111 protein-coding genes, 1 tRNA gene, 1 pseudogene and 2 riboswitches (1 of these 115 only partly in view) are annotated in these 112,659 nt (G+C 55.6%); of the genes and pseudogenes, 75 read left to right on the top strand and 38 right to left on the bottom strand.

What is annotated here, in order from left to right; translation table 11 throughout:
* The coding region (locus ACLPGZ_RS12430) for an AraC family transcriptional regulator (RefSeq protein WP_429641425.1) at positions 1-641 on the bottom strand (641 nt) is incomplete at its 3' end.
* Positions 642-816: 175 nt separating this feature from the next.
* On the opposite strand from ACLPGZ_RS12430, the gene ACLPGZ_RS12435 reads away from it, so the two are divergent.
* The 11 genes from ACLPGZ_RS12435 (at position 817) to ACLPGZ_RS12485 (ending at position 12,799) form a co-directional block, all read left to right on the top strand.
* Positions 817-1,851 (top strand): class I SAM-dependent methyltransferase, encoded by a 1,035-nt coding sequence (locus ACLPGZ_RS12435; protein WP_060185902.1) that lies wholly within the window; start codon positions 817-819, stop codon positions 1,849-1,851.
* A gap of 5 nt (positions 1,852-1,856) precedes the next feature.
* On the top strand, positions 1,857-3,092 hold the full coding sequence (locus ACLPGZ_RS12440; RefSeq protein WP_009454604.1) for an MFS transporter: 1,236 nt from the start codon (positions 1,857-1,859) through the stop codon (positions 3,090-3,092).
* A 160-nt stretch (positions 3,093-3,252) separates the two neighbouring features.
* Complete coding sequence (gene moeB / locus ACLPGZ_RS12445) at positions 3,253-4,425, top strand: molybdopterin-synthase adenylyltransferase MoeB (protein ID WP_060185900.1); 1,173 nt, start codon at positions 3,253-3,255, stop codon at positions 4,423-4,425.
* A 19-nt stretch (positions 4,426-4,444) separates the two neighbouring features.
* Positions 4,445-4,852 (top strand): M67 family metallopeptidase, encoded by a 408-nt coding sequence (locus ACLPGZ_RS12450; protein WP_003801262.1) that lies wholly within the window; start codon positions 4,445-4,447, stop codon positions 4,850-4,852.
* 73 nt (positions 4,853-4,925) lie between these two features.
* Positions 4,926-5,198, top strand: a complete 273-nt coding sequence (locus ACLPGZ_RS12455; protein WP_003801260.1) for a MoaD/ThiS family protein — start codon at positions 4,926-4,928, stop codon at positions 5,196-5,198.
* An 83-nt stretch (positions 5,199-5,281) separates the two neighbouring features.
* Positions 5,282-7,099 (top strand): CoA transferase, encoded by a 1,818-nt coding sequence (locus ACLPGZ_RS12460; protein WP_239055528.1) that lies wholly within the window; start codon positions 5,282-5,284, stop codon positions 7,097-7,099.
* Positions 7,096-8,757, top strand: coding sequence for an AMP-binding protein (locus ACLPGZ_RS12465; protein ID WP_239055529.1), 1,662 nt, complete (start codon positions 7,096-7,098; stop codon positions 8,755-8,757). Before ACLPGZ_RS12460 ends, ACLPGZ_RS12465 begins: the two co-directional genes overlap by 4 nt.
* Positions 8,754-9,947 (top strand): acyl-CoA dehydrogenase family protein, encoded by a 1,194-nt coding sequence (locus ACLPGZ_RS12470; protein ID WP_239055530.1) that lies wholly within the window; start codon positions 8,754-8,756, stop codon positions 9,945-9,947. The genes ACLPGZ_RS12465 and ACLPGZ_RS12470 overlap by 4 nt, the downstream gene beginning before the upstream one ends.
* Positions 9,944-11,134 (top strand): MFS transporter, encoded by a 1,191-nt coding sequence (locus ACLPGZ_RS12475; RefSeq protein WP_239055531.1) that lies wholly within the window; start codon positions 9,944-9,946, stop codon positions 11,132-11,134. The genes ACLPGZ_RS12470 and ACLPGZ_RS12475 overlap by 4 nt, the downstream gene beginning before the upstream one ends.
* Positions 11,135-11,138: 4 nt before the next feature.
* Positions 11,139-12,179: a hypothetical protein gene (locus ACLPGZ_RS12480; RefSeq protein ID WP_239055532.1), complete on the top strand. Its 1,041-nt coding sequence runs from the start codon at positions 11,139-11,141 to the stop codon at positions 12,177-12,179.
* Between the two features lie 137 nt (positions 12,180-12,316).
* A complete protein-coding gene (locus ACLPGZ_RS12485) occupies positions 12,317-12,799 on the top strand; it encodes a GNAT family N-acetyltransferase (RefSeq protein WP_239055533.1) in 483 nt (160 codons plus the stop codon).
* An 84-nt stretch (positions 12,800-12,883) separates the two neighbouring features.
* On the opposite strand, the gene ACLPGZ_RS12490 is transcribed toward ACLPGZ_RS12485, so the two are convergent.
* Positions 12,884-13,258: a DsrE family protein gene (locus ACLPGZ_RS12490; RefSeq protein ID WP_009454590.1), complete on the bottom strand. Its 375-nt coding sequence runs from the start codon at positions 13,256-13,258 to the stop codon at positions 12,884-12,886.
* A gap of 21 nt (positions 13,259-13,279) precedes the next feature.
* The gene (locus tag ACLPGZ_RS12495; protein WP_009454588.1) at positions 13,280-13,624 is read right to left on the bottom strand and encodes a carboxymuconolactone decarboxylase family protein; all 345 of its coding nucleotides are present in this window, start codon (positions 13,622-13,624) and stop codon (positions 13,280-13,282) included.
* A 119-nt stretch (positions 13,625-13,743) separates the two neighbouring features.
* Here ACLPGZ_RS12495 and ACLPGZ_RS12500 point away from each other — a divergent pair, with 119 nt between their 5' ends.
* The 4 genes from ACLPGZ_RS12500 (at position 13,744) to ACLPGZ_RS12515 (ending at position 15,266) form a co-directional block, all read left to right on the top strand.
* Positions 13,744-14,055, top strand: coding sequence for an ArsR/SmtB family transcription factor (locus ACLPGZ_RS12500; RefSeq protein ID WP_009454586.1), 312 nt, complete (start codon positions 13,744-13,746; stop codon positions 14,053-14,055).
* 86 nt (positions 14,056-14,141) lie between these two features.
* Positions 14,142-14,339, top strand: a complete 198-nt coding sequence (locus ACLPGZ_RS12505) for a YgaP family membrane protein (RefSeq protein WP_239055534.1) — start codon at positions 14,142-14,144, stop codon at positions 14,337-14,339.
* A gap of 197 nt (positions 14,340-14,536) precedes the next feature.
* Positions 14,537-15,085 (top strand): zeta toxin family protein, encoded by a 549-nt coding sequence (locus ACLPGZ_RS12510; RefSeq protein ID WP_009454582.1) that lies wholly within the window; start codon positions 14,537-14,539, stop codon positions 15,083-15,085.
* On the top strand, positions 15,078-15,266 hold the full coding sequence (locus tag ACLPGZ_RS12515; protein ID WP_009454580.1) for a hypothetical protein: 189 nt from the start codon (positions 15,078-15,080) through the stop codon (positions 15,264-15,266). Before ACLPGZ_RS12510 ends, ACLPGZ_RS12515 begins: the two co-directional genes overlap by 8 nt.
* A 221-nt stretch (positions 15,267-15,487) precedes the next feature.
* On the opposite strand, the gene ACLPGZ_RS12520 is transcribed toward ACLPGZ_RS12515, so the two are convergent.
* Positions 15,488-16,324 carry an AraC family transcriptional regulator gene (locus tag ACLPGZ_RS12520; RefSeq protein WP_429641430.1) on the bottom strand — a complete coding sequence of 279 codons (837 nt, stop codon included), beginning with the start codon at positions 16,322-16,324 and terminating at the stop codon, positions 15,488-15,490.
* Positions 16,325-16,609: 285 nt separating this feature from the next.
* On the opposite strand from ACLPGZ_RS12520, the gene leuA reads away from it, so the two are divergent.
* A complete protein-coding gene (gene leuA, locus ACLPGZ_RS12525) occupies positions 16,610-18,280 on the top strand; it encodes a 2-isopropylmalate synthase (RefSeq protein ID WP_239055685.1) in 1,671 nt (556 codons plus the stop codon).
* 195 nt (positions 18,281-18,475) lie between these two features.
* Here the strand turns inward: leuA and ACLPGZ_RS12530 are convergent, their stop codons facing one another.
* The 3 genes from ACLPGZ_RS12530 to ACLPGZ_RS12540 all read right to left on the bottom strand — a co-directional run bounded on the left by ACLPGZ_RS12530 (position 18,476) and on the right by ACLPGZ_RS12540 (position 20,835).
* Positions 18,476-18,946 carry a MarR family winged helix-turn-helix transcriptional regulator gene (locus ACLPGZ_RS12530; protein ID WP_239055536.1) on the bottom strand — a complete coding sequence of 157 codons (471 nt, stop codon included), beginning with the start codon at positions 18,944-18,946 and terminating at the stop codon, positions 18,476-18,478.
* Between the two features lie 33 nt (positions 18,947-18,979).
* Positions 18,980-19,855, bottom strand: coding sequence for an alpha/beta hydrolase family protein (locus ACLPGZ_RS12535; protein WP_137430957.1), 876 nt, complete (start codon positions 19,853-19,855; stop codon positions 18,980-18,982).
* A gap of 107 nt (positions 19,856-19,962) precedes the next feature.
* Positions 19,963-20,835: a LysR family transcriptional regulator gene (locus tag ACLPGZ_RS12540; protein WP_060185892.1), complete on the bottom strand. Its 873-nt coding sequence runs from the start codon at positions 20,833-20,835 to the stop codon at positions 19,963-19,965.
* Between the two features lie 143 nt (positions 20,836-20,978).
* On the opposite strand from ACLPGZ_RS12540, the gene ACLPGZ_RS12545 reads away from it, so the two are divergent.
* The 12 genes from ACLPGZ_RS12545 to ACLPGZ_RS12600 all read left to right on the top strand — a co-directional run bounded on the left by ACLPGZ_RS12545 (position 20,979) and on the right by ACLPGZ_RS12600 (position 33,300).
* Positions 20,979-22,154: a muconate/chloromuconate family cycloisomerase gene (locus tag ACLPGZ_RS12545; protein ID WP_026482747.1), complete on the top strand. Its 1,176-nt coding sequence runs from the start codon at positions 20,979-20,981 to the stop codon at positions 22,152-22,154.
* A gap of 68 nt (positions 22,155-22,222) precedes the next feature.
* Positions 22,223-23,158, top strand: a complete 936-nt coding sequence (gene catA, locus ACLPGZ_RS12550) for a catechol 1,2-dioxygenase (RefSeq protein WP_009454566.1) — start codon at positions 22,223-22,225, stop codon at positions 23,156-23,158.
* Positions 23,159-23,283: 125 nt separating this feature from the next.
* Positions 23,284-23,979 carry a 3-oxoacid CoA-transferase subunit A gene (locus tag ACLPGZ_RS12555; RefSeq protein ID WP_009454565.1) on the top strand — a complete coding sequence of 232 codons (696 nt, stop codon included), beginning with the start codon at positions 23,284-23,286 and terminating at the stop codon, positions 23,977-23,979.
* Positions 23,980-24,005: 26 nt separating this feature from the next.
* The gene (locus tag ACLPGZ_RS12560) at positions 24,006-24,674 is read left to right on the top strand and encodes a 3-oxoacid CoA-transferase subunit B (RefSeq protein WP_239055537.1); all 669 of its coding nucleotides are present in this window, start codon (positions 24,006-24,008) and stop codon (positions 24,672-24,674) included.
* Entirely contained in the window at positions 24,671-25,474 is an 804-nt protein-coding gene (gene pcaD, locus ACLPGZ_RS12565) for a 3-oxoadipate enol-lactonase (protein ID WP_035267943.1), read from the top strand. The genes ACLPGZ_RS12560 and pcaD overlap by 4 nt, the downstream gene beginning before the upstream one ends.
* A 33-nt stretch (positions 25,475-25,507) precedes the next feature.
* Entirely contained in the window at positions 25,508-25,783 is a 276-nt protein-coding gene (catC, locus tag ACLPGZ_RS12570; RefSeq protein ID WP_009454559.1) for a muconolactone Delta-isomerase, read from the top strand.
* Positions 25,784-25,880: 97 nt separating this feature from the next.
* Positions 25,881-27,044 (top strand): benzoate/H(+) symporter BenE family transporter, encoded by a 1,164-nt coding sequence (locus ACLPGZ_RS12575; protein ID WP_060185891.1) that lies wholly within the window; start codon positions 25,881-25,883, stop codon positions 27,042-27,044.
* A gap of 17 nt (positions 27,045-27,061) precedes the next feature.
* Complete coding sequence (locus tag ACLPGZ_RS12580) at positions 27,062-28,324, top strand: GTPase (protein WP_239055538.1); 1,263 nt, start codon at positions 27,062-27,064, stop codon at positions 28,322-28,324.
* Positions 28,324-29,865, top strand: coding sequence for a GTPase (locus ACLPGZ_RS12585; protein ID WP_239055539.1), 1,542 nt, complete (start codon positions 28,324-28,326; stop codon positions 29,863-29,865). The genes ACLPGZ_RS12580 and ACLPGZ_RS12585 overlap by 1 nt, the downstream gene beginning before the upstream one ends.
* A gap of 365 nt (positions 29,866-30,230) precedes the next feature.
* The gene (locus ACLPGZ_RS12590) at positions 30,231-31,073 is read left to right on the top strand and encodes a ZIP family metal transporter (RefSeq protein WP_371477530.1); all 843 of its coding nucleotides are present in this window, start codon (positions 30,231-30,233) and stop codon (positions 31,071-31,073) included.
* A gap of 303 nt (positions 31,074-31,376) precedes the next feature.
* The gene (locus tag ACLPGZ_RS12595) at positions 31,377-31,991 is read left to right on the top strand and encodes an ATP-binding cassette domain-containing protein (protein ID WP_060186075.1); all 615 of its coding nucleotides are present in this window, start codon (positions 31,377-31,379) and stop codon (positions 31,989-31,991) included.
* A gap of 199 nt (positions 31,992-32,190) precedes the next feature.
* Positions 32,191-33,300: a class II histone deacetylase gene (locus tag ACLPGZ_RS12600; RefSeq protein WP_009454546.1), complete on the top strand. Its 1,110-nt coding sequence runs from the start codon at positions 32,191-32,193 to the stop codon at positions 33,298-33,300.
* Positions 33,301-33,346: 46 nt separating this feature from the next.
* Here the strand turns inward: ACLPGZ_RS12600 and ACLPGZ_RS12605 are convergent, their stop codons facing one another.
* The 7 genes from ACLPGZ_RS12605 to ACLPGZ_RS12635 all read right to left on the bottom strand — a co-directional run bounded on the left by ACLPGZ_RS12605 (position 33,347) and on the right by ACLPGZ_RS12635 (position 41,454).
* Positions 33,347-34,282 carry a helix-turn-helix domain-containing protein gene (locus tag ACLPGZ_RS12605; RefSeq protein WP_009454544.1) on the bottom strand — a complete coding sequence of 312 codons (936 nt, stop codon included), beginning with the start codon at positions 34,280-34,282 and terminating at the stop codon, positions 33,347-33,349.
* A 232-nt stretch (positions 34,283-34,514) separates the two neighbouring features.
* Positions 34,515-35,126, bottom strand: a complete 612-nt coding sequence (locus ACLPGZ_RS12610; protein ID WP_035267933.1) for a superoxide dismutase — start codon at positions 35,124-35,126, stop codon at positions 34,515-34,517.
* 53 nt (positions 35,127-35,179) lie between these two features.
* Positions 35,180-35,659 (bottom strand): hypothetical protein, encoded by a 480-nt coding sequence (locus ACLPGZ_RS12615; RefSeq protein ID WP_021446677.1) that lies wholly within the window; start codon positions 35,657-35,659, stop codon positions 35,180-35,182.
* Between the two features lie 303 nt (positions 35,660-35,962).
* Complete coding sequence (locus ACLPGZ_RS12620; protein ID WP_239055540.1) at positions 35,963-37,396, bottom strand: hypothetical protein; 1,434 nt, start codon at positions 37,394-37,396, stop codon at positions 35,963-35,965.
* 245 nt (positions 37,397-37,641) lie between these two features.
* Entirely contained in the window at positions 37,642-39,564 is a 1,923-nt protein-coding gene (locus ACLPGZ_RS12625) for a PIG-L family deacetylase (protein WP_239055541.1), read from the bottom strand.
* Between the two features lie 167 nt (positions 39,565-39,731).
* Positions 39,732-40,895, bottom strand: coding sequence for an NnrS family protein (locus ACLPGZ_RS12630; RefSeq protein ID WP_239055542.1), 1,164 nt, complete (start codon positions 40,893-40,895; stop codon positions 39,732-39,734).
* A gap of 79 nt (positions 40,896-40,974) precedes the next feature.
* Positions 40,975-41,454, bottom strand: coding sequence for a MarR family winged helix-turn-helix transcriptional regulator (locus ACLPGZ_RS12635; protein WP_035267922.1), 480 nt, complete (start codon positions 41,452-41,454; stop codon positions 40,975-40,977).
* A 413-nt stretch (positions 41,455-41,867) separates the two neighbouring features.
* Between ACLPGZ_RS12635 and ACLPGZ_RS12640 the strand changes: the two genes are divergently transcribed.
* Both ACLPGZ_RS12640 and ACLPGZ_RS12645 read left to right on the top strand, forming a co-directional pair.
* Positions 41,868-43,007 (top strand): FAD-dependent monooxygenase, encoded by a 1,140-nt coding sequence (locus ACLPGZ_RS12640; RefSeq protein ID WP_009454531.1) that lies wholly within the window; start codon positions 41,868-41,870, stop codon positions 43,005-43,007.
* A 268-nt stretch (positions 43,008-43,275) separates the two neighbouring features.
* Positions 43,276-44,592 carry an MFS transporter gene (locus ACLPGZ_RS12645; protein WP_060185882.1) on the top strand — a complete coding sequence of 439 codons (1,317 nt, stop codon included), beginning with the start codon at positions 43,276-43,278 and terminating at the stop codon, positions 44,590-44,592.
* 140 nt (positions 44,593-44,732) lie between these two features.
* Here ACLPGZ_RS12645 and ACLPGZ_RS12650 read toward each other — a convergent pair whose 3' ends face one another.
* Positions 44,733-45,002, bottom strand: coding sequence for a hypothetical protein (locus ACLPGZ_RS12650; RefSeq protein ID WP_035267915.1), 270 nt, complete (start codon positions 45,000-45,002; stop codon positions 44,733-44,735).
* On the bottom strand, positions 44,999-45,802 hold the full coding sequence (locus tag ACLPGZ_RS12655; RefSeq protein ID WP_009454526.1) for a YggS family pyridoxal phosphate-dependent enzyme: 804 nt from the start codon (positions 45,800-45,802) through the stop codon (positions 44,999-45,001). Before ACLPGZ_RS12655 ends, ACLPGZ_RS12650 begins: the two co-directional genes overlap by 4 nt.
* Before the next feature lie 77 nt (positions 45,803-45,879).
* On the opposite strand from ACLPGZ_RS12655, the gene ACLPGZ_RS12660 reads away from it, so the two are divergent.
* Positions 45,880-47,187, top strand: coding sequence for an aminotransferase class I/II-fold pyridoxal phosphate-dependent enzyme (locus ACLPGZ_RS12660; protein WP_239055543.1), 1,308 nt, complete (start codon positions 45,880-45,882; stop codon positions 47,185-47,187).
* A 101-nt stretch (positions 47,188-47,288) separates the two neighbouring features.
* On the opposite strand, the gene ACLPGZ_RS12665 is transcribed toward ACLPGZ_RS12660, so the two are convergent.
* Entirely contained in the window at positions 47,289-48,158 is an 870-nt protein-coding gene (locus ACLPGZ_RS12665) for a DMT family transporter (RefSeq protein WP_083053673.1), read from the bottom strand.
* Positions 48,159-48,243: 85 nt separating this feature from the next.
* Between ACLPGZ_RS12665 and ACLPGZ_RS12670 the strand changes: the two genes are divergently transcribed.
* From ACLPGZ_RS12670 to ACLPGZ_RS12680, 3 genes and pseudogenes are all read left to right on the top strand, one after another.
* Positions 48,244-48,753 (top strand): MarR family winged helix-turn-helix transcriptional regulator, encoded by a 510-nt coding sequence (locus ACLPGZ_RS12670; RefSeq protein ID WP_009454519.1) that lies wholly within the window; start codon positions 48,244-48,246, stop codon positions 48,751-48,753.
* A gap of 39 nt (positions 48,754-48,792) precedes the next feature.
* Positions 48,793-50,460: a VRR-NUC domain-containing protein gene (locus ACLPGZ_RS12675; protein WP_226348842.1), complete on the top strand. Its 1,668-nt coding sequence runs from the start codon at positions 48,793-48,795 to the stop codon at positions 50,458-50,460.
* Positions 50,461-51,257: 797 nt separating this feature from the next.
* Positions 51,258-52,634 (top strand): annotated as a pseudogene (locus ACLPGZ_RS12680) (ATP-dependent DNA helicase); the annotation flags it as partial.
* On the opposite strand, the gene ACLPGZ_RS12685 reads toward ACLPGZ_RS12680, so the two are convergent.
* The 11 genes from ACLPGZ_RS12685 to ACLPGZ_RS12735 all read right to left on the bottom strand — a co-directional run bounded on the left by ACLPGZ_RS12685 (position 52,579) and on the right by ACLPGZ_RS12735 (position 68,325).
* On the bottom strand, positions 52,579-53,940 hold the full coding sequence (locus ACLPGZ_RS12685; protein WP_031232121.1) for a D-amino acid dehydrogenase: 1,362 nt from the start codon (positions 53,938-53,940) through the stop codon (positions 52,579-52,581). The pseudogene ACLPGZ_RS12680 and the gene ACLPGZ_RS12685 overlap by 56 nt on opposite strands.
* A 48-nt stretch (positions 53,941-53,988) precedes the next feature.
* Positions 53,989-54,069, bottom strand: a riboswitch (glycine riboswitch).
* 4 nt (positions 54,070-54,073) lie between these two features.
* Positions 54,074-54,161: riboswitch (glycine riboswitch) on the bottom strand.
* A 91-nt stretch (positions 54,162-54,252) separates the two neighbouring features.
* Positions 54,253-55,323, bottom strand: coding sequence for an ABC transporter ATP-binding protein (locus ACLPGZ_RS12690; protein ID WP_083053668.1), 1,071 nt, complete (start codon positions 55,321-55,323; stop codon positions 54,253-54,255).
* Positions 55,320-57,086, bottom strand: coding sequence for an ABC transporter permease (locus tag ACLPGZ_RS12695; protein ID WP_035267900.1), 1,767 nt, complete (start codon positions 57,084-57,086; stop codon positions 55,320-55,322). Before ACLPGZ_RS12695 ends, ACLPGZ_RS12690 begins: the two co-directional genes overlap by 4 nt.
* Before the next feature lie 71 nt (positions 57,087-57,157).
* Positions 57,158-58,243 (bottom strand): ABC transporter substrate-binding protein, encoded by a 1,086-nt coding sequence (locus tag ACLPGZ_RS12700; RefSeq protein WP_080747931.1) that lies wholly within the window; start codon positions 58,241-58,243, stop codon positions 57,158-57,160.
* A 93-nt stretch (positions 58,244-58,336) separates the two neighbouring features.
* A complete protein-coding gene (locus ACLPGZ_RS12705; protein ID WP_239055546.1) occupies positions 58,337-60,874 on the bottom strand; it encodes a sensor histidine kinase in 2,538 nt (845 codons plus the stop codon).
* Complete coding sequence (locus tag ACLPGZ_RS12710; RefSeq protein WP_035267896.1) at positions 60,874-61,548, bottom strand: response regulator transcription factor; 675 nt, start codon at positions 61,546-61,548, stop codon at positions 60,874-60,876. The genes ACLPGZ_RS12705 and ACLPGZ_RS12710 overlap by 1 nt, the downstream gene beginning before the upstream one ends.
* An 82-nt stretch (positions 61,549-61,630) precedes the next feature.
* The gene (nadB, locus tag ACLPGZ_RS12715; RefSeq protein WP_429641437.1) at positions 61,631-63,409 is read right to left on the bottom strand and encodes an L-aspartate oxidase; all 1,779 of its coding nucleotides are present in this window, start codon (positions 63,407-63,409) and stop codon (positions 61,631-61,633) included.
* Complete coding sequence (gene nadA, locus ACLPGZ_RS12720) at positions 63,409-64,548, bottom strand: quinolinate synthase NadA (protein WP_239055548.1); 1,140 nt, start codon at positions 64,546-64,548, stop codon at positions 63,409-63,411. The genes nadB and nadA overlap by 1 nt, the downstream gene beginning before the upstream one ends.
* Before the next feature lie 204 nt (positions 64,549-64,752).
* Positions 64,753-65,799, bottom strand: a complete 1,047-nt coding sequence (locus tag ACLPGZ_RS12725; RefSeq protein WP_035267880.1) for an NADP(H)-dependent aldo-keto reductase — start codon at positions 65,797-65,799, stop codon at positions 64,753-64,755.
* Positions 65,800-65,881: 82 nt separating this feature from the next.
* Positions 65,882-67,618, bottom strand: a complete 1,737-nt coding sequence (locus ACLPGZ_RS12730) for an amidohydrolase (protein WP_239055549.1) — start codon at positions 67,616-67,618, stop codon at positions 65,882-65,884.
* A gap of 290 nt (positions 67,619-67,908) precedes the next feature.
* On the bottom strand, positions 67,909-68,325 hold the full coding sequence (locus tag ACLPGZ_RS12735; RefSeq protein ID WP_035267876.1) for a YkgJ family cysteine cluster protein: 417 nt from the start codon (positions 68,323-68,325) through the stop codon (positions 67,909-67,911).
* A gap of 459 nt (positions 68,326-68,784) precedes the next feature.
* On the opposite strand from ACLPGZ_RS12735, the gene ACLPGZ_RS12740 reads away from it, so the two are divergent.
* Positions 68,785-68,861: transfer RNA gene (locus ACLPGZ_RS12740), tRNA-Val, on the top strand.
* A 535-nt stretch (positions 68,862-69,396) separates the two neighbouring features.
* Here ACLPGZ_RS12740 and trhA read toward each other — a convergent pair.
* Positions 69,397-70,017 carry a PAQR family membrane homeostasis protein TrhA gene (trhA, locus tag ACLPGZ_RS12745; protein ID WP_009454498.1) on the bottom strand — a complete coding sequence of 207 codons (621 nt, stop codon included), beginning with the start codon at positions 70,015-70,017 and terminating at the stop codon, positions 69,397-69,399.
* 360 nt (positions 70,018-70,377) lie between these two features.
* Here trhA and ACLPGZ_RS12750 point away from each other — a divergent pair, with 360 nt between their 5' ends.
* Positions 70,378-70,551, top strand: coding sequence for a YegP family protein (locus ACLPGZ_RS12750; protein WP_021446666.1), 174 nt, complete (start codon positions 70,378-70,380; stop codon positions 70,549-70,551).
* Positions 70,552-70,700: 149 nt separating this feature from the next.
* Here the strand turns inward: ACLPGZ_RS12750 and ACLPGZ_RS12755 are convergent, their stop codons facing one another.
* Positions 70,701-71,105, bottom strand: coding sequence for a RidA family protein (locus ACLPGZ_RS12755; RefSeq protein WP_239055610.1), 405 nt, complete (start codon positions 71,103-71,105; stop codon positions 70,701-70,703).
* A 275-nt stretch (positions 71,106-71,380) separates the two neighbouring features.
* Between ACLPGZ_RS12755 and ACLPGZ_RS12760 the strand changes: the two genes are divergently transcribed.
* From ACLPGZ_RS12760 to ACLPGZ_RS12790, 7 genes are all read left to right on the top strand, one after another.
* A complete protein-coding gene (locus ACLPGZ_RS12760; protein WP_239055611.1) occupies positions 71,381-71,866 on the top strand; it encodes a hypothetical protein in 486 nt (161 codons plus the stop codon).
* A 176-nt stretch (positions 71,867-72,042) separates the two neighbouring features.
* Positions 72,043-72,462, top strand: coding sequence for a GFA family protein (locus ACLPGZ_RS12765; protein WP_060185813.1), 420 nt, complete (start codon positions 72,043-72,045; stop codon positions 72,460-72,462).
* A 124-nt stretch (positions 72,463-72,586) separates the two neighbouring features.
* Positions 72,587-73,126, top strand: a complete 540-nt coding sequence (locus ACLPGZ_RS12770) for a lipocalin family protein (protein WP_060185812.1) — start codon at positions 72,587-72,589, stop codon at positions 73,124-73,126.
* Positions 73,127-73,296: 170 nt separating this feature from the next.
* Entirely contained in the window at positions 73,297-74,106 is an 810-nt protein-coding gene (locus ACLPGZ_RS12775; RefSeq protein ID WP_026482714.1) for an ABC transporter substrate-binding protein, read from the top strand.
* 102 nt (positions 74,107-74,208) lie between these two features.
* Positions 74,209-74,943: an amino acid ABC transporter permease gene (locus ACLPGZ_RS12780; RefSeq protein ID WP_239055612.1), complete on the top strand. Its 735-nt coding sequence runs from the start codon at positions 74,209-74,211 to the stop codon at positions 74,941-74,943.
* Complete coding sequence (locus tag ACLPGZ_RS12785; protein ID WP_035267749.1) at positions 74,943-75,641, top strand: amino acid ABC transporter permease; 699 nt, start codon at positions 74,943-74,945, stop codon at positions 75,639-75,641. The genes ACLPGZ_RS12780 and ACLPGZ_RS12785 overlap by 1 nt, the downstream gene beginning before the upstream one ends.
* Complete coding sequence (locus tag ACLPGZ_RS12790) at positions 75,638-76,372, top strand: amino acid ABC transporter ATP-binding protein (RefSeq protein ID WP_060185810.1); 735 nt, start codon at positions 75,638-75,640, stop codon at positions 76,370-76,372. Before ACLPGZ_RS12785 ends, ACLPGZ_RS12790 begins: the two co-directional genes overlap by 4 nt.
* A gap of 174 nt (positions 76,373-76,546) precedes the next feature.
* Here ACLPGZ_RS12790 and ACLPGZ_RS12795 read toward each other — a convergent pair whose 3' ends face one another.
* Complete coding sequence (locus tag ACLPGZ_RS12795) at positions 76,547-76,825, bottom strand: hypothetical protein (protein WP_060185809.1); 279 nt, start codon at positions 76,823-76,825, stop codon at positions 76,547-76,549.
* 95 nt (positions 76,826-76,920) lie between these two features.
* Positions 76,921-78,624, bottom strand: a complete 1,704-nt coding sequence (locus ACLPGZ_RS12800) for a sigma-54-dependent Fis family transcriptional regulator (RefSeq protein ID WP_060185808.1) — start codon at positions 78,622-78,624, stop codon at positions 76,921-76,923.
* A gap of 351 nt (positions 78,625-78,975) precedes the next feature.
* On the opposite strand from ACLPGZ_RS12800, the gene ACLPGZ_RS12805 reads away from it, so the two are divergent.
* The 6 genes from ACLPGZ_RS12805 to ACLPGZ_RS12830 all read left to right on the top strand — a co-directional run bounded on the left by ACLPGZ_RS12805 (position 78,976) and on the right by ACLPGZ_RS12830 (position 83,580).
* A complete protein-coding gene (locus ACLPGZ_RS12805; RefSeq protein ID WP_009454452.1) occupies positions 78,976-79,248 on the top strand; it encodes a phenol hydroxylase subunit in 273 nt (90 codons plus the stop codon).
* Positions 79,249-79,271: 23 nt separating this feature from the next.
* Positions 79,272-80,279, top strand: a complete 1,008-nt coding sequence (locus tag ACLPGZ_RS12810) for an aromatic/alkene monooxygenase hydroxylase subunit beta (protein WP_009454450.1) — start codon at positions 79,272-79,274, stop codon at positions 80,277-80,279.
* Positions 80,279-80,551: an MmoB/DmpM family protein gene (locus ACLPGZ_RS12815; protein WP_003800437.1), complete on the top strand. Its 273-nt coding sequence runs from the start codon at positions 80,279-80,281 to the stop codon at positions 80,549-80,551. Before ACLPGZ_RS12810 ends, ACLPGZ_RS12815 begins: the two co-directional genes overlap by 1 nt.
* Positions 80,552-80,569: 18 nt before the next feature.
* On the top strand, positions 80,570-82,075 hold the full coding sequence (locus tag ACLPGZ_RS12820) for an aromatic/alkene/methane monooxygenase hydroxylase/oxygenase subunit alpha (RefSeq protein WP_021446663.1): 1,506 nt from the start codon (positions 80,570-80,572) through the stop codon (positions 82,073-82,075).
* 65 nt (positions 82,076-82,140) lie between these two features.
* On the top strand, positions 82,141-82,503 hold the full coding sequence (locus ACLPGZ_RS12825) for a phenol hydroxylase subunit P4 (RefSeq protein WP_035267737.1): 363 nt from the start codon (positions 82,141-82,143) through the stop codon (positions 82,501-82,503).
* A 15-nt stretch (positions 82,504-82,518) separates the two neighbouring features.
* A complete protein-coding gene (locus ACLPGZ_RS12830) occupies positions 82,519-83,580 on the top strand; it encodes an NADH:ubiquinone reductase (Na(+)-transporting) subunit F (RefSeq protein WP_035267734.1) in 1,062 nt (353 codons plus the stop codon).
* Positions 83,581-83,810: 230 nt separating this feature from the next.
* Here ACLPGZ_RS12830 and ACLPGZ_RS12835 read toward each other — a convergent pair whose 3' ends face one another.
* Positions 83,811-84,749 carry a LysR family transcriptional regulator gene (locus ACLPGZ_RS12835; protein WP_239055613.1) on the bottom strand — a complete coding sequence of 313 codons (939 nt, stop codon included), beginning with the start codon at positions 84,747-84,749 and terminating at the stop codon, positions 83,811-83,813.
* Between the two features lie 453 nt (positions 84,750-85,202).
* Here ACLPGZ_RS12835 and ACLPGZ_RS12840 point away from each other — a divergent pair, with 453 nt between their 5' ends.
* The 7 genes from ACLPGZ_RS12840 (at position 85,203) to ACLPGZ_RS12870 (ending at position 92,925) form a co-directional block, all read left to right on the top strand.
* Positions 85,203-86,555, top strand: coding sequence for a Rieske 2Fe-2S domain-containing protein (locus ACLPGZ_RS12840; RefSeq protein WP_239055614.1), 1,353 nt, complete (start codon positions 85,203-85,205; stop codon positions 86,553-86,555).
* Positions 86,556-86,558: 3 nt separating this feature from the next.
* Complete coding sequence (gene benB, locus ACLPGZ_RS12845) at positions 86,559-87,047, top strand: benzoate 1,2-dioxygenase small subunit (protein WP_009454444.1); 489 nt, start codon at positions 86,559-86,561, stop codon at positions 87,045-87,047.
* A 15-nt stretch (positions 87,048-87,062) separates the two neighbouring features.
* Positions 87,063-88,070, top strand: coding sequence for a benzoate 1,2-dioxygenase electron transfer component BenC (gene benC, locus ACLPGZ_RS12850; RefSeq protein ID WP_060185803.1), 1,008 nt, complete (start codon positions 87,063-87,065; stop codon positions 88,068-88,070).
* A gap of 64 nt (positions 88,071-88,134) precedes the next feature.
* A complete protein-coding gene (locus tag ACLPGZ_RS12855) occupies positions 88,135-88,905 on the top strand; it encodes a 1,6-dihydroxycyclohexa-2,4-diene-1-carboxylate dehydrogenase (RefSeq protein ID WP_239055615.1) in 771 nt (256 codons plus the stop codon).
* A gap of 71 nt (positions 88,906-88,976) precedes the next feature.
* Entirely contained in the window at positions 88,977-90,311 is a 1,335-nt protein-coding gene (locus ACLPGZ_RS12860; RefSeq protein ID WP_429641441.1) for an MFS transporter, read from the top strand.
* Positions 90,312-90,425: 114 nt separating this feature from the next.
* Positions 90,426-91,046 (top strand): LysE family translocator, encoded by a 621-nt coding sequence (locus tag ACLPGZ_RS12865; protein WP_031232112.1) that lies wholly within the window; start codon positions 90,426-90,428, stop codon positions 91,044-91,046.
* An 841-nt stretch (positions 91,047-91,887) separates the two neighbouring features.
* Positions 91,888-92,925 carry a LacI family DNA-binding transcriptional regulator gene (locus ACLPGZ_RS12870; protein ID WP_031232111.1) on the top strand — a complete coding sequence of 346 codons (1,038 nt, stop codon included), beginning with the start codon at positions 91,888-91,890 and terminating at the stop codon, positions 92,923-92,925.
* Here ACLPGZ_RS12870 and ACLPGZ_RS12875 read toward each other — a convergent pair.
* From ACLPGZ_RS12875 to ACLPGZ_RS12890, 4 genes are all read right to left on the bottom strand, one after another.
* The gene (locus tag ACLPGZ_RS12875; protein WP_035267713.1) at positions 92,922-93,626 is read right to left on the bottom strand and encodes a sulfite exporter TauE/SafE family protein; all 705 of its coding nucleotides are present in this window, start codon (positions 93,624-93,626) and stop codon (positions 92,922-92,924) included. The two genes, ACLPGZ_RS12870 and ACLPGZ_RS12875, sit on opposite strands and share 4 nt — an antisense overlap.
* Positions 93,623-95,041 (bottom strand): amidohydrolase family protein, encoded by a 1,419-nt coding sequence (locus tag ACLPGZ_RS12880; RefSeq protein WP_239055617.1) that lies wholly within the window; start codon positions 95,039-95,041, stop codon positions 93,623-93,625. Before ACLPGZ_RS12880 ends, ACLPGZ_RS12875 begins: the two co-directional genes overlap by 4 nt.
* An 11-nt stretch (positions 95,042-95,052) precedes the next feature.
* A complete protein-coding gene (locus tag ACLPGZ_RS12885) occupies positions 95,053-96,390 on the bottom strand; it encodes a uracil-xanthine permease family protein (protein ID WP_035267711.1) in 1,338 nt (445 codons plus the stop codon).
* 484 nt (positions 96,391-96,874) lie between these two features.
* Positions 96,875-97,204: a DHCW motif cupin fold protein gene (locus ACLPGZ_RS12890; RefSeq protein WP_026482692.1), complete on the bottom strand. Its 330-nt coding sequence runs from the start codon at positions 97,202-97,204 to the stop codon at positions 96,875-96,877.
* Between the two features lie 196 nt (positions 97,205-97,400).
* Between ACLPGZ_RS12890 and ACLPGZ_RS12895 the strand changes: the two genes are divergently transcribed.
* From ACLPGZ_RS12895 to ACLPGZ_RS12925, 7 genes are all read left to right on the top strand, one after another.
* Entirely contained in the window at positions 97,401-98,195 is a 795-nt protein-coding gene (locus tag ACLPGZ_RS12895) for a hypothetical protein (protein WP_239055618.1), read from the top strand.
* Positions 98,196-98,341: 146 nt separating this feature from the next.
* Complete coding sequence (locus ACLPGZ_RS12900) at positions 98,342-98,947, top strand: hypothetical protein (RefSeq protein WP_239055619.1); 606 nt, start codon at positions 98,342-98,344, stop codon at positions 98,945-98,947.
* Between the two features lie 223 nt (positions 98,948-99,170).
* On the top strand, positions 99,171-100,097 hold the full coding sequence (locus ACLPGZ_RS12905) for an SPFH domain-containing protein (RefSeq protein WP_009454414.1): 927 nt from the start codon (positions 99,171-99,173) through the stop codon (positions 100,095-100,097).
* 14 nt (positions 100,098-100,111) lie between these two features.
* Complete coding sequence (locus ACLPGZ_RS12910; RefSeq protein WP_239055620.1) at positions 100,112-100,564, top strand: NfeD family protein; 453 nt, start codon at positions 100,112-100,114, stop codon at positions 100,562-100,564.
* Between the two features lie 23 nt (positions 100,565-100,587).
* Entirely contained in the window at positions 100,588-101,346 is a 759-nt protein-coding gene (locus tag ACLPGZ_RS12915; protein ID WP_083053597.1) for a class I SAM-dependent methyltransferase, read from the top strand.
* A 73-nt stretch (positions 101,347-101,419) separates the two neighbouring features.
* Positions 101,420-101,962, top strand: a complete 543-nt coding sequence (locus ACLPGZ_RS12920; protein ID WP_429641445.1) for a WG repeat-containing protein — start codon at positions 101,420-101,422, stop codon at positions 101,960-101,962.
* Between the two features lie 45 nt (positions 101,963-102,007).
* Complete coding sequence (locus ACLPGZ_RS12925; protein ID WP_026482686.1) at positions 102,008-102,247, top strand: putative hemolysin; 240 nt, start codon at positions 102,008-102,010, stop codon at positions 102,245-102,247.
* 39 nt (positions 102,248-102,286) lie between these two features.
* Here the strand turns inward: ACLPGZ_RS12925 and ACLPGZ_RS12930 are convergent, their stop codons facing one another.
* Positions 102,287-102,580, bottom strand: coding sequence for a hypothetical protein (locus ACLPGZ_RS12930; RefSeq protein ID WP_003800394.1), 294 nt, complete (start codon positions 102,578-102,580; stop codon positions 102,287-102,289).
* 258 nt (positions 102,581-102,838) lie between these two features.
* On the opposite strand from ACLPGZ_RS12930, the gene ACLPGZ_RS12935 reads away from it, so the two are divergent.
* The 12 genes from ACLPGZ_RS12935 to ACLPGZ_RS12990 all read left to right on the top strand — a co-directional run.
* On the top strand, positions 102,839-103,777 hold the full coding sequence (locus ACLPGZ_RS12935) for a carbohydrate kinase family protein (RefSeq protein WP_137430481.1): 939 nt from the start codon (positions 102,839-102,841) through the stop codon (positions 103,775-103,777).
* 42 nt (positions 103,778-103,819) lie between these two features.
* A complete protein-coding gene (locus ACLPGZ_RS12940; protein WP_021446650.1) occupies positions 103,820-103,990 on the top strand; it encodes a hypothetical protein in 171 nt (56 codons plus the stop codon).
* Positions 103,991-104,581: 591 nt separating this feature from the next.
* The gene (locus ACLPGZ_RS12945; RefSeq protein ID WP_060185794.1) at positions 104,582-104,827 is read left to right on the top strand and encodes a putative hemolysin; all 246 of its coding nucleotides are present in this window, start codon (positions 104,582-104,584) and stop codon (positions 104,825-104,827) included.
* A gap of 231 nt (positions 104,828-105,058) precedes the next feature.
* Positions 105,059-106,981 (top strand): threonine--tRNA ligase, encoded by a 1,923-nt coding sequence (thrS, locus tag ACLPGZ_RS12950; protein ID WP_009454405.1) that lies wholly within the window; start codon positions 105,059-105,061, stop codon positions 106,979-106,981.
* A gap of 46 nt (positions 106,982-107,027) precedes the next feature.
* Positions 107,028-107,552 carry a translation initiation factor IF-3 gene (infC, locus tag ACLPGZ_RS12955; RefSeq protein WP_080584954.1) on the top strand — a complete coding sequence of 175 codons (525 nt, stop codon included), beginning with the start codon at positions 107,028-107,030 and terminating at the stop codon, positions 107,550-107,552.
* A 128-nt stretch (positions 107,553-107,680) separates the two neighbouring features.
* A complete protein-coding gene (gene gshB, locus ACLPGZ_RS12960) occupies positions 107,681-108,643 on the top strand; it encodes a glutathione synthase (RefSeq protein WP_083053595.1) in 963 nt (320 codons plus the stop codon).
* Entirely contained in the window at positions 108,640-109,047 is a 408-nt protein-coding gene (locus ACLPGZ_RS12965; protein ID WP_009454402.1) for a PTS sugar transporter subunit IIA, read from the top strand. Before gshB ends, ACLPGZ_RS12965 begins: the two co-directional genes overlap by 4 nt.
* A gap of 35 nt (positions 109,048-109,082) precedes the next feature.
* Positions 109,083-109,352, top strand: a complete 270-nt coding sequence (locus tag ACLPGZ_RS12970) for an HPr family phosphocarrier protein (RefSeq protein ID WP_003800381.1) — start codon at positions 109,083-109,085, stop codon at positions 109,350-109,352.
* Between the two features lie 60 nt (positions 109,353-109,412).
* Positions 109,413-111,125, top strand: coding sequence for a phosphoenolpyruvate--protein phosphotransferase (gene ptsP / locus ACLPGZ_RS12975; protein ID WP_170978612.1), 1,713 nt, complete (start codon positions 109,413-109,415; stop codon positions 111,123-111,125).
* A 318-nt stretch (positions 111,126-111,443) separates the two neighbouring features.
* Entirely contained in the window at positions 111,444-111,929 is a 486-nt protein-coding gene (locus ACLPGZ_RS12980) for a hypothetical protein (protein WP_026482678.1), read from the top strand.
* A 106-nt stretch (positions 111,930-112,035) separates the two neighbouring features.
* Positions 112,036-112,323 (top strand): accessory factor UbiK family protein, encoded by a 288-nt coding sequence (locus ACLPGZ_RS12985; RefSeq protein ID WP_088452778.1) that lies wholly within the window; start codon positions 112,036-112,038, stop codon positions 112,321-112,323.
* A gap of 87 nt (positions 112,324-112,410) precedes the next feature.
* Positions 112,411-112,659, top strand: partial view of an MFS transporter gene (locus tag ACLPGZ_RS12990; RefSeq protein WP_266108686.1) — the 5' portion only. 906 nt of this gene lie beyond the right edge of the window; 249 of the gene's 1,155 nt are visible here — the first part of the coding sequence; it begins with the start codon at positions 112,411-112,413; its stop codon lies beyond the right edge, outside the window.

Below are 112,659 nucleotides of genomic sequence, written 5' to 3' on the forward strand. Positions count from 1 at the left end.
GCGCTGTTGGGGGCGTCGGGTGGGGCCAGGCGGTTGAACTGCTCGGCCAGCAAGCTGAGTGCATGGATTTGCAGATTCAGCCTGTGGTGATGAATGGGCTGCTCCGGGGTGCACGGCTGCATATAGCGTGCCAGTGCCGCTGCATGGGCCATGGTGGCCTGGCTGCTGGCATGAAAGGACAGACGGTGCAGTCCCACGCAATCCATCAACTGGGTGGCGCGTTCCGGGCCCACGTATTTGTTCAAGGCCGCCTCGCTGATGACCAGCCGTAATTGCGATACGGATTGGTCCTCTTGATAGTGGCGTTCCCCCCGCAGGGATCGAAAAGCCGTCACCGTGGTATGGCCTGCCTTGAACAGCAGATCTGAGCTCTCCCGACCCTGATAGGCCGACTGTCCTTGCAGACCCACCGTCACCACAATGACACGGCCCGCATGGGGGCCGTTGCTCTCTTCAACCAGCGACCGGCTGGGGTGATAGTGCAAGCGGCCCAACAAGAACCCTTGTTCCAGTTCCACGCATTCGGAATAGCAGTGGCCCAGTTCTTCGGGTAGTTGCAGCCGGACTCGGCCATCGCTCAGAGCGCGGCATGACCTGGGTTCATCCGTGGTTAAGCGATAGCCAAATTTGCGCGTGTTCATCATTTCTCCTGCTAAAAGCGCCTCGCATATGAATTGCTCCGTTCAGCATAGATCTTAATGCAAATAATTCTCATTAAATATATATCATTTCTAGCTGTGATGGCAGAGGGAAGGGCCATTGTGGAATTCACGGAGGTAAAAAACAGTGCTGGATCGATCGCTAGGAGAAGTCGTTTTGTCGGAGCAATTGCTAGAGTCGCATGCTCTGCAAGCCTGTTGGGACGCGCAATTGGCGGGTTTAAGTGCAGATGCCTTGAACCTGGCTTTGGGGTATGGCGTGTTTGCGCATCTGGATAAGTTTATCGCTGCGGAGGAACTTGCGCTTGTGCTCAAGTGGGACGCCGACAACACCGCCTACCTGCTGGAGTTGCTGTGGAGTCTGGAGCTGCTGGAGTGTCAGTGGACCTGTCCGCGACGCTATCGCAGCCTGCCGCAAACGGCGCGTTATCTGAATCCGGGTTCGGCGCAATATTGTGGCGATGCCTTGTTGTTTCGGCATGGTGTCTTGCGTCAGGTGGGCAATCAGCTCGATGAGCTGCTGCGTAATGGCAAATCGCCTCCAGCGGATCCGGCATTGATTCAGCAAGGCTGGGCAGCGGCGGCACGTTCACAAATTGCCCAGGAACAAACGGCGGTGACGGCCGAGGTGGCCTGTGAAATTTTTGGAGCCGTGCCGGAGTTCTGGCAGGCGCAACGTTTGCTGGATTTGGGCGGTGGGCCAGGACTGGTAGCCATCGCCTTGGCGCAACAGCAGCAGGACTTGAATGCCGTGGTGTTCGAGTACGAAGCGGCGGCGGCTGTCGCCCAGCAAAAAATTCTTGGTGCCGGTCTGGAAGCGCGTGTCAGCACCTTGGCCGGTGATCTGCTGGTGGACGATTTCGGGGCGGATTATGACCTGATCTGGTGCTCTTCCGTGCTGCATTTTGTACCGGATATTCCTGCTTTGCTGGCCCGTCTGTATCGTGCGCTGCGCCCCGGCGGGGTGCTGGTGTGCTGTCACGCCGAAGTGCATACCGAGGTTAGCAAGGCCAAACGGATTTTGCATTACTACCTGCATATGCGCATGCAAGGCCGCCACGTGCTGCCGGAAGGGCAGTTGGCCCAGTTGCTGGAACAAGCCGGATTTGATGATGTTCAGCAGTTTGATGAGGTGCGCTTTCCGGTTGCGCCCGTCACTGCATTGATTGCGCGCAAGGCGTGCAAAGGGTGATGAGAATGAAGACGTGGAAAGCATGGGGGGCGCAGTTGCTGTTTGGCTGGATGAATCTGGTGCTGGCCGTCCCCAGTATTTACCTGATGCTGGGTATGCCCCTGGTGATGCGACAGCATGGCTGGTCCGGCACCGAGATAGGCTTGTTCCAGCTGGCGGCCTTGCCCGCCATTTTCAAGCTGGTGCTGGCCATGCCGGTGCAGCGTGTCCGCCTGGGTGGCGGACATTTTGTGCATTGGCTGTGGTTGATGGCGGTCTTGTTGTTGGCTTTGTATGTAGGCATAGGCCGCGAGAATCTGATTGATCAGCGGACCCTGCTGTTTGCCCTGACCTTTGCCATCAGCATTGTGGCGACCTGGATGGACATCCCCTTGAATGCCTTGGCGGTGCAATACCTGCCGCGTGACGAGCAGTTGCGTGCAGGCAGTATTCGTTCTGCCGCCTTATTTCTGGGCGCGATCGTCGGGGCGGGGGTGATGGTGCTGGTGCAGGCCCGTTGGGGTTGGCAGGCACCGTTTGCCTTGATGGGCCTGGGGCTGGTGATTGGTTGTTTGCCCTTTGTCTTTTTGCGTTCCAAAGCCGGTTTGCAAGCGGCTGAGACTGAGCAGGCACCGCCCGGTTTTGTTGCCGATTGGGTCAGCTTCTTCGGGCAGGAAGGGGCCCGGCAGTGGACCAGCCTGCTACTGACCAGCTTCCCCTTTATTGGCGCTGTCTGGTTCTACTTGAAACCCTTGATGCTGGACCAGGGCATGCCTTTGGAAGAGGTGGCCTGGACGGTCGGGATTGCCGGTGGCATTACCGGTGCCGTGTTCAGCCTGATTGGCGGACGTTTGGCGTCATTTCTGGGTGCCGCGCGTGCCATTCCGATTTATCTGCTGGCGGCCTTGCTGTCTCTGATTCTGTTGATGGTTTCCGTCTGGGCCAAGCTGGGGCCGGTGTGGCTGATCAGCAGCGCCCTGTTGATTGCGGCCAGCATGGGGGCTGTGTCGGCATTGCTTTTTGGGCTGACCATGTTCTTTACCCGTAGACAGCGCAATGCATCGGACTACGGTTTGCAGTCGACCATCTTCACCTTGGCCCGTATGGCCGTTCCCATTGTCGCCGGCATCGTGCTGGACCGTTTCGGTCAGGTTGTCATGCTGGGCGTGCTCACCTTGGGTGTTCTGTTCGCCTTTGTACTGGCTTGGCGCGTTCGCCACAGCGTCGGTGCCAGCACCGAAGTTTTGCTGCGTAGCCAGTAAGTCAGGGTCTGAAAACGCCAGCGTGTGCAGGTTGCGCTGGCGTTCATCGTTTTTGCTCCGTTTCGCATAGAAATTAGAACCCAAAGGCTATTGTGTCATTTTCAGTCATATTTGAGAATAAGTCTTGTTCGTATTCATATGTATTTAACTAGGAGTCATTATGACCTTGCCCCCATTAGTTGAGCCCGGTGAGCCTTTAAGCCGCGAAGAGGTTAACCGTTATAGCCGTCACCTCTTGATTCCCAATGTGGGCATGGAAGGCCAGCGCCGCATCAAAAATGCCAAAGTGCTGGTTATCGGGGCAGGGGGGCTGGGTTCGCCCACCTTGCTGTACTTGGCCGCAGCCGGGGTGGGCACACTGGGCATCATCGACTTTGACCGGGTGGATGAGTCCAATCTGCAGCGCCAGATCATTCACACCGTAGATAGCATTGACGAGCTGAAAGTGGAAAGCGCCAAGCGTGCGATTCACAAGCTCAACCCCCATATCAAGGTAGAAACGTATACCGACAGGTTGGAACCTGACATGGCGGTCGAGCTGTTCTCGCGCTACGACCTGATTCTGGATGGCACCGACAACTTTGCGACCCGCTATCTGGTCAATGATGCGTGCATGCTGGCCGATAAACCCTATGTCTGGGGTTCGATCTTCCGCTTTGAAGGCCAGGTCGCGGTGTTCTGGGAAAACGCGCCCGGTGGCATAGGTTTGAACTACCGCGACCTGTACCCCGAGCCCCCACCGCCCGAGCTGGCTCCGTCTTGCGCGCAGGGCGGTGTGTTTGGTGTCTTGTGCGCCTCGATTGCCTCCATCATGTCCACCGAAGCCATCAAGCTGATTACCGGCATTGGCGATCCTTTGATCGGCCGCCTGATCGCTTATGACGCACTGGATATGTGCTACCGCGAACTGCCCATCCGCCGCCTGCCCAATCGCAAGCCCGTGACCGAGCTGGGCGATTACCAAACCTTCTGCGGCCTGAATCCACCGGCTGATGCCATGGCCATCCCCGTGCCTGTCATGACTGTGCTGGAGCTGAAAGAACGGCTGGACCAAGAGCAGGCCCCTGTCCTGGTGGACGTGCGCGATCCCAATGAATGGGAAATCGTGAATATTCCTGGCGCGATTCTGATGCCCAAATCGCCCACCGTCGCCGCCGAGATTCTGGCTGCCTTTGGTCCGAATGCGGATCTGGTGATTTCGTGCCGCTCCGGTGCGCGTTCCAGGACCGTGTGCGAAGAGCTGATCAAGTTGAAGGCCCCCAAGGTGCGCAATCTGGAAGGCGGCGTGCTGGCTTGGGTGGAGCAGGTCGCTCCCGAATTGGCGTCTTACTAAGTTCGGGAGGAAGCACATCATGGCCTTGCAGATTCGTCGTTCTGCTCTGGAGCAAGTTCTGAATCATGCCAAGCAGGATCACCCCATTGAGGCATGCGGACTGATTGCCGCCCAGGAGGGCTCGCTGGTGGCCGAACGCGTGCTGCCCATGCAAAACCGGGCGGCCTCGGAGGTGTTTTATCAGTTCGATTCGCGCGAGCAATTTCAGGTCTACCGCCGTCTGGATGAGGACGATCAGGAGTGCTGCGTGATCTATCACTCTCATACCGCCAGCCAGGCTTTCCCGAGCAAGGATGACATTGATTTTGCGGGCCATCCCGAACTGCATTACTTGATCGTGTCCACCTGGGATCAGGCCACCGTGCCGGTTCGATCCTTCCGGATTATCGACGGCGGTGTGACCGAAGAAACCATCGTGATTGTCTAGGGAGCAGCGTCGCTCCCCCAAGGGGGCGTGCGTCCCGGCTGTTGGAAACCACTATTTCAAAGGAGTTTTAAACATGTCCATTTCAGTCTCTATCCCGACCTTGCTGCGTCCACTGACGAACGGCGAGAAGAAAGTCCAGGCCCAGGGCGCTTCGGTAGGCGAAGTGATCGAGCATCTTGAAGGCCAGTTTCCCGGCATCAAGGCGCGCCTGATGAGCGGCGAAGACCTGCACCGTTTCGTGAACATTTACGTGAACGAAGAGGACATCCGTTTCAGCGATGGTCTGAAAACCGCCACCCGCGCTGGCGACAGCCTGACCGTACTGCCTGCCGTAGCAGGGGGCTAAGACCATCTGGTCTGGATTTTCATGGTGCAAGTGCTGGTTTCTGCAATCAGCACTTGGCGTGCGCATCACTCTGGTTTGGAACTATGTCTGAATTACTACATGGCTGCGGATTACGTTGGCAGATGGGCTCACAGCCCCCGTATTGGCCGGGCTTGCCTGCTGCCTTGAGCCGTCAGGCTCGATTGCTGGGTTTATCTGAACAAGGACAATCCGCAGGCCATCAAGACGAAGCAGCATTCAGCCTGTATTCGCCTGATTTTGGAACGATTAGCACGCATCTGGAAACCGAGGCGGGCGGCATGACGCAAGCCGCGATCAGCGAGCTGAGCATGCAGGCTGCCAGCGGTATCTTGTCCGTGCATGGACGCTCCAGTGGGCTTTCGGGCACGCTGGGCCTGGATTATCTGGCCGTGCTCAGTTCAGCCATGACCCTGCAAGCGACCTTGGCGGCGGCCTTGGGCCAATTGCGCGGCGGGCGTTTCTCTACGGTGTCGGTTTCGCCCTTGGGCTGCGGCCTGCTCAGTATCGGGCAGTATCTGGCCGGGGCAACGGCGGCTCAAGATCCCGAACAGTTATTGGCGGGTAGTTACGATCTCGGCTTACGGCCCCCCTTTGTTTCGCAAGACGGCGTGGTCTTTGAACTGGAAACCTTGGACCCGCGACCCTGGCGCGCCTTTTGGGAAGCAGTGGGCGTACCGGCCGATCTGGCCGGTCAGGCCTGGAAAGCGTTTTTGCTGCGCTATGCCAAGGCGGTGTGCCCTATGCCAGCGGCATGTTTAAGCAGTCTGCAAGCCCTGAACTTTGCCCGTTTGCAGGAACTGGCCTTGCAGACCGGCATGGCCATCTTGCCGGTACGTACACCGGCTCAACGCCAGAGCGATAGTGATTACGCGGCCTTGGCCGGTCTGTGGCAGCATCAGAGTCATGCCGCGCCCGGCTCATTGAGCACCTTGCCGTCCAAGGCCGATTTGCCCCTGCGTGGTTTGCGGGTGGTGGAGTCCTGCCGTCGGATTCAAGGGCCTATTGCCGGTCACTTGCTGGCGCTGCTGGGGGCCGAAGTGATTCGTCTGGAACCGCCCGGTGGTGATCCCTTGCGTGCCATGCCACCGTGCGTGGATGGCTGCTCGGTGCGCTTTGATGCGCTTAATCAATTCAAGATGGTGCAGGAAGTGGACATCAAATCGGCTCAAGGCCGCCAGGCCATTTACGAATTGGTGAGCCAGTCTGATGTATTTCTGCATAACTGGGCGCCGGGCAAGGCGGCCGAGCTGCAACTGGATGCCCAGGACTTGCACGCGGTGCGCCCGGATCTGGTCTACGCCTATGCGGGCGGTTGGGGCCAGGAGCAAGTGGATGCGCCGGGGACGGACTTCACGGTGCAAGCCTGGTCGGGCATTGCTCACACCATATCTCAAACCTCGGATGCACGGGGCGGGTCGTTGTTTACGGTGCTGGATGTGCTGGGCGGGGTGATGGCCGCGCTGGGTATCAGTGCCGCCTTGCTGCGCCGGGGCCTGAGCGGGTCGGGCTTGCGGGTAGACAGCTCCTTGTTAGCCACGGCCGATCATCTGGCCCAGGCCGTTTCTCCCATCAGTAAAACTGGCGTGTCGGCGGTGTTCCAGACGGGCGAGGGCTTCATCGTCATCGACTGCCAGGATCAAACGCATCTGCATGCCCTGGCCGGGTGGCTGAATGTGTCGCCCGATGCTGTCTGGACGGTCTTGCCGGATCGTCTTCTGTCCCAGTCTGCCCGTAGCCTGGAAACGCAACTGGATGTGCTGGGCATACCGGCCCGCCGCGTCCATAGCAATCTGGCGCAACTGCGTGCTGATCCACGTCTGACGTCTCATTTCCATGACAAGGGCTATTCGTCTGTTAATTCTCCCTGGAGGTTTTTATGAATCACGCTGGCATCATCGATCTGGTCCCTGCGTCATTGCGCCAACGCTGGATAGAGGACGGTACCTACCCGAACAAGCCGGTCTTTACGCTGTTTGCGGAAAAAGCTCAGGCTCATCCGGACAAACTGGCGGTGCTCTCGCCCGAAGGCAATATCAGTTATAGCGCCTTGATGGACGCGGCTCTGCGTCTGGCAGGCAGCTTGCGTCGGGCAGGGATTATGGCGGGAGACGTGGTGGCGTATCAGCTCAGCAACCATTGGGTGTGCTGCGCCATTGACCTGGCCGCCGCTGCTTTGGGGGCGATTGTTGCGCCTTTCCCACCCGGACGGGGCAAGCTGGATATTCAGTCGCTGGTGCGTCGTTGCGATGCACGGGCGGTGATTGTGCCGCATGAATATGCAGGCATTGATTTGTGTGAAGTGATCGAGTCCTTGCGACCTACGCTGTTGTCCTTGCGTGTCCTGATTGTGCAAGGCCCATCGCGTCCGGGCTGGATGACTTTGGATTCCCTGTTCGAGGGCGAACCCCTGGCCTTGTCCGAATTGCCGGTGGTGTCTCCCAATTCGCCAGTGCGTTTGCTGGTGTCTTCGGGCACCGAGTCCGAGCCCAAGCTGGTGGCCTATTCGCATAATGCGCTGGTGGGTGGGCGGGGCCGATTCCTGCAACGCATTTCCCCTAATGATGTGGAGTTCCGGGGCATGTATCTGGTGCCGCTGGGTTCTTCATTTGGCTCTACGGCCACCTTCGGTGTGCTGTGCTGGTTGGGGGGTTCTTTGGTGGTCTTGCCCAAGTTTGATGTGCCTAGCGCGATTGCCGCCATCAATGCCTTCAAACCCAGCTTTATTTTGGGCGTGCCCACCATGTTCCAGCGTATTGCGGCAGCGCCTGAGCTGGAGAAGGCCGATAAAGCCAGCTTGCGCGGCTTGATTGTGGGCGGTTCAGTCATTGACGAAGCTACGGTACGCCGTTGCGTGGAAGCGTTTGGGTGCGGCTTTATCAGCCTGTACGGCTCGGCCGATGGGGTGAACTGCCACAACACGCTGGACGATCCCATCGACGTGGTCTTGAGCAGTGTGGGGACCCCTAATCCGCAAGTGTGCGAGATCCGCCTGATTGATGACGAGGGTGCCGAAGTGCCGCAAGGCGAGGTAGGCGAAATTACCGCTCGTGGTCCCTTGAGCCCCATGCAATATGTGAACGCTCCGGAGCTGGATGCCCAGTATCGGGACGAACAGGGTTGGGTGAAAACGGGCGATCTGGGCTATATCAATGCCCAAGGGCAGTTGGTGCTGGCAGGTCGCAAGAAAGACATCATTATTCGTGGTGGCGCGAACATCAGCCCGGTGCAAATTGAAGGCCTGGTCATGGCTCACCCGGATGTAGTCACTGTGGCTTGCGTGCCGGTTCCCGACGCGGATCTGGGCCAGCGTATTTGCTTGTGCGTGACGGTGCGTGAAGGCGTGCCACGTTTCTCCCTGAAAGAGATTACCGACTTCTTGCGTGAGCAGGGTCTGGAAGTGAACAAGCTGCCGGAGTATCTGCGCTTTTACCGCAGCCTGCCGCTGACGCCTGCAGGCAAGATCGACAAGCGCGCCTTGGCCGCTGATGCTGCTGCATTGGGCTCTGGGGCCAAGACTGCAGCGGGGATAGCAGCATGAACCACCTTGCCATTTCCAGCGCAGCCTTGAGCCGCAAGCTGCGGCAGTTTGTGGATACCGAGATCATCCCCAACGAGGGCATTCTGGCCCAGGGGGATAATCTGGCCCGCGAGCTGACTCTGGACCTGACACGTCGTGCTCAACAGGCGGGTTTGTTCGGCAGCTTCTACCCCATGCATCGTGGTGGTCGGATCGCCAGTTTGGTTGAGTACCTGCCTGTGGCCGAACAGGAAGGACGCTCCGAATATGGCCCTGGCATTTTCGGGGCAGATGCCACGCTGGATGCGTATATGTTGAGCCATCATGGCTCGGCCAGCGTCAAACAGCGCTTTCTGACGCCCTTGCTCAAGGGGGATGCAGTGTCCAGCTATGCCATGTCCGAGCCGGACAGCATTGGTTCGATTCCGGCCACCATGCAATGTCAGGCTCGCCTGAAAGACGGGCAATGGCATGTGAATGGCCGCAAGTGGTTTATTTGTCGGGCGCAACAGGCCAGTTTCGCGACCGTGGTGGCGCGCAGCGCGGACGGCCCCGTGAATGAGTCCTTGTCCATGGTGATCGTGCCCACGGATGCGGCGGGATTTAAAGTCGTGCGTCCCTTGCCTTTGCTGGGGCGTTATCAAGGGCAGAACGAGCTGCTGTTCAACAATGTGACCGTGCCGGAGGACCATGTTCTGGGTAGCGCCGGACAGGGCATTGCCCTGATGCAAAAGCGTCTGGCCTTGGGGCGTATTGTGCGATCCGTGCAATGGCTGGGCTTGGCGCAACGCAGCTTTGAAATCATGTGCGAACGCATTCATTCGGAGCGCGGAGAACTGGCCCGTCTGGCGGACAAGCAACTGGTTCGGGCGCGGGTCTATCAGGTGTACCGGGCCATTACCTCGGCCCGTTGCTTGCTGCGTGAAGCGGCTGTCAAGTTCGACGCGGGTTTGCCCAATGCGGTGGAGGTGAATGTGGCCAAGCTGGCGTCGTCGGATGCGGTCAGCGCGGCAGCAGATTCCGCCATCCAGATTATGGGGGCCGAAGGCCTGGCCGATTGGAGCCCCTTGTCCGGCATCTATCGGGCAGCGCGTACCACGCATATTCTGGATGGGGCGGACGACGCCTTGATCAGTACCGTTGGCAAGCACTTGCTGCAAGCCCACTACGCCACACAAGAGATGGCAGATATGAACAAGGCAGTCGCATGATGCTATCGACACGGGCAAGTCGTTCATCCTGGGTGCTGGCCAGTTTGATGACTCTGGCGATGGGCATGCCCATGATGGTGTTTTACGCCATCGGCGTGCTGGGTCCGCAAATCATTCAGGACTTGGGCATTTCGCGCGAGCAACTGGGGTGGTTGACCACCAGCACCTTTGGGCTGGCGGCCTTGCTCTCGCCGTGGGCGGGGGCCTTGGTGCAGCGCATGGGCAATCGGCACGGTTTGTTTTTGCTGTTCCTGCTGGTGGCCATGTCCTTTAGCCTGATTGCGGTGTTGCCGGGTTTCTGGGGTGTGCTGACGGCCTTGCTCTTGTGCGGCCTGGCGCAGTCCTTGGCCAACCCGGTGACCAATCAGGCCATTGCCCAGTTGGTACCGGCAGAGCGCAAGGCGGGGCTGGTTGGTATCAAGCAGTCCGGCGTGCAGGCTTCGGCCTTGCTGGCCGGTCTGGTCCTGCCCACCCTGGCCTACAAATTGGGGTGGCGGGGGGCGTTTGTGGTGTGGGTACCAGCCATGCTGTGCCTGTCCTACTTTGCCCTGCAGCTTTTGCCAGCCAGAGCCAGCACCGCAGCCGGCAGCATGTCCTGGCGCTTGCCCTGGCCCAGCCAACAACTTTGGCTGTTAATGGCCATTCAGCTGTGCGCGGGTCTGGTGCTGTCGTCCTTCATCACTTTTCTGGGCGTATTTGCGCAGCAACTGGGCGTGTCGCCGTACTGGATAGGGATGCTGGTCAGTGGCTTTGGGGTAATGGGGATTGTGTCCCGAGTGCTCTTGACGCCTATCGCTGCCCGCTTTGGGGATGAAACCTTGTTGCTGGGCATCCTGTTTGTCATCCCGATTGTGGCCTTGTTGCTGATGATGATGGCCGCGCCGGACAGACTCTGGCCCCTGGGAGCCGGGGTGTTGGCCATTGGCTTGACCCTGGTTGCCACCAATGCCATTGCCATGAGCATGTTGCTGCGGGATGCCCGTTTTGGGTCGCCGGCTCGTACCGCAGGGCTGTTGTCCGTCGGGTTTTTTGGTGGCTTTGCCTTTGGTCCGCCACTGTTTGGTGTGCTGCTGCGCTCGCCCGAAGGCTTTGCTGCTGCCTGGCCTTTCCTGATGGGCATTCTGGTGTGCGCTAGCTTGTTGTGCCTGATTTTGTACCAGGTTCGTCGCATGGCGAAAGGGGAATGATGGAATGTCTGTAGAGGTATTGGGATCAGCCAGCATCGAGTCCATTTTTGCGAATATGGACCAGGTTGCAGAGCAATGTGGGGAGCAGTTTCCCTTGTTCAGACAGTCCTCGTCCGAGCAATGGACCTTGTCGCGACGTGGCTCCTGGTTAGGGGGCTTCTGGGCGGGCTTGTGGTGGCGACGCGCCTTGATCAGCGGTCAGGAGCAGGATAAGGAGCAGGCGCTGAACTGGAGTCAGAAGCTGCAAGTCTGGCTGGAAGAGCCCAGCATCAATCGAAGCTTTGTGTTCTGGTATGGCTCCGGCCTGGGCAGCATCTGGCATGGGGATAGAGAGGCCGAAGCCCATGTCGATCAGGCTGCACAAGCTCTGCTGAACAGCTTTGATGCCTCCAGTGGCTTCTGGCCCTTGGGTTCCGGGATGGGGGGCGGGGAGGCGGGTAATCACATGTTGAATGTGGATGCTCTGGCTCCTACGCTTTTAGTGCTGGATGCGCAGGGTGGGCCGGTGGCGCGTCAGTTTGGGCAGTGGCATGTGGATGCCTGCCTGCGTTATCTGCAAAAACGCAGCGGAGCCTGGCGCGATACGGTCTTGCTACGCGGGAACGATGTGTTGGCCGAGCAGGGCGCTGAAACCTGGCAACGAGGGCAGGCCTGGGCCATGTTGGGAATGGCAACCGCAACGCGCTTGTATGACAGAAAGTCCTATGCTCAAGCAGCCCTGAATGCCTGCCGATATTGGCACGAGCGTTGGGGGAAGTTTGCGCATGGCTTTTTGACGCAGGAGTCCCCACTAAGTCCGGTCGACCGTTCAGCCTGGGCGATTGCTTCTTTGGCTATGTATGAGCTGTGGCAGATTCTGCCGGAACAACAATGGCTGCACGAGCAATCGCGCTTGTATCTGGATGCCTTGCTGACCCCTGAGTTAAGTGAAACAGGGCGTTTTGTGGGACATCTTTACAAAGTTGCGCCGGGGCAGTCTGAACTGGTGGAATCGGCCTGCGCCAGCTTCTTTTTGCTGGAGGCTTTGTTGGCGCATTCGGCTTGAAGATAGGCCATAGACAGCTTGCTTGCTCCCCTTGAATGCTCAAGGGGGCGGCTCTATCGGTATGATGTGCGCTTGAGTGTTCTTGATGGCCTTTCAATGCAGGAAAGCATCAAACACAAGGAGCGGGTTTTCATCCTATGGCAGCCGTAAAAGAACAAACTTCTATACAGATCCGATCCGCCATTCAGGCAGATTATGAAGGCTTGCTGGCCCTTGACACGGTAGCGTCGCAGGAGCCTGAGCGTGCCTTGCAGATTCAGGGCTGCATTCAGAAATCGCAGTGTTATGTGGCTGAGCGAGAAGGCATCTTGTTGGGCTATGGCGTCTTGAATTACCACTTCTTTGGCCACGGCTTTGTCGAGATGCTGATGGTGGGGGAGTCTGGTCGGGGGCAGGGCATTGGCTCGGCTTTGCTGCGATATTTCCGGCAGATTAGTCAGACAGAAAAGCTGTTTTCTTCTACCAACCAATCCAATCAGGCCATGCATGGCATGTTTCAGAAATTGGGCTTTCGACGTAGCGGCGTGATTGAAAATCTGGATGAAGGCGACCCGGAGATTGTGTACGTTTCTCTGGCTAATACAGAGCCAGAAGCAGAGGGGCCAAGGCAGACTTGCTGAATTGAATGCCAGTATTTTGTATTGAAAAAGCAGGCCAAAACACAAAAATGGTTTGGCCTGTTTTGCATCTGAGGAAGCAGCGTATCAGGAAATCTGCAAAGAGCCTGTTGCGCCCATCAGCAGGTCGATCACATCCGGCGCGGAAATGATTTCAAAGCGTGGGTCCATCTGCTCGGCGCTCAGGCCGTTATGCAGCATGCAGGACTTGCACACGGCCACGCGTCCACCTTGCTCCAGATATTTCTTCAACAGCTCTGCTGCCGGTTCAAAGGGGGCGCCAATACTGATGGGGTCGGCGGCACCGGGTACACCCAGCGCGACTCCTTCAGCCATCAGAATCAGGCAGGCGCTATGTCCCTTCTGAACCGCATTGACAGCCATGGTCAGGGCCACGGTTACTTTGTCGGGATTGCCCTGGGCATGGAACAGCGTCGATACAAAAGCAGCGGGTTTAGGCATCACAATTCTCCTTGTTTCGGTTCAAGACTTGAATTCATTGAATGCGGCAACGGCATTGGCCGCGTACATCACGGATGGACCACCGCCCATATAGATCGCAACCCCCAAGGCTTCATGTACTTCTTCCAGACTGGCTCCCATCTGCGCCAAGGCCTTGCTATGAAAGCCTATGCAGCCCTCGCAATGGGTGGCTACGCCAATTGCCAAGGCTATCAATTCTTTGGTTTTGGCATCGAGGGCGCCGCCTGTCATGGCGGCCTTGCCCAGATCTCCAAACCCTTTCATCACGTCGGCTTGGGTCTGACGTAGCTGCGCCAGATTGCTGGAAATGCCTTGGGTCAGTTGCTTGTAGCTAGTTTCACTCATGCATGACTCCTGTCGTATTAACAAAAGCAAAGGAATACTGAAATTGTTGACTGCATTAATTCAGTATATGCTAAATTAAGATTTATCTAAATTAATGCGCAAGAAAAGCTGGATAAACCATGATCCAAAGCAAATCCGACATCGAGCTGTTGCAAGAGAGCGCTGATCAAGCGGCCGCTTTGTTGCAGGCGGTGGGCAATCCCAAACGCCTGGTGATTCTGTGTCTCTTGATTCAGCAAGGCGAGATGAGTGTGGGAGCACTGAACGAGATGGTGGCGCTAAGCCCCTCGGCCCTGTCGCAGCATTTGGCGCGCATGCGCCAGGAAGGTTTGGTCAGCTACCGGCGCGAGGCGCAAACCCTGTATTACCGCATTGAGGACCCGAATGTCGCCACCTTGATTGGCACCTTGAAAGATATTTTCTGTCCCTGAGCCTGATGGCATCAGGGGCGGGGCGCATCGCCTGCAGGCCATCGCCCGACCCGTTTTCCCTTGCTTCTTTGTTAAAAGGATTCGCCATGAAAAGCAATGTAGGTGGTTTGGATCGTATTGCTCGTATCGTTGCGGGTGTGGTGCTGATTGCGCTGGCAGTCACGAACGTCATCGGCTGGTGGGGCTGGCTGGGCCTGATTCCTCTGATCACGGGGCTGGTCGGTTTTTGCCCGCTGTACCCCATGCTGGGCCTGAGCACCTGCCCGCTGAAAAAGCGTCAATAGATCACTCGCTATGGCCTGGTAACGGGTCATTCCCGCCTGCTCCTTGAAAAGGTTCCTTGTGCTCAAGGAGCCTTTTTATCGCCTGAAAACTCGCCTTGGCCAACGGATGCGTGGCGGCCAAAGCAAGGTGCTTGGCTGGCCTTTTCGCCAATGTATGATACAAATCTGTTCAATGTGGACATTGTTTAGGTGTATTTATGTCTGGCAACAACGCTGACACGGGCAAGAGCAAAAAGATTCTGATCATTGCTGGCCCGAACGGGGCAGGCAAGACGACGTTTGCGCGCTCTTTCCTCCCGGCCGAAGCGGAGGTGCTGCGCTTTATCAATGCAGATCTGATTGCTGCAGGTTTGTCGCCTTTTGCGCCAGAGAGCGCGGCCATCAAAGCGGGGCGTTTGATGCTGGACGAATTGAAAGAAGCAGTTCGCCTGGGCGAGAGCTTCGCGCTGGAAACGACCTTGTCTGGCCAAGGCTATGTGCGCCATATTGAAAAATGGCAGGCGCAGGGCTATCGCGTCAGCTTGTATTTTTTAAGTCTGCCCGATGCGGATATGGCGATCGCGCGAGTGGCAGAACGGGTACGTCAGGGTGGCCATAACATCCCTGAGCCCGTCATTCGTCGCCGCTTTGCGGCTGGCATGAAGAACTTCCTGCATCATTATCGGGATACCGTGGATGATTGGGTTTTGTACGATAACGCAGGCAGTGTGCCAGTCCTGTTGGAGTGGGGAGAGAAAGATGAATAAAGAAGATATTTCCAAAGCAAAAAACCCGGACTTGCGGGCTTCGCTGGCCGCCTTGGAGCGTGCAGCGCAGTCGGCACGTTTTGTGGCCATGCAAACCAATACCTCGGTGGTCTTGGTAGAGAACGGCAAGATGATCAAGCTCTCGGCAGAGCAACTGCGGCAGGAAGTCTGCAAGAGTTGATGACGCTGGGCTGCGATCGCGGTCCTGGCCTGCTCGCGTCGTACTTTTGTTGCTGCTGAATAGCTGGTGTTGTGAGGAACTCAAGAGGGCGATGGGTCTTGTAGACAGGCCTGAGATGGCCGCATGAATATCCGTATAGCGCATGGAATCAGCCAGAAAGCAGGCTGGCAGACTAAGTAGTTACTCCAATCTGCCAGACATCCTTGTCGTCGAGATTGGCTTCAGACCATGCCCGCATCATGCTCCCTATCAGGGTACTGGCTCAAAGTCGCCAAAAACTCCGAAGGCGGATAAGCAAAGGTCTTTTTAAAGGCTACTGAATAAGCGCTCAAACTTTCATAGCCACTTTCCAGCGCCGCCTGCGTGATGGACCTGCCTTGCAGCAGAAACTGGATCGAGGCCATCAAGCGCATCTGTTGCCGCCATTTCCCCAGATTCATCCCCGTGCTTTTCAGAAAGCGCCGATGCAAGGTTTTCGGCGTCAAGGCGTATTGCTGCGCCACCTCATCCATCGTTTTTTGCTGGGCTGGCGAGCGCACCAGGTCTTCGCAAATCCGTCGCATCAATTCCTCTTGCGGCCAGGGCAAATGAAAAGGCAGGGGATGCAGCACGCGCAAATCTTCTATCAATAGCTGTCCCAGTAAGGCGTCTCGTAACGGTGGGTTCTCTTGCGGAATCACCCGCACCAGTGCTGCAATCAATTCACGCACCAGTGGTGTGACATGGATCACGCAATCGTGGTCCGGTAATTGTGCGGCCAGAATTTCATCAATAAATAAACCATGCACATTCACGGCGGTGGTGGCATTGAGCTGATGCGGCACGCCGGGTCGCAACCAGACGGCGGTGGTCGGGGGCACCAGCCACTGGCCGGTGTCGGCCTGTACCAGCAGCACCCCTTCCGTGGCATACAAAAGATGCCCCCGGTGGTGGCGATGGCGGGGCACTTCATGGCCGGCAGGGTAATGCTCGATTACCCCGCTGACCAGCAAGGGCGAGGTATCGGAGTGAGACAAGTCCAGTGCTCGCCCACCGCGTTCAGGGGATGCGTAGCCCATATTCAGAAATGTCCAAAAAAATAAAACAAATGACTATTTTTTGATAGAAGGCCAAGTGTCTTGCAGTCTAAAGTGCTTTTATCGTCTTCATCAAGCACTTTGGGATTGAACCTGTCGTGACTCATTTGCACTTGCTATCGCTAGGCCTACTAGCCCTGACATCCGGTCGGGGTCCGTACGCCTGTGTGTGCGAATGGTCCTATCCTGGTTTCCCCAGACCCCGACTGTAGCCAGCTCCTTGGAGTAGGGAAGCCAGGCATGTCATTCCCTATATTCGAGGTTCCCATGCTGACTGATCCTTCCCACAAATACCGTCCCTTTCCTGTCGTCAATTTGCCCGATCGCCAGTGGCCGCAGCGCACCCTGAGCCAAGCGCCCGTGTGGCTGTCTACCGATTTGCGCGACGGCAACCAGGCCCTGTTTGAACCCATGAATCGCGACCGTAAATTGCGTCTGTTTCAGGAGCTAGTCCGTATTGGCTTCAAGGAAATCGAGGTGGGTTTTCCGTCTGCCTCGCAAACCGATTTTGATATCGTCCGGCAACTGATTGACGAGGGCATGATCCCGAACGACGTCACGCCTATGGTCATCACCCAACTGCGTGAGGATTTGATCGAAACCACGGTACGCAGCGTGGCGGGTGCGCGTCGTGTGATTGTGCATTTCTACAATGCGATTGCTCCTGCTTTCCGGGAAATCGTCTTCAAGATGGAGGTGCCGCAAATCATCGAGATGGTGCGTCACCATGTGGAGGTGTTCAAGCGCCTGACGGCCAAGCACCCGGAAACGGAGTGGGTGCTGCAATACTCACCTGAAACGTTCTGCATGGCAGAGCTGGAGGTGTCGCTGGCTGTCTGCAATGCGGCTATTGATGCCTGGGACGCGGGTCCAGCGCGGCCCATGATTATCAATCTGCCCACCACGGTGGAAGTGACGACAGCGAACGTCTTTGCTGATCAGATTGAATGGATGGATCGCCATTTGAATAGGCGCGAACATATCGTTCTGTCGGTACACCCGCATAATGATCGCGGAACGGGCGTTGCTTGCGCTGAACAAGCCATGCTGGCCGGCGCACAGCGTGTCGAGGGGTGTCTGTTTGGCAATGGCGAGCGCAGTGGCAATCTGGATGTGGTGACCTTGGCCCTGAATCTGTATACCCAGGGTATCTCTCCGAATCTGGATTTCTCTGACATCTCGGCAGTAGCGCGTATCGCGGAAGTGGCCACGTCCTTGCCCATTCACCCACGTCACCCGTATGTGGGCGATCTGGTCTTTACCGCCTTTTCCGGTTCCCATCAGGATGCGATTGCCAAGGGCTTTGCGGTGCAGAAAGAAGATGCCCCCTGGCGTGTACCTTATCTGCCAGTCGACCCCAAGGATTTGGGCCGCACCTACGACAGCATCGTGCGTGTCAACAGCCAGTCCGGCAAAGGAGGCATCGCTTTTCTGCTGCAACGCGACTACGGCATTGTGATGCCGCGCCGCATGCAGGTGGAGTTCAGTGCCATTGTTCAGCAGATTGCCGATTCCAGCGAAACGGAGCTGAACAGCCAGCAGATTTGGGAACTGTTTGAGACCACCTATCTGCAAGCCAATCAGCGCCAGGGGAACAACAGCTACCGAGCACATCGCCTGTTCGATGAGGCACAAGGGCAGCAGGGCATAGAGCTGCAATGCGTCAATGCCAATGGCGAGACTGAAACCTATACCGGAACGGGCAATGGGCCGATTGCGGCGACGGTGGCGGCCTTGAACCTGCCTTTGCGCATCGATAGTTACGAGGAACGCAGCCTGGGTTCAGGAGCGGACGCTTGCGCGATGGCGATTGTGGAAGCGGTCATGCCCGGTGTGCCTGGCTCGAAATTTGGTGTGGGCAAGCACGCGAATATCATTACGGCCAGCGTGATGGCGGTGATGAATGCGGCGGCACGTTTTGAGGAGTTCGAGGCTTAAGCAGCCATCAAGCTGCGGTGGGCCGCGCTAGCTCCTGTGTGTAACACAACAGCGCGGGCCACTTTTGACGGCTAAGTGGCTCTGAGTCAGGGGGCGACTCTGCTTGAAGACTGCTTCACATAGCGAGCGGATAAAACCGCATTCACGTCCCTGGCTTACGAAAAACGGACACTCTTTACATTCAAGTAAATGCGATCAAGCAGGCAGTTCGTCTTTTTGATCAACATTCTTGTCTGTGGGCAGGTCTAGATTCACCACCTGGCTTAACCAGCGTGCCACCACCTTCAGTTCATCCTCCGTAAAGCCGTCGGATAGTTGCTGATTCAAGTCCTGCAAGGTTGATTTGGCCTTGATGCTGGCTTCCTCACCAGTCGGAGTCAGCGTCAGGCAAATCTTGCGCGTATCTACATCGTCCGTCAGGCGTTGAATCAGGCCTGCTGCCTGCATGCGTTTGGACAGTCCGGTAATCGCAGCCGGAGCCACTTGCAAGGCGCTGGCCGCTTCTCCTACCGTGACCGAGCCTTGAGAGCGAATCAGGAACAGCATGCCAACTTGGGCCGCGCTGATATCTGTCCATGCCGAGGGCTGCTTCTGAATCCAGCGCTGCAAAGCCTTGTGGGCATGGTTCAACAAAAAGACAAAACGTGGCTGTGATTTCTGGCTCATTGTGGCGATGGCTGGATAGATATCGGTTAGACGTCAGGAATTCGATGCTGGGCCGGATTCGCTTTGTGCGATCAGCCAGTCGACCACTATAGGCCAAAGTGCCTCGGCGTTGCGTTTACGAAAGAAGCCCATGTGACCAATATGCGCCAAACCCAGCTGCTTGTGCTCCAGTTGATGCCTTTCTATACGGGCCTTGCCTAGTGGTTCCAACAGCCTGGAAATAGCTCGCGGATTGGCCCAGGGGTCATCATCAAAACCCAGAACCAGCAAGGGAATATCGACCTGGCTAGCGCGTTGTTTGGCATCCAGCTGTGGATCGTCATAAAAATAATGGGGCTTTTGCGTCCAGCGGCTCCATTGCTGCATGACGCCACGTGGAAGGTCCTCGCCAAAGCCCAAACGCCGGGTCGGCATATAGCCGTAAAGGCCGCACAGTACGGGAGTAAGTACCCGCATGATCAGCCCCACCCGAAAGCGCTCCATGGGCTTTTCAATTAAAGCGGTAACCCCCGCATGTGACGCAATCATCACGGCAGCTTTCACGGAGCGAGTCGCGGGGGAGATAGCAATCGCATGGCCGCCAACGCTATGACCAACAGCCAACATGGGCAAGCCGTTAAAACGATGGGCGACCCAGTCTGTGACGTAAACCGCATCCTCCAGCATCCACTCGGACATGGAAACATCGCATTGGCGTATATCCTTCTGACGAGATCGGCCTATACCCCGGTAGTCGTAGCTCAGAACAATGAATCCCAGGCTGTTCAGATGTTCTGCAAAAGGACGATAGAAATCCTGTGGGACGCCGGTGGCGGGGTGAATGATGATGGACGCTTTGGCATCAGGAGCTGGCCATAAGGTCGCGCTGATCGGGTCTTTTCCAGCCTGCTGAATCGTCACCTGTTGCATGCTTGTCTCTAATTTTAGTTAACGTGTTAATGATATTAGAGTGGCTTCAGAAGTGAGTCAATCCGGGCCCAAAAGGGAAGGGGGTTGTTAGTGACGACAGTCAGACCTTACATTTCAGCGACCAACCCCTTGATCGCCTCGATATACCAAGCCTGATCGTTCATCCTGTGCGTCAAGATAATCGGTGAAGTCGCCTGCGGTTCTTCGATCAAGCGGTAGTGCAGATCGTTGCGCAGACGAGCCGAGGTTGGGATCAAGCACAAGCCAGAATCGGCAGCCACCAATCCCAAGGCCGCTTGAATTTCCCCGGCCTCATAAACTTCGGCCGGGCGCACGCTGTGATCGTGCAGCAGGTGCAGAACGTGGTCTGCGAAGCTGGGTCTGGGTTCTTTGGGATACACAATCAGCTTTTGGCCTTGCACTTTTTTCAGGCTCAATGGCTTGTCTGAATTGGCCAGATCCGAGCTGGGGGGAATGGCCAGGGCCAGTTGTTCTTCCCGCAACACCGTTCTTTGCACCGACGCATCATTCAGTCGTATCCGTCCGAACCCCACATCAATCCGTCCCGATTTCAAGGCTTCCAGCTGCTGCATGGAGGTGAGCTCCACCGTTTGCATATCCACTTCCGGATATTGATGGCGCAGCTTTCGCATCAAAGCGGGCAGGCCGCCGTACAGGGTAGAAGCCACAAAGCCTATCGACAGGGTTTGTCGTTGGTGCAGTCCGATTTGCCGTGTCGTATGCACCAGTTGATCGACCCGGCTCAAGATCTGCAAGGCCTGCTCATAAAATACCCGTCCGGCTTCGGTCAGCCGCAAGGGGCGGTTATTGCGCAGCAGCAGTGTGACGCCCAGCTCCTCTTCCAGCAATTGGATCTGTCGGCTAAGCGGGGGCTGGGCCATGTGCAGGCGCTCCGAAGCCCGAGTGAAGTTGCGGGTTTCGGCAACGGCCACAAAATATTTGAGCTGACGTAGATCCATAAGGGAAAACCATACCTAGGCTGAATTGATGGTGTTTAGTTTCTTGATTTTTAATATTTATATCAGAAACTATACTCTAAAGGTATAGAACTAGACCTATTTAGTCTTGGAAATAACGGGCCTGCTTCGTGTTCAATCAAGGCATGGAACACACGCGATCTTCTCAACTATTAGCAGCTCCAGCCCTGATCGAAAGGGTGGAGACTTTGCTGCTGGATCTGCCTACGATCCGTCCTCATCAATTGGCGATGACGACCATGCAAGGCCAGACTTTGATGCTGGTGCGCTTGTACTGTTCGGACGGTACGGTGGGTGTAGGCGAGGGCACGACCATTGGTGGTCTGGCCTACGGTGCCGAGTCGCCCGAAGGTATGAAGCTGGCCATCGACACCTACTTCACTCCCTTGCTGCTGGGCGCCAATGCCAGCGCCGTGCCGGCTTTGATGGCTCGCTTGAACACGGCGATTCAGGATAACCGTTTTGCCAAGAGTGCGGTAGAAACCGCGCTGTTTGATGCCCTGGGCAAGCGCACCGGTCTGCCGGTTTCGCACCTGCTGGGTGGCCGCATGCGCGACAGCCTGCCTGTTGCCTGGACACTGGCCTCGGGTGACACCGCCAAGGATATTGATGAAGCCGAGCGCATGCTGGCGCAGGCTCGTCACCGTATTTTCAAACTCAAGATTGGTCGCCGCCCGGTAAAGGACGATGTGGCGCATGTAGCGGCTATCAAGAAAGCGATGGGTGATCGCGCCGATGTTCGCGTAGATGTGAACATGGCCTGGAGCCCCTTGCAGGCTCAGTATGGTATGGCTGGCCTGGTCGATGCCGGGTGCTCGCTGGTGGAGCAGCCAGTGCGTCGTGCTGATGCTCTGGCCGATCTGAAAGGTCGCTTCCCGATTGCCTTGATGGCCGATGAATCCCTGACCGGCCCGGCCTCCGCCTTTGCACTGGCTCGTGATGGTGCCGCCGACGTGTTCGCGATCAAGATTGAACAGTCCGGGGGGTTGCGTGCAGGTTTGCAAGTAGCAGCGATTGCCGAAGCCGCTGGTATTGAATTGTATGGTGGCACCATGCTGGAAGGCGCGATCGGCACGATTGCCGCAGCCCATGTGTTTGCCACAGTGAACCAATTGCAGTGGGGCACGGAACTGTTCGGGCCCTTGCTCTTGACCGAGGAAATCCTGGCAGAGCCACTGAATTACAGCAATTTTGAATTACAGATACCTCAAGGGCCGGGTTTGGGTATCGTACTGGACGAGGATCGTGTCCAGTATTTCCGCCGCGACAGGACACAAGTCAGTGTTGGCTCGGCTGCCTAGGCGCAATAAGAAGCCAGTCGTAGCGGCTTTGCTTGGAACACTTTTTTCAGGATATTAGGAGACACAGAATGAGCGTTAAAATTTTTGACACCCCCGATGTACAAGACTTCCTGCGTTTGGCCTCAGGCCTGGATCAGCCCGGTGGCAATCCACGCGTCAAGCAGATCATGTACCGCATCATCAGCGATCTGTTCAAGACCATTGAAGATCTGGAAATCACCAACGACGAGTACTGGGCAGCCGTGGCTTACCTGAACCGTCTGGGTACGGCCAGCGAAGCCGGTTTGCTTTCTCCCGGTCTGGGCTTTGACCGTTTCCTGGACATGCGCATGGACGCCATGGACAAGGAACTGGGTCTGGACAACGGTACGCCACGCACCATTGAAGGTCCTTTGTACGTGTCGGGCGCTCCTGTGGCGCAAGGTTTTGTTCGCCTGGATGACGGTTCCGATACCGCTGGCGAAACCCTGATCATGCACGGCGTCGTGGCTGGTGCGGACGGCAAGCCTATTGCGGGTGCTCAGGTTGAAGTCTGGCATGCCAATACTAAAGGCTTTTACTCGCACTTTGACCCCACCGGCGAGCAACAGCCCTTCAATATGCGCCGCACCATCATTACCGATGAAAACGGTCGCTACAAGTTCCAGAGCATTGTGCCCAAGGGCTACGGCTGTCCTCCGGATGGTCCTACCCAAGGCCTGCTGAACGAGCTGGGCCGCCACGGTAACCGTCCTGCGCACATTCACTTCTTTGTGACGGCTCCTGGCCACCGCAAGCTGACCACGCAGATCAATATCGACGGCGACCCGCTGGTGTATGACGACTTCGCCTACGCCACTCGCGATGGTCTGGTGCCACCGCTGACCGAGCACACGGATCCTGCCCGCATCGCTGCCGAAAACCTGGATGGTCCTTTTGCAGAGATCGTGTTTGATATTTCCTTGACCCCCTTGGTCGATGGCAAGGACAACCAGATCGTGAATCGTCCACGTCTGGCTGCCTAAGTCTTGCTTCAGTCCAGGGCCTGTGTTTGCCAAGTCAAACCAGGTCCTGGGCTGACTTGTTTTTGCTGTGCCTGACGTAAGGGCGAAGCCCATCCGTAGCGTCAGTGCTTTATACGGAGAACGGAGTGATCGATAAACAGGTAAGCAGTGTTGCACAGGCTTTGCATGATGTGCAGGACGGCGCCACGATTCTGGTCGGTGGTTTTGGAACGGCTGGCATACCCACAGAGTTGATCGACGGTCTGATCGAGCAAGGTGCTCGCGACCTGACTATCGTCAACAACAATGCGGGTAATGGCGATGTGGGGCTGGCGGCTTTGCTTAAAACAGGCCGGGTACGCAAAATTATTTGCAGCTTCCCCCGTCAGGCTGATTCCTGGGTATTTGATGACTTGTATCGCAGCGGCAAGATCGAGCTGGAGTTGGTGCCTCAAGGCAATCTGGCCGAACGATTGCGCGCCGCCGGTGCGGGTATCGGTGGCTTTTTCTGCCCGACAGGCTATGGCACAGAACTGGCCAAGGGCAAGGAAACACGTTTGATCAATGGTCGCTGGCATGTCTATGAAGAGCCCATTCATGGAGATGTCGCCCTGATCAAGGCCGAGCGGGGGGACCGTTGGGGGAATTTGACCTACCGCATGGCGGCGCGCAACTTTGGTCCGGTCATGGCGACCGCAGCTCGTACCACCATTGCCAGCGTGTTTGAGCTGGCGGAACTGGGTCAACTGGACCCCGAAACCATTGTGACGCCCGGCATTCATGTGCGTCGCGTCGTGGTGGTGCCACGCAGTCGCACAGAAGCAGGTGGGTTCAAGGCATGAACGGACAGAGCATGAAGGGGGACAGCATGACGCTCAATTATCAGCGCCGCAGTAAAGACGAATTGGCGCAGCGCGTCGCCCAGGACATCCATGACGGCGCCTATGTGAATCTGGGTATTGGCATGCCAACTCTGGTAGCCAACCATTTGCCCGCTGGTGTGGAAGTGGTACTGCACAGCGAGAACGGTATCCTGGGCATGGGCCCGGCACCGGCCGCCGGGCAGGAAGATTACGATTTGATCAATGCGGGCAAGCAAGCGGTGACGCTGCTGCCCGGTGGCGCGTTTTTCCATCATGCCGACAGCTTTGGCATGATGCGTGGCGGCCATCTGGATATTTGTGTGCTGGGTGCTTTCCAAGTGTCGGCAACCGGCGATCTGGCCAACTGGAGCACGGGTGAGTCCGGCGCGATTCCCGCCGTAGGCGGTGCCATGGATCTGGCCATTGGTGCCAAGCAAACCTGGGTCATGATGGATGTGCTGACCAAGCAAGGCGTCAGCAAGCTGGTTGAACAATGCAGCTACCCCTTGACCGGCCTGGCTTGCGTGAAGCGCGTATATACCGATTTGGCCACCCTGGCTTGCACGCCAGAAGGTTTGCAGCTGATTGATCTGGTGCCTGGTTTGACGCATGAAGCGCTGGAGGAAATGATTGGTTTGCCCATTGCCGCGGCAAAGCAGGGAGAGGGCCAATGACGGTCAGCCCCAGCGCCTTGAATACCGAGCGGGGCATGTTCCGCGTCAGCGTGGAAGGTGATCCGCTGGCCCCGGCCCTGATTCTGAGCAACTCCCTGGGCACCACGCAAGAGATGTGGGACCCGCAGGTGGCAGGTTTCGCCCAGTCCTATCGTCTGATCCGTTATGACACCCGTGGTCATGGCGGCAGTCCGGTCACGCCTGGCCCATACCGCTTCAAGGACTTGGGGCGTGATGTGCTGGCGATTCTGGATGCGCTGGATATTGAGCGGGCTGCGTTTTGTGGTCTGTCCATGGGCGGTCATACCGGCTTGTGGTTGGGGGTGAATGCCCCGGAGCGTTTGAATGCACTGATCGTGTGTAATAGCGCTGCCAAGATTGGTACCGCTCAAGCCTGGCAGGAACGTGCCGAAGCCTTGCGTCAAGGCGGCGCCGCCCAGATGCGTACTTTGGCGGATTCGGCGCCTTCGCGCTGGTTTGGCGAAGCCTTCATCCGGCAATCGCCGGAGCTGGTAAAAGCGATGCAGGATAGTCTGGCCAAGCTGGACCCGCTGGGTTACGCCGCTTGCTGCGATGCCTTGGCCGAGTCGGATCTGCGTGATCAGATCAGCCGTATTTCGGCACCGACCCTGCTGGTCGCTGGCCAATGGGACCCGGTCACCACGGTGGCCGATGCCCAGGCCATGCAAGCCAATATTCCTGGCTCCAAAGTGGCGGTCGTACCGGCCTCGCATCTGTCCAATCTGGAAGCGCCCGAAGCCTTCGAGCGCGCCGTATTGAATTTTTTAGCCCAGGCCTGAGTGCTCGAGCGCTTGTTTTTAGAAAGGAACACCATGCTTTATCTGGTACACATGATTGTTGATATCCCTGACTCCCTGCCAGCCGAAGAGGCTGCCCGTATCAAGGCTGAAGAAAAAGCCTACTCGCAGGATCTGCAACGCTCGGGCAAGTGGCCGCATATCTGGCGCGTGGTAGGTCAGTACGCCAACTACAGCGTGTTCGATGTAGAGAGCAATGAAGAGCTGCACAATCTGCTCAGCGCCTTGCCCTTGTTCCCTTACATGCAGATTTCCGTGACTCCCTTGGCGACGCACCCGTCGGCTATTTAAGTTACGCAGCAGTAAAAAACTCAGGCTGCGATCCCAGCGCAGCCTGAGCACCGAGTAAAGTTGAGAATTCAAACAAAAAGACTGGGGAGACAAAACGATGGGATTAAAAAGTGGATCGGCGTCGGTCTGGGTGGCCGGATTTTTGTCGGTGTTGATCGCCTATGCCGGTCCTTTGCTGATCTTTATTCAGGCCGCACAAGTGGGCCGAATTGCTGACGCGGAGTTGATCTCCTGGATTTGGGCGATTTCCATAGGCGCTGGTTTGAGCGGTTTGCTCCTGAGCGCGTATTTGAAGCTGCCCATCATTACAGCCTGGTCCGCACCGGGAACGGCTTTGCTGCTGACTCTGTTTCCAGGCATCACCATGCCTGAAGTGGTGGGGGCGTATCTTAGCGCTGCCTTGATTATCGTCGTCATTGGTCTGACAGGCGGTTTTGAAAAGATTCTTTCCTTCATCCCCAAGGGCATTGCTGCGGGCATGATGGCCGGTATTTTGCTCCAGTTCGGTATGGCGGCGTTCAAGTCCAGCAGCGACATGCCCGCCATCGTATTGGTGATGTTGGCGGTGTACTTGCTGGGCAAGCGTTTTTTGCCGCGTTACGCGATTGTGCTGGTGGCCTTGTCCGGATTTGTGATGGCCATGGCCAGCGGGCAAGTACATATGGAAGCGTTCCAGCTGGAGCTGGCCAGTCCGGTGTGGGTCAGCCCCGAATTCAATATTGCGACCTTGTTGAGCCTGACCTTGCCCTTGGTGCTGGTCAGTTTGACGGGGCAGTATCTGCCCGGCATGGCGGTCTTGCAGTTGGCGGGTTACCCCACGCCATCGCGCCCCGTGTTGGCTGGCACCGGTTTGGCCTCGATGTTGGTGGCCTGTTTTGGGGGCATCACTATTGTGCTGTCGTCCATTACCGCCGCTTTGTGTACGGGCAAGGATGCCCATCCTGATCCCGACAAGCGCTATGTGGCTGGTATTGCCAATGGCGTGTTTTATCTCTTGGGCGGCACCTTTGCCGGCTCGATTGTGTATTTGTTTACGGCTTTGCCCGCCTCCTTGATTGCAGCCCTGGCGGGTCTGGCGTTGATAGGGGCCATTGTGGCCAATGTGCGGGTGATGGTCAGTGAAAGCGGCTATATCGAGCCGTCTGTCATCACATTTTTAACCACCGCATCAGGTATGAGCTTGTTTGGACTGGGCGCTGCATTTTGGGGCGTGGTGTTTGGCTTGGTGGCTTATCGCCTGCTTGGGTCCAAACATAAGTGAAACAAAAGGAAGAGACTATGAATCAGTTGGCACTATCCCTTGATCAAGTATTGGAGCCTGTGTTGGCCGTGTTGCCACAGCGCCGCTGGGATCTGGATCGTTTGCGCGTTCTCTTGCAATTGAACGTGCCGCCAACGGTGACCGTAGTCGGTAAATACAATCACGGCAAAAGTCGTCTGCTCAATGAGTTGATGGGCAGTGATGTTTTCAATGTGGCTGATCGACGTGAAACTGTCGCATTGGCCGAGCATGTGCATGAAGGGGTGCGCTGGCTGGATGCGCCCGGTCTGTACGCAGACGTGGCCTTGCAGGACGATGCTCTGGCGCGTGAAGCCATGGGTTTGCAGGCGGATATTCGTCTATTCGTCCACGCGGCCAAAGAGGGCGAGCTGGACGCGCTGGAAAACAATTTGCTACAAGAGCTGGCCGCAGACCATCAACGCTCCCAGCGTCAGAACCTGATGGTCATCAGTCAGATTGACCAGTTGGCCGATGACGAGCAGCAAGAGAAAGTCCTGGGCGCCATTGCGCAACAGTGTGCCGGCGTGACACTGCACCCCGTGTCCAGCACCCGCTATCGCCAGGGCCGTGATGGTGGCAAGCAGCGCATGCTGGAGAAAAGCGGAATTCCCGCTTTGCAGGCTTCTTTGGAAGCGGCCTTGAAACGTGTGCCGCAAGCCCGCGAGTTCGAGCGTGAAGCCTTGCTGACCGAACTGACGCAAGAACTGAACGCCTTGCAGCAAACGCAAGAGCAAAGTCTGCATAGCCTGCAGCAGACGCAAAAGCAGCAGCACATTGATTTTGTGGACGGTCTGCGCAAGATTCTGGAAGGCATCGAGAAGGATCTGGAGCCGGTGGTCAATGCCCCCGGCGTGGATCATTCCCTGGTGCCGGATACCTTCGAGTTTGGTTTCAAGATGACGGCAGGCAAGCAAGAGCGTGCCCGTTTGCAGATTGCCTATTCGCGTGCGTGTATTGCGATCAATGGGCATCTGGTGGAATACGGTGCCGTAGGCTTGCCAGCGGCCCAACGTACCTCGGTGCGCAGCATGGATACCGTCATGATTGCGGTGATGGGTGTGTCGGTGAAGTACCGAGATGATCTGCGTCGTATTTTCTGCGAGCAGGCGGGTCGCGACAAGCTGGTTCAGGATTTCACCCATTATTTTGAAGTCTCGGATGGCCGTGTTGCTTTGGAGAAGCAGATCGAGGCGACTGAAAATCAGCTTGAGCAAACGCGTCAGGCTTTGGAGGGTCTGTCCACCTTGGAGCATGCGTAATGTCGGTGGAAAGCACGTTTATCAAGGCGGTTGCGCAGCTCAATCCTGCCAGTCAGGATATGCAGCCCGCTATTGCCAAGATGGAGCAGTGGCTGGCGGATTTGGGCCAGACGACCGTGGCGCAAGCCTTGTCCTGCACGGCTTTGGCCGAGCAGGGGACATTGGCGCACAGTGCTCGACAACTGAATCAGCAGTTGCAAGAACAAAAAGAGGCCTGGGCGGCTTCCTGGTCTGCATTGGCACCAGCGCAGGAGTTGGCGGATCGTTTCCGCGATCGCATCATGTTGCTGGTGTTTGGCTCCTTTAATGCCGGTAAAAGCTCCTTGTGTAATTTCCTGGCGGACCGCTTTCGTCGTCAGGGTCATAGCGTGGATTTCTTCCGTCTGGCCGATGGGCAGATGCAGCCCATGCCTGAAGGTTTCCAGGAAGGGGCAACAGAAACCACGGTTGCCTTGCAAGGGGTGTGTCTGGGCGAGAAGCTGGTGTTGCTGGATACCCCCGGCTTGCACTCGGCCAATGCGCATAACGCTGCTTTGACGCAGCAGTTTCTGGAAAGCACGGATGCGCTCTTGTGGTTGAGCAGTTCCAGCGCACCGGGGCAAGTACAGGAGTTGGGCGATTTGCTGGTGGAATTGCGCCGCAACAAGCCCTTGCTGCCGGTGATTACCCGCAGCGATCGCATCGAGGAAGATGAGATCGACGACGAGATTGTCAAAGTGCTTTGCAACAAGACGGCCGATAACCGCCAGTTGCAGGAAGAGGACGTCATGACGCGGGCAGCGCAGGCCCTGAACCATTGGGGCTTGAGCAGTGACTTGCTCAAACCGGCCTTGTCCCTGTCTGTGCATATGGCGCGCAGTCAGCAGGATGAAGAGCAGGGCTTGGAGCAGGCGGGCTTCGAGCGCTTGTATCTGGCAGTGCAGAACCTGCTGAAGCCTGCCTTGGCATACAAGCAGCGTAAACCTGCCGAGCTGCAATTGCACCATATAGAAGAAGTGATTCTGAGTCCCTTGACGCAAACGCTGGAGCAGGCCGCTACCCAATTGCGTCAGCGTATTGAAGAGCAAACGCTGGTACTGCAAGGAGCCGTGCAAGCTCTGACAGAAGGCACCTGGCGGCGAGTGGTGCCCCAATTGCCCGAAGTACTGGAAAAACATGCCGCCCAGCAAGATGTTGCCGCTGTGCGTACCGAACTTGGCCAGAACTTGAGCGAGGCGTTTGCGGAGTTAAGCCAGACTATCCTGGCGAATTTCCAGTTGATGCAGCCAGACGTGCCGACACTGAATCTGCCTGCGCATATTGGCTATGAAGTGTTCCAGGAGCAGGGGGAAGGGCAAGCGCCGTTGATCGACTACAACCGTCTGTACATGAGCTTGAGTGATGGGGTGATGAATAGTGCCCAGGAGCTGGCGGAACAGGTCGTGGAGCAGGCTGAGCAAAGTCTGGAACAGCTCCAGCAAGAGCTGATTCAATTGGAAAATGCTGTGGCTGAACAGGCCCAGGCTTTGGAGGCAATCAAGCATCAATTGCATACTGCCTGAGCTAGTATTCATTCGGTTTTGCATCGCCATGCAAAGCGCAGATAACAGGCTGGATGGCTGTCAAACCCCAAGCTGATTTCATGGATTGTGGCTTATTTGTTGAAATGCTAATGAGAATTGTTAGCATTTCGATATTTATGTTTTAAATCGAAGATGAAGTCGCTATGATGGTTTGTACAGCATCCATGCCTTTGCAAGAGCCGTTTTACGGCTCTTTGCGTCTGTATCAGGCAAACCTGGATTGCGTAATTTTCTGGGGGCGCACGGCTATGAAACCGAAAACAAGCCACTACTTTTCACCCAATAAGGGAAGCTCGCCTCACTGGCGCCAACACCTGCGCCTGTGGGTTGGACTCATCATCTCCATGGGGGGCGTCTGGGCGCTCTGTCATCAGTTCTGGCTGTACGCACAAGATCACCCGGTGGTCTTGCAGGCCCTGGTGGGCGGCTCCATCGCGGCACTGGCCACAGCACTGGGCACCGTGCCCGTCATGTTTTCTCAAACCATGTCGCAGCGTACGCAAGATACGCTGTATGGCTTTGGGGCGGGGGTGATGCTGGCCGCTTGTGCTTTCTCGCTGGTTCTGCCGGGCCTGGAAGCGGCACAGAACCAGCAAGTGTTTGGCGGTGGTGCCTGGGGCGCGGGCTCCGCCGTGGGCCTGTCCATCTTGTTGGGGGCTGCAGCCTTGATGCTGCTTGATCGCATCCTGCCGCACGAACACTTCATCAAAGGGCGTGAAGGTCCTGGCAGTACGACGTCCACCAAGCTGCGCCGTACCTGGCTGTTTGTGATCGCCATTACGCTGCACAACTTCCCGGAAGGTCTGGCCATTGGCGTGGGCTATGTGGGCAATGAAGGGGTGCGTGCCAATGCGTTGGCTACGGGTATTGCCATTCAGGACGTGCCTGAAGGTTTGGTGGTGGCACTGGCCTTGTTGGCTGCTGGTTATAGCCGTACCTTCTCGGTAGTTTTGGGTATGGCCAGTGGTCTGGTTGAGCCGGTTGGGGCCGTGCTGGGTGCGGTGGCCGTCAGCAGCTCGCTGGTGCTTCTGCCTTTTGGTCTGGGCTTTGCAGCGGGTGCCATGCTGTTTGTGATCAGCCACGAGATCATTCCCGAATCGCACCGGCAAGGACATGAAACCTTTGCAACCGGCGGTTTGATGATCGGTTTTGTCTTGATGATGTTGCTGGATACGGCCTTGGGATAAGCAAGTCCACGCGGAGAAATAGCCTGAACAAGCTTGTCTTGTTTCAGGCTATTTTTTTGGCTTTGGCTTTGGCTTTGGCTGTAGATCCGCGCATGAATGCCTGGCAAGATTGTTCCCGACAAGGTTTTTGCTTTATTTCTGCTGAACCCTGCATGGTCACGGCGCAGCAAGCAGCCCAAACATCAGTTAATAAAGACCTATACTAAGGCGCCTGTTTGGGGCAGCCCCGAACTTATTTTTTTATCTCGCCTCGGCAAAGCATCTTGTATCTGTCCAGGCGCTTCTTTGGCAGTGATTTCCAGCATGCTACGCATAGACAATCTCAGTAAAAACTATGGCGACTACCCCGTTTTCAAGGGGCTGACTCATACATTTAAGCCTGGCTGTGTGGCGCTCTGTGAAGAAGACAGTACCGGCAAATCTACCTTGCTGAACATCATTGCAGGCTTGCTCGAGCCGGACACGGGGGAAGTGTGGATAGATGGGCAGTCGCTAATGAAAACACCCCGACAAGCCCGCGCTCGTATGGCTTATGTACCCGACAACTGCATGCTGTTTCCGTCCCAGACGGGCCGTGAACTGCTGGCGCAAATCGCCGCAGAAAAGAACACCCGCGTGGATGATAATGCGCTGGATTTCGCCTACCGATTAGGGTTGGAGCCACACTTGGATAAGCGCTTCGAGCAGATGTCGACAGGCACGCGCCGCAAGGTTTTTCTGACGGCGGCGGCTTTGGGTGACCCGGCTGTGATTCTTGCCGATGGCCCTAGCAATGGCCTGGATACGCAAGCTCGTGCTGCTTTGGCTGAACAATTCGAGATCTGGTCACAAGACCGTGTTGTGCTGTTCGCTAGCTACGATGCCGAATTGGTTGAGGCTTGTGGAGCAGAAGTAATCAATGTTGCCGAGTTAGTTTAGGTCTTGGGTGTGGCCGCCATCTATAAGTAAATCAGCTTTAAGAAAGAGGCAGAGAACGCTTTGGAAAAAGAGCGTCCTCTGCCTCTTTTGCCGTGAGTGTTCCCTGATCAGCCCATAAATTCGGCAATCCTACGGATTCTTTCCGCCGTTCAGATCCCTACTATGGTTCTGCCAGACAAACCAAAAGAAAGGAGACGACATGGCAACAGGATATATTTGGAACACTCTTTACGGCTGGGTAGATACGGGGACGGGCAGTCTTGCCTCGGCCAATCTGGGGGCCCGTTTACAACCGATCAGCCACCACTTGGCCCATCCCGATACGAAGCGCCGCTTTCACGAGCTGGTTTGCGCCTCCGGGCAAATTGATCATCTGACTAGCATCCAGGCCAAGCCTGCACGCGACAAGGATATTTTGCGTGTGCATACGGCAGAGCATCTGGAAAACATGAAGCGTGTCAGTGCCTTGCCAACCGGCGGCGACACCGGCGACGGCATCACCACCATGGGTAATGGCGGCCTTGAAATTGCCATGCTTTCTGCCGGTGGCGCCATTGAGATGGTCAAGAAAGTGGTCAGTCGTGAAGTCAGTAATGGCTACGCACTGGTAAACCCACCCGGCCACCACGCACCCCGTGCTGGTGCGATGGGTTTTTGCATTTTTAATAACACCTCGGTGGCCGCGGCGTACGCTCGCGAAGAACTGGGCCTGGATCGTGTCGCGATTCTGGATTGGGACGTGCATCACGGTAATGGTACGCAGGATATCTGGTGGAATGACCCTTCGGTTCTGACCATTTCCCTTCACCAGCATCTATGCTTCCCGGCCAATAGCGGTTTTACGACTGAGCGCGGCGAGGGCGAAGGCTTGGGCTACAACCTGAATATCCCATTGCCTCCTGGCGGTGGGAATGCCGCCTACCTCTATGCCATGGAAAAAGTGGTACTGCCTGCGCTGCGCGCCTATAAACCGCAGCTGATTATCGTGGGCTCGGGCTTTGATGCCAGCATGATGGACCCGCTGGCACGCATGATGGTGACGGCTTCCGGTTTCCGTCAGATGGCACGTCAAATTATCGACTGCGCCGAGGAAGTGTGTGAAGGTCGTATCGCTTTTGTGCAGGAAGGGGGGTACAGCCCGCATTACTTGCCATTCTGCGGTCAGGCTGTCATCGAGGAGCTGACCGGTGTACGTACGCTGGCTGATCCTTACGCGGACTTTCTGGGCGGGATGGGCGGCGATACGCTACTGGATGCGGAACGTGCTTGCGTGGACGAAGCCGCAGGCTTGTTGAGCGGTCTACGCTAATACGCTGTGATGTTCATGGTTTGAACGCTACTCCGGACCTTGTCGTTTAATGGCAGAGTCCGGGCACGGCAGCCAGGATAGCACCATGCGCATCCGGCACATACCAGTGATTCAGAGCCGCTTTAACAGCGGCTTCTGTGCGTCTGGTAATGCCCAGCTTGCGCAGCAAGGACGTGACATGCGAATGCACAGTGCGTTCGCTTAAAAACAGACTGGCCGCAATTTCCCGGTCGGTATAGCCCGTTACCAGCCAGCCCAGTACTTGCATTTCCTTGGCACTGAGCGCGGCGGGCAAGGGAGCGGGGACCAGTCGAACCAGAACATCCCCCTTGGGAAAACGCTGTGCTTGCAGTCGATAGCTTCGTTTGCCTTCCAACCAGAACGCTTGCAAGGTTGAGGTCTCCTGGCCCATGAAGGACAAGGCTTTAGCCAGTGCGGGGCTGAATTGGGAGGCATTGGAGAGCATGTCTTCACGCATGATCAGGCTGCCTGCCTGTGGCACCAAATGCAAGACGATGCCGTTTTGCGCGACCATGTTTTGCATGGCCTCTTCCAGCAGGATTTTTGCGCCCAGCGCCAGCGTGCGGACGTGGCGATTGAAGCTGCCGGCCTGTTGGGAAGAAAAGTGAATCATCCCCAGATAGGAATCCCCTCGCTGCAGTTCTACCGTCATGCCATCCTGAAATCCACCACGCAGCAGAGCATCGGTATAGATAGCAGTGCTGCGAAAAGGAGGATCCATGGTGTCCGAGCACTCGGAAATGGAGGGGGGTAGCAAATCGTGGGGAGAGGCTTGCGCCGTAAATCCGGGTGGATAGATTTGCGGAAAGCCTGTCCCCAAGGCAGAGGCACAGTTCAGGTTATAGCCTTCACAATGCAATTCCAGATGCGTACGGCTTTGTGGTGCACAGCCCAGAAGCTGCACCGCATCGAAGTGAAACAGGGAACGTAGGGATTGGATACGATCGCAGAGACTCAACATGTGGGGGCCTGGGAATGTGTGTGGTAAGGGCGCTAACAATCAACATAGCGTTTGGTGATGCACAGCGCAATTGGGCCAAACCCAGGCGTGGATACTGGACTGTGTAGAGATGTGCCCCTAAAGCCAAAACCCTCCGAAACTGGAGGGTTGCTTGGAAAGGCGACAAGCTAAAGTGCTTGTTGCTACCTGTCTCCGAGTAAGGCGACAGGGTTTGACGGGGCGTAAAACCGCTTTATTTAACGGCTTCCAGGTATCTTCTCAGCACTTCGGGCCAATTAATCACATTGAAAAATGCCGCAATGTATTCAGGCCGACGATTCTGATACTTCAGGTAGTAGGCGTGTTCCCACACGTCCAGGCCCAGTATGGGCGTGTTGCCGTGCATCAGCGGGCTGTCCTGATTGCCGGTGCTCTCTACCACCAGCTTCTTTTCCGGGGTGACACTGAGCCAAGCCCAGCCACTACCAAAACGTGAGATCGCCGCTTTGGTAAAGGCATCCTTGAATGACTCGAAACCGCCCAGATCCCGGTCTATGGCATAAGCCAGATCGTTGGGAAGGGTGCTATCGGCATCGGGCGTCATGACGGTCCAAAACAAGCTGTGGTTGGCATGACCGCCACCATTGTTGCGCACGACATTGCGCAGGGATTCAGGCAAGGTGTCCAGCCCGGCTACCAGCTCATCAATAGGCGGGTAGGGCAAGTTGGCCGCTTCCAGTGCCGCATTCAGATTATTGATATAGGTCTGATGATGTTTGCTGTAGTGAATCTCCATGGTCTGGGTGTCGATATGCGGCTCCAGAGCATGGTAGGCATAAGGCAGGGCAGGTAAGGTGTAAGACAAAACGCACTCCTCGATAAACCCCAGGCCGGTGGCGCCTGGGGGACAGAATGAAACTAATGAGAAAAAGAGCGTTCCTGCGGGCTGACCGCCCCTAAGAACAGGGCAGAGCAGGTAGGGACATGATGGGGGTAGCGTCGCGCATAGCGGGCCAGTTCGGCATAAGTGCGGCGGCTGTGTTGCCAGGCAGCCATGCGCCAGTCGTCCGCCAGACGGGTATTGGCAGCGGCGCAGCACAAGGTTTCATGAGCTGTGCACAGGTGCAGACCCTGTTCGTCACTTTGACCCAGTTGCTCGCAGGCATCGGCCAGATTCAAATGGGCAATGACCCAGGCGGCAATGGTGGCGTCGGCCCCTTCGCAAGAGCCAAACAGCAGCGGTTTCACATACGCACGAGCTTGCTGATAGTGCGTGATGGCATCGGTGTAATTGTGGGATTGAAAGGCCTGGTTGCCCTGTGTGATCAAATTGCGCCAGGAGGCCAGTTCGTCGCGTTGGGTAAGAGCGTGTTGGGACTGTTGGGCGAGTGTCTGCATGCATTGCTCCTGATAAAAGGTAGCGCATCAATAATGAAATTAATGATAATGATTTGCATTTATATTATCAAGGTAATCCCAAAAGCAAATCGTAAGCAGATCAAACGTCAGGCAAAAAAGGAGGGGGAGCACTTCTTAAAGCCAATATCAGTGCGGCTTTGTGGGCAGGGTGAGCGTGCTTAGGTGTATACCCTGTAGCGTCAATATTCTTGTTTCAGATCAAGCCCCAGTTGGCTGCAGGACAAGAAAAAAGGCTGAAAGCCCGGGAGCTTTCAGCCTTGATTTCCGCTTGTCTGAACCGTCTTAACGACGTTTTACCGACAGCTCATATTCCATATCCTGGTCGTAACTACCCAAGGACATGGCTTTGACTTCGTATTCGCCCGCTTCCAGCTGGACTTCCAGACGTGCGTTCATGTCGCCGCCGCTATCATCGTCTTCAGCAACGGTTTGACCGTCTTTACGCAGCACCAGGTAGGTATCGAAGATAGGCGAGGTCATGTCAATGACGTAGCTGCCAGGTTGACGTACGGTCAACTGGTAGCTGTCGCTGGTGATGCCTTGCAGCATCAGAGCCTGGCGAGGCTCACCCACACGGATGGTTCCGCCGCCGGCATTGGCAGGGACTTCATCAGCCGAGGCGGACAGGGCAAACAGACCAGCCTGGTTGGAGCCAGAAATCTTCACCTGGTGTTCGCCTGCAGCCAGTACGCCGCGGACGCGTTGTTGGCCGGCTTCATCACCGTATTGGTTGGCACTGGTGGAGTCTACTTCCATCGTGGCCTGGAAGCCTTGGGCGTCCATTTGCACGGTGACCAGTTTGGGTTCGGACAAGGTGAAGCTGTAGGTTTGGGTTTCACCCGTGAACAGACCGGTTTTGCCATCGCCGTCCAGAGTCAGACTGTCGCCGTTTTTCAGCTCGATCTCGCCGGTCATTTCTTCGGGCTTGATCTCCAGCGAGAAGCCGCCCTGGAAGTTTTGTGCGCCCATGGCCGAGCTGGCCTGAACAATGTACTCACCGGCTTTCAGGTACACCTGCAAGCGTGCATCGGTACCGCCACCGCTGTCATCGTCCGAGGCCAATTCCATGCCGCGACGATCCATCAGCTTCAGATAGGCGTCCATGCTGTTTTGCTCGGCCTTCATGGCCAGGCTGTACAAGCCGTCCTTGTCGATATTCAAGCGGTAACGCTTCTGGCCGCCCAGTGCCCAGTCATGAATGGTCTGGTCTTGAGTCAAAGGCTCGCCGGTGTAGGCTTTCAGGGTATCGACGACGACCTGGAACGGACCGTAGGAACTGGTGTTGAAGCCGCTGACAACCACTTGGTAGGTGTCGTTGAAATCCGCCTTGAAGCCCAGTGTGGTGGCCTGGCCTTTGGTTTCGCTATCGGGGCAGTCTTCGCAGCGCTGGGTACGGGTGACCAGTTCGCCGTTGCGCAGCACGCTGATTTGCGGGCGCAGGGGACCGCTCACGCTGATCTTGATGATCTGGCCGGCTTCAGCCTTCACATCAAACAGGCTGCTGCGTACGCCATCGCTCAGGTTCAAGAAGCTCTTGCTGGTCAATTCGCCGGAGACGGATTGGCCCAATACCAGGGTTTGAGCAGCACCTATGCTGCTGGGGGCGCTGCTGACCGGGCCGCTGGCCGGTACGGGTACGTTTTTGGCGTAATAAATCGCGCCACCGGCGCCGATGACGACGCCCAACAGGGCTGCAAATAAGGTAGTTGGCTTCATGATCTCTGAAGAGTAGCTAAAAGAGTAAGGCACCGATAAGCCGGCAGCCGTTAGCGGGCGATTGTACTGGAGCTGAGAGAGCCAGCGCACACTGTTGCAACAAGATACTACGATATGGCCCTGGATTCCGGGTTTATGGTTGGGGCTTGGATCAATAACTGGATTCGTTTCCTGGCCCGGCTTTGTCTTGAAAGCCCGGCGCATGCCTGCGTACTTTGTTACGTTTTAAGCGGATGCTTCGCTCCTCAAGGCTGCACATAGTCTTGGCTGATGAAGGCAGGGGCCTCGCTAAAGGATTGTCCACCTCCTGGTGGTGGAGCCTGGGTCAATGCTACTTGCACCCATTTGCCGTGACGGCGTTCCAATAATCGATAGCGCTGCTCGGGACCAATCGGACGACTGGCCAGGTAAAGGATGCCGTTTTGTTTGTACAGAACGGGCTGGGACGCGGATTGCTTGTCCACTTCCTGTTCCTGCCCTTGATCAAGTAGCACAATGGCACCACCCGGACTCTTTTGAATCGCCACAACAACCTGTTCTTTTTCGCCCAGGCTAAGAGCGGGCGTGCCTACGTAGTTCAAACCCAGATCTTGCGGATGAGACCAGCGCTGCTGGCTGTCTTGGCTCAGGCGCTGCAAGTGCTGGCTCTGGCGATCGCGCATATACAGCTCAATCTGACCTTGCGCATTCAGGATAGAAGCCAGTCCGCCGCTGATGGGAGGGACCGGAATCGCTTGCCAGGCCTGCCATTTCGAATCATTTTGCTGAGAGGTCTGAAAAAGCTGGCCTTGCAGATTGCTGGCAAAGACATGGGTGCGTCCCTGTTTATCCAGGCTTAGAGTGGCGGGGTAGGCGGGCTGTTCCAGTACAGGGAGGGCTTTCCAGGCACTCCAGCCGTAATCAGGCTGACGGGCGGCGCTCCAGTAAAAGCGGCCATCGGTGCCCATGGCCAAAGCCTGGCTGTCACGGCGGCTGACCATCGGTGTGTGCAGTACGCGTGGGCCGGGTATTTTTTGCCAGGCGAGCCAGTCGTCCTCATCGGGGGCACGGCTGAACCAGACTTGCCCGCTTGCATCGCGTGCAAACAGGCCGGGGCTGCCGTCTGCATACTGGAAGGCGTTCAAGGCATCCGCTGTGCGTCCGCCCAGGGTGGTCCAGCGCTGTTCTTGCACATCCCATTGATTGATGGCGTCGTTTTGTTCACCCGAGACGAAAAAGCTGAGCCTGCCTTCCTTGTCACTTAACAGGCTGGCCGGATAGTCGGCACGGCTGGTGTAGTAACTACGTTGTACCCAGGCGGCGGCAGGACCAGCGGGTTCCTGGCACACAGCGGGGCCTTTGCAGGCGTGTTGATCATGCCAGGCGTAGCGCCGGAAAATCTCGGTTTTGCTGTGGATTTCATTCAAGGTCAGATTGCGGGCCTGTTCTTGAATCGGGTAGTCCACATAGCCAATTTGCGCGTAATTGCCGGGGGCGGCCAGCATGGCTTCCCGAACCAGTCGGGCGCTGGCGATATGGTCCGGGTGCCCGTGTCCGCTACAACGCCAGCACAGCTGGGTGTAAGGCACGGGATTGGTGTCATCCAGATAGCGAACGCTGGTAGGCCGATACAGTCGTATCAAGGCCGCCAGCGTTTGAACCAGTTGCTCGCGGTTCAATGTTTGTTGAGGACTATCCAGTGTTTGTACGGTTTGGCCGGGTACGGATTCTGCACGGCTCAAGGGAGTCAGGCTTCCCCAGCCGGGGCCCAGCCAAGGGTCTTGCAGACGTAAATGACTAAGCTGAATGCCCGGCCTGGCTCGCAAGGTAAATTGCGCGATCGAGGCACTGCCGACCATCAAGCGGGTTTGCTGCCATTCATTGACCAGCCCGGCCATATAGGCATAGGCGGCGCGCACACCTTGCTCGCGGCTGTACATATATTCCAGCCCGCCTTTGCGTTCACTGGCGGTCAGATACAGAACCTGCATGCAGCCACCTGCCTGGATATTGCTGGACAGGTCCGGGTTCATGAACAGCAGATCGTCATCCATATGGCCCACGACGACCAGATCCCGGCTGCCGTGACAAGCGTCGGCGGCCTGGGCAGAAAACGACAAGAGCAAAGCACACAGTCCGCCAAGCAGCCTGTGTTTCAGGGAAGGACCAGCCGAAAAGGCGAGATACATGAGGATGAGAGCGCGGAATAAACAAGGATCAGAACGATCCGTCCCGCGTTGCTTGCAGAGGGTGCAAACAACGTGCCTGCTTAGTATAAGCAGGCACGGTCAGGCAGAAAATAAAGATAAACGGTGCCAGGGACTTTGCTTTTTAAAGTGTGGCGCCGACGCTGCGATCAGTTCAATCTGGGGCGAATCAACATGGGGGCAAACTGATGCAGGTAATTGAGCATGGCCAGAATCCAGCATAGGCCAGCCGCATGCAGCAAGGGCAGGCTCCAACTGCTTGGGATCAGGGCCAGCAAGCGCAAGACGCAGGCGGCAATCAGGAAACCGTAACCCAGCACCACTTTGGGTGTGGCACGCAAGGGGCGGCCTAAATGACCCAGGGCAGTACGGGTCAGCATGCCAATAATCATCACGCTGAAACCTGCCAGACCCACAATATGTACCGGCCAGGCTGCGCGCAGAATCCAGCCTGCCTCATACGCCGCAGCACTTAATAGACCCAGTGCCAGACCGGCATAGCCCAGGTACAGAATCCACAGCAGCGGCGTGTTGCGGCTGGCCCAGGGTTTCCAGCGTACCCATTGAAAGCAGGCGATCAAGCCCAAAGTGGCCAGAACCAGGGCTAAAGGCAAACGCCAGGGGCTTAGCGACAAGGCAATGGCGATGGCACTCAAGCCCATTTGCCAATGGCCGCTACGAGTTTGAGCAGGCAGGCTCAGGCCCGGCAAGGCGCGCATGGCAAAGAAGGGGATGATGCGACGGGCAATCAGCAAGGTGATCAAGCCCATGGTCCAGAAGCCACTGTAGAAGTAGGGCATGGGGTCTTGCCCTTGCATCAGGCTGTACATGAACAGAGCATGGCTAAGACCCAAAGCCAGCATGGCGAGCGGAATACCGTAATTGCGCTTGTTGCGGGCGATCAGGATGACGCGCCCCAGTTCAGCTGCGGCAATGGCAAAAAAGAGGGCATCGAGCAGCAATGCCGCCATCATGCCATTGGGAAGTAGCAGGCTGAAGCGCGCCAGAATCCAGATCAGACACAAGGCCCCTAAAGAGGGGCCACGCAAGGTGGGTTGCCCCGTCCAGGTGGCGCTGGCAGTCAGCAAAAATCCCACGGCAATGGTGCCGATAAAGGCCCAGAGCATTTCATGGGCGTGCCAGTACAGGGAAGGGATGGCCGCATTGGCCAGCCATCCGGGCGTATAGAGCCAGAGCGCAATGCTGGCAGCGCCCCAAAGCGTGGCTAAAAGATAGAGGGGACGAAATCCCAGTTCCAGGAATGCGCGCCATTCTGGGCGGGTAGAGGCGGGGGAGGCAGTCAAAGGAGTCATGGCAGATCAGTTATAAGATGTATTTTAAATATATCTTAAAGGCCGAATAAAACATAGTCTCTTCAAGTGATGTTCAGCCTTATTCTTTGTCGCTCATATCCAGGGTGCTGTCTATCATCTTGCGCAGAAGATAGACGATGGCCACGCGTTCTGCGGGGTTCAGATTGCCCATGGTCAGTTCGCTGATGGTATGGGCGCGAGGGATGACACGATCGAGCAGGTTCAGCCCTTCCTGGGTCAGCTCCACAATGACCTTGCGTCTGTCGTCCTTGTCCGGTGCCAGTTCAATCAGGTTGCGTGATTTCAGGCGCTGAATAATCCCCCGTATGGTGGCCTGGTCGACCGCGGTCGCTTCGACCAGCTCGGTTTGCGAGCTGGGTCCATGGTCGCGCAGAGCGCAGAGCGTCACGAACTGAATCGCAGTTAGTTGGCTGTCGCCCACGTAATGCTGAAAGATGGCCGTATGCCGCTGGCCCGCCTTGCGCAGCAGGTGGCCGATTTGTTCGGTGACATCGTAGGACAAGGTTTGAGGCTCAGAAACGGGGGAGGTAGGCTGCATAGTCTTTCTGTCTTGTTGTGGAATGGGCAGGCCAGTTAAAGAACAACTGAGCAAGTATACCTTCCCGAGGACCGGTTCACGTCTGATCCAGATCAGTTATTTCGCGTTTAAAGCATCTGTTATTTCAGGGTGTGCACCGCAATAAATGAGTCTACACACTGTTAAATTGGAAAATTAAATAAATTTGAAGTATGGATATTCAAGGCTCGTTTTTGTTTTTGATTTTTTAATTAACTTGTTGATATTGTTGCTTTAATAGCTTGTTTAAAGCTTCTTTATAGGCTGTTTAAATCCCCTTTGGATAGGTATAAACCCTAGCTCAATCACCTGTTTTCATGCTTAAACTTAGTGTGTACACTACTAAAAAACATGTGGTGAGCACTTTTGATGAGTGCCGTGATTTGGAGCTAACGATGGAAAAAACAGTCAAGATTGCGATTGTAGGGGCCGGTCTTGGCGGAGCCGCTGCGGCGACTCTGTTGCAGCAAGCTGGCTTTGAGGTAGAAGTATTTGAGCAGGCGCCAGAATTCTCGCGCTTGGGTGCCGGTATCCACGTGGGCCCCAACGTGATGAAGATCTTCCGCCGCATGGGTCTGGAAAAAGCGCTGGACGATATGGGTTCGCACCCGGATTTCTGGTTCAGCCGCGATGGCGAAACGGGTGACTACCTGTCCCGTATCCCTTTGGGTGAATTTGCCAAGAAAGAATACGGTGCGTCGTACATCACCGTGCACCGTGGCGATATGCACGCCTTGCAAATTGACAGCATCAAGCCGGGCACCGTGCACTTTGGCAAGCGTTTGCAAAATCTGGTGGACCGTGGTGACGACGTTTTGCTGGAATTTGCCGATGGCACCAGCGTAACGGCTGACATTGTGATTGGTGCCGATGGCATCCACTCCAAGATCCGTGAAACCCTGCTGGGTGTAGAAGACCCGATTTACAGCGGCTGGGTGGCACACCGTGCCCTGATCCGTGGCGAAAACCTGGCCCGCTTTGCCGACGAGTTCGAGGACTGTGTGAAATGGTGGACAGACGACCGTCACATGATGGTGTACTACACCACTGGCAAACGTGATGAATACTATTTTGTGACTGGCGTGCCACATCCTGCCTGGGATTTCCAGGGTGCTTACGTAGACAGCTCGCAAGAAGAGATGCTGGCCGCATTTGAAGGCTATCATTCCACGGTTCAGAATCTGATCAAATCGACTGAAAGCATTACCAAGTGGCCATTGCGTAACCGTAATCCGTTGCCTTTGTGGAGCCGTGGTCGTTTGGTCATGTTGGGCGATGCATGTCACCCCATGAAGCCACACATGGCTCAAGGTGCTTGCATGGCGATTGAAGATGCCGCCATGTTGACGCGCTGCTTGCAAGAGACCGGCTTGTCGGATTTCCGTACGGCTTTCGATCTGTACGAGCTCAACCGCAAAGAGCGTGCGACTCGTGTTCAGTCTGTCTCCAACGCCAATACCTTCTTGCGCACGCAAGAAGATCCGGCCTGGGTTTACGGCTACGACCTGTACGGTCAGGACCTGAAGTCCAGCTAAGCAGTGCACGGTGCTGAGTCCGGGAGCGATCCGGGCTCAGCGCATCAATCTGATCGGGTCCCGCTGTGTCTGGCCTGCCTTTATAGATAAAGCAGGCATGTCCAGTCGGGAGTCACCGTTGATACATCATTCTTCATCTGTAAACGGTCTGCAGCCCAATGGGGGGAATGCGGACGCGTTCAGGGCCCTGCTGTGTTCTGTCAGGCGCTGTTCTTAGGCAGTTTTCTGGTTCACCAGGCATACCAATAATTATCTGGAGATATACAAGGTGCATTCATCCATCCAAAGTCCCACGGCTGTGCCTGCAGGTCGGGACGGAAACGGAGATCTCTATAAGAAGATCGTCTGGCGTCTGATCCCCTTTCTGTGCTTTTGTTATTTGGCTGCTTATCTGGACCGCATCAACGTGGGTTTTGCCAAGCTGCAGATGCTCGATCATTTGCAATGGAGTGAAACGGCCTACGGTCTGGGTGCTGGCCTGTTCTTTCTGGGCTACATCCTGTTTGAGGTACCCAGCAACCTGATTCTGGAACGTGTGGGCGCCAAGCTGTGGATTGCCCGCATCATGATCACCTGGGGTCTGCTCTCTGGCCTGACCATGTTTGTCACCTCGCCGACGCAGTTCTACATTCTGCGTTTTGTGCTGGGTGCGGCAGAAGCCGGTTTCCTGCCAGGTGTGTTGTATTACCTGACCCTTTGGTTTCCTACGTACCGACGCGGCAAGATCATTGCCTTGTTCATGATTGGCCTGCCTTTGTCCAGCGTGATTGGTGGTCCTTTGTCCGGCTGGATTATTGGTCACTTTGATCACATGAACGGTTGGCGTGGTTGGCAGTGGCTGTTCCTTTTGGAGGCGATTCCTAGCGTGCTGCTCGGTTTCCTGACTTTCTGGGCCTTGCCAAACAACTATCAGTCTGCGAAATGGCTGAGTAATGATGAAAAATCTCGTCTGGCCGCTGACCTGGCTGCCGACGATGCCGAAGGCAAGGGTGTCAAGCACAGCTTTAAAGATGGTTTCTTCAACCTGAAAGTGTGGATGCTGGGCGGGATCGACTTCTCCATTCTATTGGGTACCTACTCCATCAGCTTCTGGATGCCGTCCTTTATTCGTGCGGCAGGTGTGCAGGATCCTTTCCAGATTGGCTTGATGACGGCGATTCCATCGCTGGCCGGTGTGGTGGGCATGCTGATGATTGGTGCCAGCTCGGATCGTTGCCGTGAACGCCGTTGGCACTTGATCGTGCCGCTGACTATCGGTGCGGTCGCGCTGGTTGCCAGTACCTTTGTGGCTCATCATGCCTGGTTGACCGTTCTGGCCTTCACCGTGGCTTCGGCTGTGATTATGGGTGCTGTGCCTGTGTTCTTCAGCTTGCCAGCGACGTTTCTGAAAGGCACTGCCGCAGCGACCGGTTTTGCTCTGGCATGTTCCTTGGCTAATATCGCCGGTCTGGTCAGCAACTCCCTGATTGGTTGGGTGACCGACCTGACAGGCTCGGGCAGCGCCGCTTTGTGGCTGTTTGCCGGTAGCTTGATGGTGAGCTGCTTGTTGGCATTCGCCTTGCCAGCCAAACAGGTGAACCGCTAAGTCTCCGTTCACTCCTGTTGTCTGAAACACAAAAAACATACCCGGCGAATAGCCGGGTATGTTTTTTATGGTTGCGGCGTCTTGGGTACGCCGCTTTGCCGAATCAGGGTAGCAGGCTTATGGCCGGGTACCGATCAGATTCAGGCAGTAACTTTGCTGCCTTGCTGTAACCAGGCTTGCAAATCAACGGTTTCGTACAGAACCTGTGCGCTTAGCACGCGCAAGCCATGCGGTCCGCTATCCAGAATGCGGTGTTCGCCTTTGGCTTGTTGCAGTTCCAGTTCGCTGTCAGGCAGCGTCATCAGGTGGCGAGCCACGGTAATCAACTGCTCGGGCGGGCAGCAGGGGCTGGACTCAAAGTGTCCGATTTCTTTACCGTTTTGGCGGATGATCAGGCGTAGTGGATTCATGATGTTGTTGCCGTATCGGAGACGGGCCAGTAAAAGTTATTGGGCGTGGCGCGAGCACCAAAAATGGCTTGTCCAACGCGCACAATCGTGGAGCCTTCGGAAATAGCGACTTCATAGTCACCCGACATACCCATGGACAGCTCACGGATGTTTTCCGCGTGGGCAATGTCATTGCGCAATTGATCGCGCAAATTGCGCAGCAGGGCAAAACAAGGCCGTACCCGTTCCGGGTCAGCGTCCATCAAGGCCAAGGTCATCAGGCCTTTGACTTTCAAAGCAGAAAACTGTGGTAATTCGCGCACAAAAGCATGGACTTCTTCCGGGGGTAAACCGAACTTGCTGTCCTCGTTGGAGGTGTTTACCTGCACGAAAACGTCCAGACTGCGGCCTTCAATTTGCAAGCGGCGGTCCAGGGCTTCTGCGGTCTTGAGCTTGTCCAGTGCATGAAATTCAGAAGCAAAGCGTGCAACGGACTTGGCTTTATTGCTTTGCAGGTGTCCAATAACAGCCCATTCCAAATCCGGTAGTTCTTCGCGCAGGGCTTCGTACTTGCCTTCGGCCTCTTGCACCTTGTTCTCGCCCAGCAGGCGACAACCGGCCTGGTAAGCCAGGCGGATGCGGTCAATTCCGAAGGTTTTGCTGACGGTGAGCAAACGTACATCGCCAGCGGCACGCCCGTAGCGCACGCAGGCGGCATCAATTCTTTGTTGTACCAGGGCAATGCGTTCCCGAAATGCCTCTACACTGGTGGAGGTGGGATAATGCTCGGTGTGAAGTAGATCAGGGGCGGATTCGGACATGGCGCACCAGTAAGGAAGAAAAAAAAGATAAACTCGACCCTGCGGGTCGCGCATAAACTATTATGTCATAGGTCAAAATGAATATCCAGGGAAGCAATGCGAAGGAACTTTTCGATGATATCCGACAGCAAGTGGCACTGGGGCGAATCGCTCCGGGCCAGATTTTGCCGCCGGTACGCGAACTGGCTCAAACACTGGGCTTGAACCGCAATACGGTTGCCCTGGCATACAAGCGCCTGGTCTCGGCCGGGGTGGCCGATGCACAAGGCCGTCGCGGTACACGGATTCGTGAGGCGATCCGGGAGCTGGCGCGGGAAGGGCATGGGGCCAGCTCGGCCTTGCAGGATCTGGCCAGTGGCAATCCGGCGCCAGGCTATTTGCCTGCACCTACCCAATTGATAGCTGGGGTGCGTGGTCAAACCCAGGCTTTGTACGGCGCCGACCCGTTGGTGCCCGAATTGCGCGCCGTATGTCAGCAGGTGTTCCATAAAGACACCCCCCCCGATACCGATTACCACGTCAGTTACGGCGCAGTCGACGCGATCGAGCGCTTGCTGCAAGCCTTTTTGCTGGCGGGCGATAAGGTCGGGATTGAAGATCCCGGCTACCTGAACAGTATCAACTCCGTGCATACGCTGGGCTACAAGCCAGTGGGTATTGCTGTTGATAGCGAAGGGATTGTGCCGGCCTCGCTGGAGGCGGCTTTGGAAGATGGTCTGCGCGCCTTGATTCTGACCCCGCGTGCGCACAACCCTACGGGATGTTCGCTAAGCCGTGCCCGTGCCAAGCAGATTGAGCAAATTCTGAAGCAGTATCCCGAATTGTTGCTGATGATTGATGACCACTTCTGGATGCTGGCCAGCAGCCCTTATCGAAATGTGATTCCTGCCGATCATTTGCGCTGGGCCTTGATCCGTTCCGTGTCCAAGGGCCTGGGCCCGGATTTGCGCGTGGCTCTGGTCGCGTCAGACCTGCAAACCAGCGAGCGCTTGTCGCAACGTCTGGCTTCGGGGGCTCAGTGGGTCAGCCATCTGTTGCAGCAAATGGTGGTTCATGGGCTGACCGATGCCGACATCAAGGCGCAGACTCGTGTTGCACAAGCCGCTTACATACAGGCTCGCGCCGATCTGATGCAAGCCTTGAAAAAGCAGGGCATTCCTTTTTGGGATAGCGAGGAAGGCTTCAATCTGTGGATTCCGCTGGATCGGGAAGCCGAGCCGGTACTGGCAGGCTTGGCCGCACGTGGCTGGCTGGTTCGATCCGGCCAAGTCTTTGGGGTGAGCAACCCCGCTCAAGGCTTGCGTGTCAGTTTTGCGAATCTGAATGCCAAAGACGCTCAACGCTTTGCAACCGATTTGGCTCAAGTTCTGCAAGAACGCTATTAGTCACTATCTTGCTGCTTCTAGCGGAGTAGCAAGATAGTGAACTCTCTTACGCGCCCATCCAGATAGTTAATAGGGGCGCTATTTTTATGGGCGCGAGATGCTTATTTGGCGGGCCGATTGCTGATCCACTGCACCGCCAGCACACTGCCCATCACCAGAATAATGCCCAGCAGGCTGGAGCCTGTCATGGCCTGACCCAAAATCAGCCACCCCAGAATTACAGCGGTCAAAGGGCTAAGCAGACCCAGCGAAGACACGGCCACAGAGGGTAAAACGGCAATCCCGCGGAACCACAGGGTATAGGCCAGGAGTGCACCGACCAGACACAGGTAGAGATAGCCACCGATTTGCACGCCGCTCAAGGAACTGTCCAGCGGTGGGTCCAGCCACAAGGCCAGAGGGGCCAGCATCAGTCCACCCAGCATCAATTGCCAGGCCGTGAAGGCCAGAATGGGCATGCCACTACGCCAGCGATGCGACAGGTACGTGCCCAAGGCCATGCACAGGGCCCCGACAATGGCCGCGACCATGCCCCAGGTATCCCATTGGCTCTCTGGCGATAGCAGCAAAATACCCATGCCGATAATACCGATCACGCAGGCGACCAGGGCCATGGTCACCGGACGTTTGCCTTCCAAAGCCCAGGCCAGGCCAATCACCACCAAGGGTTGAGCCGCACCCACAACGGCAGCCAATCCACCCGGCAGGCGGTAGGCCGCAACGAATAGCAAGGCTTGAAATGCCCCGATGTTCAGGGCTGCCAGAATCAGTGTCTTGCCCCAGTCGCCTGGGGCGGGCATGCGTCGGCTCCACAAGAGCAGCATCACGCCAGCGGGAAAGCAGCGCAAAAAGGCCGCGATAAAAGGGCGGTCGGGGGGCAGAATTTCTGTGGTCACAATGTAAGTGGAACCCCAGATGGCGGGGCCTAGTGCGGTCAAGGCCGTCACCAGCCAAAGAGAAAGTCGGTTCATGATGAAAGTATCTTGATATCGAGATAAATGCCAGTGTAGGGATGATTTATCTTAATATCAAGATAAATATCGAAATCGAGAAATCATGAGTGAAGAACACGACGCGGTAGACCTGATCATTAATCAATGGCGCGAGCAGCGGCCAGACTTGCAGAACCTGGACGCTATGGCCTTGCTGGGCCGCATGACACGCTGTTTTCAACTGGTCCAAAAACAAATGAGTGAAAACTTCAGGCGTCACGGCCTGCAGTTGGGCGAGTTTGATGTACTGGCCAGTCTGCGCCGCTCCGGCCCGCCGTATACCTTGGCGCCTACCGCTTTGTTTTCCACCTTGATGGTTAGCTCCGGCACCATGACGCATCGCTTGCAGGGCCTGGAAAAGCAGGGCTTGATCGAACGCATTGCTGACCCGGAAGACGCCCGCCGTATTCTGGTGCGTTTGAGCCCTGCGGGTCTGGCCTGTGTGGATGCGGTCGTGGTGGATCATTTGGCCAATGAAGAAAATTTGTTGGAAGGGCTGGATGCCACGCAGCGCCACAACCTCAATACCTTGTTACGGGACTGGATGCGCTTGTTGGAGTCGCGCCCGGCTTGAAGGAGTGCTAAAGTAGCTGGATATATACACAGCCTGCTTATGATTCCGCCCGAGCTTCCTCCTTTTTATTATCTGCACAATTTCCACCAGGTTTTGCAGTGGGTACAGCACGCCAGTTCCGACCTGCTGGAGCCTGAACACGTCCAATGTGGCCATCGTTTTGGACATGCTTCCCAGCCTGCGCAAGCCTTGCTGGTACGCTTGCTGATGCGTAAAGGCCCGGTGTTCCGTATCGACAAGCTGCGTTATGCCGAGATCGAAAATCTGGAAGAGGCCGTGCAAGAGCTGGCGGCCTGCGAGCTGATAGAAACCGATCCTGAGCTTGATCTGGAAACGTTGTTTGCTGTCCATACCGTTCCCGAGCTGCGCCGCTTGTTCAGTGAGCTGCCAGCCACCGGGCGCAAGTCAGACTATCTGAAATGGATTGGCCAGACGCAGGGTGAACAGGCCCGGCCTTTTACGCAGTGGTGTGCAGATCCCGGCCTGCAAGCTCCGACGCTTCGTCTCTCACCACAAGTCATGCATTGGGCGCAGCGTTTGCAGCTGCTGTTTTTTGGCAATCATTACCAGGACTGGTCCGAGTTCGTGCTCAGCGATCTTGGCTTGTATAGATACGAAACTGTGATTCTGGATCAGTCTAGTCGGGCGTTTCGACATAATGAGGACGTGCGCCTGTATGAAACCCTGTCCGAGCTGCGTGATGCGCAAGATGAGGCCGATCCAGATCTGTGGGCCCAACGCTTTGCCGCTGTTCAGGCTGTTGAGACCGACAGTGATTGGCTTCAACGACGCAAGGCAAAAACCCTGTTTCAGCTAGGCCAGCAAGCCGAGCGCCAACATTGGTGGCCTTTGGCCGAGCAGGCCTATGGGCAGACTAACTGGCCGGGCGCCCGTTACCGTCAATTGCGGGTGCTGGAGCGTCAGGACAAGCATCAAGGGGCCTGGCCCTTGTTTTGTCAGGCGTGGGAGCAGCCCGAAAATGAGAGTGAAACCCAGAAGCTGCTGCGTATGCTGCCCCGGCTGCGTCGCAAACTGGCGGTAGAAGCTCCGCCCAGCTCGCCATCCACTAAGCCCACAAGCCGTACGCAGCGTAGTGATCTGGTTTTGTTTGATGACGGCAATCGGGTCGAGTCCCAGGTGCTGGCCCATTGGGATAGTCCCTTGGCTCCGGTTTTTTACGTAGAAAACGCCTTGTTTCCGGCCTTATTGGGATTGTTGAGCTGGGATGCCATTTTCGCTCCCTTGCCCGGTGCATTTTTTCACCCTTATCAAGCCTGTCCGGCCGATTGGGGTAACCCGGACTTTGTGTCGCGCAGGCAAAACTTGTTTGATCAATCTTTAAGTGTGCTGGATGGCGCAGACTATAAAACCGTGATCTGGCAACGCTGGCAGGAAAAGCGCGGCGTGCAGTGCCCCTTGCTGATCTGGCCTGCCCTGAACGAATCCTTGATCGAACAGGCCTTGCATTGCATCCCCGCCCAGCATTTGCAGCTGGTGTTCAAGCGTATCTTGCAGGATTGGCGGGACAACCGTTCCGGTTTGCCGGATTTGGTGCGCTTCATGCCCGCCCAGCAAAGCTATGAATTGATTGAGGTAAAAGGCCCCGGAGACCGCTTGCAAGACAACCAGCGGCGTTGGTTAAGTTATTTCGAGCAACATGCCATCCCTGCGCGTGTCTGCTATGTGACCCGGCCTGAATCGCCATGAAAGCCTGGACGATAGGTGTACGAGCCTTATGCGAATTTACTGCACGTAGCGGGGATCTGGACCTGCGCTTTACGCCTGCGGCCACAGCACAGGAAGGTATCCTTGGCCACCAGCAGCTAAAGCTGCGTCGCCCCGAGCACTATGAAGCCGAAGTGCCCCTGTCGTACGAGATGGAAGGACTGCTGGTGCGTGGTCGAGCCGATGGGTTTGATCCTGTCAGCAACTGCCTGGAGGAACTGAAAACCTATCGTGGGGCCTTTGATGCTATCCCCGAGCACCATAGACGTCTGCATCAGGCACAAGCCAAGGTCTATGCCGCCATCTTGTGCCAGGAGCGTGATTTGCCGGGGATGACGGTTAGCGTGGTGTATTACCACGTGGACAAGCATAAAGAGACCAGCATCTCCGAGTATCTGGAGCGCGCAGCGCTGTGGGCCTTTTTCGAGGAGCAATGCCGCGCTTATGTAGAGTGGGGGCGGCAGGAGCAAAAACACAGGCTGGCGCGCGATCAAGCTTGTACAGCGTTGCAGTTTCCCTATGAACAATTTCGTGCCGGTCAGCGACAGCTAGCCGTGGCCGCGTTCCGGGCCCAACGTGACGCACAGTGCCTCTTAGCCCAAGCGCCCACCGGTATTGGCAAAACCTTGGCCGTCGTATTTCCAGGCCTGAAGGCCATGCCCGAGGCGGGTTTGGATAAGCTGTTTTATCTGACGGCCAAGAACTCCGGTCGGCAAATGGCGCTGGACGCCTTGCAGCGCTTAAGCCCGGAAGGCGAGGGTGCGTGGCGGGTGCTGGAAATGGTGGCTCGCGACAAGCAGTGTCCCAATCCGGATAAAGCCTGTCATGGCCAATCCTGTCCCCTGGCCGAAGGATTTTATGATCGCCTTCCGGCTGCTCGTCAGCAAGCTCTGGAACAACCCATGCTGACTAGCCAGCGCTTGCAGCAAGTGGCTAGCGAGCATCAGGTCTGCCCCTATTATTTGAGCCAGGAAATGCTGCGTTGGGCAGACGCTATTGTGGGCGACTACAACTACTTTTTCGACACGCATGCGGTGCTGTATAGCCAGACCCTGGCCCAGCAATGGCGCAGCGCGGTTCTGGTGGACGAGGCTCACAATCTGGTTGAACGTGCCCGTTCCATGTATTCCGCGTCTTTCTCGCAAGTGCAGTTGCGCATGGCGCGTAAAGCCTCGCCTTCGGCCTTGAAGCGTCATTTCGCCCCCTTGACTCGCTTGATGGAGGACTTGATACCCGAGGAAGGCGGCGACCAATGGGGGCTGGAAAAGATCCCGGAGGATCTGCTAGAGCAGTGCGACTATCTGGCGGCCCGTTTAGGGGCTTATGTGGCCGAGAATCCCATGCCGCAAGACAGCCCCTTGCTGCAGTTCTATTTCGAGCTGCTGTACTTTGTGGACCTGGCCGGACAGTTCGGCTCGCATTCCTTATTCGATATTTTGGCGCAGCGCGATGGCGTGCTCCTGAACTTGCGCAATATCGTGCCTGCTCCGTTTCTGGCCGAACGCTATGGCGACGCGCACGGGGTAGTGCTGTTCTCTGGCACCATGAACCCCTCGCAGTTTTATCGTGATGTTTTGGGTCTGCCGCCCAGCACAGCAGAGTTGAACGTGGCATCTCCTTATCGGGCTGAGCAGTTGCGGGTACGTCAATATGCCGGTCTGTCCACGCGCTATGCCGACCGGGCCCAGAGCCTGAGCGGCGTTTGCGATATTGTCGGGCAGGCGTATCAGGAGCAGCCGGGCAACTATCTCTTGTTTTTGAGCAGCTTTGATTATCTGCAGCAGGTCAGTCAGGCCTTGCAGGAGCGCTGGCCGGATATGCCGCTTTGGCATCAGCAACCGGGCATGAGCGATCTGCAAAGAACGCAGTTTCTGGACCGCTTCACGCTGGATGGGAAGGGAGTGGGTTTAGCGGTGCTGGGTGGGGCGTTTTCAGAAGGGGTGGATTTACCCGGTAAACGCTTGATCGGTGCTTTTATTGCCACCTTGGGTTTGCCGCAGTTCAATCCGGCTAATGAGTCCGTCAAACAAGTCATGGCCCGGCTCTTTGGGGAGCGGCGGGCCTATGACTATACCTATCTGTATCCGGGACTACGCAAGATTACACAGGCCGCGGGTCGTGTGATTCGCGATGAACAGGATCAAGGCTTTGTGTATCTGCTGGACGAGCGCTATGGGCAGCGGCGGGTGCAGCAGTTGCTGCCGGACTGGTGGCAAATTGAGCAGGTGCGGACTGACGCTCGTTCTGGGCAATCACTTCGGTAATGATTTGGGCGGTGGCGGCTGACAGTGTCCAGCCCAGGTGACCGTGGCCGGTGTTGTAGTAGACGCCAGGGCGGCTGCCTGCTTTTACGCGCGGCATCATGTCCGGCATCATGGGGCGCAAGCCAGCCCACGGTACAACACGGTCGGTAGCCGCGTCGTGGAAGTTGCGACGGGTCCAGTTGGTCAGCGGGGCGATACGGTCGGCGCGAATGTCCTTGTTGGCGCCGTTGTATTCCGCCGTACCGGCCACACGCAGGCGGTCCTTGCCCAGGCGGCTGGTCACAATCTTGGCTTCTTCGTCCAGCAAACTGACCCAAGGGGCGGCATGTTGGGCTTCCGGCGTATCCAGGTACACCGAGATCGAATAGCCTTTGACGGGGTAGATGTTGATGTAGTCGCCCAGCATATGGGCCAAGTGACGGCTACCCACGCCAGCGCAAACTACCAAGGAATCCACAGACAGTGTATGGGTGTGGGCTTCAGCGCCTTCACCGGTACGCAACTGGATGCGGTGTGGTGGGCCGCAATCAATACCCAGGACTTCTGTATCTTGCAGAAATTTCACGCCGCGCTTGGCGCAGGCATCGGCCAGACCGCGTGTGTATTTGTGAATATCCCCTGTGGCGTCCGAAGGCGTAAAGAAACCGCCGTAGTAGGTGCCTTGCAGAGCAGGTTCGATCTGGTGGATTTCTTCGTTGGTAACCGTGCGGCGTTCCAAGCCGCCTTTGTGCAACAGCTGGCTGACTTTTTTGCCGGACTCAAAGCCGCCGGGGGTGTGGTAGATGTGCAGAATGCCGCGCTGTTCCAGGTCGAAATCAATGTTTTCGTCCTTGGCCCACTGGTACAGATTCTCGCGGGCGCTGATGGCCAGCTTGACGGTGTCCACGGTGTTGCGCTCGTAACCGGAAATCGCGCCCACAAATTGCGCCATCCAGCTGTATTTATGCCAGCTTGGTTTGGGGTTGAACAGCAGTGGGGCGTCTTTGCGCATCATCCACTTCAAGCCCTTGAGAATGGTGCTGCGGCTGTTCCAGACTTCGGCGTTGCACGCAGACAGCTGTCCGCCGTTGGCGAAGGAGGTTTCCATCGCGGGGTAGCGCAGGCGGTCGATAACGGTAACTTGATAGCCTTTCAGGCTGAGGGCGTAGGCGGTGGTGATTCCGGAAATACCGGCGCCAATGACGGCAATATGCGACATAACAGGCTCCTGACAGGTGAATTACCACCGAGTAGTGGCAATACCCCATCTGTCCTGTGACCTGAGAGTTTATCCAACCTGTGTGTCTGGCTGGGCTCCTTCGGTGGGCGTCAAACGCCGCTCTCCAGAGTGTCGGGCTGGTACGATCCTTTTGCCTGAGAGATTCCGGGGTGGTTGCTCCGTCGGCGCCTGACTGAACAGGTCTCTTTCATACCGCCTGTAGTGACGCGACTACAGTAGCTGTGCTTACAAAAGTTTGCAATCAGGGTAAACCGGGAGCCGCTGGGGGCAACTCCCGGTTTGGGCTGGGGATCAGGAGGGGTAAATCCACAGTTTGGAGGGTGGCAATTGCAGGTGATGCACACCACTGGGCAGGGGCTCGGGCCCGAAAGCACGCAAGGTGCCGGCAGACGGGTCGGCCATGCGGAAAACGTGCTCCCACTTGTCGCCCAGGTACATGCTGGTGGACAGTTGTAGTTGCAGCGTATCGGGGCCGGGTTGTGCATTCAACTGCACTTGTTCGACACGAATCACGGCGGTGGCTTGCTGGCCAGCGTTCAGGGGAGCGGCGGCATGGCCCCACAGTTCCCAGCCGGGCCCACTTAGGCGGATTTGCTGGTCACGTTGTTCCGTCACCTTGCCTTGCAGACGGTTGTTCGAGCCCATGAACTCGGCGGTGTACAGCGTCTTTGGATTGCTGTAGACCTCTTGCGGGCTACCTTGCTGCTCGATTTCACCACCGTTCAGCAGCAAGATTCGGTCCGAAATCGCCATGGCTTCTGCCTGGTCATGGGTCACCATCAAAGCCGACAAACCCATCTGCACAATCAGCTCGCGCAGGAAGACGCGGGCTTCTTCGCGCAGCTTGGCATCCAGGTTGGACAGCGGCTCGTCCAGCAAGATCACAGGCGGGTTATAGACCAGAGCACGCGCAATGGCGACACGTTGTTGTTGCCCGCCAGACAGCTGGCTGGGGTAGCGTTCGCCCAGACCTTTCAAGCCCAGCTGATCCAGAATGGCGTCCACTTTCTGGCGGCTTTCCGCTTTGGGTGTCTTGCGCAGCGTCAAGGGGTAAGCGACGTTCTCCTGCACCGTCATGTGTGGCCACAAGGCGTAGGACTGGAACACCAGGCCCAGATTGCGGGCTTCGGCGGGCAGGTCGATACGGGCCTGCGAGTCGTACAGCACGTCATTATTGATGGCGATGCGGCCCTGGGATGGTTGTTCCAGTCCGGCAACGGCGCGCAGCAAGGTGGTTTTGCCGCTGCCCGAGGCACCCAGCAGGGAAACCACTTCGCCTTTGTTCAGGCTCATGGAGACCCCTTTCAAAACGGGGTTGCGGTCGTAGGCCAGGTGGATATTGTCTACAGTCAGCTCGGTCATCGTAGTTTCACTCCGAAGCGCAATGCGATGGTCAGGCCAATGACCACCAGAACGATATTAATAAAAGACAGGGCAGCCACAATGTCGATGGCACCGGTGGCCCACAGGGAAACCAGCATGGAGCCAATGGTTTCCGTACCAGGCGTCAGCAAGTACACGCCGGTGGAGTACTCCCGCTCGAAAATCAGGAACATCAGTAACCAGGAGCCAATCAGGCCGAATTTCGCCAAAGGCAGGGTGATCTGTCGTGTGACCTGACCGGGGCGGGCACCCGTACTGCGGGCCGCCTCTTCCAGCTCAGGACCCACTTGCAGCAGGGTGGAGGAGATCAGGCGCAAGCCATAAGCCATCCAAACCACGCTATAGGCCAGCCACACACTGAAGATGGTGCTACGCAGGGCACGCATGGGACCGACGACCGAGCCTCGCAGCCATTCCGCCATGGGCAATACCGACAACCAGCCGTTTTCCAGGGACTGGTCCAGCCACATGGGCACGAACAGGAACATCCACAAGAAGGCCAGACCGGCCAGCAGACCGGGCACCGCACGTGGCACCAGTACGCTGTAGTCCAGGAAGCGGGTGATGCCGTCTGGCTTGCGGTGCATGGCCAAACCGATAAAGGTGTAGCAGATCACTGCCAAGGCACCCCCAAACACACCAATCGCGATCGAGTTCAGAATGGCGCGCAGCAGGTTGGCTTGCCCAAAGACTTGTCTGAATGCATCCAGAGAAAGCACGTCCATCAGCGACACCCCAATGCCCCAGTTGGACACAAAGGCACGCAGCACCACGCCGACAACCGGCACGATCACGGTAAAGAACAGCCACAGTGCAACCAGTGTGGCGGCAGCCCAGCGCCAGCGGCCCAGTGGCAGCGAGCGAGCTTGGGAAGCCTTGCCCTTGACGGTTACAAAGCGGTTGGCGGTACGCATCAGACGGCGTTGCAGCATCACCAGAGGAATGGTCATGGCGATCAGAATTACGGCAACCGCGGCCATCAGGTGATAGGACGGGATGCCCAGCTTGTTGGTCAGCTTGTACAAGTAGGTGGCCAGGACCAGGTGGCCCTCGGGATCACCCAGCACCAGAACCAGACCAAACACTTCCAGGCCCAGGAAAAACAGCAGTACGCAGGCATAGAGAATGGCCGGGCGAACCATGGGCAGGCTGACCGAGCGCATTACTTGCCAAGGGCTGGCACCGGCACTACGGGCGGCTTCTTCCACGTCCGAACCCATGCTGCGCAGGGCGGAGGAAATGTACAGGTAGGCGTGTGGAACGTGGGTCAGACCGGCAATGATGACAATGCTGGTGAAGGAATAAATGTTCCAGGGCACAAAACCGATCAGGTCCAGCGTCCAGGTGGAGAAAAATCCGACAGGCCCGGCGGCAACAATGTAGCCAAAGCCCAGCACCATGGGAGAGACAAAAATGGGGACCAGAATCAGCGGTTCAATCCAGGTACGACCCGGCAAATCGGTACGCACCATCAGGAAAGCAAGAATGCCACCTAAAGGAATCGAGATACCGGCCAGGCCAAAGGCCATGATGAAACCGCTACCCAGGGCTTTGTAAAAGTCCGGGTCGTCGAAAATAAAACGGAAGGCATCCAGCCCCAGAGACTTGTCAGCCGCGAAGAAAGGGGCGGATAGCAGGCTTTGGATGATGATCAGGCTAAGCGGCACATAAATGGCCAATGCCGTTATCAGAACAACGACATGGCGCGGCCAGGCCTGCCACCGAAGGCGTAAGGCTTGCATGATAAGGATTCCAGGCGGAAAAGAGGCGGGGTGGCGGCAGGGGCCACCACCCGATTCAAAGACGAAGCGTCTTACTTATTGGCGGCAGCGCGCCATTGCTTGATGAAGTCCAGACGTTCCTTTTGTTTCAGGAAGTCCAGCAGGGACGAATCCACCGGGATGGGGGTCAGTTCCACACCCGCCAGTTTCTTGGTCAGGCCGTCCACGTCGTTATCGCCTTCCACGTCAGAGCGAATCGAAGCCAGTTCCGATTTGTTGGCCAGGATGTCCTGACCGTCTTTGGACAGCATGTAGTCCAGGAAGACACGGGCAGCGTTGGGGTTTTGCGCCTTATTGCTGATGAACGCCACACGCGACAGGACCAGGGTGTAGTCAGAGGGGTACACAATCCCGATGGCCTTGTCCTTGGCGGCGCGGGTTTCCGCATACGAACCGAGCAAGTTGTAGCCAATCAGGTTTTCACCCGAGCTGACGCGCTCCATCATGGTGCCGGTGGACGATTGCAGAACCAGATTGGCCGAGCCTACGCCCTTGATGAAATCCCAGTAGCTGTCGCCTTTCTTGCTGTCCTGAGCGGCCAGCATATAGCCCACAGCGGATTTCTCGATATCGTAGGTGGTGACCTTGTTTCGGAAACGGTCCTTGTCGCTTTCGACCAATTTAGCCAGTTCGGCGTGGGTCTTGGGCACTTCCTCGGGCTTGATCAAACGGTTGTTGTAGATGAACACCGTAGGCTCGTAGGTGGTGCCAAACGCCTTGTTTTCCCAAACGGCCCAACTGGGCAGGGAGGGAATTTCAGGGGAGGCGTAGCTGGCGGCGTAGTCCGTGGCCAGGCGCATGGCCGAATCCATGGACGAACTCCAGACCACGTCACCACTATTGCTGCCCGAGGCTTGTTCGCTGATGTAGCGGTTGTACAGCTCGGTGCTGTTCATGTCGTGGTATTCGACTTTGATCTTGGGGTTGGCCGCTTCAAAGGCGGAAATCAGCGGAGCGGCTGCCTTGGTATCGGTCGTTGAGTAGACGATGACCTTGCCTTCTTTTTCGGCGGCTTGCGCTTGATCGCCTTGTGCCCAGGCCGCTTGACCGGCAAGCATGCTGGCACTGAGTGACAGGGCTAGCAGGCTAAGGCGGCTAGGGATGGTGAATGCTGACATTCGAGTCTCCTTGGTTTGGAGTCCCGTCATGATGCGGGACTTTTTTAGGATCAATGTCATTCCATTGTGTTGACACTAGCTGTCAGCATCCTGTCACTGCTGATAGGGAACATCCCCTAGTCCGGTGGGCGTGTCCGTAACCAGACGCCGCCAGTTTTGTAGAAAGCGCTGGCGTCGAGTGGGGTCCAGACCCACCAGCAAGGAAGGGTTCAGGATAAGTGGTTGAACGATTCCAATTGATTGATTTGAAACGGGTTTTGTAAACCAGCTGCCGGTTTCAATGGCATTGAGCGGGCCTAATCCAGCCGGACCCGCAATGGTTTGCTGTCCGCGGGGCGAGAGTAAATAATCGATAAAAGTGGCGGCCAAATCCGGTCGACGAGCCTGTTTGTGAATCAGGGCGCTGCGGGTAAACACCGAGACGTAATCGCTGGGAACGACGATGGCAATGTCCGAACCGGCTTTTTGACGGGCTCGGGCATAAGAGCCCAGCACGTTGTAGGCCACATCCAGAGTGCCATTGTCCAGATCGTCCAGAATGGCGCCGGTATTGGCATACAAGCGGGTGCCGACACGCCCCAGGGCATTGGCCATCCCCCAGAAGGTGGAGGAGGTGCGTTCGTCGTAGAGCGCAAACAGATAGCCCACGCCACTGATCTGGATGTCGTAGGTGCCGACGCGTCCCATCAAGCTGCCGCTATTGCGCTCCAGCAGTCGGAGCAGGGCCTCGCGGGAGGCGGGTAAATCGGGCGGTAAACGGGACGGGGCGTAGGCGATGACAGCCGGTTCCAGTGTGAAGCCGAACACCTCATTGCGCCAGCGTGCCCAGTTGGGCATGGCATTGGTCAGGCTGGACGAGTAGGGGCGAGCGTAGCCATCGTTAGCCAGCTTCACCTGCAAGTCCGAGGCCGAGCTGATCAGCAAATCCGTGTCAGGCAGGCTGCCTTCAGTGGTATGCCGATACAGGGCCGTGGAGTCCATTTCGTGGTAGAGAATGCTGACCTGAGGCTGGATTTGCTGGAAGTCGTGGACCAGCACTTCAAACAGCTCCGTATCGGTAGGACCCGCGATCACCAGCAAAGGCTGATCGTCTGTTTTTTGCTTGGGAGCAAGCGCCGGGTACTCATGACTGCGTATACCCATATCAGGCCGTGCGATTTTGTCCTGGGCATGAGTGGTATCGGGGTTTGCAAGCAGGCCCGTCAATACCAAGGCCAGAATCGCCAGCGTCTGTGGCAGGGTGTTTGCAGGTTTGGGACCTTGGATCAGCGCCGGGATTTCGATGCGGACCGTCAGCCCTTGCGGCGAGTGATCACGCAAGAGCAAGGTTCCCTGATGCGCTTGCACTACTGTGCGCACGATCGACAGCCCCAAGCCCGAGCCTGGTCTGCCTTGACTGCTGGGGCCGCGCTGAAAGCGCTCCAGCAAGCGGGTTTTGTCCTCGTCGCTGATGCCGGGGCCCAGGTCAGAAACATCAAATACCACCAAGCCACTGGGCCGGGTATAGATGCGTACCGAAATGTGCTCCTCGCTGTAGAGCATGGCGTTGTCGATCACGTTGCGCAGCATTTCTCGCAGTGAAACGTGGTCGCCCAAGACCTGGGCACGTCGCGCCGAAGGGGTAATGTGGACTTGCAGCCGATGCGCACGGTCCGGGTCTACACGCCCTTGGATTTCCTGAATCAGTGGGGGCACGTCCAAGGGGCGCATGGTGCTGCGATCCAGACGATGGCTGACCGTGGCATCCATCAGCAATTGGTTCAGCAAATGGGTAGCATGGGTGGTGTTGTTCAGAATCCGTTGCAGACGCGGGCGTACGGCCTCCGAGCCGGGCTGATCCATGGCTAGCTGGGTTTGCAGGTGCACGGCCGCCAAAGGCGTGCGAATCTGATGGGCCGCATCGGCGACCAGATTGTTCAGGGTGCCTACCGCGGTTTGCAGACGCTGCATGAAGGCATTCAGAGTGTCGACCAGGCGGCGAATTTCCTTGGGTACTGGCGTATCTATGGGCTGCAGGTTGTCGTGAGAGCGCTCCCTAAGCGCGGTCTCCAATTCTGCCAAGGGGGCGAAGGCACGGCGTATTCCCAGACTGGTAATCATCAGTGCCAGCAAAATCAGGCCCGTTAGCGACAAGGTACTGCGGCCCAGCAGCTCGTCGGCCAGCGCCTGCCGGGTTCCCAAGGTCTCGGCCACGCGTATGGTGATCCAGCCCCGGCCCAATGAGTGCTCACCTGTCAGCAAGCGCCCGATCGTGGCGACCCGCACGGGCGTGTCGTGATAGCTGATCGTGTCATAACGGGGTTCAGAACTGTTGGCGGGTGGGAGGGCGTCTCCCAAGTCCGGGTAGCCGGAAATCAGCCCACTGGTGGAGCGCACACTGTAAAAAATGTGTTCCTGTTCGGGCAGCATGGCCATGGCCGAGTATGGCAGTTCCAGGGAGAGCTCGCCTTCATCAATTTGAATAGCGTTGGCAATGGTCAGGGCGGCGGCTTTAAGAAGCCGGTCATAAGCGGAATCGGCAGCGCGCTGGGCGTATTGGCGTGACGCCAGACCCAGGGCCAAAAGGGCGGCGGCCAATAGACACACCGCCAGCGCCAGCACACGCTGCTGGATGGACAGGGCGCGGCGCATTAGCTGACATCGCCCAGGCTAGCCATGTAGCCGGTGCCACGCACCGTGTCGATGCGAATGGCAATATCGCTAAGCTTGCGCCGCAGACGGGAGACATGTAGCTCTACGGCATTGGGGCTGGAGTCTTCATCAAAGTTGAACAGTTGCATCATCAGCCGTTCCTTGGTGACGACTTGCCCGGCACGACTCAGGAGCAATTCCAGCAGGCAGAATTCGCGCTGGCCGAACTCCACGGTTTGATCCCGGCTATTGATGCGCCGGGCTGCGATATCAATACTGACGTGTCCCAACTGCCAGATTTCTGCTTGCGTGGTAGCGGGGCGACGCATCAGGGCGCGCAGCCGTGCTTCCAGCTCGCGCAGATCAAACGGTTTGACCAGATAATCGTCCGCCCCCAGGTCCAGCATGGAAACACGGTCCTCGATTTCTGATCGAGCCGTCATCACTAGTACGGGCAAGCTGGGCGTTTGCCGACGTAGATGCCGCAAAATACTGAAGCCGTCCTGATCGGGCAGCATGATGTCCAAGAGCAGGACGTCCCAATTATCCATTTCCAGATAGCGCAGGGCCTGCTCGCCATTCATGACCCACTCCACGCTATGACCGCCCGCGCTGAGCCGGCTGGCGATGGCCTCTCCCAAATCCTCATTGTCCTCGACCATGAGTAAACGCATATTGCCTCCATCGGATGGGCTCCTGCATGTTGAGGTGCCTCTTGATTTGATTTTTTTATTCTATCCCATGGAGGGTAGGCACTTAATCGACCCTGAAATGCGCCCCCAGGCTGTGTGGACGAGCCAAGGCAGCCTGGGTCAGCAGCCAGGCTGCGTCCAGTTGCAGGCTTAGACTGGCTTGTTCTTGGGTGCAGAGGAGTTGGCGGATCTGTTCGCGCCAATCATCAAGGGTGCGCAGGGCGAAGGTCAGGCCCTGGCGATTGCGCAACAGGCCGACATGCTCTTGCATCAAGCTGCGCAAGGCGGGCAGGGAGGGTGGATTGTTTGTGGATGGGCTGCGGTTTTTACTGTTGCCGTTGCCGTTGCCGTTGCCGTTGCTATAGCTATTGTTTTTGCCATAGTGACGTCCTTTGTCGTTGATTATGTTTTCCACTGTATTGGCTGCCACCGCAGTCATAAGGGGAGGTCTTGGGTTTGGGGTCGAGCGCGAACTAGCGTTCAAATTCAAACCCCAATTCGGGCCGACACTAGCCTGGGAACTGGAACTGGAACTGGAACTGGAACTGGAACTGGAGTTTGGATTGGAGTTCTTGTATGAACATGAACGTGACATCGAACTTGTATTTGCAATGTCTGTCTCAGGGACCAAAGCTGAACGCTGGATTCTCTTGCTTCCAGCAATCGCTTGGGCAGTAGCGCGCCCCATGACGACACACTCCAGCAAGGAGTTGCTGGCCAATCGATTTGCCCCATGCAAACCTGTGCAGGCCACTTCACCCACGGCGTACAAACCAGCTACCGTCGTGCGGCCTGACAAGTCTGTTTCAATCCCTCCGCAGCTGTAGTGCGCGGCAGGCGCTACCGGCACCCAATCCTGACGTAAATCCAGTCCTCGCCGCAAACCTTCTTCCAATGCTTTCGGGAAATGCTGCTGCAAAGTGTCCGCACCAAGATGGCGTACATCCAGCCAGACATGGCTGCTACCTTCTTGCCGCATCTGTGCGGCAATAGCACGCGACACAATATCGCGTGGAGCCAGCTCCGCTCTGACGTCGTAATCCGGCATGAAGCGGCGACCTTGCTTGTCCAGCAGATGTCCACCCTCACCACGCAAGGCTTCAGTTAGCAAGAAGGTGGGACCCTCCGCATGCAAGCAGGTCGGATGAAACTGCACAAACTCCAGATCGCGTATCGCCGCACCAGCGCGCCAGGCCAGGGCAATGCCTTCTCCCAAGGCGCTATCGGGATTGGTGCTGTGCGCGTACAGGCTACCTAGCCCACCAGTTGCCAACACGACATGATCCGCCAACATAGTTTCGTAGCGACGAGTGTGCTTGTCGTAGATATCCACGCCAGCCACCGCGCCTTGTTCATTGCGGCGCAGGGCTAATGCCAGGCAGTCTGTACGCTGCTGGATATGAGAGGCTCGAGTCAATTGGGGCAGGAGAGCCTGCATGATGGCGTAACCACTGGCATCGGCCGCGTGTACGATGCGTCGCTGGCTGTGCCCACCCTCGCGAGTCAGGTGCAATTGGCCATCTTCCGTTCTGTCCAGAGGAACCTGCTTTTTCAGTAGCCAATGCACCGCTTCTGGCGCGGCTTGCAAAATCCCGCGCACCGCTTCTTTATCCGAGTGCCGAGCACCCGCTTCCAGCGTGTCTTCAATGTGTTGTTCCAGACTGTCCTGGGCACTGAGTACGGCGGCCAGACCTCCCAAGGCCATCGGGCTGGCCCCACAGGGAGCGGGGGCGCTGCTGAGCAGAGTCACTTTCATGGTGGAGGGCAAGGATAGAGCCAGACTGGTGCCAGCCAGCCCCGCACCGATGATTAACACCTCCGTCTGTGTCGAGCCTGATTGCATCAAGCAGCTCCTACATGCTGGAACTGCCGACTGTGCTCGGCCAGGTCAACACTAACGCGCAAATTGTTCTGCTGAGCGGCAGCAAAATCCATCATGCGTTGCAAAGAACGTCGGGCGCCTTCACGCAGGTCAGGATCTACTTGAATGCCAGGGCCTGGTTGACTTAAGCGTTGATGCAGTGCTTCCAGACTGTTCAAGGCCATCCAGGGGCAAAAGGCGCAGCTTTTGCAGGTAGCACTTTCGCCCGCGGTAGGGGCGGCCAAAAAGGTTTTGCCCGGCGCTTGCTGGCGCATGGCATGCAAGATTCCTTGATCGGTAGCGACGATAAAGGTGTCGGCAGAACGATTGATGGCAGCGCGCAGTAGCTGCGTTGTCGAGCCAACCACATCCGCCAGCGCAACAACAGAAGCGGGTGATTCAGGATGCACCAGCACCTGGGCATCGGGGTGCTCGCTCATCAAGGCTTTCAAGCCATCGGCCTTGAATTCGTCATGGACCAGACAGGAGCCTTGCCAAAGCAGCATGTCTGCGCCGGTTTGTTTTTGGATATAAGAGCCCAAATGACGATCCGGTGCCCACAGAATTTTTTTCCCCTGGGCATGTAAATGCCGCACGATGTCCAGGGCGATGGAGGACGTCACCACCCAATCCGCCTGGGCTTTGACAGCCGCGCTGGTATTGGCATACACCACCACTTCCCGATCCGGATGCGCAGCACAGAATTGCTTGAAATCTTCGGGGGCACAACCTAGATCCAGAGAACACGTCGCCTCGTCATGCACGGCCAGTACGCGCTTTTCAGGACTCAGAATTTTGGCGGATTCAGCCATAAAGCCCACGCCGGCTACCAAGACCGTGGTGGCCTCATGTTCCTGCCCAAAGCGCGCCATTTCTAAAGAGTCACCCACGCAGCCCCCAGTTTCCAAGGCCAGGTCTTGAATATCCGGGTCTGTGTAGTAGTGGGCCACCAGTACGGCGTCTTGCTCTTTCAACTGCTTGGCCAGAGCTTGCTTCAAAGCGGCCTTATCGCTTTGCAGATTGAGTTTGGAAGGAACTTCATGCCAGGTAATCTGACGGCTCAAAGTGTCCTTGGCGTCGGGCTGACAGACATCCACGGGGAAATGCTGAATCATGTTCATCCTTGATGCTCATTTTGAGCATAAATAGAATAAAAAAATGGGGAATATGAATTTCTGATTCGAAAGAAGCGCGTCTCTATTGTTATGCTTTTTTTGAGCATAAATAAAAAAACAGCACACTGCAAGCACAAGAGCAGGGTAGGGAAAGAAAAAAGAGGGGTGCCCCGCCTTGGACGCCTGGGCCCAAGGCGGGGTGAAAGCCAGTTAAGGCGCTGGGTTCGGAGTGTGGTGATGAATAGCGTTGATCTTGGCAACTAACTCATCACTTAATTGAACATCTGCACTGGCGATGTTCTCGCGCAGTTGTTCCAGCGTAGTCGCACCGATCAGGTTGCTGCTGGTAAAGGCTTGCTGGTTCACCCAGGCCAAGGCCAATTGGGTAGGCGTCAAACCGTATTCGCGAGCCAGTTCGTTGTAGGCCAACGCGGCCTCACGAGCGCGGGGAGCATCGTAGCGCGTGAAACGGTCGTACAGCGTCAACCGTCCTTTCTCGGGACGAGCTCCGTTGTCATATTTGCCCGTCAATACACCCATCGCCAAAGGTGAATAGGCCAGCAGACCCAGGCCTTCATAACGGCAGAATTCGGACAGCCCTTCTTCAAACACGCGGTTCAGCAGGTTGTAGGGGTTCTGGATCGTGGCAATCAAAGGCAGAGAGCGGGAGCGCGACAGCTCCAGAAATCGCGAAACACCCCAAGGCGTTTCATTGGAGACACCTATGTGACGTATCTTGCCTTGACGCACAAAGTCATCCAGTACCGACAAGGTTTCCTCGATGGGGATAGTGTCTTCTTCTTTCCACGGGTAGCTGCGCTGCCCAAATGTCACCGTGCTGCGATCCGGCCAGTGCAGCTGATACAGGTCCAGATAGTCCGTTTGCAGTCGACGCAGGCTGTCATGCAGGGCTTGTTCCAGATTCTTGCGATCCAGGCTGGTACCGCCATTGCGGATATGACCAGGGCGTTTGGGGTCACGTTGGGGGCCAGCAATTTTGCTGGCCAGAACAATGTCCTTGCGGCGGCCGGTTTTAGCCAGCCAGGTGCCGATATATTGCTCGGTCAAACCTTGCGTAGCCGCCATAGGGGGCACAGGGTACATCTCGGCGGTATCCACCAGATTCACACCCAGTTCCAAAGCAAGGTCCAGTTGAGCGTGCGCATCGGCCTCGCTGTTCTGTTCCCCGTATGTCATGGTGCCCAAGCCAATCAGGCTGACATCCAGGTCTGTATTGCCCAGCTTGCGGTATTTCATTTGCTTCGACTCCCGAAAGCGCAGGGCCGGGCGGCCCTACAAACCGTGCATGGTAGCGTATTTAGTCAGCCTGCCGGGCAGCTTATTTTGTAGCTGTGTACACCAGACGACCTTGGAAAATAGTCATCAACACCTTGGTGTCGCTAATTTCGCTAGGCTCAATCTTGAATAAGTCCCGATCCAGCACAATCAGATCAGCAGATTTCCCAGCTTCCAAGGACCCTGTTTCTGTTTCGCGGCCCAAAGCCTTGGCACCGTTTTGCGTAAAAATCTGCAGTATTTCGGTCAGATTCAAGGCTTGTTCAGCGCCCAGTTGTTCACCCTGCCGCTGCCCGAAGGGATTGGCGCGTGTCATCAGAGCTTCAATCGCGGGCCAAGGGTTGTTGTCCTTCACACCAGAGGGCCAGTCCGAGCCGGCAATAATGGTGGCGTCATGATCCAACAACATACGGGCCTGGAACATGTTCCTGCTGCGCTTACCCACTACCGAGCTGATGGCGTCAGTCAAACCGGAGGGATACCAGATATAGGGAGAAAAGTCGGCGGCTACATTCAGAGCCTTGAAGCGCGGTTTGTCCTGATCGTCCACAAACTCCGAGTGCGCGAGCTCGTGCATCAAACCTTGAGGACCATTAGCGTTGCGTGCTTTTTCAATAGCGTTCAACGCCACGCGAATAGCCCGATCACCTGCGGTATGCATCTTCAAACCATAACCGGCTGCATCCAGGTGAGAGACGACGCGATCCAGTTCATTTTCAGGAACGACCAAGGCCCCCAAGGACAAAGGATCATCCTGGTGAGTGTCCGCGTAGGGCTCCAGCATGGCGGCTGTATGTGCCGCGGTAGGAACCCCGTCGGTATAGATCTTGACGTAGTTGGTCTTCAGATCAGGGAGGGCATACTGCTTGCTGATGCGGTCAATTTCAGCAAAATCAAAAACATGCTTGCTGTCCTTGCCAGAGATACGGATAGCGGTGGCGATATGGGCATTCAAACCCTCTTGCTTGGCCAGGTTGTAATACGAGCGCACAACAGCCTCGCTGGCATCGGCATCCTTTAAACCCGTAATCCCGAATTGGTTGGACTCCTGGATGGCATACCGCGCTGCTTTCAGGTATTGATCCTCTGTCCAGTCCGGTACAAAAGAGCGGATATAGCTATTGGCCTCGACTAAAACCCCATTGGGTTCGCGGCTATCAAGCTCGTGCTTGACGGTCATGCCGCTAGGAGGCGTAAAGTTGGCATCAATCTGCAAGAGGCCCAACGCCTTGGAGTTGACCCAGGCGTTGTGACCCGTATCGTCGGTCAACACAATAGCCTTGTCGCCAGAGACGGCATCCAGCCATGCGCGCGGCGAAGCAATTTTGTGAGTCTTGAAGAAATCACTGTCCCATTGGCCTCCCTGAATCCACAGCGTTTCGCTACGCGCCACGCAGGCTTTCAAGGTGTTTGCCAATACATCCGGCGTTACCGTGAAAGGGAAGTTGCACTGGAACAGATGCTTCAAGCCACCCCATACAGGGTGGGAGTGTGCTTCATTGATACTTGGCATAGCCATTTTCCCGCCAAGATCAATCAGCTGAGTCTTGTCTCCACGTCTGGATTGCAGTTGCTCTGTACTGCCCACGGCTTCAATTTTTCCATCACGTATCGCAATGGCTTCAACCCAAGCCTGTTCCGGGTTCTGCGTATAAATACGCCCATTCACGATTAGCAGGTCGGCGGCAGGTGAGGCCGCCAATGTTACTGGGCTGAGGGTACTGATCCCAGCCAGGCATGCCAATGAGGCAACTGCTAAACGTGAACGACTAAAACGCATGTCTCTTTGCTCCAGTATTGTTATGACGATGTTTGAGGTGTTGGATAAAGCTTGCTTGTGTTTTTGAGAGTTCAAAAAAGCGATAGCCAACACCTCAAGGCTACAGCTCTGGAGCAGGGGGTTCTATAGGTAAAAACACAATGAGAGATCTACGAATATGCCCAAAGTTATTCAAGCAATAAAATATCTCTGAACGTGTGAAAGAAGCTTTATGTGTCAATTGGTAGCCAACAAAAAAGCCTTCACGCATCAGCAGTGAAGGCTTTCCGGGAGAGGCTCAGCTACGGGTATCAGGCCGCCTCATCATGCTCCGGCAGGGCGGGTGGAGCAGGCAGCGGGCGGTTAGGCAGTAAAGGCAAACCGTGTTTGCTACGCAAACGCTGGCAATCCACATTTGGGCTGCCATCCAGTTCCCAGATTTGGTAGTCACGACAGGGGGTAGGGCGATCCGGATAAATAGCGCAATGAATTCCAGGCTGGCCCAAGGTGCCACGCAAGGCAATACAACGACCTTCACCTTGCTCGGTTCCTTTCATACAGGCGCGCAACGGCCCAACCTTGGTGGTCAACTCGACCGGCACCGTACCGCCAGTCTCGCCACTTAACTCACCACTATAGAAAGACACCCGAAAGTGCGAACAGCACACGCCGCAGCTTAAACAAGGATTTTCATCAAAAATCTCGTCATTGGGCGGCGTATAAAGCACCGCTTCCAGCGTAGTTTCCTGAACGCCGGGTAAATCCAGTAGTTGAGTCGGGGTAGGCGGGAGAGAAGAGCAAGTCATGTGCGTAGGTGTCCCGTAGCAGCCGCAGATCTGTTTCGGACGAGATTGATGATCTGCAGGCGTAAAGCAATCATTTTATTTTTGCCCGAAGAACTTGAATAGAAAAATCGTGCGCCGGTAAGGTGGCTTGATGCTGGCTGGAGACAGATTGAGTGTATCTATATGTTTCTTGGCTCTCCCTTGCCAGGAAGCGCATAAATTTATGGAAATTCGTCAGTTTTTTGTTTAATTCTTATAAAACAATGGATTACAAGATTTTCCAGTCTTGGGGAGCTATTTTTCTAGCGTAGTCATATAAAAAAGATCATCTTTTTTATAGAAAAACGCAAAATAGTGTTGACAGCCCAATAGGGAAGATCTATTATTTCATTTCTTCACCGCAGGCGGTTAGCTCAGTTGGTTAGAGCGCTACGTTGACATCGTAGAGGTCGCTGGTTCGAATCCAGTACTGCCTACCAGAATACATGCACACAGCTCCAAGCTGTGCCAAGAAAAGCCCCAAAGATCAATGCTTTGGGGCTTTTTTGTTTTCTACGGCTATAGCCTGCACTATTAATGCCTATATTGAATTCAGCGCGCGTCTAAGCTCTCTAGGTTCAGGACTGACCCCAACGGCTCGTAAATGGCGATTACAGATAAACCAGATTTCGTCCCTGTCGTTAGCCAAAATAAAGAAGGCGTCCGATGTCTCTGACGGGTTGAACATCCCCAGGGCACGGTAAGCGGTCTGCATATTGAATCCGCTTTGAAGCGGGGAGGGCTTGGGCCCATCCTTCAGCTCTTGAACACGAAGATATAGTCCCGTCTCTAGTGTGATCATGCAAGCCTCGCTTCTAGTTGCGTTGCTTTATTCTAGGAGCAGGAAAAGATCTTCGCCACAGGTCCGTACCTTTGGATGTAATCAGATTTCATCAGACATAACAGAGCGTATGCCAGTCGAAAAAAAAGCCTCGGTAGAGGCTTTTTTGTGTGTTCGCGCCCGGGTGCTTTGTTTTACATGACAACATACTGGGAGATGGCCAGAAAATGCGCTGCGCTGCCAGCCAGCACAAACAAATGCCAGATACCGTGCCAATGCCGGAAGCGCTCGTCAAACACAAAGAACACGATCCCGGCGGTATAAATTGCTCCCCCTGCCGCCAGCCAGGAAAAGCCTTCCGAGCCCAGATTGTCTGCCAGCGGTCCCAGTGCCAGCAACACAATCCACCCCATCACGGCATAGATCACCAGCGATAGTATGCGTGCCGGCGAACGTGGGCGGATATCTTGGAGAATGCCAATCAGTGCCAAACCCCAGACCACACCGAACAGGCTCCATCCCCAAGGGCCTCGCAGCGTTACCAGGCAGAAGGGCGTGTAGCTGCCAGCAATCAACAGGTAGATGGAAAAGTGATCCAGCTTGCGGAAGACGTTTTTGGCCCGTCCCTTGAAGCAGTGGTACAAGGTGGAAATCAGGTACAGCAGGATAAGTGTGGCGCCGTAAATGGCCGTGCTGGTGATGCGCCAGGGGTCCCCGGTAAAGCTCGCCATGACAATTAGCCAGGATACGCCGCCTACAGCCAGAACTGCACCGATCAGATGTGACCAGGCATTGAAACGTTCACCGTAATACATGATGCTTTTTTCTCTCCGAACATTCGGCACGCCGATTGCAAGACCGTCGACGTGGTCGGAAAAGCTTAGCGCATAAATCAAGCTCTCGTATTGATCTCTGTTAGGTCAATGCGGGACATTCGTTCGCCGCTTTGGATGAGGAATGCCGGTCGAAGTGTCCACCACACAAAACCTGATGAGCTGCACTTGTTTCCTTTTTTGACTTGATGGCATATCTCTTGCGTTGTCAGTAAAAGAGGTGTGGTTTGATGGCAATTCAGTCACTTGTTGGCCTGCCACGTAAACCCCAATACCTGCTGATCAACTCCAGTTTTAGGATACGGTTTGCGCGACGTGCGCTCATACCTAAAGAGGGTCATCATGAAATTTGTGCTTTACAAGGACAAAAGTGGTGAATGGCGGTGGCGATTCAAGGCCGCGAATGGGAACATTATTTGCGTCAGCTCCGAAGGCTACAGCAGTAAGCAGAGCGCACAACACAGTATTGAGTCTGTAAAAAAAGGGATGGCTGATGCTCCGGTTGTCGAGGAGTAAGCAGAGGCTTTCTTTAAGTCTTTATGCACAGCTTGTAGAGTTATGAATCAAAAAAAGCTCCCCAGCGAAAAGGGAGCCTAAAGACCTCGTCAAGATCCGAGGTCTTTTTTTATGTCGACTCCGTACGGGAGGCGACTTAACAGCAGCGATCAATCCAGCATCGCTTCAGCCTCAATCTCGATCAGCCACTCAGGCTTGGCCAAGCCACTGATCAAGATCCAGGAAGAGGGTGGTGGATTGACGGGAAATCGCTTCAGTAGCGCAGCAGCTATGTCGTCCTGCTCTTGTGGTGAGCTTGCATCTTCCCGGATGAAAATCCGCAGCATGATTACCTGATCCACCTTGCCGCCAACCTCGGCCAGGACTAGTTCAATATTGTCCAAGGCGGCTTCTGTTTGCTCGCGCATTCCACCAGCTACGGTTTGTTCCTGAGCATCTACACCTACTTGGCCAGAGAGCATGACACGGCGGTTGCCTGTGACCACCAGGCCCTGGCTGAAACCGTATTGCAAGGAATTGAATACGGTGGAGGGATTAATAGCGCTTTTTGTCATCTTGATAAATACATGAAAAGTTGAGTGGGTGTATTTACACACCATGTTCCTACCTTGGGGCGTTACGTCGGAAAGCAAGAGCTTGTCTTTGAGGAGGCTTTTTGAGGGGGGCGGAGCCCAGTCCCCAACGGCAATAGGCAGGAAAAACTCCTCAAAATTAATTAAGTTTTATTTAAAGTGTCCATCGTCTGGCTTTATGCTTTTTTGTCCGGAATAGGCTGACCCTGCCTGCTATACCCGCCGCTTATTTTTTTTGGTAATAAAGGAAGCGGGAAATGAAGAAGATCGTATTTATAGCTGCCCTGTCAGTGGGCTTGGCGGGATGTGAAACGATGAACTCCATGACTAAAGGCATTGATGATGCGTTTGCCAGTGTCAATGAAGCGATGGGGGCGGGCCCGATTGCTGACACTCCGGCACAGATTTGTTTAGAGATGCGTTCCAATCATGCGCGTGCTGTGAACAAGTACAGTGGGAAAACGGTTGAGGTGACTGGCAAATTGGTGACCATGGAGCAAAATACACTGGCCGAGGCCATGAGTGGCATGAACTCAAAAGTATGGGGCAGTGCCAAGCAGTTTGACGTTCGAGTCAGCAGCGGGCCTATCGTCTTTTCTTCCTTGATCAACCGCCGCACTGAGCAACTGAATGTGTTCAATATGGGTGACACGGTGACAATTAAAGGCCGTATCAGGACGATTGGCAAAGGGAAGTCTTGCACCATTAGCCTTGAAGAAAACATGAGCATCAAGCAGCAGTAAATGTGTAAGGGTCCGTTATAGCGGACTGCACGAATAAGCCCGCTTTGTAGCGGGCGGTGTTGCTTCTGGGGCCCAGGTTTTGTTGCACCTGGCCTTGGGAAAGCCTCATATCGAATTTCCATTACGGGACGATTCAGCCGTTAGAATTGCTTATCCATCTATCTACAGAGGCTCTTATGGCAAACAATACATCCACGATTCACGGCAACTGTCTGTGCGGTGCCGTCTCGATCAGTTTTCAGCAGCAAAAGCCTTCAATCAGCGCTTGCCATTGCGGCATCTGCCGCAGCTGGTCAGGTGGCCCCTTCTTGTCGCTGGAGTCCCATGAAGCCCCAGTGATCGAAGGCGCGGAGCATGTGCGCTCCTATGCCTCTTCGGAGTGGGCTGAGCGCAGTTTTTGTGATGTATGCGGTACGCACTTGTTTTACAAGCTCAAGGCCGGTGGTTTCCATGCTGTTTCTGCTGGCTTGTTCAAGGATAGCGGGAGCTGGCCGTTCGAGCTGCAGGTCTTTATTGATGACAAGCCTGACAACTACGCATTCGCTAACAAAACGCGAGAGATGACAGGCGAAGAGGTGGTTAAGCTGTTTTCCTGATGCTATGACTGGCCAGATGCATAAGCAGGGCCAGGGCTGCGCTTGCTGCAAACTGGATCGGTCGATCTATCAAAGGACGATTCCAGACACTCGATCTTGGGTCACCTACAAGGAGAACTCCGTGATGAAAAGAATTCTTTTCCTGTCGCTGTCTGCGTTATTGGTCGCCTGCGCTTCTTCCAACGCCGATCTGGCGACCCAGGAAGATGTAGACCTGAGTAAGTACATGGGCACCTGGTACGAGCAGGCGCGTCTACCCAATAACTTTCAGCGTGAATGTGCCGGAGATGTGCAAGCTAATTACGTGATGGAAGCGGACAAGACGATTACTGTTACCAATCGTTGTCAGGGTACGGACGGTGAGGTGAAGCAAGCCATCGGGCAGGGGCGTTTGTCGACGAGTGTGGAGCCTGCTGATCCGGCGATACTGGAAGTGCGTTTTGCTCCGAAATGGCTGTCCTGGTTCCCTATGGTGTGGGGTGACTACTGGATCATGAAGCTGGAAGGGGATTACCAGTATTCTTTGGTCGGTACGCCGGATCGGAAATATCTCTGGGTCTTGTCCCGAGAAAAACAGGCTGATCCGCAGCTTGTCAGTGACTTGCTGGATTACGCGGCATCCCAGGGCTTTGCGGTCCAAAAGGTGATTTCCACCAAGCAGTAGCGTGCATTCGATGATCGATGCTTCTGCGCCTGCATAAAACAGCACATCCTCTTAGCGTTTTTAGTTATAAGCATGGGGAAATTTGATCGTTTTGAAGAGCTTGCGGCTGTGGTCGAATGGCACGACGGTATGTATCGGACGTGCCATTTTTTTATCGGAATGTTTTTACTATGAAGTCGTTTTTAAGCATTGCCGCGACCCTTACCCTGGCGTTGGTGGCTGGAGTGGCCCAGGCTGATCGTCTGGATGACATCAAGAAAACGGGTGTCTTGAAAGTAGCGTCTTTCGACAGCAATCCACCGTTTGGTTTTGTGGATCAGAAGTCCCGCCAGATCACCGGTCTGGATGTGGATTTTGCTCAGGCTCTGGCTGACAAGCTGGGCGTGAAGCTGGAAGTCTTGCCAACCAACCCGGCCAATCGTGTGCCGCTGTTGACGTCCAATAAAGTAGATCTGGTTTTGGCCAACTTCACCATCACGGAAGAGCGTGCCAAACAGGTAGATTTCAGCATTCCGTACTTTGCATCGGGCCAGCAGTTTCTGGCTAAAAAAGGCGTCTTGTCCTCGCCCGAGCAGTTGAACTCGCTGCGTATTGGTGTGGATAAAGGGACGGTCAATGAGATCGTTCTGCGTGAAAAATACCCCCAGGCCAAGCTGGTTGCCTATGACGATACCCCCTTTGCTTTTACCGCTTTGCGTAACGGCAATGTGCAGGCCATCACTCAGGATGGTCCCAAGCTGATTGGTTTGCTGGCCAATGTGCCGGACAAGGAAAACTATGAAATCCCGGCCTTCAGCATTTCCGAGGACTTGATCGGTATTGGTATCCCCAAAGGCGAGACAGCACTGAAATCCTTTGTGGATGAAACTTTGCTGGAGCTGGAAAGCCAGGGCAAGGCTCAAGCCATTTATGACGTCTGGTTTGGCCCTCAGTCCAAAACACCTCTGGAGCGCTTGTACCGCATCGGTCAGCAACAGTAAGTCATCACTTGCTTGCAGGCCAGCCTTGAGTGTTCAGGCTGGCCTTTTCCTGTTTGTGTTTTTAACAGCGGGATCACTTGATCCTGCTTTTTGGTGTTTGCTATGCCGTCTTCTGATTTCTGGCTGGCACCCCACTATGTGGGTTGGTTGCTGCAAGGGTTCTGGGTCACGATCCAGCTCTCTTTAGTTGTCTCTTTCGCTGCAACTGTTTTGGGTTTTCTGGTGTGTATTGCCAGGCTCTCGCCGTTTGCCTGGCTGGCCTGGCCGGTACGTGCTTGTCTGAGTCTGTTCCGTAATACGCCCTTGTTGGTGCAACTATTTTTCTGGTATTTCGGTGCCTCGGCATTGATGCCGCCGGAGCTGGTTCAATGGTTGAACTCCCAGCATGTCTTGCAACTGGTCTTGTTCGATGTGCATTGGCCCAGTTTCGAGATGCTGGCCGCCTTTGTAGGTTTGACGATCTACACCACGGCTTTTGTTGCAGAAGAATTTCGTTCTGGTGTGCGGGCAGTTCGCAAAGGGCAGTGGGCCGCAGCAGCCTCCTTGGGCATGTCTTCCATGCAGGTCTGGCGCTATGTGGTGATGCCGCAGGCCTTGCGCAATACCTTTCCCTCGCTGATCGGGCAGTACATGAATGTCATCAAGAACACCTCGTTGACCATGGCCATTGGCTTGGCAGAGCTGTCTTATGCGTCCCGTCAGGTGGAGACTGAAACTTTCAAGACCTTCCAGTCCTTTGGGATTGCAACGCTGTTGTATGTCTTGCTGGTCATGCTGGTTGAAGTGGGTGGGCAGTGGTTACAACGCCACCGTCTGCAAGTGCGAGGTGGGCTGTAATGAACTTCGATGTAATCCATGACAACCTGCTGTACTTCCTGGTGGGGGCGTATCCGCATGGCCCTTTAGGTGGGGCTGCGCTGACGCTCTTGCTTAGCGTGCTCTCGGCAAGCTTGTCGGCCGTTCTGGGGCTGGTTTTTGGTATAGCCCTGGTCTTGACGCGTGGCGTGGCGCATACCGCTTTGCTGCTGTTTCTGGGCTTTTTCCGCGCCATCCCTGTGATCATGCTGATTTTCTGGGTGTATTTTCTGCTGCCCATTCTGTTCAAGGTGGATGTGCCGGGTCTGTTTACCGTGGTCTGCGCCTTGTCCTTGATTGGTGGCGCCTATCTGGCGCACTCGGTATTTGCGGGTATCAGCAGCTTGCCCGCGGGGCAATGGCAAGCGGGCAAGGCCCTGGGCCTGAAAACTGCCCAAATCATGAAGTCCATCATCCTGCCGCAAGCTTTGCCGGTGATGCTGCCTTCTTTTATTAATCAGTGGGTTGCCTTGATCAAGGATACGTCGCTGGCCTACGTTATTGGCGTGGCGGAACTGTCTTTTGTGGCCACCCAGGTCAGCAACCGGGTTATGGTGCACCCCACTGAAATCTTCTTGTTTGTCGGGCTGATGTACTACGTGATCTGCGCAACGCTGGAGTTGATTGCGAATCGTGTGGCTCGACGTTATGACAAACATCTGCGACTGGATGGCAAATGATCCGTATCGATAGTGTTTCCAAGTGGTATGGCACGTTTCAGGTGCTCAAGAACTGCACGGCCCAGGTGGACCGTCAGGAAGTCGTGGTGGTGTGCGGGCCTTCGGGCTCGGGCAAGTCCACCTTGTTGAAAACCGTCAATGGTCTGGAACCGTTTCAGCAGGGCACGATTGTCGTGGATGGGATTTCTGTCGGTGATCCGGCAACGAATCTGCCCGACTTGCGCAGTCGGGTCGGGATGGTTTTTCAGAACTTCGAGCTGTTTCCGCATCTGAACGTCTTGGCCAATCTGACCTTGGCGCAGCGTAAAGTGCTGGGCAGGGAGCGGGACGAAGCGAATGATCGGGCCTTGCTGTACCTGGACAGGGTGGGCCTGAAAGCGCTGGCGGATCGTTATCCAGCCAGTTTGTCGGGCGGGCAGCAACAACGTGTCGCCATTGCGCGGGCCTTGTGCATGGATCCGGTCTGCATGTTGTTTGACGAGCCTACTTCGGCCCTGGATCCTGAAATGGTCAACGAGGTGCTGGACGTAATGGTTAGCTTGGCGGAAGAGGGGATGACCATGATGTGCGTGACCCATGAGATGGGCTTTGCCCGCAAGGTGGCGGATCGGATGGTTTTCATGGATCAGGGCCAGATTCTGGAAGACGTCTCCACGGATGTGTTTTTTGGTGATCTGGACGGTCGACCACAGCGAGTGCAAACCTTTTTGTCCAAGGAGCTGCGGCTGTAGCTTGTTTCTTTGTTTGGCAGCTAGGCTGATGATTGCCAAGCCATAGAGTCCGCATCTATAAAAAAAGCCCGCCTGTTGAAAAATTGGCGGGCTTTTTTACGGGCGAGTAAACCAAGCTTGATGAAACAGGGCGAATGACATGCTTGCCCGGCCTGGAGTGTGTCGCTATGTTGCTCAGGATTGCTGAGCAGGTGTGTCGAACGATTGCAGCAGAGATTCTGATGCCAGTACGGCACGGCGCGCCTGTTCGTGCTGATCATGCAGGGCCAAGTAACGTACTTCGGCCTCATCGCCTCGTGTTACATCCCCTTTGTATGACTGCGCTACGTAGTTTGCGTACCAGATGGACTCGGCTACGGTCATACCTACAAACACTTCATTGTCGTCCTGATCTTGAGACAGGGCGCGGATACCAGATAAATACGCCCGTTCACGGGGCTGAAATTCCAACATAAGACTCCTTAGATAAGCCCCCATTGTAGTAGGTGGGGAGAATCAAGCCAGAGTCACGCCGAACTGCCTGGAAAGAACACCCTGACTATGGCGCATCAAGCGGGCATGGCCACCTTCTTCAGCCGGTATGCCAAGGCAGGCCGTGTCAGTCCCAGCCTGCGCGCGGCTTCTGAAATATTCCCGTTCGTTTTCTTCAGTGTCAGCTGGATGATTTGTTCTTCCAGGTCGTCCAGGTTGAAGGGCGTTTCCAGCAGGTTCTCCAGATATTGCGTCTGGTTCGCGCTGAAACAGGACTCTTTCGCCATAAAGCCTTGCGTATTCAAACTGCTCAAATACTGCAAGGCACTTTTCTGTTGCGGGAACAGGTGGTGAGTTTCGATTTCGTGATTGTGCTCGGTCAGGATGACGCCACGTTCGATCATGTTTTCAAATTCGCGGATATTGCCTGGCCAGTCGTATTGCATCAGTAATTCACGGCTGCGGTCGCTCACTCCCAGCACGTGCTTTTTGTACATGCTGGAGTATTTGTTCAGAAAGTATTCGGTCAGCAGCGGAATGTCTTCTTTACGCTCGCGCAGCGGCGGAATGTGAATGGGAAAGACATTCAGGCGGTAGTACAGGTCGGCACGGAAGGTGCCTTTCTGTACGGCTTCGGCCAAATCCTCGTTAGTGGCCGCCACCACGCGCACGTCGATATGGCGAGTGTTCTCATCACCCACGCGTTCCAGTTCCTGTTCTTGCAATACACGCAGCAGGGCGGCTTGGGACCGTGGCGATAGCTCCACGATTTCATCCAGAAAGATGGTGCCGCTCTGGGCACGCTCAAAGCGTCCGGGGCGGGATTTATGTGCGCCGGTATAAGCGCCTTTCTCGACACCAAACAGCTCTGACTCAATCAGCTCCGGGGGAATGGATGCACAGTTCACTGCAACAAAGGGTTGATCAGCCCGGTCGCTGGCGGCGTGCAGGCCGCGTGCGAAAGCTTCTTTCCCTACGCCGGTTTCCCCCAGCAGCAGCACGGAGACTTTGCTTTGCGCCGCCTTTTCCAGCAGATGACAGGCGGCCTGGTAAGCGGCGGACTGACCAATGGAGTTGGGCAAGGTGAAGTTGGCGCTGGAGTGCTTGAACTCCTGTTCGCGCAACTTCACCAGCTCACATCGCAAGGCAAACAGTTCGTCCTGGACTGGATCGGGCAGCATGAAACGGTCAATCTCGGGGTCATCATCTTCCCATTCCTCGGCTGGCTTGCCCACGATCTTGCAGTGGCTATGGCCCATGGCGCCGCATTGGGTTTCTTTGTAAATGATGCTCTTACCCATATAGAAGCTGGTGTAGCCGCTGGCATAGCCCAGCAAGCTCCAACAGACCGGCTCGCTGGACTGGCCATGTTCTTTCTGGTGATTGCTGACTTCATAGGAGTCAAACCAGTCAAATTCGCCGTAGTACTGGCCTGCGTCGCGGTCAAAGGTCAGGGCGGTGGGCACGACTTTGACCATGCCGCGGATGGTGTGCATTTGCGGGCCGGCCAAAAAGGTCTCTTTCAGTGATAGGTCCGGGCGCACTTTTTGTGAGACCTCGGCATCTTTCATGCCCGCGTGGTAGCCAAAGCGCATCAGAAAGTATTTGGCGCGCTCGCTGCCTAAAGAGGCAATCAGTTCCTTGCGTAGCTGGCCAAAACCGCTGGCGTGCAGCAAGAGCATGCGCTGCTCGCCAAACCATATTTTGCCTTCCCGCGCATCAAAACGAATGGCGTCGATCAGGTCCTGACTTAATGGCAGTGTGAGTTCAGTAGCCCCCATGGCTGTCTCCATCCTGTGATTTCTTATTGTGGTTTTGAGTGTTCTAAAACCAGTATGCCGCCTGTCTTTCTAGTGACTCAAGGAAAACATAATAGTGTCCAGAGGACGGATAAAACGGATTTTGCTAAGGTTTTACCCTAACTCAGCATTTGATGAAAACGACGCTAAGCACTTGATCAAATGATCAATTTTCCTGCCGTCGCCCCTTCGCAGGCCGCATTCCTTCTAGTCCAGGTTTCACCTATCTCTTTAATCCTAAAGGGTTAAATCCTTCAAATTTAAAGTTGGCACGCGGTTTGCTATGAACAGGCTGTGGACACTCATGCAACAGCTTGATCAGGAGGAGAACAGATGTCAGACACGAGCTTGCCCACTTTGACAAAGTACGTACGCGTACGCAGTCCGGCCAACGCCCGTTTTGTGGAATTTGATTTTGCCATCGGCCAGCCGGACCTGTTTGTGGAACTGGTCATGCCCCCGGCGGCGTTCGAGCAGTTTTGCCTGCAGAACAATGTCCAGCCCATGAGCGATGAGCAAATGCGGGTCAATGACGAGAACGAAGAGAAATGGCGTTTTGGTTATGACACTTTGGTCGGCAACAGTCGTCAGGCTGAAGCCCAGTAGGTTTTATTCAGGAGAACAAGAGGATGACATTAGAAATTAAAACGGCCAGTTTGCAGCCCGTGCGGCAAACCTTTGCCAACGTGGCCCGCCGCTTTGGCGAAAAACCGGCCACGCGCTACCAGGAAGCCACATACGACGCCCAGGCGACGGCCAACTTCCATTACCGACCCCTGTGGATGCCGGACAAGACCCTGAACGACCCCACACACACCGCCATTCAAATGAAGGACTGGTATGTGTTCCGTGACCCTCGTCAGTTCTACTACGGTGCTTACGTGCAAAACCGTGCCCGCATGCAGGAATCGGCTGAAACCAATTACGGCTTTTTTGAAAAGCGGGAACTGGCCCAGTATCTGAGCGAGGACGTCAAAGCCAAGGTCACCCGCTTGCTGCTGCCTTTGCGTCACATCGAGCAAACCGCCAACCTGAATTTCATGTCCGGCTCGGCTTACGGGTATGGCACCACCATTACCCAAGCCTGTCTCTATGCCGGGATGGACTCGCTGGGTATGGCGCAATACGTCTCCCGTATTGGGCTGCTGATTGATGGCAATAGCGCCGATTCCCTGAGCCAAGCCAAAGAGGCCTGGATGCAGGATGCGGCCTGGCAAGGTCTGCGCGCCTTGTGCGAAAAAACGCTGGTCCAGAAAGACTGGTTTGAACTGCTGTTGGTGCAGTCCTTGCTGATCAATACCGTGGTGCATCAAGTGGTGTATCAGGGTCTGGTCGCGGATCTGGCCAAGGAAGGCGGCCGCGATCTGGATATGCTGCTGGAGTTCATGCTGGAGTGCCATAAAGACCTGTCCAACTGGAGCGATAGCGTCTTCAAGATCGCGGCGGCTGAAAGTGAGGAAAACAAGCAGCAACTGCAAAGCTGGCTGAATCAGTGGCTGCCACAAGTGCAAGCCGCCTTCATGCCGTACATCCAGGCTGCCTTTGCCGACCAGGCGGATCAGGTCTGGGAGCAAGCGCAGGAAACCATTGCCAAACGCGTCACGAAAGCAGGCTTGAGCCTGGGTGGAGAAGCCTGATGACATCCAAGGTTTATATCGGTCTGCAAGACAACGACATGTCGCGCTACATCGTCGAGGCCATCGAAGAAGACAACCCGGACGCCACGGTGATTTATCAGCCAGCCATGATTCGCATTGAGTGCGTGGGCCAGCTGACCGTCAAGCGCGAGACCGTGGAAGAAAAGTATGGGCAGCAGTGGGACATGCAGGAGCTGCATCTGAATCTGATCACCTTGGGTGGCAACGTGGATGAAGATGAAGACCGCTTGTTTTTGCACTGGAACAGCTAAATCAGAAAAGGGGGCAACATGGCCACGAAAAAACTAAATATCAAAGACAAATATCGCTATCTGACTCGTGATCTGGACTGGGAATTCAGCTACCAGGATCGTAAGGACGCCTTCCCCTACGAGGAGTTTGAGGGCATCAAGATTACCGATTGGTCCAAATGGGAAGATCCGTTCCGTCTGACAATGGACGCGTACTGGAAATACCAGGCCGAAAAAGAAAAGAAGCTGTACGCCATTTTTGATGCCTTCGCGCAGAACAATGGCCAGATGAATATTTCCGACCCGCGTTACTTGAACGCGATCAAGGTGTTTCTGACCGCGGTGACCCCGCTGGAATACCAGGCTTACCAGGGCTACTCCCATGTGGGCCGTCAATTCAGCGGCATCGGTGCACGTATTGCGTGCCAGATGCAGTCGATTGACGAGCTGCGTCACGTCCAGACGCAGGTTCACGCCATGAGCCACTACAACAAGTTTTTCAATGGCTTCCAGGACTGGAGCCATATGCACGACCGTGTCTGGTACCTGTCCGTGCCCAAGTCCTTCTTTGAAGATGCCCGCGCTGCTGGCCCCTTCGAATTCCTGCTGGCGATCAGCTTCTCCTTCGAGTACGTGCTGACCAACCTGCTGTTCGTGCCCTTCATGTCGGGTGCAGCCTACAACGGCGACATGGCCACGGTGACTTTCGGTTTCAGCTCGCAGTCTGACGAAGCACGCCACATGACGCTGGGCCTGGAAGTGATCAAGTTCCTGCTGGAGCAGCACGAGGACAACGTGCCTATCGTTCAGCAGTGGATCGACAAATGGTTCTGGCGCGGCACCCGCCTGCTGTCCGTGGTCGGCATGATGATGGACTACATGCTGCCCAACAAGGTCATGTCCTGGAAAGAAGCCTGGGAGGTCTATTTCGAACAGGCTGGTGGTGCACTGTTCAAGGATCTGGCCCGCTACGGCATCCGCATGCCCAAGTACAGCGAAGTGATCGAAAAAGAGAAAGAGCACATCTCGCACCAGGCCTGGTGGATCTTCTACAACTTCGGTCACGCTGCCGGTTTCCACACCTGGATCCCCAGCGACGAGGAACTGGATTGGTTGAGCGCCAAGTACCCCGATACCTTCGACAAGTACTACCGCCCACGCTGGGAAATGGCCAAGAAGATGGAAGCCGAAGGCAAGCGCTTTTACTCCAGCGGTCTGCCGCAGCTGTGCCAGGTATGTCAGGTGCCCATGACCTTTACCGACATGGAAAAACCCGACGAAATTACCTACCGTCAAAGCCAGTACAAGGGCGAGCGCTATCACACCTGCTCGGACGGCTGCCGCGACATTTTCGAGCACGAGCCCGAAAAGTACATCCAGGCCTGGCTGCCAGTGAACCAGATCCTGCAAGGTGGCTGCGGTGGCCCCGAGCTGGAGAAGATCCTGAGCGACTACTACCAGCTGAACGTGGGTGTCGACAATATGGACTTCAAGGGCTCGGTGGACGAGGCACGCTGGAACGAATGGAAAGGAGTGACGGCCTAGTCACACGAGAAAAAGGGCAGTGCCTCGGTGAGCACTGCCACTACCTATAAAAATTGGAGATCAATATGGCAGTTACTGCAATTACCCCGGACTACCAAGGCTATGCGCGCGACCAGCAGTCGCACTATGGCGACAGCATGTTGCTGTATATCGGCTGGGATGAGCACCTTTTGTTCTGCTCGGCCAAGGCCTTTCTGGTTCAGCCCGACATGACCGTGTCCCAGATGATCCAGCAACTGTTGCCTGCCGGCTTTGCCCAGCATCCTGACTTTGAGCAGATCGAATGGAGCAAGGTGCAATGGAATTTGAATGGCGAGGCGGTTGAACTGAATCCTGACGACACCCTGGGTTCCAAGGGCTTTGATCACAAATCCTTGTTGCGTTTCAAGACCCCGGGCCTGAATGGCTACAAGGGTACGGGCGTATAAGAGGCGGAGGCAGCAATGACGTATCAGGTAACCGTAGAACCCACAGGTGATGTGGTAGAGGTGGAAGATGGACAAACCTTGTTGGACGCTGCGTTGCGACAAGGGGTTTGGTTGCCTTTTGCCTGTGGACATGGCACGTGTGGCACCTGCAAGGTGCAGGTGCTGGAAGGCTATGCAGACGCAGGCGATGCGTCCAGCTTTGCCCTGATGGATTCGGAGCGGGACGAAGGCAAGCTGCTGGCTTGCTGCTGTCTGCCCGAATCCGATATGGTCATCGAGGCCGACGTGGATGTGGACCCGGATTTCCAGGGCCTGCCTGTCGAGGATTATCAGGGCAAGGTCGTCCTGATTGAAGACTTGTCGCCCACGATCAAGCACATCCGTCTGGAGCTGGATCGTCCGATGGCGTTTCAGGCCGGGCAGTACATCAACCTGCATGTGCCGTCAATCGACAGCACCCGTGCTTTCTCCATTGCGAATCCGCCGTCCATGAGCGGCATTATTGATTTGCATGTACGTAAGGTAGAAGGGGGCGCCGGCACGACCTGGCTTCATGATGAACTGCAAGTGGGGCAGTCTCTGGATGTGTCTGGCCCTTATGGTCAGTTCTTTGTGCGCAAGTCCGACCCGCAAGGCGCCATTTTTATCGCGGGTGGCTCGGGCCTGTCCAGCCCCGAATCCATGATTATGGACTTGCTGGAAGAGGGCGATACCCGTCCTATTTATCTGTTCCAGGGTGCGCGCAATAAAGCCGAGCTGTATCATGCGGATCATTTCTATCAACTGGCCGAAAAGCACGACAATTTCCACTACATTCCGGCCTTGAATGCGCCTTTGCCGGATGATGCCTGGGAAGGCTTTGTGGGCTTTGTGCATGAAGCCGTGGGGCAGTTCTTTGAGCAGCGTTGCTCGGGTAACAAGGCCTACTTGTGTGGCCCGCCCCCTATGATTGAAGCGGCCATTTCCACTTTGATGCAAAGTCGCCTCTTCGAGCGCGATATTCACATGGAACAGTTCCTGACAGCCGCAGATGGTGCTACTGGCAAGGTGCGTTCGGCGTTGTTCAAGCGCATCTAAGCGGTTTTAACTGACTGCCGAGCAGACCTTTTTTCAGTGAAAAGGTCTGCGGCTGGTGGTCGTGAACGCCGCATCTATCTGGCCTTGCAAGAAGCGTTAACGACGCTTTGCAGGGCCTTTTTGTATTAGTCGGTGACAGCTTTGCCGTCTGACCGTATCAGCGCAAGCAGGTGAGGCAGAAGGTTTCGCTGCAAGCCTGAGCAGGCCAGTTGCTCATAGGCTTGCAGCCATCAACAGGGTGGCGGCCCGTTACTCAAGGCGCTGTGTCCCGGAGTCAGCCAGGGCGGTTTCTCCGCATACATTTCCTCAATAAAGGCATGCATCTGGGCGATGTACCAGGAGTTGTCGTTTTTCCTGTGGCTGAAAATAATGGGCGAAGTCACTTTCTCGTCGTCAATCAGCCGGTAGACCAGATCACTGCGTATCTGTGCGGCTGAAGGAATCAGGCACAAGCCCACGCCGCCCGCGACCAGTCCCATGGCCGTCTGCAATTCCAGTACTTCATGCACTTCGGTGGGAAAGATGGCGTTGTCATGCAGGATATTTAGCACATGATCGGCAAAGCTGGGGCGTGGGGACTTGGGATACACAATAAAGGCGTGATCGGCGATGACCTGCAAGGACACCGGCCCCCGATCCTTGGCCAAGTCAATTTTCGGCGGAATTGCCAGCACCAGGCGCTCTTCACGCAAGACAGTACGGCACACTGCGCTGTCATGAATACGCACACGTCCAAAGGCAATATCAATGCGTCCGGCGCGCAAGGCGGCGATCTGCTGGCTGCTGGTGAGTTCCAGAAAGTGAAAGCGGATATCCGGGTAGGCGTGGCGGAACTTCTGGATCAGGATGGGCAGGCCACCGTACAAGGTGGAGGCCACAAAGCCAATCGACAATTGCGGGCGCTGGTTCAGGCCGACTTCGGTGGTCGCCGCTTTCATGACCTCCACACGATTAAGCAATTGCAGGGATTGCTCGAAAAAAATGCGGCCCGCTTCGGTTAGCTGCAGGGGGCGGCTCTCCCGTGACAGCAGCAAAACATTGAGCTCTTGTTCCAGCAACTGAATCTGTCTGCTGAGTGCAGGTTGGGCAATGTGCAACTGCTCGGCAGCGCGAGTGAAATTGCGCGCTTTGGCGACCGCAACAAAGTAGCGGATTTGTTTCAAGTCCATATGCTTTGCCCGTGGTCCAGGTCCAGAAAATCCGGACCAATATATCACCTATCTCGACCATCCAAGCTTCAAGCATATACCTGACAAGCTCTAGGGTTAACGATAGGTTTTGTTTTTCATGCCCTGCAAACTACTGATTTTATTGGGAAAAAAACAAACTATAGCATTTTGCTATAGAGCGGGACCGATATTGTATTGGAAGCCTGCTGGAGCAAAGACTGTAATGAACGTCATGCAGAACAGCCCCGAATTTCCTTGCGAAAGTGGGCTGGGCAATATCGGCCCGACGGTGTCCCTATCGGGTTTGATTCAGGCTCAAGGCTAAGCCAGCAATACGCTGCCACGAGTCAGTCCGGTCTCAATCCGGAGCGATTTTTCTTTTCTATCACGCGTACTTGCTATGCCTTCATGGGCATGGGCAGGGACGGCTGCAACTCTCATAAAGGCCACATTATGTCAGTCCTTATGGATAAAACCAACGATATCAGGCACTTGCTTGATACCGCCCTGGAAGAAAACCAAGAAACAGGCGTGTATCGCTGCCGTCGTGACATCTTCACGAATCCGGATCTGTTCGAGCTGGAGATGAAGCATATTTTTGAAGGCAATTGGGTCTACCTGGCGCATGAAAGCCAGCTGCCCAATGTGAATGATTACTTCACTACCTATATTGGTCGTCAACCCGTGTTTTTGACGCGTGGTAAAGACGGTGGCTTGAATGCCTTTATCAATGCCTGTGCTCACCGCGGCGCCATGTTGTGCCGCCGCAAGCATGGCAATAAGGGCAGCTTTACCTGTCCTTTCCATGGCTGGACCTTCAATAACGCGGGCAAGCTGCTCAAGGTCAAGGACGAGAAAAACACCCAGTATCCCGAGCAGTTCAATACCGAAGGCTCGCATGACTTGAAGCGTGTCGCGCGCTTTGAGAATTATCGCGGCTTCCTGTTTGGCAGCCTGAACCCGGATGTGGTGTCTCTGGACGAGTATCTGGGTGAAACCAAAGTCATCATCGATCAGATCGTGGATCAAGCCCCTGAAGGTCTGGAAGTGCTGCGTGGCAATTCTTCCTATATCTACGACGGCAACTGGAAGCTGCAGATGGAAAACGGGGCCGACGGCTACCACGTCAGCAGCGTGCACTGGAACTATTCTGCCACGATGGGTCGTCGCAAAGAGGGCGGCACGCAAGCGGTGGATGCGAACGGCTGGAGCAAGAGCCTGGGTGGCGTGTATGGCTTTGATTACGGTCATATCTTGCTGTGGACCAAAACCATGAATCCAACCGTGCGTCCGGTCTACGAGCATCGCGAGGAGCTGAAGCAGCGTTTGGGCGAGGACCGTGCCGAGTTCATCGTGAATCAGACTCGCAATCTGTGCCTGTACCCGAATGTGTATCTGATGGATCAGTTCTCTACCCAGATTCGGGTAACGCGTCCTATCAGTGTGGACAAGACTGAAGTCACGATCTACTGCTTTGGTCCCAAAGGGGAAAGCGCTGAGCAGCGTGCCATCCGTATCCGTCAATACGAAGACTTTTTCAATGTGTCCGGCATGGGAACGGCAGACGATCTGGAGGAGTTCCGCGCCTGTCAGGAAGGCTATGCGGGTATTGCGGCGCCCTGGAATGATTTGAGCCGAGGTGCGCCTTTGTGGGTGCACGGGCCGGACGAGAATGCCAAAGCCATGGGCATGAAGCCCTTGATCAGTGGCGGGCGTAGTGAAGATGAAGGCTTGTTTGTCTGCCAGCACGAGTACTGGGCCAAGACCATGAGCCAGGCGTTAAAAGTAGAAAACGGGGAGGCCTAAGCCATGAACGCAACGTATCACTCTATTTGCGCTTTCCTGTATCGCGAAGCCCGCTTGCTGGATGACCGTCAGTGGGATGAATGGCTGGAATGCTATAGCCCCAACGCCCAGTACTGGATGCCTTGCTGGGATGATGATGATCAGTTGACCGAAGATCCGCATAGTGAGATTTCCTTGATCTTCTATCCCAACCGTAACGGTCTGGAGGATCGGGTGTTCCGCATCAAGACTGAGCGCTCCGGTGCCTCCACACCCGAGCCACGTACCGCTCACATGCTCAGCAATATCGAGATTCTGGCCGAGCGCGATGGGCAGGTGGACGTCCGCTACAACTTTTTGACGCTTAACCATCGCTACCGGGTGACGGATCAGTTCTTCGGCACGATTTACCTGACCTTGTCGCCTCAGGAGCAGGGCTGGTTGATCGAGCAAAAAAAGGTAGTGCTCAAGAACGACTACATCCGTCAAGTGATTGATGTGTATCACATTTAAAGTCGGGGGCTAGCCGTGAACAGCTATCGTATTGCGCTGAATTTTGAGGACGGTGTCACCCGTTTCGTGGATTGTGGTGAACACGAGAAAGTGCTAGATGCCGCGTATCGCCATCAGATCAATCTGCCCATGGATTGCTCGGACGGGGTGTGCGGCACCTGTAAATGTCAGGCCGAAAGTGGTCAGTATGAGCAGGGCGACGATTATATCGAGGACGCCCTGACGCAAGAGGAGGCGGACAAGGGTTTGGTTTTGACCTGCCAGATGATTCCCAAGTCGGACTGCGTGATTGCCGTGCCGATTTCATCGGGTGTGTGCAAGACGGCCGTGGCCAAGTGGCAGGGGCAAGTGTCGGAATGCCGTCAGTATGAGGATGCGGCGTACGAGCTGAAGATTGATGCGGCCGATGAAGCTTTGCCTTTTCTGCCTGGGCAGTACGTGAACATTACGGTGCCCGGCGGGCAGGCGCATCGTTCCTATTCCTTCAGCTCTGCACCGGGCGAGTCGCGCTTGAGCTTCTTGATCAAGCAGGTTCCGGGCGGTCTGATGAGCTCCTGGCTGGCGGCGCAGCCGCTCGGTCAGCAGGTGGAAATGACAGGGCCTTTGGGCAGTTTTTATCTGCGGCAGGTGAGGCGCCCCTTATTGTTCCTGGCCGGCGGCACGGGTCTGGCTCCGTTCTTGTCCATGCTGGAAGTCCTGGTCAAGCAAGGCTGTACGCAGCCTGTGCATCTGGTCTATGGCGTCACCCGTGATCAGGATCTGGTGATGCTGGCAGAGTTGGAGTCCTTTACCCAGCGTTTGCCCGGCTTTAGCTACACCACCTGCGTGGTGGACCCGCAATCCAGCCACGAGCGCAAAGGCTACGTGACCCAGCATCTGGATCCGGCGCATTGGCATGAAGGGCAGGTGGATGTGTACCTGTGCGGGCCGCCACCCATGGTGGATGCCGTCAGCCAGTTCATTGATGCGCAAGCCCATGCTCCCGCGAATTTCTATTACGAAAAATTCATCACCAGCCAATAAATGTATTCAGACAGCGCCCCTTTGCGGGGCGCCCTGTGTTGGATGACTCCTACAAGGAAAGATCATGATTGCGCCTGTGCGTTTTCATCAAAAAGTGGCCATTGTGACGGGCGCGGCCCAAGGCATTGGCCGTCGTGTTGCCGAGCGCTTGCAGGCTGAAGGAGCCTGGGTACTGGCCGTAGACCGATCCGAGCTGGTGCGGGAACTGGCCAGCGAGGCGGTCCTGACACTGGAAGTGGATCTGGAAACCGTTGAAGGTGCTCAGGCTGCGGCCCAGGCGGCGCTGGATAAATGGGGACGTATTGATATTTTGATCAATAACGTCGGGGGAACGATCTGGACGCGCCCTTACGAGCACTACACACCGGCACAGATCGAGGCCGAGATACGCCGTTCCCTGTTTCCAACCCTGTGGTCCTGTCATGCCGTTTTACCCAGCATGCAGGAGCAGGGTAGTGGTGCCATTGTGAACGTGTCCTCGATTGCCACTCGCAGCATTAACCGCGTGCCGTATGCAGCGGCTAAAGGGGGCGTTAATGCCTTGACCGCCTCATTGGCTTTTGAGAATGCCCAGCGCGGCATTCGGGTTAATGCTGTCTCGCCTGGCGGGACCGAGGCTCCGCCACGGCGTATTCCCCGCAATACCCAGAACCAGGACGATCCCCAAGAAGCGATCTGGTATCAGCAGATTGTGGATCAGACCGTGGCCAGCAGTTTGATGAAGCGTTACGGGAGCCTGGATGAACAGGCCGCCAGCATTTTGTTTTTGGCCTCGGATGAGGCGTCGTATATCACCGGCACTGTCTTGCCAGTAGGAGGCGGCGACCAGGGCTGATCAAACGATGCAGGCGGCTTGTAGAGCGAAGGGCATCAAGACAAAAAAACTCCATTTGGGGGAGACAAATCATGAAAACACTAGACGTTAATGAAGTGATTGAGCAGGCGCGCTTCGGGCGCTTTCACTGGATGGTGATGAGCCTGTGCGCCTTGTTGTTGATATTCGATGGCTATGACTTGTTTATTTACGGTGTGGTTTTGCCGGTGCTGATGGACGAGTGGAATTTGACGCCGGTGCAAGCCGGGGCCTTGGGTAGTTACGCCTTGTTCGGCATGATGTTTGGCGCGTTTGTATTTGGGCCGCTGGCAGACAAGATTGGCCGTAAAAAGGGCGTGACGATCTGCTTTGCCTTGTTCAGTCTGGCTACCTTCCTGAATGGCTTTGCGAGCTCACCGACCGAGTTTGGTGTCTACCGCTTTCTGGCCGGCTTGGGTTGTGGCGGCTTGATGCCCAACGCTGTGGCTTTGATGAACGAGTATTCGCCCAAGCGCTCGCGTAGCACCTTGGTCGCCATCATGTTCAGCGGCTATTCATTGGGTGGCTTGTTGTCGGCAGCGATTGGCATCTACATGCTGCCTCGTTTTGGCTGGCAGTCCATGTTTTTCTGTGCAGCCATTCCGTTGTTGCTGCTGCCTTTTATTGTCTGGAAACTGCCGGAGTCGCTAGCGTTTCTGATGCGCCAAGGGCAAGAGGAAAAAGCACGCCGCATTGTGCAGACCTTGGCCCCTGAAATGGGTGTGTCACCAGAGACCGTCTTGACCTTGCATGAGCAGAAAAAGACGGGAGTGCCCATGCTGGATCTGGTCAAGGAAGGGCGCTTGCTAGGCACCTTGATGATTTGGGTGGCGTTTTTCTGCTGCCTCTTGATGGTTTATGCCCTGGGTTCCTGGTTGCCAAAATTGATGGCCAACGCGGGCTATAGCCTGGGTTCCAGCCTGTCCTTCCTGGTGGCCTTGAACCTGGGCGGCATGTTTGGTGCGATTCTGGGTGGTTGGCTGGGGGATCGTTTCAGCTTGCCTAAAGTGGTGGCCTGGTTCTTTCTGGTGTCGGCGGTGTCCATTACCTTGCTGGGTTTCAAGAGCCCGACTCTGGTGCTGTACGTGTTGATCGTGATTGCCGGTGCCACCACCATTGGCACGCAGATCCTGCTGTACGCCAATACGGCGCAGTTCTATCCCTTGTCCATGCGTTCCTCGGGCTTGGGCTGGGCGTCGGGAGTGGGGCGGATCGGTGCGATTGCCGGGCCTTTCCTGGGCGGCACGCTGATGGCGGCCAAGTTGCCCTTGCAGATGAACTTCATGGCCTTTGCCGTGCCGGGTGTCGTGGCAATGTTGGCTTTCCTGGTGTTTATGGTGTCCTTGCGTTCATCGCCCAAAGTGGCGCTGAATGCCGTGGCCGGTTGAGAGGGCTGAATTTTAAAGCTGACTGGAGTAAAGTTCATACACACTGTTTTCAATCGGCGAATGCCAGCCTTTCAAATTGAATGGCTGGCATTATCTATGGAGCCTGCCGGAATCATGACCGCTAGTAGTCTTTTGCTGTTTCTGCCCGCCTGTTTTGCCCTGAATATGGCCTTCGGACCCAATAATCTGCTGTCCATGACGGTAGGGGCCAAGCAAGGGGTGTCGACTGCCATGGTAGCGGCCATGGGGCGTCTGGTCGCCTTTGCCATCATGATTGTGGTGGCGGCCTTGGGAATGGGAACCTTGTTGATGGTTTCGGAGACGGCCTTTACCGTGGTCAAGCTTGCGGGAGCGGCGTATCTGATCTGGCTGGGTATCAAGGTGCTGCGTGCCAGTAGCAAAACATCAGCAGAGCAAACCGAGGTGAGCAAAAAAGATATCTGGGGCCTGGTGCGCCAGGAGTTCTTTGTGGCTATCGGCAATCCTAAAGCCATTCTGATCTTCACCGCCTTCTTCCCGCAGTTTGTAGATATGAACAACTATTGGGTTAGCTTCATGACACAGGGTGTGATTTTCCTGCTACTGGAAGTGATCGCGATTGCGGCGTATGCCTATGTAGGCACTCGTTTGTCCGGCGTGATGCAAAATGCGCGTGGTCTGCGTTGGGTGAACCGCATTAGCGGCAGCATGATGATAGGTTTTGGCGTGATCCTGGCCATGGCTCGACGCTCCTGATGTAAGCCCCGATCTGGGGGCACAAGTCGGAAAATAAAAGGCTCTCCTTGCGAGAGCCTTTTTGATGTTTCTATTTGTACAGGGTAAACACTGAATATGCTATTTAGTGCTTGAAGTTTGTAATTTTTTTGTTAGGATAAAAATTCGTTCTAGGCTTTCTCGATTAAATAAACAGCAGGAGGTTTGGATATGAATGACACGCCCATGAACTGGCCCAGTGATTTTCCGAGCAAACACGATTCAATATAAAACCTCAAAAAAAACGGAGACCGTTAACTAGCCAGGCCGCCCTATGGGCGGCTTTTTCATTGGCGCCTTACTGTTATGATTTTTATATCGATATGTCTTGAGATTGAGCTGCCTGTTTATTGATAAGATTCAAATTCTGAATTGCTCAGGATTGGAAAGTTTCACTGGGCTACCTTAAATTAGGTTTTATTGCATTTTAATGCATGGAGTGGTTTGAAAAAATACGGAGCAGGAAAAGAATGAATGACATCAAGGCCTTGTTTGCTTTGTGTTTTTCCCTGCTTCCTGCTGCTTGTTCCTGTATCGCCGTCACTTATCCTGGCGATCCCGAAGGAGCCACTGTCGTTTGCAATGGCAGTGCCTATGGCGAGACTCCACTGATAATTAACGGTCTGCTGGAGGGGGCGTCGAAATGTTAGTGTCCCCTTGAGTAGGTATTAACTTGTAATATGGCTCCTGAACGAGCTTGGCCAAACACTCTAGCTAAGATTCTTTGTTTTTAAATTTGGCTGATTCACTGCTTTGCTCTACGTAAACAAGCTCCCAGCGCTATGCTATTTTCCTCTCTCTCCCTTTTCTGATTGATCCAGCCTTGCCACGTTCCTCTGCTACCCCCCCTCGTCGTATCACCATCCGCGATGTCGCCAAGGCGGCAGGGGTGTCTTTGACTACGGTTTCACACGCCTTGAATGATAGGGGGGTGGTGGACCCGTTAACGCGTGCCAAGGTCAAACAGATCGCGGCTGATATGGGCTATAGGCCCAATGTACGAGCGCAGCGCTTGCGCTCGGGGGCGGCCAACAGCATTGCCCTGGTATCGTCCATGCCTTTTGCCGTGTCGGGTGGCGTTTCGCGTCTGGGTTTCATGATGGAAGTGGCGGGCATTGCGGCCGAGGCAGCTATGCGGCGTGGCCTGGCTCTGGTGTTCGTGCCGCCTTTGGAAAATGCCCAGGCCTTTCTGGAAGGTCTGGATATTGATGGGGCGATTCTGTTGGAGCCCATGACGGATGATCCCAATGTGCGCCTGTTGCAAGAGCGTGGCGTGGCCTTAGTGTCGATTGGGCGTCAAGGCGGTAGCGTAGACAGCATTCCCTTTATTGATCTGCAATCGACCGCAACCGCGCATTTGTTATTGAATCACTTGTGGGAGCAAGGACGGCGACGTATCGCCCTGGTGCAAAGCAGTGCCGCACGTGACTCTTACGCCAGCCATAAAAAAGCCTACGAGAATTTCGCTGCAGCGCACGCCATGCCAGTGCGCTATATGCAGGTAGAGGAAAGCTTGGGTGAAGCCGGTGGATTTGATGCCTGCGCCCGGCTTTTAACACAGTATCCTGATACGGATGCCTTATGTGTGCCTGTGGATGCCTTTGCAGTGGGCGCCTTGGCGGCTGTGCAGCAGGCCGGTTTGCGTGTCCCGCAGGATGTAATGATCGCCACCCGTTACGATGGCTTACGTGCCCGTACCGCAGAACCGGCGTTGACAGCTGTGGATCTTCATCTGGAACAAGTGGCCACCCTGGCGGTAGAACTGCTGTTCGAGCATCTGTCGGGTGATAAGAGCCGCCTGTCGGCTTTGGGCCCAAAGCCGGAACTTCGGGCCCGTGCCTCTACACAGCTGGACGATTAAGTCAGCATGACGGCCAGACCGGAGACGGTCGCAAACACCAGAACGCCAATGCGCAAACGGCGTTGATCCAGCTTGTGATGTACCAGGCTGCTCAAGCCCATCCCCAGCAGCAATGCGGGCAGGCACAACACGGCGTAGCTCAGGTGGGACCACTGTAGCGCGCCGGAGATACCCAGCACGGCCAGCGAAATCACTTCCCCCACCAGAAAGCACAAGGCGACTGTCGAGCGCAAGGTGGCGACAGGGGCGTGCTGGTACACCAGAGCCAAAGGCGGGCCACCAATGCCGGTGGCGGTTTCAGTGATGCCGGTGACCAGACCTGTGGCAATAAAGGCCTTCTTGCCGGGCGTGAAGCTTGGAGCCAGTACCGATGCCAGCACGGCCAGCAAGGTACTGATACCGACAAACTGGTTTAACCAGTAAGTCGACAGCACCAGCAAAATCCCCAAACCGGCAAAAGTCCCCGCAAAACGTCCGACGGTGATCCAGCCCGCGCCGCTGCGGTCGATCGCTCCGCGTTCACGCCAGGCAACATAGGCGTTCAGCGGCAGCATCAGAAACAGGAGCGCTCCTGGTATGGCCTCGGGATGAACCAAAGCCAGTACCGGGACTACGATCAGGGCAAAACCCATCCCGCTGGCACCCTGAATAAAGGCACCCGCCAGCACGGCGGCAAAAGCAATCAGCAAACCCACTGTCATGCCAAGGCCTTTTCCTGCTCGGCGTGACGCGCCAGGTGTTCGGTGGATGGGGCGTGCAGCTTGCGGATATCCGATTGCGCGACCGCATGGCGAGCCAGCTCACGGACCTCTTCCAGCAAGGGCAGGGGATCCCAATCCACAGGCTGGCCTTCCCACAGACGCAGCTTGCCTTGGACAACGACAGCCCGAATCTGATCGCGAGCAGCAATCCGAACCAGTTCCCAAGGCAGATCCCAGGAGGGTGTCATCTCGGGCACTTGCAGATCGACCACGAGGAAGTCGGCTTGGGCGCCCACCCGAATCTGCCCGGTTTGAGCTCCCAGGCCTATGACTTCGGCCCCCCCTCGGGTCGCCATATCCAGCCAGGTCCAACCCGCACCGCAAGAGGAGTCGCCCACCATCATGCCGAAGGCAAAGCGTTGCGCCGCCTCGCCATAATCCATCATACGAAAGGCATCGCTGCGAGTGCCGTCCGTCCCCATGCCCAAACGTATGCCTTGAACGCGCATGGCTTCGGCAGGAGCGACGGCATTGCCTTTCCAGGCGCTGGCAACCGGGTTGTAGGAAACGGCAGCGTTCAAATCAGCCATCAGCCGGATTTCGCTGGGGGTAACCAAGGTGGCATGGGCAAGCAAGGAAGCCGAACCCAGGGCACCAATATGGGCAAGATGCTCGATCGGGCGACGACCATGGGCATTCAAGGAACGCTCCACCGCGACCAAATGCTCGTTGGCATGGGTCTGGAACACACGGCCCGCTTCTTCGCTCATGGAATAGATACGATGCAACATCGCATCACTGGCGGCTTCGGGAATAGAGATAGCCAGTGAAGGGCTGATCAAGGCATGGTGCTCCCATTGCTGAAGGTGGGCCTGGGCGCGAGCCACAATAGGCTCGGCGTCCAATAGTACCGCGCCGTGCTTGTCGTTGCAGATCAGGCCCAGAACACAGCGTATACCTACGTCTGTGGTGGCTTGCACAATCGCGTCCAGATCTTCGGACGATCGCGTGCCAGCGTCGCAAACCGTCGTGAACCCGCCCCGCAAGGCTTCCAGTGCCGACAGCTTGCTGGAGGCATACAGATGGCGAGCGTTCAAGGTGCTTTCCAGTGGCACCCAGACCCGGCGGAAAATCTCCGAGGGCTCGCCATACACCAGCGACTTCCCATATGACTGGGTGACGTGATGGTGTGCATCCACAAAACCGGGCATCAACAAATGACCGGGCAAGCTCAGACGTGGCAGCCCAGGGTGACGGGCGGCAATCTCTTCTACCGTGCCAATATCGCTGAAGCGACCTTCTTCAATCAGTACAGCGTGTCCGCTGACAGGTCCTTGCGGCAGCAAGAGGTGTTCGGGTTCCAGAATGCGGGCCTGAGCCAGGTCGTGGGATTGGAATAAAGAAGCGTGATTCATGGCACAGCTCATCAAGAATGTTGAAGGGGAGCGGGTTTGGGCGAGCGCTGGCCGAGGTGAATGAACAGGTAGTTCAAAACAGCCGCCGTCAGAGCACCCATGGCAACGCCGTTGGACAAGAGCAATCGCACTTGGGAGGGAAGTTGGTCGTAAATGCCGGGAACGACGATGGGCAGCAAACCGACTGCCAGGGCCGTGGCAACCACATACATGGCGGCATGGCCGCGCAGGTCTACCTTGCGCAACATGTCTATGCCCATGGTGCCGACGATGGCAAAGACCACCAGCCCGGTTGCGCCAATGACAGAGGCAGGAATGACGCTGATCAGCGCGGAGAGCGGCGAGAACACACCAAACAGAATCAGGAACAGCCCACCGACGGCCGTGACATAGCGGGAGCGCACTTGGGTCGCGCGAATGATGCCGATGTTTTCACCACTGGTAATGATCAGCGAGGTCCCGAAAATACCGCCCAGCAAAGAAGCCAGCCCGTCGCCACGGATCGTATTGGGGACTTGTGCCTGTTGTTCGGCCTCGTTTTCCTTGCCCAGGACCTCATTCAAGGCAATGGTCTGGCCAGTGGCTTCCACCATGGAAATCAAGGTGAACAGCAGCAGCGGCAAAGCGGCGATCAGATCAAAGTTGGGCGGGCCAAAGGGGAAAGGCGATGGCAGGGCCAGCAGTGGGCCACTGCCCACGCCGCTCAAGCTGATGTCGCCCATCAAGGCAGCGGACAAGGCACCCACAATCAAGCCCAGCAAGATAGCCAACTGGCGGCACATGCCTTTGAGCAAACGGGCAAACAGCACCGTAGATGCAATGGTGATCAGGGCCAGCAGCAAATTGTCGGTATTACCGAAATTGGCCGAGCCGGGTGTGCCGGCAATTAATTTGCCGGATATCTGCGCCAGGTTGATGGCAACCAGCAAGAGCATGATGCCGATGACCAGCGAAGGGAAGTAACGCAAAAAGCGTTTGAAGATGGGGACGATCAGAAAGTACAGCAGGGCGGACAGAATCACCGCCCCGGAGGCGGTGGGCAGATCGGTTTGTTGCGCGATCAGAATGAACAGGATGATGGGCGCACCACCGGGCAGCATCACAAAAGGTAGTTTGGCGCCTATACCGGCTGGGCCGAAGGATTGGATCAAGGTGCCTATGCCACAGACCAGAAAGGTGGCGCTCAGCAGCTGAGTGGTCAGGGCAGCATCAAAGCCCAGGGCCTTGCTCATCAAGAACACGGCGGCGATAGGGGAGGCGGCCATGACCAGTACGTGTTGCAGTCCGAAGGCAATCATGCGCTGAGGGGAATACAGCTCATCCACTTGCGCAGTGGGGGTGTCTTTCATCAGTGTCTCCTGTGCTGCATTGTCAGGTGCTAAAGAGCCTGCTGCAGTCCTTTAGGTTTTTATCGAATTTATGAGTAAAACGATTTGGTTTTGATTTTATGCTCAACCAAAACGTTTTGGTAGTGTATTTATGCTTGGCTGAAAAGTCGATGCGCAAATCAAATAAGGATTATTTCTGCAGGCTGAACTAGCCTGTTGGAGGCAGAGGCAGAGGCAGAGGCAGAGGCAGAGGCAGAGGCAGAGGCAGAGGCAGAGGCAGAGGCAGATCGGGGCAACCGGCTGCCTGCCTGGCGATCTTACGCAAATGCAGGAAGCAGCATGGCGAGGGCCACCGTCACGGGGAGCAAGGCTGTCGCTGGTATAAAAGGCGGGAGGGGCAAATTATGCGGCGTAGACGACAAAAATGAACGTCAGCACAGAGGGATTGTTTACCCTTTAGATAGCCAGTTCCGACCATCTAAAGGGTGTTTTTACGTAACAGGCTTTAATCCACGATGTAGAGTTTGGCGCCCGTCTGGGTGGAGGAACGGTGCGGCTCGGCATTGTCAGCCACATGGTAAGACTGTCCCGGCTCCAGGGTGAAGCGGCGTCCGTCTTCCAGTTCGGTGTCCAGCCGGCCTTCCAGACACAGCAACATATGGCCTTTTACACACCAGTGGTCGGCTAGATAACCGGGGCTGTATTCCACCATGCGTACGCGAATGGGGCCAAATTGCTGGGTGCGCCACAGAGCCATGCCTGTTTCGCCTTTGTGTTCTGTAGGAGTAATGTCGGACCAGTTAACGGTGCAAAAGGGTAGGTTCTGAATATCCATGCTTGCGGCTCGTGAGAAGGAATGCTGTTTATAGTAGGCCTCTTTGTGAGCCTTGGTTTGTTGCCTTACTGATTTTTCCTGATACAGGCAATTTCAATTTAGAAATTTGCTGACGTCACAAACGCAGCGAGATCAGGAATACTCGCGCTCAACAGGGGCTTGTCATGGCACTTGTACTGACAAAAAGGGGAAGCGCATGAGTCTGTCTCAATCAACATTATTCGCACGGCACCGTGGGCGGTGGAGCGTGCTGGCCGCTGCCTTGTTGCTATCAGCTTGCAGCAGTGTGCCTCAACAATCGGCACAGCGTGAGGTGGTCTCAGCGGCAGCCCCACAAACGGCCTCGACTTTGGGTACGCAATGGGGAGAAGGGCGTGAGTCACGGGCCTATTCGGTTCAGGCTCAGCGCGTCGAGCCTCTGCGTGATGAGCTGCAATTAGCCTATTCCGATGAACGTAGTATTCGCCAGGCTTTGGGCCAAAATCTGGATGCCCAGCGCAGCATTTTGCTGGATCAAGGCAAGGTGGAATTGTCTGTGCATGATGGGCGCGACGCACCTTTGACAATTTTCAGCAGCATCGGGCAGAAAAACTATCAGCTGGCGGGTAAAGCAGGGGAACGTTACGTCCTGGTCTATACCAATCGCAGCGCTACGCCTTATGAAATCATCACCACGGTAGATGGTCTGGATGTCTTGTCGGGCAAGCCGGGCAGCCGCAGCTATAACGGCTATCTCTTGCAGGCCGGGGCCGTCTTGCGTATCGAGGGCTTTCGTAAAAGTGCTGATGAAGTGGCCGCTTTCCGTTTCTCGGGCAAGGACCGGGCTTACGCGGCGAACACTCTGGCGGGGGACAAACGCAATATCGGTGTGATCGGTACGGTGCTTTACGAAGTGCGCCCGGTGACTCCTACTCAAGCTACCGTGCCGTCGCCCAATCCTTTTCCTGCTGACAAAGGCAATGGGCAATACGCACCTGCGCCGCGTTATTAAGACTTGACCGTTTCCTTCGGCAAAAGATCAGTCGGATTTTGACGAAGGTACGAAAGATACTCACGCAAATATCAGGGCTCTTAGCGGGAAATTACGCGCTTGGAGCCCTGCAATGACTCTGTTAAGGTGTGCCAGGATTAGCCACTTTGCAAGGACAGCGCGTGCCGCCAGAGTTGATCCATCCAGAGCATTTTGTCCACGTACGCATCATCATTGGCATGGTGCTGGGTATCAGCATTTCCAGACTGATCGTAGGCGTCTCTGAATTCATCCAACACCCCAAAGCCAAGCGTGTCTATCCCATTCACTTGGGGTGGGTGCTGTATCTGTTCCTGACGATTATCCATTTTTGGTGGTATGAATTCAGTCTGGTGAAGGTTCAGGTCTGGTCCTTTCAGCTGTATTTTTTCCTGATTTTGTATACCTGTGTGTTTGCCATCATGGCGTCCTTGCTGTTTCCGTCCAATATGGAGGAATACCGCGGTTTCGAGGATTATTTCCAGACCCGGCGGCGCTCGCTTTACGGCATTTTTGTGCTGATTCAGCTTATGGACCTGGTCGATACAGCCATTAAAGGAAAAGAGTATTTCTTGTCGCTGGGTGTGGAATACCCCTTGCAGCAAGCCGTGTTCATTGTCATGGGCCTGATCGCCATGGTGGTGCCCAGCAAGCGCTATCAGGCGGCCTTGGTGGTGCTGACGATAGTCTATAAAGGGCTGTGGATTTTCCGTTTGTACGATATTTTGAATTGAGTCAGCCGCTCGTTTTTTCGGGTTCTATCTGTCCTTAAAGGCGCAACGGTTTTCTCTGGCTGCGTCCCTTTCGTCTAGCTTGTCCGCATTTCTCTTTAGCTCCTGCCCGGTCAAATGGGACATGGATAGGCTATGGGGCGGTCAAACATCCGCTTTAGCAGATCTGTCATTAAGGCTGGGCTAGAATCGCTTTTTTAGTTGTGTTCTTGGAGATGGTGACGACATGAGTGGCTCCTTTACTTTTGTGGTGATGTTGGCGTTCTTGGCTGTGGTCGTGGTGATGGCTGGGGTCAAAGTTGTGCCTCAGGGCCAGCAATGGACGGTCGAGCGCTTTGGTCGCTACACCCGCACCCTGACGCCGGGCTTGTCCTTGCTGGTCCCTTTTATGGACCGCGTGGGCCGCAAGCTCAAAATGATGGAATCCGTGCTGGATGTTCCCTCGCAAAATGTGATTTCCCGCGACAACGTGGCCGTGACGGCTGACGGTGTCGTGTTTTATCGCATCGACAATGCCGCCCAGGCTGCCTATGAAATTGATCACCTGGAAATGGCGATTGTGAACCTGACCACCACCAACCTGCGTTCGGTCCTGGGTTCGATGGAACTGGATCACATGCTGTCCAATCGCGAAGTGATTAACGATCGCCTGCTGGCAGCGGTGGATGCAGCGACGACACCTTGGGGGGTGAAAGTTACCCGTGTGGAAATCCGTGATTTGAATATGGCTCCTGAACTGCAGGAAGCCATGAACCTGCAGATGACGGCTGAGCGTCATCGTCGTGCTGCCGTGACCAAGGCCAGCGGCCAGAAAGAAGCCGAAGTGCTGCAAGCCGAAGGGGAGAAGCAAGCGGCTGTGTTGCGTGCGGAGGGTGAAAAGCAATCCGCTATCTTGCGTGCCGAAGCGCGTGAGCGTGAAGCCGAGGCTGAAGCCCGTGCAACCCGCGAAGTGTCCGAAGCCATCAAGAGCGGTGATGTACAAGCCCTGCAATACTTTGTGGGCCTGAAGTATGTGGAAGCCTTGCGTGATGTGGGCACGGGCCCCAATAGCAAGCTGGTGCTGATGCCTTTGGAGGCCAGCGGCATTACCGGTGCGGTGGCAGGTGTGACCGAGCTGCTCAAGACCACCGGCAGCAAGTTGGGACAAGGCTAAGCGGATAGCTGGAGGTGCTGATCTTGTCATTCATTTTTGATTCCTTTTGGTACTGGCTGGTGTCTGGCGTCGTGCTGATCGCTGCCGAGGTCGTCATCTCTGGCGTCTATCTGCTGTGGCTGGGTTTGGGGGCTTTGACGGTGGGTTTGTTTGCCGCCGCCTGGCCGGATGCTCCCTCCTGGTTGCAATGGCTGATTCTGGCCGTGGCCATGTTGGGGTGGGTGGTCGTTGGTGTACGTTGGCAACGACACAGCCGGGCCAATCAGCCTGATATTGTGAATACCGGCTTGAGCGCCTATGTGGGGGCTCGCGCGCAGGTCAGCGAAAGCTTTGTGAACGGCCGTGGACGTATTCGGCTCAACGATAGTTATTACAGTGCCACAGCGACCCAAAACCTGGAGCAGGGCGCTGCGGTTGTGGTCTTGGCGGTGGAAGGCGCCGAAATGCGTGTTCAGGCTGTTGAGTAAGACAAATAGCAGGATGTAGAACAATGATGAACAATCGCTACGGCAAGCTGGCTTCTTTGGTGTATCACCTGGACAAGCCGGTAGGACGCTCTTTCGGGGATGTGGAGTACTACCTGGAGCGCTTGCAAGGCACAAGCGGACCCATTCTGGAACCCGCAGTAGGCACAGGGCGCATTCTGATTCCCTTGTTGCAGGCGGGGCTGGATATCAGCGGCTTCGATCTGTCGCAGGAAATGCTGGATTATTGCCACCGTGAATTGGAACTGCGTTCTTTGACGACACAGCTTCAACTGGCCGGTTTTACGGATTTCACAGCAGACCGCTCCTTGGAGGCGATTGTGGTGCCGGCTGGCTCTTTTCAGCTTCTGGATTCGTTTGAGCAAGGCATGGCCGCGCTAAGCCGTTTTCATGCCAGCCTGAAGTCAGGTGGGCGACTGTTGCTGGATCTGGACCCGGTGGCGGCGATTTTGAGTGTGCATCCAGGCATGCGGACTTGGTCGGCCGCTCCGCATGGGCTTATTACTCTCAATGCCACCGCCTTGGACAAGGACTATTGCGCTCAGGTAAGCCGTGAAATGCATCGCTACGAGTTGTGGGAGCATGGTGTCTTGCTGGAAACCCAGCTGGAACAGTTCTCGCTGCGTTGGTGGGGTGTTCAGGAACTGCGCATGGCGCTGGAGCAAGTGGGTTTTGGCGAGATTGTTATCTCCGGCGGGTATCAGTACGGCAAGACACCGCAGGACACTGACGGAATTATTTCGTTTGAAGCGCGCAAGCTATAAGACTGGGACTGGGACTGGGACTGGGACTGGGACTGGGCTTGGTGCCAGTAATCGTATTAGTGTGGTGGCTAAGGTGGAAACTGTACGCGATATGAGCAATGGCATGGGTTCGTACATGGATACTGGTGCGGCAACAGCAACAGCAACAGCAACAGCAACAGCAAAAGCAACGGTAATTGCGGGGTTGCAAGCTGCTGGACTGGGATCCGGGCGTCGGGTTGTTTCAACCCTGTTCGCTTTGATGTTGGCGCTACTGCCTGTATTTGTCCCCGTCGCTCAAGGGCAAAGCCTGATACAGGATGAACAAGGCTGGGTTTATGTGAATGAAAGGGGCGAAGCAGTTCTGCGTCCCTTTATTTACGACAACGGCCCTGATTATTTTGAAGAGGGTCTGGCTCGTTTCGTCGCCAAAGGGAAAATGGGCTTTCACGATCAATCATTGAAAATCTGGATTCCGGCCCGTTACGATTTTGCCTTTCCTTTTGTGGATGGCAAAGCCAAGGTTGGTATGGATTGCAAGTTCATTCCACACGGTGAACACCGTTCAGTTCGCTGCCAGCACTGGGAAAATATTTCCAATCCTTTGACAGCACCAAAAAATCAACCTGAAAACTAGTCCGTGCACAGTACACTGCAGTACAGAGTTTATCCGGAGAACACGATGAAGAAATGGGGAATCCTGGGACTGGTCGGCGTCTTGTCTGCTTGCGCCAATCAAGCCTCGACACAGCCACCCGTAGGTATTGCCAATCCGGCCTCGGCTTATTGCGTGGAGAAGGGCGGGCGTTTGGATATCGTCAACACACCAACAGGGCAAGTGGGCATGTGCACCTTGCCGGATGGCACGGTGATCGAGGAGTGGGAGCTGATGCGCCGTGACCACCCTTCGGCAAAGTCCTGATGCCAGATCGTAAAAGCCAGCTATTTGCTGGCTTTTATATTAGCGTTCGATACGGACCTCAAAGTACGCTTCGGACTCGCCCAGATCACGAAAGCCATCACTCATGGCGCGTGTGGCGGCGGCAATCCATTTTTTGGCCAGGGCAATGTCTTCCCCGGACAATTCCGTCTCTGCCGTCTCTTCGGCCAGTTGCCACGCTCGATAGGCCTGGACCACGGCCTCCGGGCCTTGCATGACTTTTTCTAAGCTGCGGCGAAAACGCTCCTCAGCCTCGCGGCGGCCGCGTTCGGTGATATCGGAAGGAGCGTCGTGCAAAGTGATGGTATAGGACATGATGCTTCTTTTTGCTGTATGGATGAACAGTAATTTAGCATGTCTTTTTATCTTGAGCCAGATTTTTGTGATGTCTGTTGCATCAACCATTAGTCGGATTATTCTGCGCCCCCAAACAGGCTGAAAAGATGTGTGCGCTTGTTCGACTTTGCACGACTGGCCCAGCCCTGATTTTCCACCATAGACTATCTGCTTGCGCCCGTGGGTATACTGCTCCAAGCAGATTCATGCTCTCTTTTTTCATGGCCGAGGTTCAGGGTGCAGCTTGTAGCGATTGGCAGTATTACCGTTGATATTGTGGTCTCAGGCATGCCAGCCGAGCTGGCGCGTGGCGACAAGCAGGAAGTGGGCTCGATCGACTTGTATCCAGGTGGTGGGGCGCTTAATGCGACAGCCAGCTTCATGGAGCAAGGCGAGTCGGTTCGGCTACTGGGGGCGCTGGGTCGAGACGGCCTGGGTGAGCGTTTGCGTTCACATATCGAGCAGTTGGGAGTGGACGTCAGCAGTATGCAGATCTGTCCTGATCAGCCCACCGGTAAAGCCATCGTCCTGGTCGAGCCGTCCGGCAGTGCTTCGGTGCTGGCACGACGTGGGGCAAATGCCTGCCTGCGTGTCCAGGCTCAAGACTTGCAAGCAGACCTGATTTATGTGGCTCCCTTGGCCTTGCAGCCTATGGAAAGCGTGGCGCAGGCCTTGGCGGAAAGAAGGGAGACCTCGGCCTGCCTGGTGGTAAATCCCAGTGTGGCGTGTTTGCAGCATCAAGGCCAGGGATTCAAGCAGGTCTACGCACGCGCAGATGTGCTGGGCCTGAATGCGGTGGAGGCCCAAATGCTGGCAGGCGTTCAGGACGCCGATATTCAGCTGGAATTATCGATTCAGGAAGCGTGCGAGCTGGCTGCGCGTCTGCAGCATCACCCTCAACAAGCCTTGTTGATCACCTTGGGTGTGCAGGGGGCGGTGTTGGCTTTTAATGGTCAGCAGTATGTGGAGCCTGTGTGCAAGGTGGCGGTGTGCTCAACGGTGGGGGCAGGGGATGCCTTTCTATCCAGCTTTGCCCTGGCCTGGAAACGGGGTTTGGAACCGACAGAAGCCTTGAAGCTGGCCAGCCAGGCAGCGGCGGCACGATTAGGACAGTGGGCGGCCAATACCTTTCCACCCATGTTCGGACAAGACGCAGCGCAAGCCCTGACTTTGTAAATACCAAAAGCACAGCAAAACAAATCACAAAGGGGAGAGGATATGGCAGCCACTATCATTATTATTGGCTTGTATCTGCTGGTGACAGTCCTGCTGGGAGTCACACTCTGTTATACCCGTCCCAAGACGTGGAAGCGAGATACGGCTTTATTAATGATTACCCCCTTGGCTGTTCCTGTGGTTTACGCCATTTTTACAATGCTCAATGGATAGGGAGCAGGCACAAAACGTCTTTTCCTGGCCTTTTGTTGCGTGTTATGCACTTTTGCGAAGATTTTTGCCGCAAAAGTAAGCTTGTGTAGCCTAATACTAGTCTTTGTGTTGTCTCTGTGTCGGATCTTGATAATCGTTGACTTCATGTTCTGAAGATGGCCCGCTACCATACTCTCAAGCTTGTTTTAGTTGGGACTTTGGGATGTACGCCATGATTAATGCCTCGAATCTGATCGATTATGTACCTATGGTATTAATGCTGGCTGGCTGCGGTATTTTGGGCTTTATTTTGTTGTCTTTTTGGCTGCATCGCTCTTGATCTACACCCAGCCTTGTCGTGCTTTGCAATAAAGCACCGATATTTACGCTTGATTTCAGCAGCTTCTTTTACCTGACGTGTTGCTTTTGCTGCACGCTTGCCTTCGCACACTTTTCATATCAAACAAGTGTAGTAAGCTACTTCCACGATCTGTTTCGCGACCAGCGCTTGATGGTTTTAACCCTGCGCTAACAGCAGACGCGGCCTGGACAGTCTTCATCTCGAATGATTTGTCAGGCATCAGCAAACATCAGGTCAAGGAGAAGGAAATCATGTTTTTCCGCTTAGTTTCTGCCTGTGCAGGTTCTTTGATGTTGTCGGCATGCGCCAGCTCCCCCCAAACGGCCACCAAACCAGTCGGGCAGGCCAATCTGGCTTCCACTTTTTGTCAGCGCATGGGCGGGCAAACCATTGTTCATGAAAGTGGACGTGGTGCCTACGGAACCTGCTTGATGAAAGACGGTTCGGAATCCGAAGAATGGGCCTTTTACCGTAGCTGGTATCCCCGTATGGACTGAATTCTTTGCCAAATGTGGTTTTTGTGGCGATACAACGCCGCGATAGCGGGCGAAGGTGATAAACTTATTCAATCAAATGTGTTATTTGGGAAGCAGAATCTTATGAACTCAACGCGAACTACCCGTCGGCAAATCTAGCCGTGGCCGCGTAGCGTTTCGTTTGCTTTCCAAGAACGTTCAATTCAAAAGCGCGGCTTTTTCAAGGCCGCGTTTTTTATTTCAGGAAGTGTTATGGTCCGAATCACACTGCCCGATGGCTCCCAGCGAGAGTTTCAGGGCCCGGTTTCCGTCAGCGAAGTGGCGAACTCGATTGGTACTGGCTTGGGCCGCGCCGCCCTGGCTGGCCGTGTCGGCACGCCCGGCACCGAGTCGCGTCTGGTGGACACCTCGTATGTGATCGACCAGGACAGCAATTTGGCCATCATTACCGCCAAAGACGCTGACGGTCTGGATTTGATTCGTCACTCCACCGCTCACTTGCTGGCTTACGCGGTCAAGAGCTTGTTTCCGGATGCCCAAGTTACCATCGGCCCGGTGATTGACAACGGCTTTTATTACGACTTTTCCTACAAGCGTGCCTTTACGCCCGAGGATCTGGAAGCCATTGAAAAGAAAATGGCGGAACTGGCCAAGAAAGACGAAGTGGTTACCCGCGAAGAGTGGTTGCGCGACGATGCCGTCGAGTTCTTCAAGAGCATTGGCGAGGACTACAAGGCAGAGATCATTGCCTCCATTCCGTCCAACGAGCCGATCAGCCTGTACCGCGAAGGCGATTTCATTGACTTGTGCCGTGGCCCTCACGTGCCATCTACTGGCAAGCTGAAAGTATTCAAGCTGATGAAAGTAGCCGGGGCTTACTGGCGTGGCGATAGCAATAACGAAATGCTGCAACGCATTTACGGGACTGCCTGGGCGACCAAGGAAGATCAACAAGCTTATCTGACCATGCTGGAAGAGGCCGAGCGACGCGACCACCGCAAACTGGGCCGTGAACTGGATCTGTTCCACTTCCAGGAAGAGGCCCCCGGTCTGATTTTCTGGCACCCCAAAGGTTGGGTGATCTGGCAACAGGTCGAACAATACATTCGCCGTGTCTATCAGGACAATGGCTACCAGGAAGTGAAAGCACCGCAAATTCTGGATTTGTCGCTGTGGAAGAAAACGGGTCACTGGGACAACTACGCTGAAAACATGTTCACGACTGAGTCGGAGAATCGTGTTTACGGCTTGAAGCCCATGAACTGCCCCGGTCACGTGCAAATCTTCAATTCCGGTCTGCATTCCTACCGTGAACTGCCTATCCGCTACGGCGAGTTCGGTCAGTGCCATCGCAACGAACCCTCGGGTGCCTTGCACGGCATGATGCGCGTACGCGGTTTTACCCAAGACGACGGCCACATTTTCTGTACCGAAGACCAACTGCAAGACGAGTGCGCTGCCTTTACCGCTCAGTTGCAAGCCGTCTACGCGGACTTTGGCTTTACCGAAATTCTGTACAAAGTGGCTACTCGCCCGGAAAAGCGTATCGGTGACGATGCGGTCTGGGATAAGGCTGAACAAGCCCTGATCGAAAGCTTGCGCCGTACTGGCTGCGAGTTCGAGATCTCGGAAGGCGAGGGCGCTTTCTACGGTCCGAAGATTGAGTACACGCTGAAAGACGCCATTGGTCGTCATTGGCAGTGTGGCACCATCCAGGTGGACTTCTCCATGCCGGCCCGTTTGGGTGCCGAGTATGTGGATGCCCAGGATCAGCGCCGTGTGCCTGTCATGTTGCATCGTGCTATTTTGGGTTCCTTCGAGCGCTTTATCGGCATGCTGATTGAAAACCACGCCGGTGCCTTGCCTGCCTGGTTGGCTCCTGAGCATGTGGTGGTATGCTGCATTTCCGAAAGTTCAGCCGATTATGCTCAATCCGTGGCGCAAAACCTGAAGAAAATGGGATTCCGTGCCTCCTCTGATTTGCGTGGTGAAAAAATCACTCGTAAAATCCGTGAGCACAGTATGCAAAAAGTGCCCTATATTCTGGTCGTGGGTGAAAAAGAGCGTGAAAACGGCGCAGTCGCCGTGCGTGCGCGTGGTGGCGTGGACTTGGGCGTCATGCCAATAGCCGATTTTTCAGCACGATTGAAGCAAGAGATCGATAGCCGTCAGTAAAACAGGAACGCTATCGTTTTTATCGACATTTTTAGGAGTTTTCGACATCGCAACCGAGAAAAAACATCGCATCAATGGTGAAATTCGTATTCCAGAGGTGCGACTCATTGGAGTCGAGGGTGAGCAGCTAGGTATCGTCAAGGTGCCTGACGCCTTGGCAATGGCAGAACAGCATGATGTGGATCTGGTGGAAATCGCCCCTGCGGCTGTACCACCGGTGTGCCGTTTGATGGATTACGGCAAATTCCGCTATCAGGAACAGAAACGCCAACAAGAAGCCAAGGCCAAGCAAAAAATCATTCAGATCAAGGAAGTCAAATTCCGTCCCGGTACGGACGAAGGCGACTACCAGGTCAAGCTGCGTAATGTGAAGCGTTTTATTGATGATGGCGACAAGGTAAAAGTGACCTTGCGTTTCCGTGGTCGTGAAATGGCTCACCAGGAACTGGGTATGCGCGTACTGGAACGGATTCGCGACGAAGTCAGCGAAATCTGTCAGGTTGAAGCCATGCCCAAGCTGGAAGGCCGTCAAATGGTCATGGTCTTGGCGCCTCGCAAGAAAGCGTCCTGATACTCTTGCACGATACTGCCTGGATCCGCCCAGGAGCATTATGCGTCGCTCGACTCGCTCCCAAGTAGCGGGTCGGGCACAATCGCCTTTGCAGCCCGGCTGCAAAGGCGTTTTTCTCTAGGTGTCATATGCACGTTTTATTCATCATTGATCCCTTGCCCAGCCTGTCGGCTTACAAGGATTCCTCCGTTGCCATGATGCGTGCATTTCTGGCGCGTGGTCATCGCGTCAGCGTGACCTTGCAGTCTGATTTGTACATTTCCCAAAGTCGGGTTCGTACGCGCAGTCAGGCTGTCAGTATTGCTGCAGATGCCGATTTGCGTGCGCCTTCGTGGTGGACACATCCCGAGCCTGCCACCGAGCAGGAATTGAATGTCTTTGATGCAGTCATCATGCGTAAAGACCCGCCTTTCGATATGGAATACTCCTATTCCACGCACTTGCTCAGCTTTGCGCAGGAGCAGGGGGCCAAGGTATTCAATTCAGGCGAGGCTATTCGCAATCACCCTGAAAAACTCGCTATTACCGAATTTCCGGAATTTACCCCACCCACCTTGGTCACCCGGGACATGGCCCGCTTGCGCGCCTTTCACCAGGAACACAAGGATGTGATCGTCAAGCCGCTCGATGGCATGGGCGGCATGGGTATTTTCCGTCTGCAAGATCCCGAACCCAACCTGGGTGCGATTCTGGAAACGCTGACAGCCAATGGTACGCAAACCATTATGGCGCAGCGCTACATCCCTGAAATCGTCAAGGGTGACAAGCGCATCCTGATCATTGACGGCGAACCTGTACCTTACGCCCTGGCTCGCATTCCCTTGGCGGGCGAGACACGCGGCAATCTGGCCGCAGGTGGCCGCGGGGTTGCCCAGCCATTGTCCGAACACGACTGGCACATTGCCCGTACGCTGGGCCCTGTGCTGGCCGCACGTGGCTTGCTGCTGATTGGTTTGGATGTGATTGGTGACTACGTCACGGAAATCAATGTGACCAGCCCAACCTGTTTCGTTGAAATTACTGAACAGACTGGCTTTGATGTTGCGCAGCGTTTTGCCGAGGCCGTCGAAAAAGCGACGGGACGCGCGTGATTCGCCTTGCCTTGATCATGCACGAGCCCCTGGCCAGTGCGTTTGCCAGCTGTGCCGAGCACGTCCTGGGCGAAAAGCCCGATCTGTTTGTCTTTGACATTCAGGCCGACGAATGCACGGATACGGCGGTGGACCGCTTGCTGGGGCAGTTGCAAACGCAAGCGCCGGACTCGCCCGCCACACTGATACTGTGTGATCTTTACGGTGCCACCCCCTTTAATGTGGCACGTCGAGTCCAGCAAGCTTTGCAAGATCAAGGGCAGGGCGCTTATTTATTGACCGGCACCAATATGTGCATGGTGTTGAAAGCCTTGACCGAGCGACGTGACAATCCCGAGCAGTTCGCTCAGGATGTCATGGCAGGCGCATTGCGTGGCATTGTTCACGCCGACTGCCATTGCTAATTTGAATTTTCACTTTCATTTTTCCAGTTGCCCTTATGCCTAGCGTATCCATCACGATCAGTAATAAATTAGGTCTTCATGCACGGGCAGCAGCCAAGCTTACCCAGTTGGCCGGCCGTTATAGCAGTGAGATTTTTATCGCGCGTGGCTCTCAGCGCGTGAATGCAAAAAGTATTATGGGTGTCATGATGCTGGCCGCCGGAATGGGGGTCACTGTGGTTGTCGACGCCCAGGGTGACGATGCCGATCAGGCCCTCAATGATATTCAGGCGTTGTTTGACGCCAAGTTTGGTGAAAACGAATAAGGAAGAAATCTGGTCATGAATAGTGCTGCAGCTCGAACCCCGGCGTCTGATTTGTCCGCGATGTTTACCGCTCAAGGCCAAGCAGTCGGTAAGGGGTACGCCATTGCCAAGGCCGTGGTAATGAGCGCAGCAGCACTGGAAGTCCCTCATTACCGGATTGCCGCCGAAGACGTCGATTCTGAAAGCCAGCGCTTGTTAAGCGCCATGGCTAGCACTCGCGATGAACTTCGAGCCATGGTTGATCAGTTGCCTGTGGATGCGCCACGCGAGCTTGCTCCTATCTTGACGGTGCACAGTCTGCTCTTGGACGATCCCATGCTGACGCAGCAAACCTGCGCCATCATTGCCGAGCGTCACTACAACGCAGAATGGGCTCTGACCTCGCAAGGTCAGATGCTGGTTGAGCAGTTCTCCCAAATGGAAGACGAATACCTGCGCGAGCGTGGTGCTGATGTCCGCCAGGTCATCGAGCGCGTATTGCGCGTTCTGGCAGGCAAGCCTGCTTTGCTGCCTGGTTTTTCAGCCGCTCAGGAAGAGCCGCTGATTGTGGTAGCACGCGATATTTCCCCGGCAGATATGCTGCGCTTGCGCGGTGGTCATTTCGCCGGTTTTCTGACGGATTTGGGTGGGCCCACCTCGCATACAGCGATTGTGGCTCGCAGCTTGAGTGTTCCTGCTGTCGTGGGTTTGGGCAGCTTCCGCAGTCTGATACGCGATGGCGACTTTCTGATTGTGGACGGCTTCTCGGGTGCGGTGATTGTGAATCCGTCGGAGCAAGTGCTGGCCGAATACCGGGAGCGTCAGGAAGCCTATCGTCGCGAACGGGCCGAATTGGAAGAGTTGCTGGATGCGCCAGCGATGACGCTGGATGGGATTAACGTCCGCCTGGAAGCCAATATCGAGCTTCCCGAGGAGGCAGAGCTGGCTTTGAAAGCTGGTGCCGATGGCATTGGCTTGTTCCGCAGCGAGTTTTTGTTCATGGGACGCACGGATTTGCCTTCCGAGCAGGAACAGTACGAAGCGTACTCCCGGGTGGTAAAAGCCATGAAGGGCAAGGTCGTCACTATCCGTACACTGGATATTGGGGCCGATAAAACCCTGGATGGAGATGCTACGGTAGCGACTAACCCGGCCTTGGGCTTGCGTGCAATTCGCTACTGTCTGGACAAGCCCGAGATGTTTGCCACCCAGCTACGCGCCTTGTTGCGTGCCAGCTTGCATGGACAAATCCGTATTTTGATCCCCATGATTTCCTCCATGAACGAGGTGCATGCCAGTCGTCAGGCTATTGAGTCGGCAGCTCGGGAACTGGAAAAATCCGGTACCCCATTCGCACGCAACTATTTATTGGGAGCCATGGTGGAAGTGCCCGCCATAGCCATCGCCATTGAGCCCTTTGTACAGGAACTGGATTTTCTGTCCATCGGCACCAATGACTTGATTCAATATGTTCTGGCTGTAGACCGGGGCGATGCCGAGGTTGCCAGCCTGTACGACCCCATGCACCCAGCTGTTTTGCGTTTGATTGCACACACGATCAACGCGGCTGATCGTGCTGGCAAACCGGTGGCGGTCTGTGGGGAAATGGCGGGGGATGCGTCGGTGACTCGCATGTTGCTGGGGCTGGGCCTGAAAGAATTCTCCATGCATCCGCAGCAACTGTTGGATGTGAAAAAAGAAGTGCGTCTATCGCATTCCAATGCCTTGCGCGTGAAAGTGGCTAGTGCCTTGAACCGTGCCGAGCGCATCGATCTGGCCACCTTAGCCGCCTAAGTAATTGAAAACAGGCCAATTTAGTTGGCAAATATGTAACAAAGCCCGGCTGTAGTCCTATGAGGGATTCCATTTGTAACAACCTATCGGAACCTGGTCGCTCGCTAGGTGCTTGTTGTTAAAGGGTTTGTCATGAAGCTTGAGCTATATCGTCAGAATAATTGAAATCAGGATTTACACTAATAGATTGGTCTGCGTGCTCAGCACCGATAGAATGGCTTTTAGGGGAGTTGTAACAGACCCAAGGCCGAGCCGGAAGTCGCACCAGGCATCGGCCCATTCTATCTAGCGACCTTGGAATAGTAGGAAGGAAATCTTATGAAACTGACTCGTGCTCATTTTGCTGTCATGGCCGCTGCTGCTTCGATGACTCTTTTGGCTGCGTGTTCCAAAGAGGACGACAAAGCCGCTACGAGCGCGCCACCTGCTCCTGTCGCTGCTCCACAATCGACAGCACCTGCCACTCCACCCGCACCCGAGGCTGACAAGTCCTTGGAGCAAAAAACGGAAGAACTGAAGCAGGACGCCGCTAAAGTTGCTGACGACGTCAAAAAAGAAGCAGAGGAACAGAAAGAAAACGCCAAGGAAAATACCAACTCCTTGAAGGAAGATGCCAAGGCTGCTGGCGATAAAGTCGCTGAAAAAGCTGGTGAAGCCAAGGATGCAGTAGCCGATGCTGCCAGCCGTACGGGCGATGCCATTAAAGACGGCGCTGCCAAGGCTGACAAAGCCATCCAGGACAAGCTGGGTAATGGTGTTGATTCCTCGCCATCTTCCGTGCCTTCGGAACAAGCCAAACCTTAAGGCTTGAATAATTCGGCTGATTGTCTGGCCAAATGCAAAAAGCGGGTGCCTTTGGCACCCGCTTTTTCTATACTGCTGGTAGTGTCAATATTTTCAGGAGAGGACCATGATTAATCGAAGCGAATGGCTGGAAGATCTGCAAAAAAACGTCTCGGAGCTGATCGCCAAAAGTCCGGCTGCCGATATTGAGCGCAATGTAAAAGCCTTTATGGGTCAGGCCTTCAACCGTATGGACCTGGTTACTCGTGAAGAGTTTGATACCTACAAGCTGATGCTGGAACGCGCACTGGCTCGTGTGGCGGCTCTGGAAACACGTTTGCAAGCTTTGGAAGGGCGGCAAACTCCTGTTCCTCAAGAGGGTGACACCTCTGCTCAAGAGGGCAGCCAAGGCTGATCACTTCATTTGAATACGGTCACCAGGCCTGGGGACAAACAATCGGCCAGCCCCTTTTTTATTGCTGTCTTTCTTGTCTTGACCGGGGTGTGCGCCGCACTGCATGTGTGGAAAGTACCCCCGGCTTTGCCTTTTATGCAGCGCGAACTGGGCATGGACCTGGTGCAGTCAGGTTTTCTGCTTGCCAGTGTGCAAATGGCCGGGATGTTGCTGGGGCTATGCATAGGCCTGATCTCCGAGAAAATTGGTCTGCGTCGCTGCATTTTGACGGGGCTGGGTATTTTGAGTCTGGCCTCGTTAATCGGCTCCTTGTTTGAACATAGCACGCTGGTGTTG

This window comes from Alcaligenes sp. Me129 (assembly GCF_050487245.1).
Classification (GTDB): Bacteria; Pseudomonadota; Gammaproteobacteria; order Burkholderiales; family Burkholderiaceae_B; genus Alcaligenes; species Alcaligenes phenolicus.

Coding starts and splice junctions, on each gene's coding strand:
- ACLPGZ_RS12440 (WP_009454604.1), top strand. CDS start 1,857: ATGAAGACGTGGAAAGCATGGGGGGCGCAGTTGCTGTTTGGCTGGATG.
- moeB (WP_060185900.1), top strand. CDS start 3,253: ATGACCTTGCCCCCATTAGTTGAGCCCGGTGAGCCTTTAAGCCGCGAA.
- ACLPGZ_RS12450 (WP_003801262.1), top strand. CDS start 4,445: ATGGCCTTGCAGATTCGTCGTTCTGCTCTGGAGCAAGTTCTGAATCAT.
- ACLPGZ_RS12455 (WP_003801260.1), top strand. CDS start 4,926: ATGTCCATTTCAGTCTCTATCCCGACCTTGCTGCGTCCACTGACGAAC.
- ACLPGZ_RS12460 (WP_239055528.1), top strand. CDS start 5,282: ATGTCTGAATTACTACATGGCTGCGGATTACGTTGGCAGATGGGCTCA.
- ACLPGZ_RS12465 (WP_239055529.1), top strand. CDS start 7,096: ATGAATCACGCTGGCATCATCGATCTGGTCCCTGCGTCATTGCGCCAA.
- ACLPGZ_RS12470 (WP_239055530.1), top strand. CDS start 8,754: ATGAACCACCTTGCCATTTCCAGCGCAGCCTTGAGCCGCAAGCTGCGG.
- ACLPGZ_RS12475 (WP_239055531.1), top strand. CDS start 9,944: ATGATGCTATCGACACGGGCAAGTCGTTCATCCTGGGTGCTGGCCAGT.
- ACLPGZ_RS12480 (WP_239055532.1), top strand. CDS start 11,139: ATGTCTGTAGAGGTATTGGGATCAGCCAGCATCGAGTCCATTTTTGCG.
- ACLPGZ_RS12485 (WP_239055533.1), top strand. CDS start 12,317: ATGGCAGCCGTAAAAGAACAAACTTCTATACAGATCCGATCCGCCATT.
- ACLPGZ_RS12490 (WP_009454590.1), bottom strand. CDS start 13,258: ATGCCTAAACCCGCTGCTTTTGTATCGACGCTGTTCCATGCCCAGGGC.
- ACLPGZ_RS12495 (WP_009454588.1), bottom strand. CDS start 13,624: ATGAGTGAAACTAGCTACAAGCAACTGACCCAAGGCATTTCCAGCAAT.
- ACLPGZ_RS12500 (WP_009454586.1), top strand. CDS start 13,744: ATGATCCAAAGCAAATCCGACATCGAGCTGTTGCAAGAGAGCGCTGAT.
- ACLPGZ_RS12505 (WP_239055534.1), top strand. CDS start 14,142: ATGAAAAGCAATGTAGGTGGTTTGGATCGTATTGCTCGTATCGTTGCG.
- ACLPGZ_RS12510 (WP_009454582.1), top strand. CDS start 14,537: ATGTCTGGCAACAACGCTGACACGGGCAAGAGCAAAAAGATTCTGATC.
- ACLPGZ_RS12515 (WP_009454580.1), top strand. CDS start 15,078: ATGAATAAAGAAGATATTTCCAAAGCAAAAAACCCGGACTTGCGGGCT.
- ACLPGZ_RS12520 (WP_429641430.1), bottom strand. CDS start 16,324: ATGGGCTACGCATCCCCTGAACGCGGTGGGCGAGCACTGGACTTGTCT.
- leuA (WP_239055685.1), top strand. CDS start 16,610: ATGCTGACTGATCCTTCCCACAAATACCGTCCCTTTCCTGTCGTCAAT.
- ACLPGZ_RS12530 (WP_239055536.1), bottom strand. CDS start 18,946: ATGAGCCAGAAATCACAGCCACGTTTTGTCTTTTTGTTGAACCATGCC.
- ACLPGZ_RS12535 (WP_137430957.1), bottom strand. CDS start 19,855: ATGCAACAGGTGACGATTCAGCAGGCTGGAAAAGACCCGATCAGCGCG.
- ACLPGZ_RS12540 (WP_060185892.1), bottom strand. CDS start 20,835: ATGGATCTACGTCAGCTCAAATATTTTGTGGCCGTTGCCGAAACCCGC.
- ACLPGZ_RS12545 (WP_026482747.1), top strand. CDS start 20,979: ATGGAACACACGCGATCTTCTCAACTATTAGCAGCTCCAGCCCTGATC.
- catA (WP_009454566.1), top strand. CDS start 22,223: ATGAGCGTTAAAATTTTTGACACCCCCGATGTACAAGACTTCCTGCGT.
- ACLPGZ_RS12560 (WP_239055537.1), top strand. CDS start 24,006: ATGACGCTCAATTATCAGCGCCGCAGTAAAGACGAATTGGCGCAGCGC.
- pcaD (WP_035267943.1), top strand. CDS start 24,671: ATGACGGTCAGCCCCAGCGCCTTGAATACCGAGCGGGGCATGTTCCGC.
- catC (WP_009454559.1), top strand. CDS start 25,508: ATGCTTTATCTGGTACACATGATTGTTGATATCCCTGACTCCCTGCCA.
- ACLPGZ_RS12575 (WP_060185891.1), top strand. CDS start 25,881: ATGGGATTAAAAAGTGGATCGGCGTCGGTCTGGGTGGCCGGATTTTTG.
- ACLPGZ_RS12580 (WP_239055538.1), top strand. CDS start 27,062: ATGAATCAGTTGGCACTATCCCTTGATCAAGTATTGGAGCCTGTGTTG.
- ACLPGZ_RS12585 (WP_239055539.1), top strand. CDS start 28,324: ATGTCGGTGGAAAGCACGTTTATCAAGGCGGTTGCGCAGCTCAATCCT.
- ACLPGZ_RS12590 (WP_371477530.1), top strand. CDS start 30,231: ATGGGGGGCGTCTGGGCGCTCTGTCATCAGTTCTGGCTGTACGCACAA.
- ACLPGZ_RS12595 (WP_060186075.1), top strand. CDS start 31,377: ATGCTACGCATAGACAATCTCAGTAAAAACTATGGCGACTACCCCGTT.
- ACLPGZ_RS12600 (WP_009454546.1), top strand. CDS start 32,191: ATGGCAACAGGATATATTTGGAACACTCTTTACGGCTGGGTAGATACG.
- ACLPGZ_RS12605 (WP_009454544.1), bottom strand. CDS start 34,282: ATGTTGAGTCTCTGCGATCGTATCCAATCCCTACGTTCCCTGTTTCAC.
- ACLPGZ_RS12615 (WP_021446677.1), bottom strand. CDS start 35,659: ATGCAGACACTCGCCCAACAGTCCCAACACGCTCTTACCCAACGCGAC.
- ACLPGZ_RS12620 (WP_239055540.1), bottom strand. CDS start 37,396: ATGAAGCCAACTACCTTATTTGCAGCCCTGTTGGGCGTCGTCATCGGC.
- ACLPGZ_RS12625 (WP_239055541.1), bottom strand. CDS start 39,564: ATGTATCTCGCCTTTTCGGCTGGTCCTTCCCTGAAACACAGGCTGCTT.
- ACLPGZ_RS12630 (WP_239055542.1), bottom strand. CDS start 40,895: ATGACTCCTTTGACTGCCTCCCCCGCCTCTACCCGCCCAGAATGGCGC.
- ACLPGZ_RS12635 (WP_035267922.1), bottom strand. CDS start 41,454: ATGCAGCCTACCTCCCCCGTTTCTGAGCCTCAAACCTTGTCCTACGAT.
- ACLPGZ_RS12640 (WP_009454531.1), top strand. CDS start 41,868: ATGGAAAAAACAGTCAAGATTGCGATTGTAGGGGCCGGTCTTGGCGGA.
- ACLPGZ_RS12650 (WP_035267915.1), bottom strand. CDS start 45,002: ATGAATCCACTACGCCTGATCATCCGCCAAAACGGTAAAGAAATCGGA.
- ACLPGZ_RS12655 (WP_009454526.1), bottom strand. CDS start 45,802: ATGTCCGAATCCGCCCCTGATCTACTTCACACCGAGCATTATCCCACC.
- ACLPGZ_RS12660 (WP_239055543.1), top strand. CDS start 45,880: ATGAATATCCAGGGAAGCAATGCGAAGGAACTTTTCGATGATATCCGA.
- ACLPGZ_RS12665 (WP_083053673.1), bottom strand. CDS start 48,158: ATGAACCGACTTTCTCTTTGGCTGGTGACGGCCTTGACCGCACTAGGC.
- ACLPGZ_RS12670 (WP_009454519.1), top strand. CDS start 48,244: ATGAGTGAAGAACACGACGCGGTAGACCTGATCATTAATCAATGGCGC.
- ACLPGZ_RS12675 (WP_226348842.1), top strand. CDS start 48,793: ATGATTCCGCCCGAGCTTCCTCCTTTTTATTATCTGCACAATTTCCAC.
- ACLPGZ_RS12685 (WP_031232121.1), bottom strand. CDS start 53,940: ATGTCGCATATTGCCGTCATTGGCGCCGGTATTTCCGGAATCACCACC.
- ACLPGZ_RS12690 (WP_083053668.1), bottom strand. CDS start 55,323: ATGACCGAGCTGACTGTAGACAATATCCACCTGGCCTACGACCGCAAC.
- ACLPGZ_RS12695 (WP_035267900.1), bottom strand. CDS start 57,086: ATGCAAGCCTTACGCCTTCGGTGGCAGGCCTGGCCGCGCCATGTCGTT.
- ACLPGZ_RS12700 (WP_080747931.1), bottom strand. CDS start 58,243: ATGTCAGCATTCACCATCCCTAGCCGCCTTAGCCTGCTAGCCCTGTCA.
- ACLPGZ_RS12705 (WP_239055546.1), bottom strand. CDS start 60,874: ATGCGCCGCGCCCTGTCCATCCAGCAGCGTGTGCTGGCGCTGGCGGTG.
- ACLPGZ_RS12710 (WP_035267896.1), bottom strand. CDS start 61,548: ATGCGTTTACTCATGGTCGAGGACAATGAGGATTTGGGAGAGGCCATC.
- nadB (WP_429641437.1), bottom strand. CDS start 63,409: ATGCAATCAGGCTCGACACAGACGGAGGTGTTAATCATCGGTGCGGGG.
- nadA (WP_239055548.1), bottom strand. CDS start 64,548: ATGAACATGATTCAGCATTTCCCCGTGGATGTCTGTCAGCCCGACGCC.
- ACLPGZ_RS12725 (WP_035267880.1), bottom strand. CDS start 65,799: ATGAAATACCGCAAGCTGGGCAATACAGACCTGGATGTCAGCCTGATT.
- ACLPGZ_RS12730 (WP_239055549.1), bottom strand. CDS start 67,618: ATGCGTTTTAGTCGTTCACGTTTAGCAGTTGCCTCATTGGCATGCCTG.
- trhA (WP_009454498.1), bottom strand. CDS start 70,017: ATGTATTACGGTGAACGTTTCAATGCCTGGTCACATCTGATCGGTGCA.
- ACLPGZ_RS12750 (WP_021446666.1), top strand. CDS start 70,378: ATGAAATTTGTGCTTTACAAGGACAAAAGTGGTGAATGGCGGTGGCGA.
- ACLPGZ_RS12755 (WP_239055610.1), bottom strand. CDS start 71,105: ATGACAAAAAGCGCTATTAATCCCTCCACCGTATTCAATTCCTTGCAA.
- ACLPGZ_RS12760 (WP_239055611.1), top strand. CDS start 71,381: ATGAAGAAGATCGTATTTATAGCTGCCCTGTCAGTGGGCTTGGCGGGA.
- ACLPGZ_RS12765 (WP_060185813.1), top strand. CDS start 72,043: ATGGCAAACAATACATCCACGATTCACGGCAACTGTCTGTGCGGTGCC.
- ACLPGZ_RS12770 (WP_060185812.1), top strand. CDS start 72,587: ATGAAAAGAATTCTTTTCCTGTCGCTGTCTGCGTTATTGGTCGCCTGC.
- ACLPGZ_RS12775 (WP_026482714.1), top strand. CDS start 73,297: ATGAAGTCGTTTTTAAGCATTGCCGCGACCCTTACCCTGGCGTTGGTG.
- ACLPGZ_RS12780 (WP_239055612.1), top strand. CDS start 74,209: ATGCCGTCTTCTGATTTCTGGCTGGCACCCCACTATGTGGGTTGGTTG.
- ACLPGZ_RS12785 (WP_035267749.1), top strand. CDS start 74,943: ATGAACTTCGATGTAATCCATGACAACCTGCTGTACTTCCTGGTGGGG.
- ACLPGZ_RS12790 (WP_060185810.1), top strand. CDS start 75,638: ATGATCCGTATCGATAGTGTTTCCAAGTGGTATGGCACGTTTCAGGTG.
- ACLPGZ_RS12795 (WP_060185809.1), bottom strand. CDS start 76,825: ATGTTGGAATTTCAGCCCCGTGAACGGGCGTATTTATCTGGTATCCGC.
- ACLPGZ_RS12800 (WP_060185808.1), bottom strand. CDS start 78,624: ATGGGGGCTACTGAACTCACACTGCCATTAAGTCAGGACCTGATCGAC.
- ACLPGZ_RS12805 (WP_009454452.1), top strand. CDS start 78,976: ATGTCAGACACGAGCTTGCCCACTTTGACAAAGTACGTACGCGTACGC.
- ACLPGZ_RS12810 (WP_009454450.1), top strand. CDS start 79,272: ATGACATTAGAAATTAAAACGGCCAGTTTGCAGCCCGTGCGGCAAACC.
- ACLPGZ_RS12815 (WP_003800437.1), top strand. CDS start 80,279: ATGACATCCAAGGTTTATATCGGTCTGCAAGACAACGACATGTCGCGC.
- ACLPGZ_RS12820 (WP_021446663.1), top strand. CDS start 80,570: ATGGCCACGAAAAAACTAAATATCAAAGACAAATATCGCTATCTGACT.
- ACLPGZ_RS12825 (WP_035267737.1), top strand. CDS start 82,141: ATGGCAGTTACTGCAATTACCCCGGACTACCAAGGCTATGCGCGCGAC.
- ACLPGZ_RS12830 (WP_035267734.1), top strand. CDS start 82,519: ATGACGTATCAGGTAACCGTAGAACCCACAGGTGATGTGGTAGAGGTG.
- ACLPGZ_RS12835 (WP_239055613.1), bottom strand. CDS start 84,749: ATGGACTTGAAACAAATCCGCTACTTTGTTGCGGTCGCCAAAGCGCGC.
- ACLPGZ_RS12840 (WP_239055614.1), top strand. CDS start 85,203: ATGTCAGTCCTTATGGATAAAACCAACGATATCAGGCACTTGCTTGAT.
- benB (WP_009454444.1), top strand. CDS start 86,559: ATGAACGCAACGTATCACTCTATTTGCGCTTTCCTGTATCGCGAAGCC.
- ACLPGZ_RS12855 (WP_239055615.1), top strand. CDS start 88,135: ATGATTGCGCCTGTGCGTTTTCATCAAAAAGTGGCCATTGTGACGGGC.
- ACLPGZ_RS12860 (WP_429641441.1), top strand. CDS start 88,977: ATGAAAACACTAGACGTTAATGAAGTGATTGAGCAGGCGCGCTTCGGG.
- ACLPGZ_RS12865 (WP_031232112.1), top strand. CDS start 90,426: ATGACCGCTAGTAGTCTTTTGCTGTTTCTGCCCGCCTGTTTTGCCCTG.
- ACLPGZ_RS12875 (WP_035267713.1), bottom strand. CDS start 93,626: ATGACAGTGGGTTTGCTGATTGCTTTTGCCGCCGTGCTGGCGGGTGCC.
- ACLPGZ_RS12880 (WP_239055617.1), bottom strand. CDS start 95,041: ATGAATCACGCTTCTTTATTCCAATCCCACGACCTGGCTCAGGCCCGC.
- ACLPGZ_RS12885 (WP_035267711.1), bottom strand. CDS start 96,390: ATGAAAGACACCCCCACTGCGCAAGTGGATGAGCTGTATTCCCCTCAG.
- ACLPGZ_RS12890 (WP_026482692.1), bottom strand. CDS start 97,204: ATGGATATTCAGAACCTACCCTTTTGCACCGTTAACTGGTCCGACATT.
- ACLPGZ_RS12895 (WP_239055618.1), top strand. CDS start 97,401: ATGAGTCTGTCTCAATCAACATTATTCGCACGGCACCGTGGGCGGTGG.
- ACLPGZ_RS12905 (WP_009454414.1), top strand. CDS start 99,171: ATGAGTGGCTCCTTTACTTTTGTGGTGATGTTGGCGTTCTTGGCTGTG.
- ACLPGZ_RS12915 (WP_083053597.1), top strand. CDS start 100,588: ATGATGAACAATCGCTACGGCAAGCTGGCTTCTTTGGTGTATCACCTG.
- ACLPGZ_RS12925 (WP_026482686.1), top strand. CDS start 102,008: ATGAAGAAATGGGGAATCCTGGGACTGGTCGGCGTCTTGTCTGCTTGC.
- ACLPGZ_RS12930 (WP_003800394.1), bottom strand. CDS start 102,580: ATGTCCTATACCATCACTTTGCACGACGCTCCTTCCGATATCACCGAA.
- ACLPGZ_RS12940 (WP_021446650.1), top strand. CDS start 103,820: ATGGCAGCCACTATCATTATTATTGGCTTGTATCTGCTGGTGACAGTC.
- ACLPGZ_RS12945 (WP_060185794.1), top strand. CDS start 104,582: ATGTTTTTCCGCTTAGTTTCTGCCTGTGCAGGTTCTTTGATGTTGTCG.
- thrS (WP_009454405.1), top strand. CDS start 105,059: ATGGTCCGAATCACACTGCCCGATGGCTCCCAGCGAGAGTTTCAGGGC.
- gshB (WP_083053595.1), top strand. CDS start 107,681: ATGCACGTTTTATTCATCATTGATCCCTTGCCCAGCCTGTCGGCTTAC.
- ACLPGZ_RS12970 (WP_003800381.1), top strand. CDS start 109,083: ATGCCTAGCGTATCCATCACGATCAGTAATAAATTAGGTCTTCATGCA.
- ptsP (WP_170978612.1), top strand. CDS start 109,413: ATGTTTACCGCTCAAGGCCAAGCAGTCGGTAAGGGGTACGCCATTGCC.
- ACLPGZ_RS12980 (WP_026482678.1), top strand. CDS start 111,444: ATGAAACTGACTCGTGCTCATTTTGCTGTCATGGCCGCTGCTGCTTCG.
- ACLPGZ_RS12985 (WP_088452778.1), top strand. CDS start 112,036: ATGATTAATCGAAGCGAATGGCTGGAAGATCTGCAAAAAAACGTCTCG.